General features: G+C 67.5%; 99 protein-coding genes and 1 riboswitch (1 of these 100 running past the window's edge). Of the genes, 54 read left to right on the plus strand and 45 right to left on the minus strand.

Translation table 11 applies throughout. The features are described from left to right. Window positions 1–78: 78 nt before the first annotated feature. Window positions 79–4,986 (plus strand): alpha-2-macroglobulin, encoded by a 4,908-nt coding sequence (locus SSKA14_RS07825; protein WP_008266186.1) that lies wholly within the window; start codon window positions 79–81, stop codon window positions 4,984–4,986. Between the two features lie 49 nt (window positions 4,987–5,035). After that, the gene (pbpC, locus tag SSKA14_RS07830) at window positions 5,036–7,417 is read left to right on the plus strand and encodes a penicillin-binding protein 1C (RefSeq protein ID WP_050413353.1); all 2,382 of its coding nucleotides are present in this window, start codon (window positions 5,036–5,038) and stop codon (window positions 7,415–7,417) included. Between the two features lie 114 nt (window positions 7,418–7,531). On the opposite strand, the gene SSKA14_RS07835 is transcribed toward pbpC, so the two are convergent. After that, the gene (locus SSKA14_RS07835) at window positions 7,532–8,107 is read right to left on the minus strand and encodes a ferritin-like domain-containing protein (RefSeq protein WP_008264790.1); all 576 of its coding nucleotides are present in this window, start codon (window positions 8,105–8,107) and stop codon (window positions 7,532–7,534) included. Window positions 8,108–8,136: 29 nt separating this feature from the next. After that, window positions 8,137–8,619 carry a peroxiredoxin gene (locus tag SSKA14_RS07840; RefSeq protein ID WP_008267565.1) on the minus strand — a complete coding sequence of 161 codons (483 nt, stop codon included), beginning with the start codon at window positions 8,617–8,619 and terminating at the stop codon, window positions 8,137–8,139. 261 nt (window positions 8,620–8,880) lie between these two features. Here SSKA14_RS07840 and SSKA14_RS07845 point away from each other — a divergent pair, with 261 nt between their 5' ends. After that, on the plus strand, window positions 8,881–9,774 hold the full coding sequence (locus tag SSKA14_RS07845) for a DnaJ C-terminal domain-containing protein (protein ID WP_008265225.1): 894 nt from the start codon (window positions 8,881–8,883) through the stop codon (window positions 9,772–9,774). A 74-nt stretch (window positions 9,775–9,848) separates the two neighbouring features. Here SSKA14_RS07845 and pilH read toward each other — a convergent pair whose 3' ends face one another. Together pilH and SSKA14_RS07855 are read right to left on the minus strand one after the other, a co-directional pair. Next, window positions 9,849–10,220 (minus strand): twitching motility response regulator PilH, encoded by a 372-nt coding sequence (gene pilH, locus SSKA14_RS07850; RefSeq protein ID WP_005410644.1) that lies wholly within the window; start codon window positions 10,218–10,220, stop codon window positions 9,849–9,851. Between the two features lie 88 nt (window positions 10,221–10,308). After that, window positions 10,309–11,304, minus strand: a complete 996-nt coding sequence (locus SSKA14_RS07855; protein ID WP_008266902.1) for a YhdH/YhfP family quinone oxidoreductase — start codon at window positions 11,302–11,304, stop codon at window positions 10,309–10,311. Window positions 11,305–11,457: 153 nt separating this feature from the next. Here SSKA14_RS07855 and hflK point away from each other — a divergent pair, with 153 nt between their 5' ends. The 6 genes from hflK (at window position 11,458) to SSKA14_RS07885 (ending at window position 17,151) form a co-directional block, all read left to right on the plus strand. Then, window positions 11,458–12,591, plus strand: coding sequence for an FtsH protease activity modulator HflK (gene hflK / locus SSKA14_RS07860; RefSeq protein ID WP_006463285.1), 1,134 nt, complete (start codon window positions 11,458–11,460; stop codon window positions 12,589–12,591). Beyond that, the gene (locus SSKA14_RS07865) at window positions 12,588–13,451 is read left to right on the plus strand and encodes a protease modulator HflC (protein WP_006463283.1); all 864 of its coding nucleotides are present in this window, start codon (window positions 12,588–12,590) and stop codon (window positions 13,449–13,451) included. Before hflK ends, SSKA14_RS07865 begins: the two co-directional genes overlap by 4 nt. Window positions 13,452–13,519: 68 nt before the next feature. Further along, entirely contained in the window at window positions 13,520–13,705 is a 186-nt protein-coding gene (locus SSKA14_RS07870; protein ID WP_005410640.1) for a DUF2065 family protein, read from the plus strand. 325 nt (window positions 13,706–14,030) lie between these two features. Then, entirely contained in the window at window positions 14,031–15,323 is a 1,293-nt protein-coding gene (locus tag SSKA14_RS07875; RefSeq protein WP_040007290.1) for an adenylosuccinate synthase, read from the plus strand. A gap of 673 nt (window positions 15,324–15,996) precedes the next feature. After that, complete coding sequence (locus tag SSKA14_RS07880; RefSeq protein ID WP_008266984.1) at window positions 15,997–16,353, plus strand: hypothetical protein; 357 nt, start codon at window positions 15,997–15,999, stop codon at window positions 16,351–16,353. Between the two features lie 153 nt (window positions 16,354–16,506). Further along, window positions 16,507–17,151, plus strand: a complete 645-nt coding sequence (locus SSKA14_RS07885; RefSeq protein ID WP_040009442.1) for a hypothetical protein — start codon at window positions 16,507–16,509, stop codon at window positions 17,149–17,151. A 103-nt stretch (window positions 17,152–17,254) separates the two neighbouring features. Here the strand turns inward: SSKA14_RS07885 and SSKA14_RS07890 are convergent, their stop codons facing one another. Together SSKA14_RS07890 and SSKA14_RS07895 are read right to left on the minus strand one after the other, a co-directional pair. Then, on the minus strand, window positions 17,255–17,899 hold the full coding sequence (locus SSKA14_RS07890) for a M23 family metallopeptidase (RefSeq protein ID WP_008267045.1): 645 nt from the start codon (window positions 17,897–17,899) through the stop codon (window positions 17,255–17,257). Between the two features lie 4 nt (window positions 17,900–17,903). After that, window positions 17,904–18,863, minus strand: a complete 960-nt coding sequence (locus SSKA14_RS07895) for a L,D-transpeptidase family protein (RefSeq protein ID WP_008265683.1) — start codon at window positions 18,861–18,863, stop codon at window positions 17,904–17,906. A gap of 235 nt (window positions 18,864–19,098) precedes the next feature. On the opposite strand from SSKA14_RS07895, the gene SSKA14_RS07900 reads away from it, so the two are divergent. Together SSKA14_RS07900 and SSKA14_RS07910 are read left to right on the plus strand one after the other, a co-directional pair. Next, window positions 19,099–21,225 carry a methyl-accepting chemotaxis protein gene (locus SSKA14_RS07900; protein ID WP_040007292.1) on the plus strand — a complete coding sequence of 709 codons (2,127 nt, stop codon included), beginning with the start codon at window positions 19,099–19,101 and terminating at the stop codon, window positions 21,223–21,225. A 344-nt stretch (window positions 21,226–21,569) separates the two neighbouring features. Then, window positions 21,570–22,271 carry a BioH protein gene (locus SSKA14_RS07910; protein ID WP_008266291.1) on the plus strand — a complete coding sequence of 234 codons (702 nt, stop codon included), beginning with the start codon at window positions 21,570–21,572 and terminating at the stop codon, window positions 22,269–22,271. A 9-nt stretch (window positions 22,272–22,280) separates the two neighbouring features. Here SSKA14_RS07910 and SSKA14_RS07915 read toward each other — a convergent pair whose 3' ends face one another. Next, entirely contained in the window at window positions 22,281–22,697 is a 417-nt protein-coding gene (locus SSKA14_RS07915) for a hypothetical protein (RefSeq protein ID WP_008265341.1), read from the minus strand. 108 nt (window positions 22,698–22,805) lie between these two features. On the opposite strand from SSKA14_RS07915, the gene SSKA14_RS07920 reads away from it, so the two are divergent. The 3 genes from SSKA14_RS07920 (at window position 22,806) to SSKA14_RS07930 (ending at window position 25,492) form a co-directional block, all read left to right on the plus strand. Next, window positions 22,806–23,528, plus strand: coding sequence for an AraC family transcriptional regulator (locus SSKA14_RS07920; protein WP_008267851.1), 723 nt, complete (start codon window positions 22,806–22,808; stop codon window positions 23,526–23,528). Window positions 23,529–23,610: 82 nt separating this feature from the next. Next, complete coding sequence (locus tag SSKA14_RS07925) at window positions 23,611–24,978, plus strand: amino acid permease (RefSeq protein WP_008266768.1); 1,368 nt, start codon at window positions 23,611–23,613, stop codon at window positions 24,976–24,978. Window positions 24,979–25,081: 103 nt separating this feature from the next. Beyond that, window positions 25,082–25,492, plus strand: coding sequence for a VOC family protein (locus SSKA14_RS07930; RefSeq protein WP_040007294.1), 411 nt, complete (start codon window positions 25,082–25,084; stop codon window positions 25,490–25,492). Window positions 25,493–25,584: 92 nt separating this feature from the next. On the opposite strand, the gene gcvP is transcribed toward SSKA14_RS07930, so the two are convergent. Continuing rightward, window positions 25,585–28,452, minus strand: coding sequence for an aminomethyl-transferring glycine dehydrogenase (gene gcvP, locus SSKA14_RS07935; protein WP_008267226.1), 2,868 nt, complete (start codon window positions 28,450–28,452; stop codon window positions 25,585–25,587). 62 nt (window positions 28,453–28,514) lie between these two features. Then, window positions 28,515–28,617, minus strand: a riboswitch (glycine riboswitch). A gap of 300 nt (window positions 28,618–28,917) precedes the next feature. Here gcvP and SSKA14_RS07940 point away from each other — a divergent pair. From SSKA14_RS07940 to SSKA14_RS07950, 3 genes are all read left to right on the plus strand, one after another. After that, entirely contained in the window at window positions 28,918–30,144 is a 1,227-nt protein-coding gene (locus tag SSKA14_RS07940) for a multidrug effflux MFS transporter (RefSeq protein WP_040009448.1), read from the plus strand. A 140-nt stretch (window positions 30,145–30,284) separates the two neighbouring features. Continuing rightward, window positions 30,285–31,181, plus strand: a complete 897-nt coding sequence (locus SSKA14_RS07945; RefSeq protein WP_008267552.1) for a siderophore-interacting protein — start codon at window positions 30,285–30,287, stop codon at window positions 31,179–31,181. Window positions 31,182–31,263: 82 nt separating this feature from the next. After that, window positions 31,264–31,656 (plus strand): hypothetical protein, encoded by a 393-nt coding sequence (locus SSKA14_RS07950; RefSeq protein WP_008265644.1) that lies wholly within the window; start codon window positions 31,264–31,266, stop codon window positions 31,654–31,656. A 98-nt stretch (window positions 31,657–31,754) separates the two neighbouring features. Here the strand turns inward: SSKA14_RS07950 and SSKA14_RS07955 are convergent, their stop codons facing one another. From SSKA14_RS07955 to SSKA14_RS07970, 4 genes are all read right to left on the minus strand, one after another. Beyond that, window positions 31,755–33,719 (minus strand): M2 family metallopeptidase, encoded by a 1,965-nt coding sequence (locus SSKA14_RS07955; protein ID WP_008265730.1) that lies wholly within the window; start codon window positions 33,717–33,719, stop codon window positions 31,755–31,757. Window positions 33,720–34,318: 599 nt separating this feature from the next. Further along, the gene (locus tag SSKA14_RS07960) at window positions 34,319–35,968 is read right to left on the minus strand and encodes a phosphoethanolamine--lipid A transferase (protein ID WP_008267201.1); all 1,650 of its coding nucleotides are present in this window, start codon (window positions 35,966–35,968) and stop codon (window positions 34,319–34,321) included. Beyond that, window positions 35,965–36,717: a phosphatase PAP2 family protein gene (locus tag SSKA14_RS07965; RefSeq protein WP_040007296.1), complete on the minus strand. Its 753-nt coding sequence runs from the start codon at window positions 36,715–36,717 to the stop codon at window positions 35,965–35,967. Before SSKA14_RS07965 ends, SSKA14_RS07960 begins: the two co-directional genes overlap by 4 nt. Before the next feature lie 111 nt (window positions 36,718–36,828). Further along, window positions 36,829–38,532, minus strand: a complete 1,704-nt coding sequence (locus SSKA14_RS07970; protein WP_008267416.1) for a glycosyltransferase family 39 protein — start codon at window positions 38,530–38,532, stop codon at window positions 36,829–36,831. Between the two features lie 130 nt (window positions 38,533–38,662). Between SSKA14_RS07970 and SSKA14_RS07975 the strand changes: the two genes are divergently transcribed. Further along, the gene (locus SSKA14_RS07975; protein WP_008267972.1) at window positions 38,663–39,376 is read left to right on the plus strand and encodes a response regulator transcription factor; all 714 of its coding nucleotides are present in this window, start codon (window positions 38,663–38,665) and stop codon (window positions 39,374–39,376) included. Next, the gene (locus tag SSKA14_RS07980) at window positions 39,363–40,649 is read left to right on the plus strand and encodes a HAMP domain-containing sensor histidine kinase (RefSeq protein ID WP_008264631.1); all 1,287 of its coding nucleotides are present in this window, start codon (window positions 39,363–39,365) and stop codon (window positions 40,647–40,649) included. The genes SSKA14_RS07975 and SSKA14_RS07980 overlap by 14 nt, the downstream gene beginning before the upstream one ends. Before the next feature lie 155 nt (window positions 40,650–40,804). Here SSKA14_RS07980 and SSKA14_RS07985 read toward each other — a convergent pair whose 3' ends face one another. After that, window positions 40,805–41,194 (minus strand): VOC family protein, encoded by a 390-nt coding sequence (locus SSKA14_RS07985; protein ID WP_008268405.1) that lies wholly within the window; start codon window positions 41,192–41,194, stop codon window positions 40,805–40,807. Window positions 41,195–41,328: 134 nt separating this feature from the next. Between SSKA14_RS07985 and SSKA14_RS07990 the strand changes: the two genes are divergently transcribed. After that, complete coding sequence (locus SSKA14_RS07990) at window positions 41,329–42,579, plus strand: DUF819 family protein (RefSeq protein ID WP_040007302.1); 1,251 nt, start codon at window positions 41,329–41,331, stop codon at window positions 42,577–42,579. Window positions 42,580–42,764: 185 nt separating this feature from the next. Next, window positions 42,765–43,895, plus strand: a complete 1,131-nt coding sequence (locus SSKA14_RS07995; RefSeq protein WP_008264616.1) for a DUF3103 family protein — start codon at window positions 42,765–42,767, stop codon at window positions 43,893–43,895. Between the two features lie 505 nt (window positions 43,896–44,400). Here the strand turns inward: SSKA14_RS07995 and SSKA14_RS08000 are convergent. Continuing rightward, on the minus strand, window positions 44,401–44,625 hold the full coding sequence (locus SSKA14_RS08000; protein ID WP_005410613.1) for a CstA-like transporter-associated (seleno)protein: 225 nt from the start codon (window positions 44,623–44,625) through the stop codon (window positions 44,401–44,403). After that, window positions 44,625–46,706, minus strand: a complete 2,082-nt coding sequence (locus tag SSKA14_RS08005) for a carbon starvation CstA family protein (RefSeq protein ID WP_006462520.1) — start codon at window positions 46,704–46,706, stop codon at window positions 44,625–44,627. Before SSKA14_RS08005 ends, SSKA14_RS08000 begins: the two co-directional genes overlap by 1 nt. 215 nt (window positions 46,707–46,921) lie before the next feature. On the opposite strand from SSKA14_RS08005, the gene SSKA14_RS08010 reads away from it, so the two are divergent. Further along, complete coding sequence (locus tag SSKA14_RS08010; protein WP_008267151.1) at window positions 46,922–47,773, plus strand: pirin family protein; 852 nt, start codon at window positions 46,922–46,924, stop codon at window positions 47,771–47,773. A gap of 128 nt (window positions 47,774–47,901) precedes the next feature. Here SSKA14_RS08010 and SSKA14_RS08015 read toward each other — a convergent pair whose 3' ends face one another. The 4 genes from SSKA14_RS08015 to SSKA14_RS08030 form a co-directional block, all read right to left on the minus strand. Next, window positions 47,902–48,360, minus strand: coding sequence for a hypothetical protein (locus SSKA14_RS08015; protein WP_008266318.1), 459 nt, complete (start codon window positions 48,358–48,360; stop codon window positions 47,902–47,904). 196 nt (window positions 48,361–48,556) lie between these two features. After that, the gene (aqpZ, locus tag SSKA14_RS08020) at window positions 48,557–49,276 is read right to left on the minus strand and encodes an aquaporin Z (protein WP_006462519.1); all 720 of its coding nucleotides are present in this window, start codon (window positions 49,274–49,276) and stop codon (window positions 48,557–48,559) included. 120 nt (window positions 49,277–49,396) lie between these two features. Next, window positions 49,397–50,260: a pirin family protein gene (locus tag SSKA14_RS08025; protein ID WP_008267962.1), complete on the minus strand. Its 864-nt coding sequence runs from the start codon at window positions 50,258–50,260 to the stop codon at window positions 49,397–49,399. A 592-nt stretch (window positions 50,261–50,852) separates the two neighbouring features. Beyond that, window positions 50,853–52,916: a 3-hydroxyacyl-CoA dehydrogenase NAD-binding domain-containing protein gene (locus SSKA14_RS08030; RefSeq protein ID WP_008268800.1), complete on the minus strand. Its 2,064-nt coding sequence runs from the start codon at window positions 52,914–52,916 to the stop codon at window positions 50,853–50,855. Window positions 52,917–53,151: 235 nt separating this feature from the next. On the opposite strand from SSKA14_RS08030, the gene rpoE reads away from it, so the two are divergent. From rpoE to recO, 9 genes are all read left to right on the plus strand, one after another. Next, a complete protein-coding gene (gene rpoE, locus SSKA14_RS08035) occupies window positions 53,152–53,772 on the plus strand; it encodes an RNA polymerase sigma factor RpoE (RefSeq protein WP_010482816.1) in 621 nt (206 codons plus the stop codon). Further along, the gene (locus tag SSKA14_RS08040; protein ID WP_008265371.1) at window positions 53,769–54,650 is read left to right on the plus strand and encodes a sigma-E factor negative regulatory protein; all 882 of its coding nucleotides are present in this window, start codon (window positions 53,769–53,771) and stop codon (window positions 54,648–54,650) included. Before rpoE ends, SSKA14_RS08040 begins: the two co-directional genes overlap by 4 nt. A gap of 74 nt (window positions 54,651–54,724) precedes the next feature. Beyond that, window positions 54,725–56,260, plus strand: a complete 1,536-nt coding sequence (locus SSKA14_RS08045; RefSeq protein ID WP_008267907.1) for a DegQ family serine endoprotease — start codon at window positions 54,725–54,727, stop codon at window positions 56,258–56,260. A gap of 180 nt (window positions 56,261–56,440) precedes the next feature. Next, entirely contained in the window at window positions 56,441–58,234 is a 1,794-nt protein-coding gene (gene lepA, locus SSKA14_RS08050) for a translation elongation factor 4 (RefSeq protein ID WP_040007303.1), read from the plus strand. Window positions 58,235–58,288: 54 nt separating this feature from the next. After that, a complete protein-coding gene (lepB, locus tag SSKA14_RS08055) occupies window positions 58,289–59,083 on the plus strand; it encodes a signal peptidase I (RefSeq protein ID WP_006462474.1) in 795 nt (264 codons plus the stop codon). A 52-nt stretch (window positions 59,084–59,135) separates the two neighbouring features. Continuing rightward, a complete protein-coding gene (locus tag SSKA14_RS08060) occupies window positions 59,136–59,519 on the plus strand; it encodes a DUF4845 domain-containing protein (RefSeq protein ID WP_006462472.1) in 384 nt (127 codons plus the stop codon). Continuing rightward, window positions 59,509–60,189, plus strand: coding sequence for a ribonuclease III (gene rnc / locus SSKA14_RS08065; protein WP_008267764.1), 681 nt, complete (start codon window positions 59,509–59,511; stop codon window positions 60,187–60,189). Before SSKA14_RS08060 ends, rnc begins: the two co-directional genes overlap by 11 nt. Continuing rightward, on the plus strand, window positions 60,186–61,082 hold the full coding sequence (gene era / locus SSKA14_RS08070) for a GTPase Era (RefSeq protein ID WP_005410599.1): 897 nt from the start codon (window positions 60,186–60,188) through the stop codon (window positions 61,080–61,082). The genes rnc and era overlap by 4 nt, the downstream gene beginning before the upstream one ends. An 18-nt stretch (window positions 61,083–61,100) precedes the next feature. Beyond that, window positions 61,101–61,820, plus strand: a complete 720-nt coding sequence (recO, locus tag SSKA14_RS08075; RefSeq protein WP_008265237.1) for a DNA repair protein RecO — start codon at window positions 61,101–61,103, stop codon at window positions 61,818–61,820. Window positions 61,821–62,348: 528 nt separating this feature from the next. On the opposite strand, the gene SSKA14_RS08080 is transcribed toward recO, so the two are convergent. Beyond that, window positions 62,349–63,077, minus strand: coding sequence for a response regulator (locus tag SSKA14_RS08080; protein WP_040009454.1), 729 nt, complete (start codon window positions 63,075–63,077; stop codon window positions 62,349–62,351). 128 nt (window positions 63,078–63,205) lie between these two features. Between SSKA14_RS08080 and rlmD the strand changes: the two genes are divergently transcribed. The 9 genes from rlmD to SSKA14_RS08125 all read left to right on the plus strand — a co-directional run bounded on the left by rlmD (window position 63,206) and on the right by SSKA14_RS08125 (window position 70,541). Beyond that, entirely contained in the window at window positions 63,206–64,540 is a 1,335-nt protein-coding gene (gene rlmD, locus SSKA14_RS08085; protein ID WP_008266866.1) for a 23S rRNA (uracil(1939)-C(5))-methyltransferase RlmD, read from the plus strand. A 33-nt stretch (window positions 64,541–64,573) separates the two neighbouring features. Beyond that, window positions 64,574–65,059, plus strand: a complete 486-nt coding sequence (locus SSKA14_RS08090; RefSeq protein ID WP_040009457.1) for a CYTH domain-containing protein — start codon at window positions 64,574–64,576, stop codon at window positions 65,057–65,059. A gap of 113 nt (window positions 65,060–65,172) precedes the next feature. Beyond that, window positions 65,173–65,868, plus strand: coding sequence for a DsbA family oxidoreductase (locus tag SSKA14_RS08095; protein ID WP_008265151.1), 696 nt, complete (start codon window positions 65,173–65,175; stop codon window positions 65,866–65,868). 165 nt (window positions 65,869–66,033) lie between these two features. Next, entirely contained in the window at window positions 66,034–67,041 is a 1,008-nt protein-coding gene (gene nagZ, locus SSKA14_RS08100; protein ID WP_008264495.1) for a beta-N-acetylhexosaminidase, read from the plus strand. Continuing rightward, window positions 67,041–67,595, plus strand: a complete 555-nt coding sequence (locus SSKA14_RS08105) for a hypoxanthine-guanine phosphoribosyltransferase (protein ID WP_006461210.1) — start codon at window positions 67,041–67,043, stop codon at window positions 67,593–67,595. The genes nagZ and SSKA14_RS08105 overlap by 1 nt, the downstream gene beginning before the upstream one ends. Window positions 67,596–67,677: 82 nt before the next feature. Beyond that, complete coding sequence (locus SSKA14_RS08110) at window positions 67,678–68,424, plus strand: S-methyl-5'-thioinosine phosphorylase (protein ID WP_008266351.1); 747 nt, start codon at window positions 67,678–67,680, stop codon at window positions 68,422–68,424. Window positions 68,425–68,512: 88 nt separating this feature from the next. Further along, on the plus strand, window positions 68,513–68,719 hold the full coding sequence (locus tag SSKA14_RS08115; RefSeq protein WP_005410590.1) for a cold-shock protein: 207 nt from the start codon (window positions 68,513–68,515) through the stop codon (window positions 68,717–68,719). 102 nt (window positions 68,720–68,821) lie between these two features. After that, window positions 68,822–70,090 carry an NAD(P)/FAD-dependent oxidoreductase gene (locus SSKA14_RS08120; protein WP_008268192.1) on the plus strand — a complete coding sequence of 423 codons (1,269 nt, stop codon included), beginning with the start codon at window positions 68,822–68,824 and terminating at the stop codon, window positions 70,088–70,090. Between the two features lie 181 nt (window positions 70,091–70,271). Continuing rightward, window positions 70,272–70,541, plus strand: a complete 270-nt coding sequence (locus tag SSKA14_RS08125) for a hypothetical protein (RefSeq protein WP_040009460.1) — start codon at window positions 70,272–70,274, stop codon at window positions 70,539–70,541. Between the two features lies 1 nt (window position 70,542). Here SSKA14_RS08125 and pdeM read toward each other — a convergent pair whose 3' ends face one another. From pdeM to SSKA14_RS08145, 4 genes are read right to left on the minus strand one after another with little or no spacing between them, the layout of a single operon-like run. Beyond that, a complete protein-coding gene (gene pdeM / locus SSKA14_RS08130; RefSeq protein ID WP_040007304.1) occupies window positions 70,543–71,184 on the minus strand; it encodes a ligase-associated DNA damage response endonuclease PdeM in 642 nt (213 codons plus the stop codon). Continuing rightward, window positions 71,174–73,633 carry a ligase-associated DNA damage response DEXH box helicase gene (locus SSKA14_RS08135; RefSeq protein ID WP_008267260.1) on the minus strand — a complete coding sequence of 820 codons (2,460 nt, stop codon included), beginning with the start codon at window positions 73,631–73,633 and terminating at the stop codon, window positions 71,174–71,176. Before SSKA14_RS08135 ends, pdeM begins: the two co-directional genes overlap by 11 nt. After that, the gene (locus tag SSKA14_RS08140; protein WP_008265024.1) at window positions 73,630–75,237 is read right to left on the minus strand and encodes an ATP-dependent DNA ligase; all 1,608 of its coding nucleotides are present in this window, start codon (window positions 75,235–75,237) and stop codon (window positions 73,630–73,632) included. The genes SSKA14_RS08135 and SSKA14_RS08140 overlap by 4 nt, the downstream gene beginning before the upstream one ends. After that, window positions 75,234–76,232, minus strand: a complete 999-nt coding sequence (locus tag SSKA14_RS08145; RefSeq protein WP_008266101.1) for a ligase-associated DNA damage response exonuclease — start codon at window positions 76,230–76,232, stop codon at window positions 75,234–75,236. The genes SSKA14_RS08140 and SSKA14_RS08145 overlap by 4 nt, the downstream gene beginning before the upstream one ends. Before the next feature lie 113 nt (window positions 76,233–76,345). Between SSKA14_RS08145 and SSKA14_RS08150 the strand changes: the two genes are divergently transcribed. After that, window positions 76,346–77,983, plus strand: coding sequence for an acyl-CoA dehydrogenase family protein (locus SSKA14_RS08150; protein WP_008264466.1), 1,638 nt, complete (start codon window positions 76,346–76,348; stop codon window positions 77,981–77,983). A 278-nt stretch (window positions 77,984–78,261) separates the two neighbouring features. On the opposite strand, the gene SSKA14_RS08155 is transcribed toward SSKA14_RS08150, so the two are convergent. The 3 genes from SSKA14_RS08155 to SSKA14_RS08165 form a co-directional block, all read right to left on the minus strand. Next, the gene (locus tag SSKA14_RS08155; protein WP_006461120.1) at window positions 78,262–78,672 is read right to left on the minus strand and encodes a hypothetical protein; all 411 of its coding nucleotides are present in this window, start codon (window positions 78,670–78,672) and stop codon (window positions 78,262–78,264) included. Between the two features lie 157 nt (window positions 78,673–78,829). Beyond that, the gene (locus SSKA14_RS08160) at window positions 78,830–79,171 is read right to left on the minus strand and encodes a hypothetical protein (protein WP_004153024.1); all 342 of its coding nucleotides are present in this window, start codon (window positions 79,169–79,171) and stop codon (window positions 78,830–78,832) included. A 124-nt stretch (window positions 79,172–79,295) separates the two neighbouring features. Beyond that, the gene (locus tag SSKA14_RS08165; RefSeq protein WP_008265500.1) at window positions 79,296–80,471 is read right to left on the minus strand and encodes a thiolase family protein; all 1,176 of its coding nucleotides are present in this window, start codon (window positions 80,469–80,471) and stop codon (window positions 79,296–79,298) included. A 183-nt stretch (window positions 80,472–80,654) separates the two neighbouring features. Between SSKA14_RS08165 and SSKA14_RS08170 the strand changes: the two genes are divergently transcribed. After that, the gene (locus SSKA14_RS08170; protein WP_008268507.1) at window positions 80,655–83,507 is read left to right on the plus strand and encodes an autotransporter serine protease; all 2,853 of its coding nucleotides are present in this window, start codon (window positions 80,655–80,657) and stop codon (window positions 83,505–83,507) included. A 46-nt stretch (window positions 83,508–83,553) separates the two neighbouring features. On the opposite strand, the gene SSKA14_RS08175 is transcribed toward SSKA14_RS08170, so the two are convergent. Then, on the minus strand, window positions 83,554–84,651 hold the full coding sequence (locus SSKA14_RS08175; RefSeq protein WP_008264553.1) for a Glu/Leu/Phe/Val dehydrogenase dimerization domain-containing protein: 1,098 nt from the start codon (window positions 84,649–84,651) through the stop codon (window positions 83,554–83,556). Between the two features lie 279 nt (window positions 84,652–84,930). Between SSKA14_RS08175 and SSKA14_RS08180 the strand changes: the two genes are divergently transcribed. After that, a complete protein-coding gene (locus SSKA14_RS08180; RefSeq protein ID WP_008266847.1) occupies window positions 84,931–86,004 on the plus strand; it encodes an HDOD domain-containing protein in 1,074 nt (357 codons plus the stop codon). 3 nt (window positions 86,005–86,007) lie between these two features. Here SSKA14_RS08180 and SSKA14_RS08185 read toward each other — a convergent pair whose 3' ends face one another. From SSKA14_RS08185 to SSKA14_RS08195, 3 genes are all read right to left on the minus strand, one after another. Next, the gene (locus tag SSKA14_RS08185; protein ID WP_008264677.1) at window positions 86,008–87,597 is read right to left on the minus strand and encodes a phospholipase D family protein; all 1,590 of its coding nucleotides are present in this window, start codon (window positions 87,595–87,597) and stop codon (window positions 86,008–86,010) included. A gap of 91 nt (window positions 87,598–87,688) precedes the next feature. Further along, window positions 87,689–88,387 (minus strand): RNA pseudouridine synthase, encoded by a 699-nt coding sequence (locus SSKA14_RS08190; RefSeq protein WP_008265276.1) that lies wholly within the window; start codon window positions 88,385–88,387, stop codon window positions 87,689–87,691. A gap of 56 nt (window positions 88,388–88,443) precedes the next feature. Next, window positions 88,444–88,944 (minus strand): M48 family metallopeptidase, encoded by a 501-nt coding sequence (locus tag SSKA14_RS08195; RefSeq protein WP_008267667.1) that lies wholly within the window; start codon window positions 88,942–88,944, stop codon window positions 88,444–88,446. A gap of 62 nt (window positions 88,945–89,006) precedes the next feature. Here SSKA14_RS08195 and SSKA14_RS08200 point away from each other — a divergent pair, with 62 nt between their 5' ends. Both SSKA14_RS08200 and SSKA14_RS08205 read left to right on the plus strand, forming a co-directional pair. After that, window positions 89,007–89,564 (plus strand): DUF2058 domain-containing protein, encoded by a 558-nt coding sequence (locus SSKA14_RS08200; protein ID WP_008266309.1) that lies wholly within the window; start codon window positions 89,007–89,009, stop codon window positions 89,562–89,564. 131 nt (window positions 89,565–89,695) lie between these two features. After that, complete coding sequence (locus SSKA14_RS08205; protein WP_006460850.1) at window positions 89,696–89,962, plus strand: DksA/TraR family C4-type zinc finger protein; 267 nt, start codon at window positions 89,696–89,698, stop codon at window positions 89,960–89,962. Between the two features lie 577 nt (window positions 89,963–90,539). Here SSKA14_RS08205 and SSKA14_RS08210 read toward each other — a convergent pair. Together SSKA14_RS08210 and SSKA14_RS08215 are read right to left on the minus strand one after the other, a co-directional pair. Next, a complete protein-coding gene (locus SSKA14_RS08210) occupies window positions 90,540–91,133 on the minus strand; it encodes a mechanosensitive ion channel family protein (protein ID WP_006462204.1) in 594 nt (197 codons plus the stop codon). 35 nt (window positions 91,134–91,168) lie between these two features. Beyond that, a complete protein-coding gene (locus SSKA14_RS08215; RefSeq protein WP_008268616.1) occupies window positions 91,169–91,348 on the minus strand; it encodes a hypothetical protein in 180 nt (59 codons plus the stop codon). Window positions 91,349–91,474: 126 nt separating this feature from the next. Here SSKA14_RS08215 and SSKA14_RS08220 point away from each other — a divergent pair, with 126 nt between their 5' ends. The 3 genes from SSKA14_RS08220 to SSKA14_RS08230 are packed head-to-tail and all read left to right on the plus strand — an operon-like array spanning window position 91,475 to window position 93,469. Next, window positions 91,475–92,053: a sigma-70 family RNA polymerase sigma factor gene (locus SSKA14_RS08220; RefSeq protein WP_008264751.1), complete on the plus strand. Its 579-nt coding sequence runs from the start codon at window positions 91,475–91,477 to the stop codon at window positions 92,051–92,053. Beyond that, window positions 92,050–92,577, plus strand: coding sequence for a hypothetical protein (locus SSKA14_RS08225; RefSeq protein WP_008264722.1), 528 nt, complete (start codon window positions 92,050–92,052; stop codon window positions 92,575–92,577). The genes SSKA14_RS08220 and SSKA14_RS08225 overlap by 4 nt, the downstream gene beginning before the upstream one ends. Window positions 92,578–92,587: 10 nt before the next feature. Then, window positions 92,588–93,469, plus strand: a complete 882-nt coding sequence (locus SSKA14_RS08230) for a DUF4097 family beta strand repeat-containing protein (protein ID WP_040007306.1) — start codon at window positions 92,588–92,590, stop codon at window positions 93,467–93,469. A 49-nt stretch (window positions 93,470–93,518) separates the two neighbouring features. Here SSKA14_RS08230 and SSKA14_RS08235 read toward each other — a convergent pair whose 3' ends face one another. The 3 genes from SSKA14_RS08235 to SSKA14_RS08245 form a co-directional block, all read right to left on the minus strand. Next, entirely contained in the window at window positions 93,519–93,701 is a 183-nt protein-coding gene (locus SSKA14_RS08235; RefSeq protein WP_005410566.1) for a hypothetical protein, read from the minus strand. An 11-nt stretch (window positions 93,702–93,712) separates the two neighbouring features. Next, complete coding sequence (locus SSKA14_RS08240; protein ID WP_080354961.1) at window positions 93,713–94,006, minus strand: YkgJ family cysteine cluster protein; 294 nt, start codon at window positions 94,004–94,006, stop codon at window positions 93,713–93,715. Between the two features lie 229 nt (window positions 94,007–94,235). After that, entirely contained in the window at window positions 94,236–95,597 is a 1,362-nt protein-coding gene (locus tag SSKA14_RS08245) for an Hsp70 family protein (protein WP_008266863.1), read from the minus strand. A gap of 169 nt (window positions 95,598–95,766) precedes the next feature. Between SSKA14_RS08245 and SSKA14_RS08250 the strand changes: the two genes are divergently transcribed. Continuing rightward, window positions 95,767–96,102, plus strand: coding sequence for a zinc ribbon domain-containing protein YjdM (locus tag SSKA14_RS08250; protein ID WP_008265884.1), 336 nt, complete (start codon window positions 95,767–95,769; stop codon window positions 96,100–96,102). A 7-nt stretch (window positions 96,103–96,109) separates the two neighbouring features. Here the strand turns inward: SSKA14_RS08250 and SSKA14_RS08255 are convergent, their stop codons facing one another. Next, on the minus strand, window positions 96,110–97,261 hold the full coding sequence (locus SSKA14_RS08255; RefSeq protein WP_040007308.1) for a transglutaminase domain-containing protein: 1,152 nt from the start codon (window positions 97,259–97,261) through the stop codon (window positions 96,110–96,112). Window positions 97,262–97,490: 229 nt separating this feature from the next. Between SSKA14_RS08255 and SSKA14_RS08260 the strand changes: the two genes are divergently transcribed. The 4 genes from SSKA14_RS08260 (at window position 97,491) to SSKA14_RS08275 (ending at window position 100,355) form a co-directional block, all read left to right on the plus strand. Further along, a complete protein-coding gene (locus SSKA14_RS08260; protein ID WP_008267434.1) occupies window positions 97,491–98,093 on the plus strand; it encodes a hypothetical protein in 603 nt (200 codons plus the stop codon). A 49-nt stretch (window positions 98,094–98,142) separates the two neighbouring features. Beyond that, complete coding sequence (locus tag SSKA14_RS08265; protein WP_008265759.1) at window positions 98,143–98,316, plus strand: oxidoreductase-like domain-containing protein; 174 nt, start codon at window positions 98,143–98,145, stop codon at window positions 98,314–98,316. After that, a complete protein-coding gene (locus SSKA14_RS08270; protein WP_040007311.1) occupies window positions 98,313–98,930 on the plus strand; it encodes a DUF998 domain-containing protein in 618 nt (205 codons plus the stop codon). The genes SSKA14_RS08265 and SSKA14_RS08270 overlap by 4 nt, the downstream gene beginning before the upstream one ends. Before the next feature lie 78 nt (window positions 98,931–99,008). Then, complete coding sequence (locus SSKA14_RS08275; protein WP_040007313.1) at window positions 99,009–100,355, plus strand: AcvB/VirJ family lysyl-phosphatidylglycerol hydrolase; 1,347 nt, start codon at window positions 99,009–99,011, stop codon at window positions 100,353–100,355. 93 nt (window positions 100,356–100,448) lie between these two features. Here the strand turns inward: SSKA14_RS08275 and mprF are convergent, their stop codons facing one another. After that, entirely contained in the window at window positions 100,449–103,013 is a 2,565-nt protein-coding gene (gene mprF / locus SSKA14_RS08280) for a bifunctional lysylphosphatidylglycerol flippase/synthetase MprF (protein ID WP_008264473.1), read from the minus strand. Window positions 103,014–103,205: 192 nt separating this feature from the next. Between mprF and SSKA14_RS08285 the strand changes: the two genes are divergently transcribed. Next, entirely contained in the window at window positions 103,206–103,553 is a 348-nt protein-coding gene (locus SSKA14_RS08285) for a RidA family protein (RefSeq protein ID WP_008264965.1), read from the plus strand. Window positions 103,554–103,617: 64 nt separating this feature from the next. Here SSKA14_RS08285 and rnfB read toward each other — a convergent pair whose 3' ends face one another. From rnfB to SSKA14_RS08320, 7 genes are all read right to left on the minus strand, one after another. Continuing rightward, complete coding sequence (gene rnfB / locus SSKA14_RS08290) at window positions 103,618–104,031, minus strand: Rnf electron transport complex subunit RnfB (RefSeq protein ID WP_008264526.1); 414 nt, start codon at window positions 104,029–104,031, stop codon at window positions 103,618–103,620. 24 nt (window positions 104,032–104,055) lie between these two features. After that, window positions 104,056–104,646, minus strand: a complete 591-nt coding sequence (locus tag SSKA14_RS08295; RefSeq protein ID WP_008264672.1) for an HAD family hydrolase — start codon at window positions 104,644–104,646, stop codon at window positions 104,056–104,058. Window positions 104,647–104,722: 76 nt separating this feature from the next. Beyond that, window positions 104,723–106,804: a methionine--tRNA ligase gene (metG, locus tag SSKA14_RS08300; protein WP_008266399.1), complete on the minus strand. Its 2,082-nt coding sequence runs from the start codon at window positions 106,802–106,804 to the stop codon at window positions 104,723–104,725. Between the two features lie 101 nt (window positions 106,805–106,905). After that, entirely contained in the window at window positions 106,906–107,349 is a 444-nt protein-coding gene (locus tag SSKA14_RS08305; protein ID WP_008268041.1) for a DUF2147 domain-containing protein, read from the minus strand. 317 nt (window positions 107,350–107,666) lie between these two features. Continuing rightward, a complete protein-coding gene (locus tag SSKA14_RS08310) occupies window positions 107,667–108,071 on the minus strand; it encodes a VOC family protein (protein WP_008264728.1) in 405 nt (134 codons plus the stop codon). Then, on the minus strand, window positions 108,068–109,138 hold the full coding sequence (locus tag SSKA14_RS08315; RefSeq protein ID WP_008267474.1) for a serine hydrolase domain-containing protein: 1,071 nt from the start codon (window positions 109,136–109,138) through the stop codon (window positions 108,068–108,070). Before SSKA14_RS08315 ends, SSKA14_RS08310 begins: the two co-directional genes overlap by 4 nt. 16 nt (window positions 109,139–109,154) lie before the next feature. Next, window positions 109,155–110,951 carry the 3' portion of a DUF885 family protein gene (locus SSKA14_RS08320; RefSeq protein WP_008265142.1) on the minus strand. 144 nt of this gene lie beyond the right edge of the window, so only the last 1,797 of its 1,941 coding nucleotides appear in the window; its start codon lies beyond the right edge, outside the window; it ends in the stop codon at window positions 109,155–109,157.

A 110,951-nucleotide genomic window follows, 5' to 3' on the forward strand; every position in this document is an offset into this window, starting at 1 on the left:
GGTGCGTTCCTGCCGAATCCGCGTCAACACCTTGACGCGGCGCGCCTATAATGGCCGCCTCGATCAAGGAGTGACGACATGAGCGGTCCGGCGCGGCGGAAGCGGTGGGGATGGGCGGCGGCGGTACTGGCAGGAGGCCTGTTGCTGGGCCTGGCCGGCTGCCGCAACGACAGCGGGCAGCTGCCCAAGGCCAGCGGTGAAGCGATCACCACCAAAGCCGAGCAGGTGAAGGAATTCACCCTGCTGCGCGCCTACCCGGACCAGAAGAATGACGGCCTGTCGCTGGCGCTGGAGTTCTCGCGCCCGCTGGTCGGCACCCAGGACTTCGACAAGCTGGTGCGCTTCGAGGAGAAGGTCGGCACCGATGACAGCAGCTGGACGCTGTCCGACGACGGACTGACCCTGCGTTACCCGTTCGTCGAGGCCGGCAAGGAATTCAGCCTGGTGGTCTCGGCCGACCTGCTGGCCGCCGATGGCAGCCGCCTGGGCAAGGAACTGAAGCAGAAGGTGTTCAGCGGCGAGCTGAAGCCGGTGGTCGGCTTCGCCTCGCAGGGCAGCGTGCTGCCGGCCAAGGACAGCCGCGGCCTGCCGGTGGTCTCGGTGAACGTGCCGGAGGTCGACGTCGAGTTCCTGCGCGTGCGCGAGAAGGACCTGCCGACCTTCTTCAGCCAGTACCAGCGCGGCGGCCGCCGTGGCAGCTGGGAACTGAGCAGCGACTACGAGCGCAGCCCGATCAACAAGCTGGCCGAGCCGGTCTACGTCAACCGCTTCATCCTCGGTGGCAAGCAGAACGAGCGGGTGCTGACCTACCTGCCGACCCAGGACATCAAGGAGCTGCAGGAGCCGGGCCTGTATTTCGCCCTGCTCAAGCGCACCGGTGACTACGAGGGCGAGTTCGATACCGCGTTCTTCTCGGTCAGCGATATCGGCCTGCATACGCGTGCCTACAAGGACAAGCTGTTCGTGCACACCGCCGGCCTGAAGGACGGCGCGCCGCTGAAGGGCATCGACCTGCGCGTGCTCGATGCCAAGGGCGAGGTGGTGCTGAAGGGCAGCACCGACGGCAACGGCAATGCGCTGCTGAACTACACCCTGGATGCCACCCATGTGCTGGTCGCCAGCAGTGGCAAGGACACCAGCTTCCTGCCGTTCAACCAGCCGGCGCTGGATCTGAGCGAGTTCGCCGTGGCCGGCCGTGACAACGCGTGGTTCGACGTCTACGCGTGGTCGGGGCGTGACCTGTACCGCCCGGGCGAGACCGTGCGCCTGTCCGCGCTGCTGCGCGACAACGACGGCAAGCCGGTCAAGGCGCAACCGGTGTTCCTGCGCCTGAAGCAGCCCGACGGCAAGACCTTCCGCGAGACCCGCCTGCAGCCGGGTGACCAGGGCTACATCAACTTCGAGCAGGCGATTCCGGCCGAGGCGCCGACCGGGCGCTGGCAGGTCGAGTTCCGCACCGACCCGGCCAGCAAGGAAGCGATCCAGGGCATGACCCTGCGCATCGAGGAGTTCCTGCCCGAGCGCATGAAGCTGGACCTGGACAGCGCACAGAAGACCCTGAAGCCGGGCGAAGAGCTGCGCCTGCAGGCCAACGGCGCGTACCTGTATGGCGCGCCGGCCGATGGCAACCGCTTCACCGCGCGCATGGCGGTGGCGGCCGAACAGAAGCCGGTGGATGGCCTGCCGGGCTACTTCTTCGGCGACCCGACCCTGCAGCTGCCGCGCGAAGCCAAGGACGTGATCGATACCACGATGCCGGCCAACGGCCAGCTGCGCGAGGACGTGGCGCTGCCGGAAGAGGCGGCCAAGGCCAAGGCGCCGATCGCGGTGGTGCTGTCCGGTAGCCTGTACGAGACTGGTGGTCGCACGGTCACCCGTACCCTGAAGCGGGTAATGTGGCCGGCCAATGCGCTGGTCGGCGTGCGGCCGCTGTTCAACCCCGACGATGGCGCCGATTCCAACGGCAATGCGCGCTTCGAGCTGATGCGCGTGGACGCCGCCGGTAACCCGCAGCCGGCAAAGGGCCTGAAGATCACCCTGGTGCGCGAACTGCGCGATTACCACTGGACCTTCAACGACAACCGCTGGGACTACGATTTCACCCGCCGCTTCGAGAACAAGGAAACCCGTACCGTCGACGCCGGCAGCAGCGCGGTCGCGTTCGATTTCCCGGTGGAGTGGGGCGAATACCGGGTGGACGTGTTCGATCCGTCCACCGGGCTGACCAGCCGCTATCCGTTCCGCGCCGGCTGGAGCTGGGGCGATGACAACCGCGGCCTGGACGCACGCCCCGACAAGGTCAAGCTGGGCCTGGACAAGACCGGCTACAAGGCCGGTGACACGCTGGAAGTGACGGTCACCCCGCCGCACGCCGGCAAGGGCATCCTGATGGTCGAGACCGACCGCATGCTGTACGTGCAGGACATCGAGGCCAAGCCGGGTTCGACCTTCAAGATTCCGGTCACCGCCGACTGGGAGCGGCACGACGTCTACATCACCGCGCTGGTGTTCCGGGGCGGCAGTGCGCCGAGCAAGATCACCCCAGCCCGTGCCGTGGGCGTGGTGCATGTGCCGATGGACCGCAAGGGCCGCACCGTGGCCGTCGGCCTGGTCGCGCCCAAGCAGATGCGCCCGGAGCAGGACCTGCCGGTAACGGTCAGCGCACCGCAGCTGGCGGGCAAGACCGCACACGTCACCGTGTCGGCGGTGGACGTGGGCATCCTCAACATCACCCGCTTCCCGGTGCCGGATGCCGGCGCGCACTTCTTCGCGCAGCGTCGTCTCGGCATCGATGCCTACGACATCTACAGCCGGGTGATCGAGAGCTTCGACGGTGGCGCCGGCAAGCTGAAGTTCGGCGGTGACATGGCCCTGCAGGCATTGCCGCAGGCCAAGCGCCCCACCGCGCGCGTGCAGACCGTAGACCTGTTCTCCGGCCCGGTGCAGCTCGATGCCAAGGGCATCGCCCGCATCCGCCTGAAGGTGCCGGACTTCAACGGCACCCTGCGCGTGTCGGCACTGGTCTACAGCGATGACCAGTACGGCAAGCGCGATGTGGAAACCGTGGTGCGTGCGCCGATCCTGGCCGAGGCCAGCATGCCGCGCGTGTTGGCGCCGGGCGACCGCAGCACCGTGACCCTGGACGTGCAGAACTTCACCGGCAAGCCGGGCCAGTTCAACGTGAAGGTGGAAAGCGAAGGGCCGCTGAACCTGGGCGAGGGCAGCCGCAGCGTGCAGTTGAATGCCGATGCCAAGACCACGTTGAGCTTCCCGCTGTCGGCACGCGAAGGCCACAGCGTGGCCAAGGTGCGGGTGCGCGTGGACGGCAACGGCTTCAAGGCCGATCGCCGCTACGACCTGCCGGTGCGTGCGGCCTGGCCGCAGGTGCTGCGTTCGCAGGTGCGCACGCTCGATCCGCTGGCTGCGGTCAGCCTCGACAACAGCCTGACCGATGGGTTGATGTCCGAGTCGGTGAATGCCCGCCTGCTGGTCAGCCCGCTGCCACCGATCCCGTTCGCCAGTGCGCTGCAGGGCGCGTTGAACTACCCGTATGGCTGTGCCGAGCAGACCACCAGCAAGGGCTACGCCGCGCTGATCCTGGATCAGGCCACGTCGTCGATGCTCGGTGCCGACGGCCTGGATGCCAAGACCCGCCGTGAGCGCATGGAAGGCGCGTTCGGCCGCCTGGCGTCGATGCAGGTGGCCAACGGCAACTTCTCGATGTGGGGTGACGACGGTTACGTGAACCCGTGGCTGACCCCTTACATCACCGAGTTCCTGCTCGACGCCAAGGACGCCGGCTTCGCGGTGCCCGACAACGTGCTGCAGAAGGCGCTCAACCGCCTCAGCGAGGACCTGCTGTCCGGTGGCAATCAGTTCTATGGCCAGGACGACCGCGAGAAGCTGAAGTTCGCCAACCAGGCGTATTCGGGCTATGTGCTGGCCCGGGTGAACCGCGCGCCGCTGGGTACCCTGCGCACGCTGTACGACAACGAGCGCAGCAAGGCGGTCGGCGGCCTGTCGCTGGTCCACCTGGGCGTGGCGCTGTCGCTGCAGGGCGATGCCAAGCGTGGCCAGGCCGCGCTGGCCGCGGCCTTCGCCAAATCCAGCAGCGAACGCCCGTCGTACTTCGGTGACTACGGCAGCGCGATCCGTGATGACGCGCTGATGATCGCGCTGACCCATGAAAACAAGCTGGCCAAGCCGGCCTGGGACGCACGTGCGGTGGACCTCGGCCGTGGCCTGGACGCGCGCCGCAATGCTGGCTGGATGTGGCTGAGCACGCAGGAACAGGTGGCCATCGCCCGCCTCGGCAAGGCCCTGGCCGCCAACCAGAAAGCGCTGGTGGCCGGTGAGCTGGTGATCGGCGGCACGACCGAAGCGATCAGCGAACGCAAGCTGTTCGGCCGCAACTTCAGCGCCAGCGAACTGGCCAGTGGCGTGCGCTTCACCCCGCAGGGCCAGCCGCCGATGTTCGCCAGCATCGACGTGGCCGGCATTCCGCGCAGTGCGCCGGCACCGGACAACAGCGTGCTCGGCATCGAGCGCAGCTACTACGGCACCGATGGCAAGCCATGGTCGCCGCGTCCGCTGAAGGAAGGCGAAGCGCTGATCGTGCGCGTCACCGTCACCGCCGATACCACGATGCCCGACGCGCTGCTGACCGACCTGCTGCCGGCCGGCCTGGAGATCGAGAACTTCAACCTGGGCGACGCCAAGCAGTGGGCCGATGTGGTGGTCGATGGCATCACCATCAGCGATCGCGGCGAAGCCGCCGACACCAAGCACGAGGAGTTCCGCGACGACCGCTATGTGGCCGCGCTGAAACTCTCGCGCGGCAGCAAGGCCAGCGTGTTCTACCTGGTGCGTGCGGTGACCCCGGGTACCTACTCGGTGCCGCCGCCGCTGGTGGAGGACATGTACCGCCCGCAGCTGCGTGGCGTCGGCCGCAGCAACCCGACCACGATCACGGTGGTGCAGCCGTGACCGCGCGGACGGGCCGCGACGGCGCGGCCCGTCCCACTGGCAACCTGCAATGAAACACACGATGAAGACCCGGCTGGCGGCCCTGCGCCGCTGGCTGCGGCCGCTGTGGCCGTGGCTGCGATGGGGCACGACGGCCATGCTGGCACTGCTGCTGGTGCTGGATTTCGTCTTCCCGCCACCGCTGCCGAAGCAGCGCGATACCAGCACCCTGGTGGTGGCTGCCGACGGCACGCCGCTGCGTGCATTTGCCGATGCCGAAGGCGTGTGGCGCTATCCGGCGTCGATCGACAGCGTCTCGCCGCTCTACCTGCAGGCGTTGCTGACCTACGAAGACCGCTGGTTCTGGCGGCATCCGGGCATCAACCCGCTGGCGATCCTGCGTGCCAGCGGCCAGCTGCTGCGCGGCGGCCGCATCGTGTCCGGTGGCTCGACCCTGACCATGCAGGTCGCCCGCATCCTCGACCCGCACACGCGCACGCCGTGGGGCAAGCTCAAGCAGATGCTGCGTGCGGTGCAGCTGGAAGTGCACCTGAGCAAACGGCAGATCCTGGCCCTGTACCTGGAGCGCGCGCCTTACGGCGGCACCATCGAAGGCGTGGAAGCGGCCAGCTGGGCCTATCTGGGCAAGCCGGCGGCTCAGCTGTCGCATGCCGAGGCCGCGCTGCTGGCGGTGCTGCCGCAGGCGCCGAGCCGGCTGCGCCCGGACCGCCACCCGGAAGCGGCGCAGAAGGCGCGCGACAAGGTGTTGTCACGCATGGCCGAACTGGGTGCGTGGACGCCGGACGAAGTGGAGGATGCACGCATCGAGAATGTGGTGGCGCGCTCGCTGCGGCCGCCGTTGCATGCCGCATTGCTGGCGCAGCGCCTGCATTCGGCGCATCCGGGCCAGGCGCGCATCCAGAGCAGCATCGACATCGGCCTGCAGCGCACGCTGGAAGAACGCGTGGCCAGCTACTTCTCGACCTTGCCGGAACGTACATCGGCCGCGCTGCTGGTGGTCGACAACCAGACCCTGCAGGCGCGCGCCTATGTCGGCACGCTGGCGTTCGGTGACCGCCAGCGGCTCGGCCACGTGGATATGGTGCAGGCGTGGCGCTCACCAGGCTCAACGCTCAAGCCGTTCCTGTACGCAATGGCGCTGGATGATGGCCTGATCCATTCGGAAAGCCTGTTGGTCGACGCACCGCAGAGTTTTGGCAGCTACCGCCCCGGCAATTTCGACATGGCGTTCAACGGGCCGATCGGCGCCGCCAGCGCGTTGCGGCTGTCGCTCAACGTGCCTTCGGTGGACCTGCTGCAGCGGGTTGGCGCGGCGCGCTTTGCCGCGCGCCTGTCGCATGCCGGCATCCAGCTGCGGTTCCCGCCCGGCAGCACGCCCAACCTGTCGTTGATCCTGGGCGGCACCGGCGCGCGGCTGGAGGATCTGGTCGGCGCGTTTGCTGCGCTGAACCGTAACGGCATCGCCGGTCGCGTGCGTTACACCGATGACGAGCCGATGATCGAGCGCCGCCTGGCCTCGCCGGGCGCCAGCTGGATCGTGCGCGAGATGCTGGAGTCGAATCCGCGCCCGGGCTACAGCGTCGGCACCTTCGACGTCGGGGGCCGCCCGCGCGTGGCCTGGAAGACCGGCACCAGTTATGGCTACCGCGATGCGTGGGCGATCGGCAGCACCCGCCACTACACCGTGGGCGTGTGGGTGGGGCGTCCGGACGGCACGCCGCTTCCCGGCCAGTACGGTGCGGTCACCGCGCTGCCGCTGATGTTCGAAGTGGTGGACAGCCTGCCGCGCCAGCGCGGTGACTCGGCTGCCGCACCGATGCCGGCCAGCGTCAGCCAGGAAGACATCTGCTGGCCGACCGGCGAGCGGGCCGAAGGCCTGCCGGCGGCGCTGTGCCAGCGGCGGATGCCGGCGTATCTGCTTGAGGGCGCCGCACCGCCCACGTTCCCCGAGCGAGAGGCGCGGCGCTGGCAACCAGGCCGCCAGCGTTACCTTGCCGATGCGCGCAGTGGCCTGCGTGTATCGGCCGATTGCAGCGCGCCCCATGAAGAAGTGGCGCGTGAGATCGCGCGCTGGCCGGCGCTGCTGTCGCCCTGGCTGTCCAAGGCCACGCGCGAGGCCTCGCAGCTGCCGCCGCTGTCGCCGGATTGCCGAGATGATGGCCGCGAGGCCAGCGTCGCACTGCACATCGACGGGCTCAATGATGGCGCCATGCTGGCGCGCGCGCCCAATGCGGAGCATGGCGTGCGCCTGCAGCTGCGCGCACTGGGCAGCGAGCAGGCGGTGGACTGGCTGCTGGATGGACGCTGGATCGCACAGACCCGTGGCGCGCAGCTGATGCAGCGCGAGTTCGCCGAACCGGGCGCGCATACCCTGACCGCGTTGGCGGCCGATGGGGCATGGACGCAGGTGCGGTTCAACGTCCTGCGGTAGGTGCCGACCTTGGTCGGCGCTCGGTGCAACGCCAACGACACCGTCGTGCGCTGGTAGGTGCCAACCTGGGTTGGCACGCGGCAAAGGCGCCCACCAAGGTCGGCATCTACCAGATCATTCCCCGATCCACCCATCCAGCAGGTCGGCGAATTCGTCGGCGTGTTCCTCTTCCTGCGCCAGGATCTCTTCGAGGATGCGCTTGGTGGTGGTATCGCGATCGCCGATGAAGTTGATCATCTCGCGGTAGCTGTCGATGGCGATGCGCTCGGCCACCAGGTTCTCACGGACCATGTCGCGCAGGTCGCTGCCTTCCTTGTACTCGGCATGCGAACGCGCGGTCAGCGTATCGGGGTTGAAGTCGGGTTCGCCGCCGAGCTGGACGATGCGTTCGGCCAGCTTGCCGGCATGTGCCTGTTCCTGCTGTGCATGTTCGAGGAACTCGGCTTTCACCGCGTCGGCCAGCATGCCCTTGGCCATGAAGTAGTGCCGGTAGTAGCGCAGCACGCACACGTACTCGGTGGCCAACGCGTCGTTGAGCAGCTTGATCACCACCTTGCGGTCGGCACTGTAACTGTCGGTGATCGCACCATCCTCGATATTGCGGCGGGCACGGTCACGCAGGGTCTTGCGGTCGCTGATGCCGGGAACCTTCGCGGCGGGCTTGCTGGCTTTGGCTGGCTTGCTGGACATGGCTGGCCGTTTCCTCTTGCGGTTGGTAGTCAGGTGGGCAGGTGCTCCAGCACGTACTCGGCTGAAGAGACTTCGAACTGGCCGGGCTGTTCGATCCAGGCCGCGCGCACCACGCCATCGACCACGTACAGCGCGAAGCGGCGCGAGCGGATGCCCATGCCCGAGGCACTGGCATCCAGTTCCAGGCCGAGCGCGCGGGTCAGTTCGGCATTGCCGTCGGACAGCATCAGCAGGCCATCAGGCACGCTTTGGTCGGCGGCCCAGGCCTTCATCACGAAGGGGTCGTTGACCGCCATGCAGTAGACGTCGATGCCGCGCTGGCGGAACGCCTCGAACTTCTCGACGTAGCCGGGCAGGTGTCGGGCCGAACAGGTCGGGGTGAACGCACCGGGCACGGCAAACAGCACCACCTTGCGCGCGTCGAACAGCGAATGCGTGTCGAGCGTTTCGATGCCCTCGCGGATGCGCTTGAGGGTCACTTCCGGGATGCGGTCGCCAACGTGGATGGTCATGGTGAACTCCTTGCAGGGGCAGGCTAGTGGCCCGCATGGGACAGCGACGTCAAGACATTGGAAAACCGGTGTGCAGGCCCCATCTTCAGGCTTTGCCGGACGGCCTTCCAGCCATAGCCTGGGGCAGGGGGATGGCAAGCGCATTGCGCAGGATCAGTCGGCCTCACCGGGGCCGCACGAGCAGCGGCGTAGCATCGCCGGCGCGTAGAATGAACCCGGGGCGGCGCCACCGGCGCGGCCGAAGCGAATCGAGGTAGCTGGATGGAATTCAAGGATTACTACGCCACCCTGGGGGTGGAACCGAGCGCGGGCGAGGCGGAGATCAAGACCGCCTACCGCCGCCTGGCACGCAAGTACCACCCGGACGTCAGCAAGGAGGCCGGGGCCGAAGACAAGTTCAAGGCGGTCAACGAGGCCTACGAGGCGCTGCGCGATCCCGAGAAGCGCGCGGCCTATGACCAGCTGCGCGCGCAGGGCTACCGCCCGGGCGAGGAATTCAACGTGCCGCCGAACTATGGCGGCGCCGGTGGCTTCAATTTCGAGGAAGTGTTCGGCGGTGGCGGCCCCAATGGCGGCTTCAGCGACTTCTTCGAAAGCCTGTTCGCGCGCCAGCGCGGTGGGGCGGGCGCGGGCCCCGGCCCGGGCTTCAGCAGCCATGGCCACGCGCCCAATCGTGATACCCGCGCCAAGCTGTCGGTCCCGCTGGAGGCGGCCTACAACGGTGACAGCTTGCGCATCACCGTCAACGGCAAGCAGCTGGACGTGCGCGTGCCCAAGGGCATCCGTCCCGGCCAGGTGATCCGGCTGGCGGGGCAGGGCAACCAGGGCGGCAACCTGCTGCTGGAAGTGGAGTACGCCGCGCACCCGCAGTTCGAGGTCGATGGCCGCAACATCCTCTACACGCTGCCGGTCACGCCGTGGCAGGCCGCGCTGGGCACCAGCATCAGCGTGCCGACGCTGGGCGGTGCGGTGGAGCTGAAGATTCCGGCCGATTCCGATGCCGGCCGCAAGCTGCGCCTGCGCGGGCGCGGCCTGCCGGGCAATCCGGACGGCGACCAGATCGTTGAAATCGAGATCGTGGCCCCCGCCGCGACCGACGAGGCGCAGAAGAAGGCCTACCGGAACCTGGCCAAGGCCTTTGGCGAAAGCATTTGAAGGTAGTGCCGGCCGCTGGCCGGCACCCACCAGGCAAAGGCGTGCCAACCAAGGTTGGCACCCACCGGAATGTTTCAGCCCTGGCCGGCGAACACCCGCTCCAGCACCTCGGACAGTTCGTCTTCCGAGAACGGCTTGGTGATGTAGGCCTTGGCGCCCTGGCGCATGCCCCACATGCGGTCGGTGTCCTGGTCCTTGGTGGTGACCAGGATCACCGGGATGTGCCGGGTGGCCTCGTCGCGGGCGAGGGTGCGGGTGGCCTGGAAGCCGTTGAGGTTGGGCATCACCACGTCCATCAGGACCAGGTCGGGCAGCTCGGCCTTTGCGGTTTCGACCCCGGCGGCGCCATCGGTGGCGGTCAGGATCTGGTGCCCGAGCTTCTCGACGATGCGCTGTATCCCCAACAGCTGCGACGGTGAGTCGTCGACGATCAGAATGCGTGCCATGTTGTTCCCCATGTAATGCCCGCAGTGTAGTGCGGGCACATTACCGGCGGGAGGGGCGTGCGTGCCGTCCGTCGCCTGCCTGCGACGTTCAGTCGATCCGCACCACGGTGCGGCCCAGCGAACCACCGGCTAGCATCCGTGCGAACACCGCTGGCAGGCCATCGAGGCCGACCTCGGCGGTGCAGATGCGGTCCAGGTGCTGCGGCTTCCACTCGCTGCCCAGGCGTGCCCACACTTCCTCGCGCAGCGCGCGTGGTGCGTTCGCAGAGGACACGCCCAGAAGCGACACACCGCGCAGGATGAACGGCATCACCGTCATGTCCAGCGTGGGGCTGGCAGCCAGGCCGGCGCTGACCACGCTGCCATAAGGCACGGTCTGTGCCAGCAGGCTGGCCAGCATCGGGCCGCCGGCGTTGTCGAGGCCACCGCCGAAGCGCGCCGACTGCAGCGGGCCGGTGTCGGCCAGCGCCTCGCGCGGCAGCACCTCGCTGGCACCGATGCCGCGCAGGAAGTCGGCCTGGTCCGGCTTGCCGCTGACCGCGTGCACGCTGTAGCCGGCCCGGCTGAAGATCGACAGCGCCAGCGCACCGACGCCACCGCTGGCGCCGGTGACCGCCAGCGGGCCGAGGTCCGGGGTCTGCCGGTTGTCCTGCATGCGCAGCAGGGCCAGCGCCGCAGTGAAGCCGGCGGTGCCCAGCACCATCGCCTCGCGCGGGCTCAGCCCGGCCGGCTGGGCAATCACCGCGCGTGATTCCAGCCGCACGTACTGGCTGTAGCCGCCGTCACGGGTCTCGCTGAGGCCGCAGCCGGTGGCCAGTACCGCATCGCCTTCACGCCAGTCCGGGTCGGTGCTGGCGACCACGGTGCCGGCCACGTCGATGCCGCCCACCAGCGGGAAACGACGCAGGATCCGGCCCTTGCCGGTGCCCGCCAGTGCATCCTTGTAATTGACCGACGACCAGTGGGCGCGGATCAGCACCTGGCCGGGATTGAGGTCGTCGACACTGAGCTCGGCCAGGCCACTGCGGTAGCCTGCGTCGTCGTTTTCGATACGGAAGGCGGTGAACGGGGTGGTGGGGGCCATCGGCGCTGCCTGACTTCGAGGAAAACGCCACCTTACCCCGTTGCCCCCCTTTCGATCCTGCCGATCCGCCCCATCTTGTATGATCGGTAATGGTTTCACGGCTGGCGCCGCGGGAAGGGCCCGCGCCGCAGCCCACATCTTGATGGAGCGTGCATGGCCTGGAATACACCCGGCGGCAACAAGGGCGGACAAGGCCCCGAGGACAATCGACGCGGGCCGTTCGGGTCGCGCGGCGGTGGCAATGGTGGTGGCTGGGGCGGACTGCCCGGGCCGCTGAAGGACCTGTTCGACGGCGGCATCATGCGTTGGGTGGTGGCAGCCGTGGTGCTGCTGGTGCTGTTCTCCAGCTTCCAGCTGATCGGCGAACAGCAGCGTGGCGTGGTGCTGCGCTTCGGCCAGTTCTCGCGGATCCTGCAGCCCGGACCGAACTTCAAGCTGCCGTGGCCGATCGAATCGGTCACCAAGGTCAACGCCACCGAGATCAAGACGTTCTCGATCCAGGTGCCGGTGCTGACCCGCGACGAGAACATCGTCAACGTCTCGCTGAACGTCCAGTACCGCATCGACGACCCGCAGCAGTACCTGTTCGGCACCGTTGATGCCAACCAGGTGCTGGAGCAGTCGGCGCAGAGCGCGGTGCGCGAGGAAGTCGGCCGCGCCGACCTCAATGCCGTGCTGAACAACCGTGGCCCGCTGGCCGTGGCCGCCGAAGAGCGCCTGCAGGCGCTGCTGAAGGCGTTCAAGACCGGCCTGACCGTGACCGGCCTGACCCTGCAGGACGCCCGTCCGCCGGAGGAAGTGAAGCCGGCCTTCGACGAGGTCAACGGCGCCCAGCAGGTCAAGGAACGCCTGATCAACGAAGCCCAGGCCTACGCCGCCAAGGTCGTGCCGGAAGCCCGAGGCCAGGCCTCGCGTGCCCGTACCACCGCCGAGGGCTACAAGCAGGCCGTGGTGTCCAAGGCCGAGGGTGACGCGCAGCGCTTCAGCCTGTTGCAGGCCCAGTACAAGGACGCCCCGGAAGTGACCCGCAAGCGCCTGTGGCTGGAGACCGTGCAGCAGGTGCTGAGCGAGAACCGCAAGGTGATCGGTGGCGATGGCCGCCAGCTGATCTACGTGCCGATGACCGGCGATACCCGTCCCAGCACCTCGGCCCCGGCCGCAGTGGCGAACCCGGACGTGGTGATGCCGTCGCTGCCGGGTGCAGCGGCGGAAGCTTCCCGTGATCCGGGCCGGCCGGTGGGCCGCCCGACCGGGCGACCGAGCGGCCGTGAGGAGGGCAGCCGATGAAGAGTCCTATCTGGATCGCCGTGATCGTGGCGGTGGCGCTGGGCCTGCTCGGCTCGGTGTACGTGGTCCGCGAGGACCAGACTGCCATGGTCCTGAACCTGGGCAAGGTGGTGCGTTCGGACATCAAGCCGGGCCTGCACTTCAAGGTGCCGGTGGTGGAAACGGTGAAGGTCTTCGACCGCCGCTTCCAGGTGCTCGACACCGCCCCGGCGCGCTACTTCACCGCCGAGCAGAAGGACGTCAGCGTCGACTTCTTCGCCATCGGCTACATCTCCAACGTGGGTGACTACTTCCGTGCCACTGGTGGCGATCCGCGCATCGCCAATGCCCGCCTGGCCCCGATCATCACCGACTCGCTGCGCAACCAGATCAACTCGCGCACCCTGCAGCAGCTGGTCTCCGGCGACCGCAGCGAGCTGATCGCCGAGCAGCTGAAGGGGATCAACGAAGCCGTGGCCGGGCTGGGCATGCAGATGATCGACCTGCGCATCAAGCAGGTGGACCTGCCCACCGACAGCCAGGTGATCAACGACGTGTACGAGCGCATGCGCGCGCAGCGCAAGCAGGAAGCGGCCAAGCTGCGTGCGGAAGGCGAGGAACAGTCGCTGACCATCCGCGCCCAGGCCGACCGTGACAGCACCGTGCTGATCGCCGAAGCCGAGCGTGACGCCCAGCGCCTGCGCGGTGAAGGCGATGCCGATGCGGCTCGCATCTACGGCAAGGCCGGCTCGGCCGACCCGTCGTTCTACGCGTTCTACCGCAGCCTGGAGGCCTACCGTGGCTCCATGACCGACGGCAACGGCGTGATCGTGCTCGACAAGAACGACCCGTTCCTGCAGTACCTGAAGAACGACCGCTGAGGTCGCAGGGCATTACCCCACGGGGCCCGGCCAGATGCCGGGCCCCGTGCTTTTTCCGGAGTCCCCCCATGAAAGATCTGTTCGCCGCCGTCTGCCTGGTGGCGGTGCTGGAAGGCCTGTTCCTGTTTGTTGCCCCGTTCGCCTGGAAGCGCATGGCCGAGCGCCTGCTGGACCTGCCCAGCCCGGCCCTGCGCAGTTTCGGCGGGCTGGTGCTGCTGGCCGGGCTGAGCCTGCTGTGGTGGGCCCGGCATTGAAGGCCCGGCACGGCCGCCTGCGTTCACATGCGTGGCCCGGCTCTGGTAGATGCCAACCTTGGTTGGCATTGCCGGCCAGCGGCCGGCACCACCGGGCGGGGCGCCTGACCGGCCGGTGAAGCCGCCCGTCGGAAAGGTGGCACCCGACCCCGGAAACCCGGATAATGCACAAAAGCCGGACGGGCCTCCCCGTTCGGCTTTTTCCGTGTCTGGGCCTTCCATCGCCGGCGCTCCCCGTTTGGAGCTGCCATCCAGGTGCTGGCCAGCCCCGCCACGGTTTACCCGTCCGCGGCCCCGATGGCCGCAACAAATCGAGGAGCCCGTCATGGGTCAGTCTGTCGTAGTGTTGGGTGCCCAGTGGGGCGATGAAGGCAAGGGCAAGATCGTTGATCTGCTTACTGAGGAAATCGGCGCCGTCGTGCGCTTCCAGGGCGGCCACAATGCCGGCCACACCCTGGTCATCAATGGCAAGAAGACCGTCCTGCACCTGATCCCGTCGGGCATCCTGCGTGACGATGCGCTGTGCCTGATCGGCAACGGCGTGGTGATCTCGCCGGCCGCGCTGCAGAAGGAAATCGCCGAGCTGGAAGCCTCCGGCGTGGAAGTGCGTTCGCGCCTGAAGATCTCCCCGGCCGCGCCGCTGATCATGCCGTACCACATCGCCCTGGACCAGGCGCGCGAACGCGCTGCCGGCGGCAAGGCGATCGGCACCACCGGCCGTGGTATCGGCCCGGCCTACGAAGACAAGGTGGCGCGCCGCGGCATCCGCATCGCCGACCTGCACTATCCGAAGCAGCTGGAAGAACTCCTGCGCACCGCGCTGGATTACCACAACTTCGTGCTGACCAAGTATCTGAACACCGATGCGGTCGACTTCCAGAAGACCTTCGACGAAGCGCTGGCCTTCGGCGAATACGTGCAGCCGATGAAGTCCGACGTGGCCGGCATCCTGCACGACCTGCGCAAGCAGGGTAAGCGCGTGCTGTTCGAAGGTGCGCAGGGTGCGCTGCTGGACATCGACCACGGCACCTACCCGTACGTCACCAGCTCCAACACCACCGTCGGTGGCGCACTGGCCGGTTCCGGCGTTGGCGCCGATTCGATCGATTACGTGCTGGGCATCGCCAAGGCCTACGCCACCCGCGTCGGCGGCGGCCCGTTCCCGACCGAGCTGGACGACGAAGTCGGCCAGGGCATCCGTGACCGCGGCGCCGAGTACGGTGCCTCGACCGGTCGTCCGCGTCGTTGCGGCTGGATGGATATCGTCGCGCTGAAGCGCGCCGTGGCCATCAACGGCATCAGCGGCCTGTGCATCACCAAGCTGGACGTGCTGGATGGCATGGAAAAGCTGAAGGTCTGCATCGCCTACGAATACAACGGCAAGCGCACCGAGTACGCGCCGCTGGACGCGCAGGGCTGGGAAGACTGCACCCCGGTGTACCTGGAGTTCCCGGGCTGGACCGAGAACACCCACGGCATCACCAACTGGGACGACCTGCCGCCGGCCGCACGCGCTTACCTGCGTTCGCTGGAAGAGCTGGCCGGTTGCCCGATCAGCATCGTTTCCACCGGCCCGGACCGCGACCACACCATGGTCCTGCAGGATCCGTTCGCCTGAGGTAGCGCTGTTCAACTGAAAAAAGAGCGCCGCGACTCCCTGTGGGGTCGCGGCGCTTTGTTTTGGGCCGGTTTCATCGGTCGGCAGCCCGTGCCGGCTCCAGTAGTGCCAGCCCATGGCTGGCAGAACCGAAGCCATCAACATGTCGCTTCCAGCACGCCAAATCGGCCGACCACGTCAAATTCTCCCAAGCCCCACATCCCTCATGCTCCCCGCATACAACTTCTGGTAAGCGATAAACGTCACGCGCCATTCTGAAGTGAGGGTTGTTCGCGTCACCGCACGTCGCTCTCGTCCGTGCACCAGCACAGTCGCGCCTATTCCTGTCGCATCCACCATTCCCCGGGCATGCAACACTTCGCCCTGCGCTCTCGATTCATCCGAACCTTTCGGATTTTTCTCATTGAATCGAGCATGCAGGCGTAGACACCATGGCGCGCCACCGGAAAAGGGTGGCCGGGCATCCAAACCCGCGATACATGCTGTAAGCGCTTGCCAGCCGGCACCGTCCTGAAACGGTGCCGGCTGGCAATCCGTCGGCCTTTATGGCGGGCGGTGCGTGGGGGTCTTCGGACCCGCCGGTCTAGCATGTATCCCGGTTTGGAACCCGCACCGTCCGCCACCCCGCTTCCGCGCGGTGGCGCTGTTAAGTACAGCCACGGAAGCCTACGCCATGACCACTCGCAAGACCCCGCCGTTCCATGTTGTTGAGCCCATCAACGACGACGCGGATCCCGCCGACGATCTCAGCACGTTCCAGGGCTGCCTCACCCGCATCCGTGACGGCGAAGGCTCCGATGGCATGTTGTGGCCGGAGGAGGCCCTGTCCGACGGACGACGTCAGTCCCTGGCGCGGATCGACCGTGCGGCCGTGGGCATCCTCACCGCGGTGGAGATGCTGCACGCGGCCAACCGTTGCGCCAGCATGGCGACGCCGCGCAGGCACCTGGACGAAGGTGTGGTGGAAGGGCTGTTCTTCGCCTGCCGCGAACTTGCCGAGCTGGTCTGCAGGGAAGTCAGGCCGGCCTGACTCCTTCCGCATGTGCGATGCCCAGCCTCGCCATCGGGCGAGGTACCGGGTGGGTTCACGCGCTGCTTTGCGCCGGCACTGTGGGCACGTGCAGTTCTGCGCTACGTTGTGGCCAATGCCAGCAGGATGCAGCGCGATGACCGGGAGTTCGGCATGAAGGGCGAGACGGTCGCACGGGTGGCCCTGTGGCTGCTGTGGAGCCTATGGGCGCTGGCCTGCATCGTGCTGCTGCTGGGCGCAGCCGCCAACTATCTGGCCTCGCGCACGCAGACGCTGCCGCTGGTGCTGCAGCCCGGCGCGACGGCCGAGATCACGGTCTATCGCTTCATCGACGATCGGCTGCGCTTGCGACTGCGCTATGCCGATGACGGCGCCGATCCTTTGGTTGATCCCGAGCTGCGCCTGCGCGCTGAAACGCCGACCGATCGCAATGAGTTCCGCGCGGACACCCGCTCACCTTCGGCAACGGCTGACGTCGTTCGTGCACTGGAATCGGTCGAGCCAGACCGCTTCGCCGCCTCGTACTTCGGCTACGGCCGCGGTGATGCATTGCCGCGTGGCCGTTCCTGGCTGCGGCTGACCGTGCTGGCGGTCGACCCGGCGCTGGCCGGCCGTGCGGCCTCGGTGGAGTTGCTGCCGCCGATGGACGTGCTGAAGCTGACCGACCTGGACTACCTCTGGCTGTGGCCGTTCTTCTTCTGGCAGCCGGTGGCGCTCCTTTTACTGATTGCCGGTGGCGTACTGGCGGCCGCCAGCATCGCGCTGCGGCGCTGGCGACGCCGTCCTCCAGCCCGGTAGCGCCGGGCCATGCCCGGCAGTGCACTTGCCAGATACCCAATATGGGTAGGATCGTACCCAAATCGGGCATCACTGCGACTGGCTCTGCCACGCGGCAGATGCGCTAGCCTCCCGCCCGCAGCAGCGGGTATGGATTGATCGACTCGCCTTTCCACCATTGCCTCTCCGGGCCCAGCACATGCACCTCGAAATGCAGGTGCGGGGCCTCGGCGCTGGCATTGCCGGTGCTGCCGACGTAGCCGATCACCTCGCCGCGCTTGATCACCTTCTTTTCCGCCAGCCCATCGGCATAGCGTTGCAGGTGGGCGTAGTAGTAGCACCAGCGTCCGCTGGGTTCGAACTGGTAGATCGTCAGGCCACCGCGCTCGCTGTCGAACAGCTTTTCCACCGTGCCATCGGCCACGGCCAGCACCGGCGTACCGGCGTCGGCCATGATGTCGATGGCATCGTGTACGCGCCCTTCGCTGCGTGCATCGGTGAAGGTGTCGCGCAGCTGCGAGGCGTCGATGCCCTGTACGGGCAGCAGCAGGCCGGTTGGCGTACCGCTCGCGTTGGCCGACGGCGCCGCCGATGCGGAAGGCGCTGCATCCACCTGCGGAGCTGCAGGCGCCTTCACCGGCGTTGCAGCCACTGCGGGTTGCGGGGCAGGCTGGGCAACGGCCACCGGCTGAGCCACATCCCGGCGCAGCCACCAGCCGGCCCCCAAGCCCAGCAGCACGCCCAGCACGATCAACTGCGAAAGGCGCATCGCATCACTCCTGCATCACCACGGGAACCGAGGTATCCACCGCATCGGCCACGCGCAGCGCATCCCAGTTGGTCATGCGCACGCAGCCATGCGATTCGGTCTTGCCGACATGGCCGGGTTCGGGCGTGCCGTGCAAACCATAGTGCGGCTTGGACAGGTCGATCCAGACGCGGCCGACTGGATTGTTCGGGCCCGGCGGCAGCGTTGCCTTTTTCTCGCCCTTGCGCGCATCCCAGAACAGTTTCGGGTTGTAGTGGAAGGGCGGATCGCGATACACGCCGAGGATCTTCCATTCACCGATCGGCAGCGGGTCATGCTGGCTGCCGGATGACACCGGCACCTGCGCAATCACCTTGCCCTGCGCATCCAGCAGCTGCAGCGTGGAATCGGATTTGTCGACCACCACTTTGGCCGCCTTCGGCAGCGGGGCCGGGGCGATGTTCGGCACCTGGATGCGGTTGCCGGCCTTGCCCAGATCGACGCCGGGGTTCAATACCTTCAGCAGTTCGGGCGAGGCATGGAAGCGTTCGCCCAGTGATTCTTCCACGCTGCCGTAGCCCAATGCCTTCAGCTTGGCCTGTGCGGCAGGTCCCTTCGGCACCGGCTGGAACGGACCTGCCACGTCCTCGGCGGTCAGCGTGTAGCTGGCCAGCGGCGCGTTGGCATCGGCCTGCAGTGCCTTCCAGGTGGCCTCGTCCAGCTCGCCGGTCACCGTCAGGCCATGGGCGGCCTGGAAGCCGGACACAGCGCGGCGCTGGTTGCTGCCGACCTCGCCGTCAATCTGGCCGGGCGAGAAATTGGCCCGGTCCAGCAGAACCTGCGCGTGCAGCGGCGAGCGGGCTGCGATGTCCGGTCCTGCCTTCTCCGCGATGGGCGCCGGCAGCTGGGCCGGCGGCGGTACCTGGGCGAAGGCGGGCGAGATCAGCAATGACAGGGCGAGCAGGGCGGGGCGGGGTACGGGCATGGAGGTCTCCGGCAGATGGCAGCTCCACCCTGCCCGCAGAGGCTGCGTAGCCGCCGTGAAAGCGAACTGATGCCGGCATGAGCAGAACTGCGCGGCCACGCGGCGGGGCCTTGCCGCAGAAGAGCGCCACGTGGCCTCACCAAGGTGAACGGCTGCCGACGACTGCAGGTGTTGTCGATCAAGAATGCCGGTGGCCCGGCCGATACGGGCGCATCCCCCCGTTTTGGATGTACCGATGAACTACTTGAGGAATGTCAGGGTTGCCTGGCGTCTTGGGCTGGGCTTTGGCCTGTTGTTGCTGCTGGTTGCCGCCGTGGTGGCCACCGGTGCCACCGCCAGCGTCGTGCAGAAGCGCGCGATGCAGCAGGTGGTCGATGTCAGCGTGGCCAAGGTGCGGTTGCTGTCGCAGATGCTCGATGCCAACAACCAGATGATGGTGGTGCGCCGCGAGATGCTGATCCGCCAGGGCGACGACCGTGGCCACGACGAGCAGCGCATTGCCGATCTGGTGAAACGCTACGAAGCCAGCTGGAGCGCGTACCAGGCGTTGCCCAGTGATGCCGCAGGCAAGGCCATTGCTGAAACCATCGCAGCCAAGCGCGCCATCGCCCGCCCGCTCAACAAGCAGACCAGCGAACTGATGGAGCAGGGCGACTACTCCGGCGCGGTGGCACTGACCCTGGGCCCGGTGCAGGAAGCGGCCAACGGCTGGAACAAGGCGCTGTCCGACGGTGTGGACTTCGAAGAGAAGGAAAGCCGCGATGCCGCCGCCGAGGCGATCCGCCTGGGTGAGCGCAGCCTGCTGCAGCTGCTGGTGCTGGGCGGCGTGGCGCTGCTGGCAGGCATTGCAGCCTCGGTGATGATCGGCCGCAGCCTGACCGGCCCGCTGGCCCGTGCGGTGAACCTGGCCGAGCGCCTGGCCAAGGGCGAGTTGGATCAGGAATTCCGGCTTGGCGGTCGTGACGAATTGACCCAGCTGGGCCAGGCCATGGCCAGTGTGCGGCAGAGCGTGCAGGCCGCGATCGGCGCACAGCTGCAGATGGCCGAGCAGCACGAGGCGGGCGCGATCCGCTATCGCATGGATGCCAGCGCGTTCCCGGGTGACTTCGGACGCATGGTGCAGGCCACCAACAGCCTGGTCGAATCGCACGTGCAGGTACAGCTGCTGATGGCCGAGGTGATGCAGCGCTACGCCATCGGCGACCTCAGCCGCGACCTGCCGGATTATCCGGGCGAGAAGGGCACGCTGACCCGCACCCTGGCGGCGGTGAAGCAGAGCTTGATGGCGATCAACGCGCAGATCGATGAGCTGGCCCGTGCCGCGCGCGCCGGTGATTTCAGCATGCGCGGCGATGCTGCTGCGTTCCAGTACCAGTTCAAGGCGATGGTCGAGCACCTCAACGGCATGATGGCCAGTTCGCAGGCCAGCATCGCCGATGTCTCCGATGTGCTGCGCGCGATCTCGCATGGCGACCTGACCGCACGCATGGACGGCGAGTACGACGGCGTGTTCGCCCGCATGCGCGACGACGCCAACACCACCACCGCGCAGCTGACCGGCATCGTGCGTGGCATCCAGGTGGCTGCCGACAGCATCAACAACGCCGCGCAGGAACTGGCCGCCGGCAACAACGACCTGTCGCGCCGCACCGAGCAGCAGGCGGCCAACCTGGAAGAGGCCGCTGCATCAATGGAGGAATTGACGTCCACCGTGCGCCAGAACGCCGAGCTGGCCCGCCAGGCCGACAGCGAAGCGCATGCGGCCGGCGCCGCCGTGCGCGAGACCGAGCAGGCGATGGCACAGATGGCCTCGGTGATGGGCGAGATCGACCAGTCGTCGGCCCGCATCTCGGAAATCTCCACGGTGATCGACGGCATCGCGTTCCAGACCAACATCCTCGCGTTGAACGCGGCGGTGGAAGCCGCACGAGCGGGCGAGCAGGGCCGTGGTTTTGCCGTGGTCGCCAGTGAAGTGCGCACGCTCGCGCAGCGTGCCGGTGTCGCCGCCAAGGAGATCAAGGAACTGATCGAAGACGCTGCCGCCAAGGTGAAGAGTGGCCTGGCGGTGACCGTTGAATCGGAAGCCGCGATCGCGCGCGTGGCCCAGGCCAGCTCGCGTACCACCCAGTTGATGAGCGACATCGCAGCGGCCAGCAAGGAACAGGCGGCCGGTATCGAGCAGGTCAACCAGGTGGTGGTGCAGATGGACCAGGTGACCCAGCAGAATGCCGCTCTGGTGGAAGAAGCCACCGCTGCCAGCCGCGCGCTGGAAGAACAGGCGCACGCACTGACCACGTCGGTGTCGGTGTTCAAGGTGGAGCAGGGCGAAGTGGCTTCGGCCGTGGCGCGTCGCGCAGCCTGAGCAGGCTGCTGAACCCCTGACAGGAATACGGCCGCCCTGGGCGGTCGTATTCCCATTGTCTGCCCAGACAGGCGGACACACCGCCATCATTGTTCAAGGACACTGCCGAGCATGGCCCCCACGGCATACAGCACGACCAGGGTAGGGGGTATCACCAGCAGGTAGACGGTCGTCCAGGTCTTTCCGGAAAGCCACCCACCCATGCCGATGACGTTCAGTGCTGCGGTCTGCCGGGACCACCAGCGAAGCGCCGCGTGTGCCGTCGTGCACTTCCTTGGGCCGAGCCAATACGTGAAGCTGCAGGCAGGGAGCCGTGCGAAGAAACCTGAAGGGTGATCAACGTGATGAATGCCGTGATGCTGCCGGTCGTGATGCTGCCAGGCCTGGATGGCACCGGCCTGCTGTCGGCGCACTTCGTAGAGGCAATGCAGGCGCGGGGCATGCAGATGCAGGTACTGCCGATGCCCGCGCAGGGGCCGCAGGACTACACCACCTTGGCGTCGATCCTGCGCCCGCAGCTTCCGGCATCTCCTTTTGTGCTGCTGGCCGAGTCCTTCGCCGGTCCATTGGCCATCGAACTGGCGGTGGCCGGGCTACCTGGATTGCATGGGTTGGTACTGAGCACGACCTTCGCACGGCGGCCGGTGCCGCTGCCTGCGGCGAGCGCACGGATACTGGCCCCGGCATGGCCGTTGCCGCCACTCGCGTTGATGGCCCGGTTGCTGCTGGGGCAATGGCGGACGCGCGCGAAGCTGCGTGAGCTGGGCCTGGCAATCGCGCAGGTGCCGGCTGCAACCCTGCGCCAGCGTGCCGCGACGACGCTGCGGGTGGATGTTCGTGCACTGCTGCCGGAACTCGTGTTGCCGACGCTGTGCCTGCATGCCCTGCAGGACCGCTTGCTGTGGCCGCCCAGCGTGGCCGAGCTGCAGGCCTTGTTGCCCGATGCCCGCCATGTGTCGTTGGAGGGGCCACATCTGCTACTGCAGGCGCGCGCCGACGCAGCTGCAGCCGAAGTTGCCGCGTGGATGAGGACGCTGTCGCCCTGATCGAAGGGTTCAGCCGCGCGCGCGGGTACGTGCTGCTTTCTTCGCCGCCACCTTGCGCACGGTCTTCTTTGCCGCACGGGTCTTCGCTGCCTTCTTCGCGGCAGCACTACGCGAGGCGGGAGTGCTGGCCTTCTTGGCCACCGTTTTCTTTACAGCCTTCTTCGCCGCCGCCTTGCCGGTCGGCGCCTTCTTCGCCGTGGTTTTCTTCGCAGCGGCCTTGCTGGCGGCTTTTTTCGCCGGTGCCTTCTTCGCCACCTTGCGCCCGCTGCCGCTGCGTTTGCCACCCCCATCCTGCTTGTTCACCGTGGCCCAGGCGATGCGCTCGGCCGTGCCTTCGCTGGCACCGCGCTGGCGTTCGCTCTCTTCGATGTGCTCGGCCTGGCGCTTCTGCTTGTCGGTATAGGCGGACTTGTCACCACGGGGCATGGCCGGGTCTCCGGTGGGGGCTGGCCCCCACGGTGGCCCCTCCGGCGTTAAGCGCAAGTCCCGCAAGGGTGATCGCCCCGGCAAGGGCGCCTCGGCTATGCTTGCCGCATGCGAGTCGAGCCCGCCGACATCGAAGCCCTGTTCGACGCCATCCCTGATGTGCTGTTCTTCATCAAGGACCGCCAGGGACGCTACACCCACGTCAACCAGACCATGCTGCGGCGGCTGGGCCTGCGCGCGCGCAAGGATGTGATCGGGCGCACCGCGGCCGAGATCTACCCGACCGGGCTCAGCGCGGACTACGTCGACCAGGACGCCCGCGTGCTGTCCGGCGAGGTGATCGAGAACCTGATGGAACTGCATCTGTTCGCCAACCGCGAACCGGGCTGGTGCCTGACCTGCAAGCGCCCGCTGGTGGTCGATGGGGCCATCGAGGGCCTGATCGGCATTTCCCGCGACCTGGGCCAGAAGGACAGCCTGGGCAGCCAGTACGAGCAGCTGCGGCTGGCCCTGGCCCATCTCAACGCGCACTACGCCGAGAACGTGCGCATGCAGACCCTGCTGGACATCACCGGCTTCTCGCTGTCCAAGCTGGAGCGCAGCTTCCGCAAGGTGTTCCAGATGACCCCGCAGCAGGTGCTGACCCGGCTGCGGATCCAGATGGCGATGCACCTGCTGCATGGCGACGACAGCATCGCCTGCATCGGCCAGGCCTGCGGTTTCAGCGACCAGAGTGCGTTCACCCGCAAGTTCAAGGCTGAAACCGGTTTCTCGCCGCGTGCCTATCGTGCCCGTATCGGTGGCAACGTCGGCGAGCCGGCCCTGGCCTGAGCCGCCTGCTGCGCTGTGCCTATCCCCGTGGGCATGGGACAGGGTAAGGTGTCGCCCCTGTAGCCCGCCGCCAGCCCTGCCGATGCCCAATTCGATTCCGACCGCTTCGCCGTCCCGCCTCGGACATTCGCTCAAGCCCCGCCAGCTGATCATGATGGGCCTGGGCAGCGCCATCGGCGCCGGATTGTTCCTCGGCTCGGGCGTGGGTGTGCAGGCGGCCGGTCCGGCGGTGCTGGTGTCCTATCTGGTCGCCGGTGCGCTGGTGATCATCGTAATGAACGCGCTGGGCGAGATGGCGGCGGCCAAGCCGACCAGCGGTGCGTTCTCGGTGTACGCCGCCGACGCCATGGGCGCCACGGCCGGCGCCACCGTCGGCTGGCTGTGGTGGGTGCAGCTGGTGATCGTGATCGCCGCCGAGGCGGTGGGTGCGGCCGGCCTGCTGGCCACGGTGTGGCCATCGGTACCGGTACCGATGGCGGCGCTGGCCTTCATGCTGTTCTTCACCGCGATCAACCTGCTCGGCGTGAAGAATTTCGGCGAGTTCGAGTTCTGGTTCGCGATCCTCAAGGTGGTGGCGATCCTGGCGTTCATCGCCATCGGCGTGGCGCTGCTGATGGGCTGGCTGCCGCAGGTGACCTCGCCAGGCCTGAGCAATTTCACCGAACACGGCGGCTTCGCACCGAAGGGCCTGGCCGGCATCGGTGCGGCGCTGCTGGTGGTGGTGTTTGCCTTCGGCGGTACCGAGATCGTGGCCGTCGCCGCTGCTGAAACCGAAGACCCCGAGCGCAGCATCGCCCGTGCCATCCGTACCGTGGCCTGGCGCATCCTGGTGTTCTACATCGGCTCGCTGAGCGTGATCATCGCCGTGGTGCCGTGGACCAGCGAAGCGCTGAAGTCGCCGTTCGCTGCGGTGCTTGATATCGCCCGCATTCCGGGTGCGGGCACCGCCATCACCCTGATCGCGGTGATCGCGCTGCTGTCGGCGCTCAATGCCAACCTCTACGGTGCCTCGCGCATGATGTATTCGCTGGCGCAGCGCCGCGAAGCCCCGGCCGTGCTCGGCTGGACCGATCCGCGCCAGGTGCCGGTGGTCGCCGTGCTGGCCAGCGTGCTGTTCGGTTTCGCCGCCACGGTGATGGAACTGCTGTTCCCGGACCGCGTGTTGCCGGTGCTGCTGAACATCGTCGGTTCCACCTGCCTGCTGGTGTGGACGCTGTCGCTGGTCTCGCAGCTGGTGCTGCGTCGGCGCGCGGATCGGCTGGGCACGCGCCTGCCGTTCCGCATGGCCGGCTTCCCGTGGCTGACCTGCTGTGCATTGGCGATCCTGGCGCTGATCTTCGGCCTGCTGCTGAGTGAGTCGCACACCCGCCTGCAGTTCCTGTCGATGGTGGCACTGACCGCCACCATCGCCGCTGGCAGTGCGATCGCGCGGCGGATGCGCGAGGCGTGATGGAAGCTGCCGGCCAGCGGCCGGCACTACCACGGGGGCTGCACATCGGGCGTGCGATGCTGATCGTGTGGGCCGTCACCGGCCCGTCGAACAGGAGTTCCGCATGCTGCGCAGCCGTCCGTTCCTGATGTTCACCGGCCAGGCCGAAGCCGCCCTGGCCCTGTATGCCGAGGCCTTTGCCGATTTCCGGTTGCTGGCCCTGCAACGCCACCCGGAGGGGCCCGGTGCCGGGGTGCCCGGGCAGGTCCGCCAGGCCATCTTCCTGCTCGGCGGCACCCATTACCTGTGCTTCGACAGCCTCGATGTGCACGGCTTCACTTTCACCCCGTCCATCTCGCTGTTCGTCGAGTGTGCCGGCGCCGAGCAGTTCGAGCGCGCGGTGCGCGTGCTGGGCGAAGGTGGGCACTGGCTGATGCCGGTGGGTGACTACGATTTCAGCAACCGCTACGGATGGGTGCAGGACCGCTTCGGCGTGTCCTGGCAGTTGAGCCTGGGGCAGATGCCGGACCCGTGATCGGATCTTTGTGGGTGTGGACCTTGGTCCACAGACCCTTGAAAAAACGGCCCGCTTGCGCGGGCCGTTTTCATTTCCGATGGATCGAAGGCTTACGCCTCGACTTCATCGTCCTTGTAGGCATCGACCGGGATGCAGGCACACATCACGTTCTTGTCGCCATACACGTTGTCGACGCGCGCCACCGGCGGCCAGTACTTGCTCTGCTTCAGGCTGGCCAGCGGGAAGGCAGCCAGTTCGCGCGGGTAGGCGTGGGTCCACTCGCTCGCGGTCACTGCGGTGGCAGTGTGCGGTGCGTTCTTCAGCGGGTTGTCCTCGCGGTCCAGGCGGCCGTCTTCGATCGCGCTGATTTCCTCGCGGATCTGGATCATCGCGTTGATGAAGCGATCCAGTTCGTGCAGCGATTCGCTCTCGGTCGGTTCGACCATCAGCGTGCCGGCCACCGGGAAGCTCAGGGTCGGGGCGTGGAAGCCGAAGTCGATCAGGCGCTTGGCCACGTCCTCGGCACCGATGCCGCTGGTCTTTTCCAGCGGACGCACGTCGAGGATGCACTCGTGTGCCACCAGGCCGTTGCGGCCGGTGTACAGGGTCTTGAAGTGCGGGGCCAGGCGCTTGGCGATGTAGTTGGCATTGAGCTGCGCGACCTGGGTGGCCTTGCGCAGGCCTTCGCTGCCCATCATCGCGATGTACATCCAGCTGATCGGCAGGATCGAGGCGCTGCCGAAGCTGGCCGCGCTGACCATGCCGACCGGGCCGTGGTCACCCAGCTTGCCCGGCAGGAACGGGGCCAGGTGCTCCTTGACCGCGCACGGGCCGACGCCCGGGCCGCCACCGCCGTGCGGGATGCAGAAGGTCTTGTGCAGGTTCAGGTGCGAGACGTCCGAACCCCACTTGCCCGGCTTGGCCACGCCGACCAGGGCGTTCATGTTGGCACCGTCGGTGTACACCTGGCCGCCGTGCTGGTGGATGATCTCGCAGATCTCCACCACCTCTTCCTCGAACACGCCGTGCGTGGACGGGTAGGTCATCATGATCGCGGCCAGGCGGTCGCTGTACTTCTCGGCGTTGAGGCGGATGTCCTCGACATCGACGTTGCCGTTGGCGTCGGTCTTGGTCACCACCACCTTCATGCCGCACATCTGCGCCGACGCCGGGTTGGTGCCATGCGCCGAGTCCGGAATCAGGCAGATATCGCGATGACCTTCGCCGCGCGAGCGGTGGTAGGCGCGGATCGCCAGCAGGCCGGCGTATTCGCCCTGCGCGCCGGAGTTCGGCTGCAGGCTGACCGCGTCGTAGCCGGTGCACTCCACCAGCATCGCTTCCAGCGTATCGATCAGTTCCTTGTAGCCCAGCGCCTGGTCGGCCGGCACCAGCGGATGGATCTGCGAGAACTCCGGCCAGGTCACCGGAATCATCTCGGCGGTGGCGTTGAGCTTCATCGTGCACGAGCCCAGCGGGATCATCGTGCGGTCCATCGCCAGGTCCTTGTCGGCCAGCGAGCGCAGGTAGCGCAGCAGTTCGTGCTCGCTGTGATGGGTGTTGAACACCGGGTGGGTCAGGAACGCGGACTGGCGCAGCAGGCCGGCCGGCAGCGCGTCGGCGGTGCTGGCATCGAGCGCGTCGACGTCGGCCTGCGCACCGAACACGGCAGCCAGCGCCACCACATCGGCGCGGGTCGCGGTTTCGTCCAGGCTGATGCCGACCGAGTCGCTGTCGATCGCGCGCAGGTTGTAACCGGCGGCGCGGGCCTTGGCGTGGATCTCATCGGCGTGCACGCCGGTGACATGCAGGGTGTCGAAGAAGTCGCCACCGACCTGCACGCCAGCCGTGCGTAGCGCGGCGGCCAGGATCGAGGCCAGGCGGTGGGTGCGGCGGGCGATGCGGGTCAGGCCGTCCGGGCCGTGGTACACGGCGTACATCGAGGCCATCACCGCCAGCAGCACCTGCGCGGTGCAGATGTTGGAGGTGGCCTTCTCGCGGCGGATGTGCTGCTCGCGGGTCTGCAGGGTCAGGCGATAGGCCGGGTTGCCCTGCGCATCGACCGAGACGCCGATCAGGCGGCCCGGCATCGAACGCTTGTAGGCATCGCGGCAGGCCATGAAGGCCGCATGCGGGCCACCGAAGCCGAACGGCACGCCGAAACGCTGGCTGTTGCCGACCACGATGTCCGCGCCCCATTCGCCGGGGGCAGCCAGCAGGGTCAGTGCCAGCAGGTCGGTGGCCACGGCCACCAAACCGCCGCGCGCGTGCACGGCATCGACCAGCGCCTTGTAGTCGCCGACCTGGCCGAAGGTGTCCGGGTACTGCAGCAGCAGGCCGAAGGCTTCCGCTTCCAGCGCTTCGGCCGGGGTACCGACGCGCAGCACGATGCCCATGGGCTCGGCGCGGGTGCGCAGCAGTTCCAGCGTCTGCGGGTGCACGGCGTCGTGCACGAAGAAGGTGTCCGACTTCGACTTGGCCGAACGCTTGGCCAGGGTCATCGCTTCGGCGGCGGCGGTGGCTTCGTCCAGCAGCGAGGCGTTGGCGATTTCCATGCCGGTCAGGTCGGCGCACAGGGTCTGGAAGTTGATCAGCGCTTCCATGCGGCCCTGCGAGATTTCGGCCTGGTACGGGGTGTAGGCGGTGTACCAGGCCGGGTTTTCCAGGATGTTGCGCAGGATCACGTTCGGCGTGTGGGTACCGTAGTAGCCCTGGCCGATGAAGCTGCGCAGCACGGTGTTCTTGTCGGCGATCGCACGGATCTTCGCCAGTGCCTGCACTTCGGTCATCGATTCCGGCAGTGCCAGCGGTGCGGGCGACTTGATCTTGGCCGGCACGATGGCGTCGGTCATCGCATCCAGCGACGCGTGGCCGACGACGTCGAGCATCTGCGCGATCTCGGCATCGTTGGGGCCGATGTGGCGCTCGACGAACGCGGAATGGTGCTCGAGCTCACGCAGGGAAGGGGTGTTCTGGGACATGGCGAAGGATCCGTCAGGAAAGGGCACACGCACGGGCACAAGCCGCCGGTCGGCGGTCTGCGGGGCGCCCCTCTGTCCTTTTGCCTGAGAGTTTGGAAGTGCGGCTGGCCGCAGCTTCGTGCCCCTTCGGCGCCGGATCGAACCGGTCTCTCCAGAGTTGTGTTACGGGTGGTATCGGGCCTGAGCGATTACGGGCGTTGCGCCTTCGGCAGCGGTGTTCCGCTTCTCCCACCGTGTTGCCAGCCGATTATAGCCCGTCGCGGGCCTGGCGGCCGCCTCAGGCGGGGGCGGTCGCGCCTGAATGGCCGATGGCCCGTCCGTACGTTTTGTGCACTGCTGCATGGCATCAGGCGCAATCCCCACCTATGATGGGCGGATACCCGAATTCATCTGGCGCCGTCCCTGCTGCAGGGGGACCGGCGCCCGCCGTGCGTGCCGCGCATGGCCCTGCCGGACGCCTTTCCCATGACCGCCGCTGTTGCTCCTTCCACCCGCCGCATGGCCCTGCTGCTCGCCGGCCTGGCCATGTTCGGTCCGTTCTCGATCGACACCATCTTCCCGGCCTTCCCGCAGCTGGCCCAGCGCCTGGCGGTGGACGAAGTGGCGGTGCAGCAGACCATCAGCGTGTACCTGCTGTTCTACGGCCTGATGAGCCTGGCACACGGCCCGCTGTCCGATGCCTGGGGCCGCAAGCGGGTGATCCTCGGCGGCCTGGTGGTGTTCGTCGGCGCCTCGGTCGGCTGTGCGCTGTCCACCGACCTGACCACGCTGCTGGCGTTCCGCGCGCTGCAGGGCCTGTCGGCGGGTGTCGGCATGATCGTCGGCCGCGCGGTGATCCGCGACCTGTACCACGGCCATGACGCGCAGCGGCTGATGAGCCAGGTGTCGATGCTGTTCGGCATCGCCCCGGCGATCGCGCCGATCATCGGCGGCTGGATCCTGCTCAGTGGTGCGGGTTGGCCGCTGATCTTCTGGTTCCTGGTGGTGTTCGCACTGGTGCTGCTGGCGGCCACCGCACGCTTCCTGCCGGAAACGCATCCGGTCGAGGCGCGGGTGCCGCTGTCGCCGCGGGTGCTGATGCGCGACTACGTGCGCATCGGCTTCAATCCGCGTTTCCTGCGCCTGGCGCTGGCCGGCAGCATCGGCTTCGGCGGCATCTTCCTGTACATCTCCTCGGCGCCGGTGTTCGTGATGCAGCACCTGCACCTCGGCGAGGGCGGTTTCGCTTGGCTGTTCATCCCGACCATCGGCGGCATGACCACCGGCTCGTTCCTGTCCGGGCGCATGGCCGGGCACACCACGCCCACCCGCCAGGTCGCCATCGGTTTCAGCCTGTGCGCGCTGTCGGCACTGCTGAACGTCGGCTACGTGGCGCTGTCACCGCAGTTCGTGCTGCCGTGGGCGGTGCTGCCGATCTTCCTGGGCGGCATGGGCATGGCGCTGATCTTCCCGATCCTGGCGCTGGCGGTGCTGGACATGTACCCGCATCAGCGAGGCCTGGCGTCTTCGCTGCAGGCCTTTGCGCAGCTGATGATCAGCACCGTGGTGGCGGGCGTGGTATCACCGCTGCTCAGTGCCAGCCCGTTGCACCTGGCACTGGGCCAGGCCGCCTTTTTCGCCATCGGTTTCGTGTTCTGGTACTGGGAACACCAGCGTGAACGCGTGGCGCAGGCAGCCTGCACGGACCATTGAGCAGCGCGCAGGGGTAGGGCAGGGCGCGATGCCCGCAACCCTTGCGGCGGAACACCACCGGATTAGGCTGGGGACTCCAGCCAGCCGGTGCAGGGTGCACGACAGCCAGCCGATCCAATGTCGTTGCATGAGGTTCCCCCATGGCTGCGCAGCAGACCTACCGCCTGTTCGAGGTGACGCTGAAAGAGCGCCGCGTGCTTTCCCCTTCGCTGGACCGCATGGTGTTCACCGGTGCCGACGTGGCACGGATGAAGACTGAAGGCCCCGACCAGCGCATCAAGGTGTTCTTCCCCTTGCCCGGGCAGGACGTGCCACAGGTGCCCAGTGGCGAGGACTGGTACCCGCGCTATCGGGCCCTGCCTGATGACCAGCGCCCACCGATGCGCACCTACACCATCCGTCAGCTGCGCGCTGAGCAGCGCGAGGTCGACGTCGATTTCGTCATCCATGGCGTGACCGGGCCCGCCTCGCGCTGGGCCATGCATGCACGCCCGGGCGACCGTGTGGCGCTGCTCGCTCCGGACGCCGACTGCGCCGACAGCAGCGAAGGCTGGGAATGGAAGCCGCCGGCCGGCGTTGGACAGGTACTGCTGGTGGCCGACGAGACCGCCTTGCCGGCCGTGGCCGGCATTCTTGAGGAACTGGCCGCACTGGCGGACCCGCCACGCACGCTGGCCCTGCTGGAAGTGGCCCAGGCCGGTGATGCGGTGCCGTTGACCGCGCCGGCCAGCGCCGAACTGGTCTGGCTGCCGCGCGGGCAGGCGGCCTACGGCCAGCCCCTGCTGCAGGCGGTGCAGGAACGCCTGGCAGCGGCCTCGAGCGTGGCCGTCGGCGATGAGCTGGAGGAGATCGACGTCGATGCGCAGATCCTCTGGGAGCAGGCCGATGCCAGCGTGGCGGGGCCGCTGTACGCCTGGGTGGCGGGCGAGGCCGGGGCCGTGATGGCGATCCGCCGGCATCTGGTCCGCGACTGCGGGCTGGACCGCCGCGCGATCACCTTCATGGGCTACTGGCGGCACGGCAAAGTACTGGACTGATCGCGCAGGATCGAACGTGCGTGAAGTGGCCCGGCGGGCGGGGTGCGCTATCCTTGCGCCCCCCTCGCCGCGGTATCGCACCATGTCCACCAGCTCCAAGACCCGCCGCGACCAGCGCCGTCGCCAGGAAAAGCAGGCCGCCAACAAGGCTGCAGCCCAGGCCTCGCCGGTGGAGCCGCATGCCGAACTGCGCGATGCACAGCGCACCCTGCTGGCCGGTGTCGTGCGCCGTGATGGCGAATGGGTGCTGGGCATGGATGGTCGCATCGCCGGCCACAGCGAGAGCGCTGCGCAGGTGCTGGCGCTGATCATGCAGGCCGGTGAACTGCACGAGCGCAACGGCACGCCGGTGCGCCTGATGTACTCCGATGCGCTGCGCGATGCCGCGCAGGCCGAAGCGAAGGAGAAGGGCCAGACCTTCGAGGAATTCAAGGCCGAGCTGGCCGCGGCGATGGCGGCGAAGAAGAACAGCTGACAGGCATTTCGGTAGCGCCGGCCGCTGGCCGGCTGCCGGTGCCGGCCAGCGGCCGGCACTACCAGAAAGGGGCGGATCCTCGCGGATCCGCCCCTCTTTCATTTCGCCGCCGGGGCCGCGTTGGCCTGCCAGCCGCACATCTGGCCTTCGTTCTGCTGCTTCAGCCACTCGTTGACCGGGGTGAAGTACTCGATCATCGGGCCGGCATCGAGCTTGTCGGTGCCGGTCAGTTCCTTCAGGGTGGCCTGCCACGGCTGGCTGGCACCCTTGCTCAGCATCGCCCAGTACTTCTGGCCGGCTTCCTTGTTGCCGTAGAAGGTGCACTCATGCAGCGGGCCCTTGTAGCCGGCCGCATCGCACAAGCCCTTGTAGAACTGGAACTGCAGGATGCGCGCCAGGAAGTAGCGGGTGTACGGGGTGTTGCCCGGCACGTGGTACTTGGCGCCCGGGTCGAAGAACTCTTCGCCACGGCTGCTGGCCGGGGCCACGCCCTGGTACTTGGCCTTCAGGTCCCACCACGCCTTGTTGTAGTTGTCGGCGGTGATCGAACCGTCGAACACGCCCCAGCGCCAGCGGTCGATCATCAGCCCGAACGGCAGGAACGACACGCCCGACAGCGCCATGCGCATCTGGTTGTTGATGACCGCCTCGCGACTCTCGGTCGGCGCATCGACCAGACCGATCGAGCTGAGGTACTTGGGGGTCATCGCCAGCACGATGGTGTCGCCGATCGCTTCATGGAAGCCATCGTTGGCACCGCCCTGGAACAGCGGCGGCAGCGGGTTGTAGGCCAGGTCGTAATAGATGTGGCCCAGCTCGTGGTAGATGGTGGTGAAGTTCTCTTCGTTCGGCTTGATGCACATCTTGGTGCGCACATCGCCTTCCATGTTCATGTCCCAGGCGCTGGCGTGGCAGACCACGTCGCGGTCATCGGGCTTGATGAACTGGGTCTTCTCCCAATACGACTGCGGCAGCGAGGGCATGCCCAGCGACACGTAGAAGTCCTGCGCACGCTCGGTCATCTGCCTGGCGGTACGCAGTTCGGCCTCGCGCTGCGCCTTGTACTGCGCGGCCACGTTGGCGTCCTTGCCGGCCTTGGCCAGCGCCGCGCTCAGGTTGGTCTGGTACTGCTTTTCAAGCGCTGCGGTGATGTCCAGGCTGCCGGCACCGGGGTACGGCTCCAGCTGGTCCCACAGGTTCGACCAGTCCTGCTGCCACATGTTGCCCAGCAGGTGCGCGGCGATCAGGCCATTGCCCACTTCGGCCTTGTCCTTGCCGTAGGTCTTGTCCAGCTTGCCACGTGCGTAGCAGTGCAGCTGCTCGTACATCGGCTTGACCTGTTCCCACAGGCGGTCGGTTTCCGGGCCGATCTGCTCCGGCGGCATGTCGTAGCCGCTGCGCCACATCTGGCCGGCATCGGTGAAGCCCATGCCCTTGGCACCTTCGTTCACCAGGCCGACGAACTTCTGGTAGTCGCCACGCATGCTCTTGGTGGTGCTGTGCCAGCCCTGCCAGGCATCGAGCTGCTTGTCGTAGTCGCGGCTGCGCGCCAGCACCTGCTCCAGTTCGCCCAGCTGGCGACAGGAGTTCGGATCGTTGGCGTCGGTGCAGTACTTGCCGGCCCCGTAGCTGCCTTCCATGCGGGTGGCGATCTGGGTCAGTTCAGCCAGCTTGGCCGGGTCACGCGGCGCCGGCATCGAGGACATCAGCTTCAGCAGGTGGATGGCGCGCTTGCTGTCCTCGCTCATCGGCTTGCCTTCGAACTTACTGGCCTGCTCGATCCAGCTGTTGAGCTGGGTCAGCGAGCGTTCGTTGGCCTTGGCCGCGATGCGTTCGGAATCGCTGTTGATGTAGGTGGAGGACAGCCACTGCGCCGAGGTCATCTCCGGGTAGGCGGCCTTGAATTCGGCATTGATTCGGGCCACGAACTGGTCGGCGGTTTCGCCGGCCGGCGCGCTGGGGCTGGCGGTCTCGGTGCCGGGCGACGGTTCCTTCTTGCAGGCGACCAGGGCCAGCGTGGCGGCGGCGATTGCCGAGGCCAGCAGGAGATGGCGGTGTTTCACGGGCGGTCCTTGGGTGGTGAACGACGGCCGAAGGCTAGTGGTCAGTTGCTGTCACCGCAAGTGGCGGAAGTCGGTTGGGTTCGGCAGGGCTGCGCCCTGCACCTGCAGAAGCAACGGCAACAGCAACATCAACATCAAAAGCGGGCTATCCGTGGGATGGCGGGGCGATGTCGGTGTGCGGGGACGCCGTGAACCCGTCCATGGGGGCTTGGCAGCCGCATCCATGCGGCTGACACCCCGCACCCCGACACCGCCCCACCTCTGACAGATCGCGGCGGCTGTTGGTGGGTGTCGACCTTGGTCGACACATCTGTCAGGTATCGATAATCAAATTTGAATCAGATCTACCGTGTCGACCAAGGTCGACACCCACCAGAGCAGACTGCCGTTCCAGCAGATCGCGGAAAACTGTCGAAGGCGGGGTGGGTCCGGTTGAGGGGGCGTGAGCCGCATGGATGCGGCGACCGAGCCTACATGGACGTATTTACGGCGTCCCCCTCAACCGGACCCACCCCGCCAACCCACGGAATGCCGCTCTTGCTTTGGCCGTTGCCTTTGCATTGAGCAGGTGCAGGGCTGCAAGCCCTGCCGAACAACCCTCAACTCTCGCAGTTGGCGAACACGTCGCGGTCGCGCTCGTACAGCGAGGTCTTCACCTGCATCAGGCCCAGCACCGACGGGAACAGGTTGTCATGGTCGGCATAGGCCGCCGAACGCTTGCGCACGCACTGCAGGTCCAGACCGCGGCTGCTGGCGAAGCCCGGTGAGAACCACATCGTCATCGGCACGCGGGTCTGCTCGGCCGGTGCGATGGCGTAGGGCACGCCATGCAGGAACAGGCCCTTCTCGCCCAGCGACTCGCCGTGGTCGGACAGGTAGATCATCGCCGTGTCGTAGTCCTGCATGCCCTGCAGCGTGCCGATGGTCTTGCTCAGGAAGTGATCGGTGTACAGCACGGCATTGTTGTAGCTGTTGGTGATCTCTTCGCGCGAGCAGCGGCCGATGTCGCGGGTATCACAGGTCGGGGTGAAGCGACGGAATGCCGGCGGATAGCGCTCGAAGTAGGCCGGTCCATGGTTGCCCAGCTGGTGCAGCACCACCACCCGGTCACCGGGCTTGGCGCGGACCTGGGTGGCCAGGTCCTGCAGCAGGATCTCGTCCATGCAGCGGCCATCGGCACACAGCCCCGGCGTGGTTGCGTCGGACAATGACTGGAAGTCCAGGCCTTCGCACACGCCCTTGCAGCCGGACTGGTTGTCACGCCACAGCGGTGCGATGCCGGCACGGTTCAGTACGTGCAGCAACGACTGGTGCGCGCGGATCTTCTTCTCGTCGTAGTCGTGGCGGCCCCACGGCGAGAACAGGCACGGCAGCGAGACTTCGGTGCTGGTGCCGCACGAGTGCATGTCCGGGAAGTTGATGACCGGCGCCTGCGCCAGTTCCGGCGTGGTGTTGCGGCCGCCGTTGAGGCCCCAGTTCTGCGCACGCACGGTCTCGCCCATCACGATCACCAGCAGGCGCGGCTTGCTGGCCGGCGCACGCGGCGTGGCCTTGGCGTCGGTGCCGATCGGCAGCTTCGGCGCGCGCTGCACCGGATTGTCGCCACGCAGTGCGCGCGGCATGCCCAGCAGCACGTTGGCCGGGGTGGCGAGATAGCGTACTTCGCGCTGGTTGCGCATCAGCGCCGAGACGTCCTGGAACGAGATCAGCGCGCCGCCGACCGCGGTCACTGCCGCCACCACCAGGAAGCCGAGGCGCCACAGCAGGCTGCGTCCCCAGCTGCGACGACGCAGCTGCACGCGCCACAGCACCACCATCGGCAGTATCGCCAGCAGCAGAACCGGCCACACCAGCGACACCGTCATCAGTTCGCGGCTCTCCTTGGGATCGGTCGCCAGCACGTTGCGCAGCATGTCCGCATCCAGGTAGATGTGGTAACGGCTCATGTAGTGCGCAGCGAATGCGGTCACCAGCAGCAGCAGGCTGATCACCACCTTGGCGTTCCAGCGCCAGACCAGGATGCCGAGCAGCACGCCGTGCGTACCCAGCAGCAACAACAGCAGCGAAAGTGCGTAGCGCAGGCTGCCCGGATGGCTGGCCATCGCGTTGTGCCAGAACAGGCCGTTGCCGGCCACCGCGAAGAACAGGCTGGTCAGCGCGATCAGTGCTTCGGTGGACAGCTGCGGCCGCCAGCGGAGGACGCTTGCCAGGGCCGGCAGGCGGGCGGAGCGTTGGACCGATGCACTCATGCGTTCGCCTCCTGGCGGTGGGGACGGTCCAGCTGATGGCGGATCAGGACATACAGGCCCAACGAAAGCAACCAACATATCAAGGCAGTGGCAACGTCATGCGAAAGGAAATGTGCGCCCCGCAGCTGCTGGCCGATGCCGAACACCAGGCCGGTGCCCAGGCCGATGCACAGCCCGGCCCAGCGCCACGAAGGCCGCCAGAGCAGGGCGAAGAAGTACAGGCAGAGCCAGGCGTAGCCCGCGCTGGCGTGCCCGGCCGGGAAACAGGCCTGCGGCGCCATGCCGGCCGGACGCAGGGTGAACAATCCGATGAAGGGCTGGTGGCCGCCATAGCGCAGCAGGTCCCACGGGCATTCCATCGGTATCAGCGACTTCAGCAGGGAGATCACTCCGGTGCCCAATGCCATGGCAGCAACGACATAAAGCAGCGCCCAGCGCAGGGTCCGGTCACGGCCCTTGCGCCAATGGTGGAAGCACAACAGGATCGCCACCAGCGCTGCTGCCGTGCTCATCCATTTGCCGACCTTGTGGACGAGCGTGCGGGTGACCCAGGCGTCCTGCAACGCCCAGTGGCCACCCTCAAGGCGGAACAGATGGTCGGCGACCCACTGATCGCCGCCGAAGCCCATCAGCAGCGTAAACACGGGAAGGCCGATTGCGACAGGCAGCCAGAGGTGAGTTACGGCAAATCTTGACGCCAGTGGCGATGTCGCAAGCGGTGCTACCGAATCAATGGGTTGGACGGGCATGCTGGGAAAGGGCGGTTCGGGAATCCGCGGTCATGCTCGTCACCTGTATGTCGGAGAAGGGTCGGACGCTCGTTCGTGCCGGGTTAATGTTTGCCCGGCACGTGTCAACGTTCAGTCTTCTTCAGCGGTCGATCCTGTCCGCTCGGCGTGGCACTCCGGGTCCCAGGCGGTACCCGGGAGCAGTTGCCAGCGATTCCGGTTGGCAATGCCGATGTCGATCACCTTGGCCGGATCCACGCAGGGGCTCATCGCATCGTCCAGCACCAGCAGCCAGCGCTTGTCCGGTGCTTCGGCCAGCCACGGGCCCGCATCGTGCCATTGCTCGGCCCACGGGCGCTTGAAACCGAACTCGCGCACCGGGCGGTCGGCCTGCAGCAGGTTCTGTTCGCGCCAGGCCACCAGCGCCAGTTCGGCATCGGGGCCGATCCGCGCGCCGACCCGGCGCATCAATGCCGAGGCCGAGGCGTAGGGGTCCAGCGCCGGGATCAGCACCAGTCCGTACAGCATCCACAGCATGCCGTGGGTCAGCAGCACCAGTGTCGCAGCGCGCCGTACCCGCAGCCATACGATCAACGTGGCCAGGGCGATGGCGAAGGTCAGCAGGCCGTCGCCGAGCACCGGCAGCAGGGTGTCAGGCATGGCCCGGCGCTCCAGCTGCGCCACCGCCCACGGGTGCTCGGTCATCAGCATCACGCCGAGCACGCCGGTGGCCAGCATCAGCACCACGCTGTAGCCGAACAGGTAGCGGCGCACGCACAGCCGGCGCAGCAGGCCCGGCAGCAGCGGTGCGACGGCCAGCGCCATCGCCGGCAGCATCGGCAGCAGATAGACCTCGCGCTTGCCCGGGCTGGCACTGAAGAACACCAGCACCAGCAGCGCCCAGCCCAGCAGCAGCCACTGCCGGCGGTCGCCACGGCGCAGGCGGCGCCACCACGGCTTGAACAGCAGCGGCAGCAGCAGGCTGCCCGGCAGCCACAGGGTGAGGATCACCTGCAGGTAGTACCAGACCGGCTGCCGGTGATGCCAGGCGTTGGCGTAGCGGGTGCCGGTCTGCTTGAACAACAGCTCATGCGCATAGGCCTGCAGCTCGGCGCTGGGCGCATGCAGCAGGGCCCAGCCCAGCGGTGCCAGCCACACCCCCACGCCCAGCAGGAAGGCCGGGATGAGCCAGAGCAGGCTGGCCGGATGCGGGCCCTCCACCACATGGCCGCGGCGACGCTGGTACAGCCACCAGCCGAACCAGGGCAGGACCATCAGCAGCGGCAGGAAACCCACGCCCTTGGTCACCGTGCCGACACCGGCGGCGAAACCGGCCAGCCACAGGGCGGGCAGGTTGCGTCGCTCACACAGGTGGCGCATCAGGCCCCACAGGGCCACGGTGGTCATGCCCACCAGCACCATGTCGATCTGCGCGCGCTTGGCCATCAGGCCGAACTGCAGGGTGCAGAACAACGCAGCCACTGCGTACAGCGAATGCCGGGGGGACCACAGGCGCCGCGCCAGGTCCGAGACCAGCCACAGGCTGAGCAGGGCGCCCAGCAGCGAGGGCAGCAGGAACGACCATTGCCAGCTGCCCACCACCTCGTAGGCCGCCGCCTGCAGCCACATGAACACCGGAGGCTTTTCCGCATACAGCTCGACGCCACGGTGGGGCAGCAGCCATTGCCCGCTCTCGACCATGGTGCGGGCAGCCAGCACGAAGCGGGGCTCGTCCGGCGGTTGCGGCTGGCGCATGCCGATACCGGCCGCCAGCGCGGCAATGATCAGCAGCCACAGCAGGGGCAGGCGCCAACGACGGGGCAGGGCTACGGGCACGGCGGGCTCCGGGAGCAAAACGGCCATTCTGAGGCGGCAGGGGTGGGAAAAGCGTCGGAGGTGGCCAAGGCGACCGCATTCCGACATGGGCAGCGCTACCATGTTACGAACTTCCGTGGATGTTTCGTGCATGCGTCTGTTGGTGATCGAGGACAACCGCCAGCTGGTGGCCAACCTGTTCGACTATTTCGAGTCGCGCGGGCATGTGCTGGACGTGGCCCCGGATGGCATCACGGGCCTGCACCTGGCCGGCAGCCACCCCTACGATGCGGTGATCCTGGACTGGATGCTGCCGCGCATGGAGGGGCCGGAGGTGCTGCGCCGCCTGCGCGCCGAGCACGCCTCGGAGGTGCCGGTGATCATGCTGACCGCACGTGACGAGCTGCCGGACAAAATCGCCGGCTTCCGCGCCGGTGCCGACGACTACCTGACCAAGCCGTTCGCCCTTCCCGAGCTGGAGGTGCGGCTGGAGGCGCTGCTGCTGCGTGCGCAGGGCCGCAATCCGCGCAAGCGGCTGCAGGTGGGCGACCTGGTGCTGGACCTGGCGACCCTGGAAGCGCAGCGCGGCAGCCAGGTACTGCATCTGTACCCGGCCTGCCGCAAGCTGCTGGAAGTGCTGATGCGCGCCAGCCCCGGAGCGGTCACCCGCCAGCAGCTGGAGTTTGCGCTGTGGGGCGACGAGCCACCGGATGGAGACCTGTTGCGTTCGCATGTCTACGAACTGCGCCGCAGCGTCGATGGCCCGTTCGCTGATAAGCTGATCCACACCCTGCCGCGGGTCGGCTACCGGCTGGCCGTGACTTCGGCCAGCGATCCGGCCAGGGATGACGATGAAGGCGCGTAAGCCGGGCCCGCTGTACCGGCGCGTGGTGTGGTGGTTGCTGGGCTATCTGGCGCTGTTGTCGATCGCGGTGTTCAGCGTCGGCAACTATGTGCACGAGCACGCCGAGCATGCGGCCTGGCGCGCGCTGCTCAACTCCGAACTGGACAGCATCGTCGACCATACCGAGCACGAGCCGCATTACCGTTGGCAGGACTCGGACACGCTCAGCCTGTTCCGTTTCGATGAAGGCAACATGCCCGAGAGCGTTCGCACGCTGCACCCCGGGCTGCACGATGGCGTACCGATCAAGGGGCGGCAGACCGCCGTGATGGTGCGCGACACCGGCTCGATGGGGCGGGTGGCGCTGGCGCTGGACATCTCCGACTTCCATGACCTGGAGCAGTTCGCCACGCGCTGGGTGATGCTGGCCGGGGTGATCATGATCTTCGTCACCGTGCTGATGGCTTCATTCGGCATGGAGCGGATGGTGCGTCCGCTGAGCCTGCTGGCCCAGCATATCGGTGCACTGCGGCCGGGCGTGCAGGGGCAGCGCATCAACGTGGACCCGCGCGGCAGTTCCGAGCTGCATACCATCGCCGATGCGTTGAACGACTACCTGGACCGCAACGAGCAGTTCGTCGAGCGCGAGCGGGTGTTCATCAGTACCGCCAGCCATGAACTGCGCACGCCGATCGCGGTGATGACCGGCGCCGCGGAACTGGCACTGGAACAACCCGGCCTGCCGGATCGGGCACGCCAGCAGATGCAGCGGGTGCTGCGTACGGCGCAGAACGTGGAACAGCTGATCGAACTGCTGCTGGTGCTGGCGCGTGACCCGGCGCGACTGGCCGCTCGCGCCGAGCGCATCGCGCTGGACCAGCTGCTGCCCGAGATTGTCGACGACCATCGTCACCTGCTGGGTGACAAGGACCTGAGCATCGGCATCCAGGCCGCGCCGGTGGATATCGTTGCGCCGTTGGCGGTGGTGCAGGCGGCGATCGGCAACCTGCTGCGCAACGCCATCGAGAACAGCGGCCGTGGCCATATCGAGCTGCAGCTGAGTTCGTCGGCAGTACTGACCCTGCAGGACCCGGGGCACGGCATGAGCCCGGAGGAGATCGCCGCGATCCACGCGCGCATGGCCCGAGGCGAGCGCGCCGACCGGGGTGGCGGCATTGGCCTGGACTTGATCGCGCGCCTGTGCGAGCACCTGGGCTGGACACTGCAGCTGTACCCGTGTGAACCGCGGGGAACGCGCGCCACTCTGGATTTCGGCGCTTCGCGGCCGGCCTGATCGGGCTGTCTTGGTAGATGCCAACCTTGGCTTGCCCACCCAAGCAATGGCGGTCCTGTGCTCTGGTAGATGCCAACCTTGGTTGGCATGCCCACCGAAGCAATGGCGGTCCTGTGCTCTGGTAGATGCCAACCTTGGTTGGCATGCTGTGCGTGTCACCGCCTGTTCGGGCGCGCTACGTGCTGGTCGATCAGGATCACATTCCCATCAGGATCGGCCAGCTGCAGGTAGCCCGTGCCCTGGCCCTCAGGGTCGGTACGCACTGCCAGCGCGATGCCGTTTGCATCCAGTCCGGCCTGGAGTTCACGCACGTCCTGGAAGTGGGGCAGTTCCTGCCTGTGCTGGTCCCAGCCGGGATTGAAGGTGAGCAGGTTGCCCTCGAACATGCCCTGGAACAGTCCAATCACCGTGCCGTTGCTGCGCAGTACCAGCCAGTTCTGTGCCGGGTCGCCACCGGTGACCGAGAAGCCCAGCGCTTCATAGAACGCACGGGAGGCGGCCAGGTCCTTCACCGAGAGGCTGACCGAGAAAGCGCCGAGCTGCATGAGGAGGCTCCCGGAGGGGATGGGGTCGTGGTCGGCACTGCAGCATGACCCGGCGTGAAGACAATGTTAATCTCAACCTGCGCCGCTTCATGCGGCGCTTTTTTTTCCCGCTCTTTCGATCGACAGAGGATCCCATGCCGACCGAACCCGCTACTGCCCTGATCAGCAACGACATCGTTGGACTGGGCCTGATTGCCGCCACCCTGGCCCTGATCTTCTGGGCTGCCAGCGGTCCGACCCCGCTGCTTAAGAAGATCTTCGCCTGGGTGCCGGCACTGCTGCTGTGCTACTTCATCCCCGCCATCTACAACACCGCCGGTGTCATCGATGGCCACAACACCTCGCTGTACAACCCGGTCGCACGTGATGTGCTGCTGCCTGCGGCGCTGGTCCTGCTGACCCTGTCGATCGACCTGAAGGGCGTCATCAAGCTCGGCCCGAAGTTGCTGCTGGTGTTCTGTGCCGGTACCGCCGGTATCATGCTCGGCGCCATCGTCTCGTTCCAGCTGATGAAGCTGATCCACCCGGAAACCGTGGCCGGCGACACCTGGGCCGGCATGGCCGCACTGGCTGGCAGCTGGATTGGCGGCGGCGCCAACATGGTCGCGATGCGCGAAGTGTTCGGTACCGATGCCACCACCTTCGGACAGTTCGCGGTGGTCGACGTGGCCTGCGCCAGCCTGTGGATGGCGATCCTGCTGTTCCTGGCCAACCGTGCGCAGCAGATCGACACCCGCAACGGCGCCGATACCCGCGCCATCGACGAGATGAAGGCCCGCATCAGTGCCTACGAGGCGCAGAATGCGCGCATTCCCAGCATGACCGACCTGATGGTGATCGTCGGCGTGGCACTGGGCGGCGTCGGCCTGGCCCATGCGATCGCGGCGCCGCTGTCGGGCTGGTTCAAGGCCAATGTCAGCTGGGCCAGCCAGTTCAGCCTGGACAGCCAGTTCGTGTGGGTGATCCTGCTGTCCACCGCAATGGGCCTGGGCCTGAGCTTCACCCGCGCACGCCGGCTGGAAGCGGCGGGTGCCTCGCGGCTGGGCACGGTGTTCCTGTACTTCCTGATCGCCTGCATCGGCATGCAGATGAACCTGCTCTCACTATTGGATCGTCCGTGGCTGTTCCTGCTGGGTGCGATCTGGATGGCCACGCATGTGCTGGTGCTCTGGATCGTTGCCAAGCTGCTGCGCGCACCGCTGTTCTTCTTCGCGATCGGTTCGCAGGGCAACATCGGTGCGGCGGCTTCGGCGCCGGTGGTGGCCGCGGCGTTCCACCCCACGCTGGCCCCGGTGGGCGTGCTGCTCGGCACGGTGGGCTATGCCACCGGTACGGGCCTGGCGTATGTCACCGGCTTGATCCTGAAGTGGATGGCCACCGGCTGAGCCGGGCCACGCCTGGCATCGCGATCCCGTGTAGAGCCGAGCCGATGCTCGGCTCTTTTTTTGCAGGCCGCAGGCGGAACTGTGCGGTACATACCGGATCGTATGGTGACCGCGTCGTAGCGTAGACAGCACCTGTCGCTCATCCGCAGCGACGTTGCCTGGGGGCTGGAATGACGCATCGACGGATGATTGGGGGGACCACGCTGCTGGCACTGCTGTTGGCCAGCGCCGGGGCAGCGGCGCACGCCGATGCTGCCGCGCGTGGTGCTCAGATACAGGCCGTAACCGAGGCCAGTGCGCGTGAGGTGGCGGGATTGATTGCCCAACCCGGCTTCGCCGAGGCCGTGCGCACCACGCTGGCGGTCTCACCGGAACGGGGCGTGGCACTGGATGCCGTGATGGAGCGCTTCGACCCGGGCGTCCGCACCCAGGCCAGCGTCTCGCTGGCCAGCAACGATCAGCAGCTGCGCCAGGCCAAGGGCTTGCCAGCGCAGGGCGAGGGGCTGCTGCAGCTGCGCGCCTACGTGCCGGACGGCCAGTCGCTGGCTGACATCGCCCCGCGCCAGTTGTGGGTGGCCAGCCTGCCACGGGGCAATGATCGTGACTGGACCACGCTGACGGCCTACGACGCGCGGGGCCGCGCGCATGTGCTGGACGCAAGGCAGGCACCGGCATTCCCGGTCTTGATCGTCGATGTCGATACCCGGCGCTCGGTGCAGGAGGGCATGGCGCTGGTCAACGCCGGCCTGCGCGCACGGGGCCTGCAATCGCCCGAGCGCCTCCAGCTGTCGGCCGATGGCGCGCGTGCATCACTGGACATCACCCGGCTGGACCGCATCCGCCTGGCCGACGACCAGGAGCCGTGGGCACTGGGCGCGGCGGAGGTGTTCGCGGTGGTGTCCGGGCTGCAGATCGGCAAGGCGGAGCCGGAGATGGCCACGGTCGACATGCCCTACCTGGACCATGACAAGACCGACTACACGCCGCAGCAGGCGCTGGTCCTGTGGGGCAACTATCGGTTCAACGCCGCCAACGTGCAGTTGTTCGAGGATGACGGTGACACCAATTACCAGGACCTGCTGGTGGCGTTGAGCAACGGTGTGAAGGCGGCGCTGGGTGCGTTCGCACCGGAGTATGCGGTCATCGCCGATATCGCCGGCGCGATCCTCAAGGCGATGCCGTCGTCGTGGTTCTCCAACGACATCGATTACCTGGACAGCTTCTATCTTGTCCAACGTGGGCAGGCGTACACCGATCGCATGGGAGCAGCGAACAACGCCAAGGTCACGCTCACTCCCATTACCCTGGTGGAATAGGCCAGCAGGGCTTGCAGCCCTGCACCCGCAGAAGCAACGTCAACGTCAACGGCAATAGCGGCATTCCGTGGGATGGCGGGGTGGGTCCGGTTGCGGGGGACGCCGTAAATCCCCCTCCGGGGTCCGGCCCAGCCGCTGGCGGCTGAGCGTTCGGGCACTTGCGAAGCAGTGCTTCGCAAGCAAAGCGCCCTCACCCATGTAGGCTCGGTCGCGCCATCCATGGCGCTCACGCCCTCGCAACCGGACCCACCCCGCCTTCGACAGCTGGCCGGCGGCCAGTAGATCCACACCATGCGTGGATGACTACATCGATGTCCACGAACAAAAAAGAGTCAGATCGGTTTTCCTTCGGAAAACCGATCTGACTCCGGATGTATCTTGCCGTCACCGGCAATCCGACACCGCCCCGTCAACGAAACAGAAAGCCCAGAGCCGACGCTTCAGCAGTTGCAGTTGCACCGGCCTCTGCGGGCGGCGGGCTGCAAGCCCGCCACCCACTTTCACCTCAACAGCATCGACCGCCATTGCGGCCGCCATATCGTGCTTCCTGCCGCTCGCGGAAGAACGTCTTGTAGTCCATCGGCTCCTGGTCCGGATGCTTTTCCAGCATGTGCCGGACATAGTTGTCGTAATCAGGAATGCCACAGCACAGGCGTGCGGTCTGCACCAGGCGCCGCCAGATGCGGCGGTGCGCCTGGTACTGGCCGGCGGGAACCAGTTGCGTGCTCATCACAGATCCACCATTTCATGCGGCTTCAGCGCCACGTACGGGGTCTCGCGGTCGCTGCGCTGCGGGTTGCGGCGCGCCGCCAGGATGGTCTTGATCGAATACACCAGCACCGCCCCAACCACCAGCAGGAACAGCGCGGTCAGGCCGGTGTTGACGTAGGCGTTGACCACGATCTGCTTCATCTGCGCCACAGACTTGGCCGGCGCAGTGATGGTGTCGCTGGCAAGCGCCGCCTGGAACTTGTGCGCCTGTGCCAGGAAGCCCTGCGCCGGGTTGCTGTCGAAGATCTTGATGAAGCCGGCGTAGGTGGTGCAGATCAGCAGCCACACCGCCGGTACCGCGGTGACCCACGCGTAGCGGTCACGCTTCATCTTGAACAGCACCACCGTGCCCAGCATCAGCGCGATACCGGCCAGCATCTGGTTGGAGATGCCGAACAGCGGCCACAGCGTTTGGATGCCGCCGAACGGATCGACCACACCGGTGTACAGCAGGTAGCCCCACAGCGCCACGCAGCCGGCGGTACCGATGATGTTGGCGGTCCACGACTCGGTCTTCTTCAACGCTGGCACGAAGTTGCCGAGCAGGTCCTGCAGCATGAAGCGCCCGGCGCGGGTGCCGGCGTCCACTGCGGTCAGGATGAACAGCGCTTCGAACAGGATCGCGAAGTGGTACCAGAACGCCATCATTGCGTCGCTGCTGCTTGGAATCGCCTGGTGCAGGATCTGCGCGATGCCCACCGCCAGTGTGGGCGCGCCACCGGCGCGGTGCAGGATGGTCGGCTCACCGATTGCTGCTGCCGTGGCGGTCAGCTGTTCCGGGGTGATGGTGAAGCCCCAGGTATTGGTGATGTAGTGCGCGGCCGACGCCACATCCGGGCCGATCACCGCCGCCGGGCTGTTCATCGCGAAGTAGATGCCCGGATCGATGATCGAAGCCGCCACCAGCGCCATCACCGCCACGAACGATTCCATCAGCATGCCGCCGTAGCCGATGTAGCGCATGTGCGCTTCATTGGCCAGCAGTTTCGGCGTGGTGCCGGAGGAAATCAGGGCATGGAAGCCGGAGACCGCACCGCAGGCGATGGTGATGAACAGGAACGGGAACATGCCGCCCTTCCACACCGGGCCATCGCCGCTGGCGGCGAACTGGGTCAACGCCGGCATCTTCAGCTCCGGCATCACCACGAGGATGCCGATGGCCAGCGCGATGATCGTACCGATCTTGAGGAAGGTCGACAGGTAGTCACGCGGTGCCAGCAGCAGCCACACCGGCAGCACCGAAGCGACAAAACCATAGCCGATCAGCATCCAGGTGATCTGGGTGCCGGTGAAGGTGAACGCCGGCCCCCAGGTCGGGTCGGCGGCGACCTTGCCGCCGAACCAGATCGCGGCCAGCAGCAGGATCAGTCCAACGATCGAGATCTCGCCGATCTTGCCGGGGCGGATGTAGCGCATGTACACGCCCATCAGGATCGCGATGGGCATCGTTGCGATCACCGTGAACATGCCCCAGGGGCTCTCGGCCAACGCCTTGACCACCACCATCGCCAGCACCGCCAGGATGATGATCATGATCAGGAAGGCGCCGAACAGGGCGATGGTGCCGGGCACCTGGCCCATCTCCTCGCGCACCAGGTCACCCAGCGAACGGCCGTTGCGGCGGCTGGACAGGAACAGGACCATGAAGTCCTGCACCGCGCCGGCCAGCACGACGCCCACCACCAGCCACAGCAGGCCGGGCAGGTAGCCCATCTGCGCGGCCAGCACCGGGCCGACCAGCGGGCCGGCGCCGGCGATGGCGGCGAAGTGGTGGCCGAACAGCACGTGCTTGTTGGTCGGCACGTAGTCCAGGCCATCGTTGTTGATCACCGCCGGAGTGGCCCGGGTTGGATCGAGCTGCATCACCTTGTTGGCGATGAACAGGCTGTAGAAGCGATAGGCGACGAGGTACAGCGACACCGCCGCGACGACGATCCACAGGGCATTGATGTGTTCGCCGCGACGCAGCGCCACGGTGCCCAGACAGAACGCGCCGAGCAGGGCGAGTACCGCCCAGCCCAGTTTGGAAAACCCTTTCATGAGGTGCTCTCTCCCGGAAAGACAGACAAAGAGTCCTGCTTGCCCTCGACACGGTCAATTGGCACAGGACGAATCTGCGGTAGTACTTTGGTCGTACGAAGGGAATGCTGACGTGCAGCGAACATCAGCGATGGAACAATCGGTTGCGGAGCCGTCCATTGGCGTACTGCCGTGTGGCGTCCATCTTCAGGGGCATCCATCCAACAGGAGTCGCCATGAGCTTTCCCGAACCGGTCCGCGTACTGCGCACCATCCGTGGCATGCCCACCTCCGATGGTGCCGGCGTGCGCCTGACCCGCGTCATCGGTGGCCCGACGCTGCCCGACCTGGATCCGTTCCTGCTGCTCGATGAATTCGGCACCGACCGCGCCGAAGACTACATCGCGGGCTTCCCCGAGCATCCGCACCGTGGCTTCGAGACCGTTACCTACATGCTCGACGGGCGCATGCGGCACCGCGACAACCACGGCAACGAAGGCCTGCTGACCCCGGGCAGCGTGCAGTGGATGACGGCGGGGCGCGGCCTGGTGCATTCGGAGATGCCTGAACAGGAAAGCGGGCAGATGCGTGGTTTCCAGCTGTGGGTGAATCTTCCGGCGAAGGACAAGATGACCGAGCCGAAGTACCAGGAGTTCGCGCCCGAGCGCATTCCGCTGGTGCAGCCTGCCGCCGGCGTGGAGGTGAAGGTGATTGCCGGCAGCGTCGACGGTACCCGCGGGCCGATCGTGCAGCCGGCCACCGATCCGCTCTACCTGGACATCACGCTGGCGCCCGACCGCGCCTGGACCTATGCATTGCCGGAAGGGCACAACGCGTTTGCCTATGTATTCGAAGGTGCGATGACGGTGGGCGAGCAGGACGCCGCGCGTGACGTGGCACGCCAGGAACTGGCGGTGTTGGGCGGTGGCGAGCAGCTGCACATCTCGGCCGGCCGTGATGGTGCGCGGTTGATCCTGGTGGCCGGCCGTCCGTTGCGCGAGCCGGTGATGCGGCACGGCCCGTTCGTGATGAACACGCGGCAGGAACTGATGCAGGCCTTCGTCGATTTCCAGGAAGGCAAGTTCTGAGAGGGGGCCGGCTGCTGGCCGGCCACTGCGTGAGGTCACGGCGGATCGAGGTGCCGGCCAGCGGCCGGCACTAGCCGGTGATCGGACCGCATTGCGGGGATGCTGCCAGGCAGTCATCCCCATCACGGTCAGCGCCCGGCGGCCACGGCCGACGGCGTCAGGCTCATGCCCTGCGCCAGCTGCTGCAGCGAGCCCAGCTCCTGCGGGCTGTCCGGATACAACGAAATCTGTGCGTAACGCCCTTTGTCGAGCTTGACCACGCTGATCCGCCGCTCGGCATAGCCGGGCGGCTGCTGGCCGCCGAGGTCGGGCTGGTACCAGTAGAGTGATTCACCGCCGAAGCTGCCCTTTTCCTGGCGCAGCGAACGATTCAGTGGAATGGACGGATCACGTGCACTGAGCATCAGGCTCAGCACTTCGCGGCCGTCGCCGGTGCTGGCGCGGCAGACCAGGAAGTCGGCCTGCGCCTGCTGCTGCCATTGCAGGCCGCTGCTGGCGGGCAGCGAAGGACATTCGGTGGGAGCCTGCGCGGCGGCCTGGGCCACGGCGAACAGCAGGCTCGACAACACTACAGGCGCGAACTTCATGCATCCCCCAAGGTGGTGTGTCGTTTGGCGCCGCCCGATGGATGGGGGCGTTGGCATCCCATCCCCGGATGCCACCCCGCCCGGCATGTGCACGGACGGTCAACTCAACCTTAACGGAACGTGAGCGATCGCACAAATTGCGGTTACAAGCGTAACCATTGCGGCCGATGGTCGGCCGCAATGGTCCGCACGGGCCTCAGCGGTCGTTGCCGATCCACTTGTAGATGATGCCGCCGATCGCGCCGCCCAGCAGCGGGGCAACCCAGAACAGCCACAGCTGGCTGACCGCACCGCTGCCGGCGAAGAACGCCACGGCAGTGGAGCGGGCCGGGTTCACCGAGGTGTTGGTGACCGGGATGCTGATCAGGTGGATCAGGGTCAGCGACAGGCCGATCGCCAGCGGCGCGAAGCCGGCCGGTGCCTTGCCATGGGTGGACCCCATGATCACGATCAGGAACACCGCAGTGAGTACCACTTCGCACAGGAAGGCGGCTGCCACGCTGTAGCCCCCGGGCGACAGCGCGCCGTAGCCGTTGCTGGCAAATGCACCGGCCTGGCTGCCATCAATGGCGAAGCCACTGGCACCGGAGGCGATCTGCAGCAGGATGAAGCCCGCCAGCAGGCCGCCGGCGACCTGGGCGATGATGTAGGGCACCAGGTCCTTGGTCGGGAAGCGGCCACCGGCCCACAGACCGACGCTGACCGCCGGATTGAAATGCGCGCCGGAGATGTGGCCGAACGCATAGGCGCCAGTCACCACGGTCAGGCCGAAGGCCAGCGCCACGCCGAGGAATCCAATACCCAGCGGATTGCCGTCACCGCCGAACTTGGCGGCCAGCACCGCGCTGCCACAGCCACCCAGAACCAGCCAGAACGTGCCGAGGAACTCGGCGGACAAGCGTTTACCCATGCTCATGTGTTGCACTCCTTTGACGGTGAAAGTGTGATTTATGTCACATTTCAGTGATCAGCGGGTGACTGTAGCGTCAACGCCGGGTGCAGGGATACACCCTGGCGTGTGTGCAACACGCGATGTTCAGTACTGCGGCAGCGGGATGAACTCCTTGTCGTCGCCCGGAATGGTGCCGAAGCGACCGGCTTCCCAGTCGTGCTTGGCCTGTTCGATGCGTTCCTTCGAGCTGGACACGAAGTTCCACCACAGGTGGCGTGGGCCATCCAAAGGCTCACCGCCGAACAGCATCGCCTTCACCGGGGTCTTTGCGCGCAGGCGGCCGATGGCGCCGGCTTCGGGAATGATCAGGTGCTGGGCGGGCACGTCCACGCCATCCAGCTGCGCGTCCCCTTCGAGGATGTACAGCGCGCGCTCGCGGTGGCCGTTGTCGATATCGATCTCCGCATCCGGGTCGAGGTCGATCGCCACGTTGAGCGTGTCGGCGAATACCTTCACCGGCGATTCCTCGCCGTAGGCGCGGCCGGCGATGACCCGCAGCCAGGCGCCGTTGCGGCGCTGCTCGGGCAGGGTGGCAGCGGCATGGTGGTAGAACGCCGGTTCAATCTCTTCATGCGACTTCGGCAATGCGACCCAGGTCTGCATGCCGTGGATCGGGTTGTCGTGATCGCGGTCGGGCTGCGGCGTGCGTTCGGAATGGGCAATGCCGCGGCCGGCGGTCATCCAGTTCACGTCTCCCGGGCGGATCACCTGGTCCGAGCCCAGCGTGTCGCGGTGGCCGATGGCGCCCGACCACAGGTAGGTGACGGTGGCCAGGCCGATATGCGGATGCGGGCGCACGTCGATGGCCGTACCGGGGTGCATGAGCGCCGGGCCCATCTGGTCGACGAACACGAACGAACCGATGCTGCGTGCCTGCAGGGTAGGGACGGCGCGACGGACTTCGAGTCCGCCGATGTCGTGCACGCGCGGGGCGATGATGGTGGTCATGCGGGCGTTCTCGCTGGCAGGGATCAGGTGGTCAGCATCGCATGCAGCTGTGACGGGGGCATGCCCCGTATGGGTAACAGGTTGTTCCAGCCAACGGCGCAGCCTCTCGTGGCTGGTTGCTTGGTCGTGTAAAGCAAAAGCCGCGCTTGGCCGGGCGGGGTGGGTTCGCGGGGGACGCCGTAAACCCGTCCATGGGGGCTTGGCCGCGGCATCCATGCCGCGGACACCCCCGCGAACCCACCCCGCCCGGCCTCTGACGGTTTCCGTGTGCTGTCCAGCCACGGAGAAGAAAAAAAGAAAATCAAAATCAAACGCCGGTCGCTTCGCTCAGGTGTCGACCAAGGTCGACACCCACCGGGTTCGCTGTTCGCTCACCGTCACCGGAAATCTGTCAGGGGTGGGGCGGTGTGGGCAGGCAGGACCGTTGGCGCCATGGATGGCGCCATCGAGCCCCATGGATGGGTTTACGGCGTGTCCTGCCTGCCCACACCGCCCCGCCCAACAAACAGAAAAGCCAGAGCCGGCTGTTGCTCCGGCTCTGGCTTTGGCTTTTGATCCAGCGGGTGCCGGGCCGCAGGCCCGGCCGATCAACTCACACCACCGGTTCGCGCAGGGCCGGGTTGTCCCAGCCCGGACGCGGGGCGAAACGGTCACCGTGGCGCTGCTGCAACGCCTTCAACCGCTCGACGATCGCATCAGCGCCGACCGCACGAATGTGCTGGATCGGACCACCGCGGAACGGCGCGAAGCCGGTGCCGAAGATCACGCCCGCATCCAGCAGGTCCGCGTCGGCCACCACGCCGTCGTGCAGGCAGGCCACCGCCTCGTTCAACAGCGGCAGGATCAGGCGGTCCTCCAGGTCGGCCGGTGCCTGGTAATCGCTGGTCACGTCCGGCTTCTTCGGCTTGCCGTTCTCCCAGGTATAGATGCCCTGGCCATCCTTCTTGCCGCGCTTGTCCGGTTCCACTGTCTGCAGCGCAGCCGGAATCTGCAGGCCGAGGAACGGCGCCAGCTCGCGGCCGACACCGGCAGCCACGTCCAGGCCCACGGTATCGATCAGCTCAATCGGGCCCATCGGCATGCCGAACTTCACTGCCGCCTTGTCGATCACCGGGCCCGGAATGCCTTCGGCATACGCGGTGGCCGCTTCCAGCATGTACGGGAACAGCACGCGGTTGACCAGGAAGCCCGGGCTGCCGGCCACCGGCACCGGGAACTTGCCCAGCGCCTTGCAGAACGCGGCCAGGCGGCGCTCGGTTTCCGGCGCCATGCCGTCGTGATGGATGATTTCCACCAGCGGCATCTGCGCCACCGGGTTGAAGTAGTGCAGGCCGGCGAACTGCGCCGGGCGCTGGATGTGGTCGCGTAGTTCCACCAGCGGAATCGAGGAGGTGTTGGTGGTCAGCAACGCGTCGTGCTTCATCTTCGGCTCAAGCGTCTGGTACAGCGCACGCTTGGCCTCCGGGTTCTCGATGATGGCCTCGATCACCAGATCGGCCTCGGCCACGCCGTTGCCGTCCAGGTCGGCACGCAGGCGCGCGGCCACCGCCGGGCGCTTGCTGTCGTCGCGCACCTTCTTGGCGAACAGTGCCTGAGCACGCTCCATGGCCGGGTCGATGAAGCGCTGCTCGCGGTCCTGCAGGGTCACCTCGAAGCCCTTGTAGGCGGCCCACGCAGCGATGTCGCCGCCCATCACGCCGGCGCCGACCACATGCACATGACGGATGCCGGAATCGCCACCGCCGAGGCCCTTCAGGCGTTCGGTCAGGAAGAAGATGCGGATCAGGTTGCGCGCGGTCGGCGTGCTGGCCAGCTTCACCACGGCGCGGCGTTCGGCATCCAGGCGCGCCTGGATCGGCTTGCCGCCGCTGCGCTGCCAGGTGCTGATCAGTGCGTATGGCGCCGGGTACTGATCCTTCTTGGCCTTGCGTGCGACCTGCTTGACCATCTGAGGTGCCAGCAGCGTGCGTGCCAGCCAGGTGTTGGTTGCCCACGCCGTCGCGCGCTGCTTGAACGGGCGGGTGGTGCCGGACAGCGCCAGCGCCACCGCGGTGTCGAGCACCACCGCCGGCGCCACCACCTTGTCGACCAGCCCGATCCCACGCGCGGCCGACGCCGAGAGGGTACGGCCGGTCAGCATCATGTCCATCGCCGCCGGGGCGCCGACCAGCTGCGGCAGGCGGGCGCTGCCGCCCCAGCCCGGGAAGATGCCCAGCTGGGTTTCCGGCAGGCCGATGCGGGTGCTGCTGTCATTGGAGGCCACGCGGTAGCGGCAGGCCAGGGCCAGCTCGGTACCGCCGCCGAGGCAGTGGCCGTGGATGGCCGCCACGGTCGGGCAGGGCAGTTCGGCCAGCTTCTGGTAGGTGGCCTGGCCGCGGCGGATCGCATCGTTGACGGTGCCGCGGCGGTCGAATTCCTGGAACTCCTTCAGATCCGCACCGGCAATGAAGCCGGCCTTCTTCAGCGACTGGACCACCACGCCCTTCGGTGGGTCCAGCGCGATGCGCTCAAGCAGGTCGCCCAGTTCCAGCAGCACGTCCTGCGACATCGCGTTGACGCTGCTGTCCTGACGATCCAGGGAGAGAACCACCACGCCGTCGTCGCGGATCTCGGGGTGCCAGTGGCTGAAGCGGAGACCATCGAAGCCTGAGAGCATGGACGTTCCATCCGGTTGTGTATGGAGAAGCGGCTATGATCCAGAGGTTGTTTCCCCCGCGTCAAATCCCAATAGCAGGGGAGTGGTGACCCCGGATCCATGGCCGTGGACCGGGACGCTAACGGAACGGTGGTTAAAAGCTGGTGCGGCGCCGGGTGATCGGCGACTGAACTTTTCCCGGGATTGGCAGTCTCATTGCCCGACGTCGGTTGGGCTGACAGGAGTGCGGCCCCTCATGGCCGATGTTGATACACCTCAGGAGCTGGATCTGGAGCTGGTCCGGCGCGTGCAGCACGGCGAGAGTGCCGCGTTCGATGTCCTGGTGCGCAAGTACCAGCATCGGGTCGTGGCCCTGGTCGGTCGCTACATCGCCGACTGGAGCGAATGTCAGGACGTCGCCCAGGACACTTTCATCCGTGCCTACCGCGCGATCGGAAGTTTCCGTGGTGATGCCCAGTTCTCAACCTGGTTGCATCGAATCGCCGTGAATACCGCCAAAAACTACCTGGCTTCACACAATCGACGGCCGCCGACCGATGATATCGACATCGGCGACGCCGAACAGTTCGACAGCGGTACGCGCCTGCGCGATACCGACACGCCCGAGCGCGAGTTGATGCGCCAGGAGCTGGAACAGACGGTGATGAAGGCCGTCAACGCGCTGCCGGAGGAACTCCGGTTGGCGATCACCCTGCGCGAGGTGGAAGGCCTGAGCTACGAGGATATCGCGCAGAAGATGGGGTGCCCGATCGGCACCGTGCGTTCACGGATCTTCCGGGCGCGCGAGGCGATCGACACCGAACTCCGGCCGCTGTTGGACATCGGCAGCGCCACCCGTGAGAAGAGCCGCGTATGACCAGTCATCCGTTCAACGAATCGCAGAACCATCAATCCCCTGCCGGGCAGCGCCTGGACCAGCGCCACCGCGAACAGCTGTCGGCCCTGGTCGACGGCGAGCTGGGCGCCGATGAAGCGCGCTTCCTGTTGCGCCGCATGGAGCACGATCCGGAGCTGGCGGGTTGCCAGGAACGCTGGCAGCTGCTGGGCGACGTGATGCGCGGGCAGGCCTCGGCACTGGCCCCGGCCGGCTTCAGTGCCGCCGTGGCGGCTGCCATCGCGGCCGAACCGGCACCGCAGGCCGAGCCGCGCCGCCAGGTGCGTCGCAGCGGTTGGCGGGCCTGGGGCGGTGGTGCCGCACTGGCCGCCTCGGTCGCTGCCGTGGCCCTGTTCATGGGCGGTGAGAAGCTGCAGGAGGCCACCCCCGGCGAGCCGCTGGCGCCGCAGGTGATCGCCAGCCAGGCTGAACTGGCGCCTGCGCCGAGCGGCCAGTCGCCGGTCACCGAGGCGTCGGTGGATACCGCAGCGATGGCCGTGGCGGCTGCGCCGGCGGTGGCAATGGCTGCCGCCAGCCGCCGCCAGGACACCCGTCGCGCCAGTGCGACCCGCAGCCAGCAGGCCGCGCGCGTTGCCCAGCGTGATGACAGCCCGCAGCGAGCGGTGGCCTCCGCGCAGGCGCCGCTGACCCCGACCGTGCCGGCCAACGCCAGCCGCAACCTGCCGTTTGGCGAGGTGGGAGCACTGCAGGCGCGCCCGTGGCCCCGCTCCAGCCTGGCCCCCGCTGCCGGTGGCGCGCTCAATGCCAGCTTCCCGGCCCACGCCGGTGGTGCTGCGTTCTACCCGTTCGAGCCGCGCCTGCAGGATGACCTGCCGGTGCCGCCGCGCCCGCGCGACTGAGCCGGGCGCTTTCACGCCCCGCCGTCGGCGGGGCCCGTATTCCTCTTTCCACCCGATCCGGAGGTTGCCGTCCGATGACTCCCCGACTCCGCACGCAGGCCATCGGCCTGCTGGCCCTGACCCTTCCCTTGATGGCCTGCGCACAGGCGCCGGCGCCAGTGGCGCAGACCCAGCCCGCGCCGGCCGCGGCGCCGCGGGCGCCCGCGCAGCCGCTGGTCACCGGCCTGCCTGACTTCACCCACCTGGTCGAACAGGTCGGGCCGGGCGTGGTCAACGTCGACACCACCATCGTGCGCAACAACCGCCAGGCCTCGCGGGGCCCGATGGGCGGCGACGATGACATGCCCGAATTCTTCCGCCGCTTCTTCGGCCCGGACTTCCCGATGCCGGGGCAGGGCCCGGGTGGCCAGGATGGCGGTCCCAGCATCAAGGGCCGCGGCATGGGCTCGGGTTTCATCATCTCGCCCGACGGTTATGTGCTGACCAACTACCACGTGGTGGCCGATGCCAGCGAGGTGAAGGTGAAGCTCGGTGACAGCCGCGAGTTCAACGCCAAGGTGGTGGGCAGCGACCAGCAGTACGACGTGGCCCTGCTGAAGATCGACGGCAAGAACCTGCCGACCGTGCGCGTGGGGGATTCCAACACCCTGAAGCCGGGCCAGTGGGTTGTCGCGATCGGCTCGCCGTTCGGTCTCGATCACTCGGTCACCGCGGGCATCGTCAGTGCGCTGGGCCGCAGCACCGGTGGCGCCGACCAGCGCTACGTGCCGTTCATCCAGACCGACGTGGCGATCAACCAGGGCAACTCCGGCGGCCCGCTGCTGAACACCCGCGGTGAAGTGGTCGGCATCAACTCGCAGATCTTCTCCGCCTCGGGTGGCTACATGGGCATCAGCTTCGCGATCCCGATCGACCTGGCGATGAGCGCGGTCGAGCAGATCAAGAAGAGTGGCAAGGTCACCCGTGGCCAGTTGGGTGCGGTGGTCGAACCGATCGATTCGTTGAAGGCGCAGGGCCTGGGCCTGCCCGACAGCCGCGGTGCACTGGTCAACCAGATCGTGCCCGGCAGTGCAGCCGAGAAGGCCGGCGTACAGATCGGCGACGTGGTGCGCTCGGTCAACGGCAGCCCGGTCAACAGCTGGTCGGACCTGCCGCCGCTGATCGGTGCGATGGCGCCGGGCAGCCGGGTCACCCTCGGCGTGATCCGCGATGGCAAGCCGCGCGACCTCAGCGCAACGCTCACCGCACTCAGTGAAGATGGCCAGGCCAATGCCCGCGCGGCCGCCACGGCCAAGCCCGATGCGGTGCCGCAGGCCGGGGCCAACGCCCTGCTGGGCCTGGACGTCAGCGACCTGACCGCGCCGCAGCGCAAGCAGTTTGGCCTGGACGGCAACGAGGGCGTGCGCATCACCGGGGTCAAGGGCCAGGCGGCGCGTGATGCCGGCCTGTCTCCGGGCATGGTGATCCTGCAGGTCGGGCGCACCCCGGTTGGCAGCGTGGATGGCCTCAACCGCGCGCTGTCCGGCTACAAGAAGGACGATGTGGTGATGCTGCTGGTGCGTACCGGCAACGGCAACAGCGCGTTCGTGGCGGTGAAGGCCGGCCAGTAAGGCCTGTCTGGGCCGCTGCGGCGGCGGCTGCCATCTGCCCCGAAGCCCCGCCCCGGCGGGGCTTCGGCCGTTCCGGGCCGGCCCGACGAGGCGGTTTTCGCGGCGAGGCGCCGGGCATGCGATAATCGACCGTTACCCTGACGACGCCGCGCGCCGCCGCCACCTATGTCTTCTGATTCGATGCGGAACATCCGCAACTTCTCCATCATTGCCCATGTCGACCACGGCAAGTCCACGCTGGCCGACCGCATCATCCAGCTCTGCGGTGGCCTGCAGGCCCGTGAGATGGAAGCGCAGGTGCTCGACTCCAACCCGATCGAGCGCGAGCGTGGCATCACGATCAAGGCGCAGTCGGTGTCGCTGCCGTACCTGGCCAAGGACGGGCAGACCTACCACCTGAACTTCATCGATACGCCGGGCCACGTCGACTTCTCCTATGAAGTCAGCCGCTCGCTGGCCGCCTGCGAGGGCGCGCTGCTGGTCGTCGATGCCGCCCAGGGCGTGGAAGCGCAGTCGGTGGCCAACTGCTACACCGCGGTGGAGCAGGGCCTGGAAGTGGTGCCGGTGATCAACAAGATCGACCTGCCCACCGCCGACATCGAGCGCGCCAAGGCCGAAATCGAGGCCGTGATCGGCATCGATGCCTCTGACGCCGTGCCGGTCAGCGCCAAGACCGGCCTGAACGTGCAGGACGTGCTGGAAGCGATCGTGCACCGCATTCCGCCGCCGACGCCGCGCGACACCGAGAAGCTGCAGGCACTGATCATCGACTCCTGGTTCGACAACTACCTGGGCGTGGTCTCGCTGGTGCGCGTGATGCAGGGCGAGATCAAGCCCGGCGACAAGCTGCAGGTGATGTCCACCGGCCGCAACCACCAGGTCGACAACGTCGGCGTGTTCACGCCGAAGCGCAAGGTGCTGCCGGCGCTGCGTGCCGGTGAAGTGGGTTGGGTCACCGCCAGCATCAAGGACGTGCACGGCGCGCCGGTCGGCGACACCCTGACCCTGGCCGGCGACCCGGCACCGAAGCCGCTGCCGGGCTTCCAGGAAATGCAGCCGCGCGTGTTCGCCGGCCTGTTCCCGGTGGACGCCGAGGATTACCCGGACCTGCGCGAAGCGCTGGACAAGCTGCGCCTGAACGATGCCGCGCTGCGTTTCGAGCCGGAAAGCTCCGAGGCGATGGGCTTCGGCTTCCGCTGCGGCTTCCTCGGCATGCTGCACATGGAGATCGTGCAGGAGCGCCTGGAGCGCGAATACAACCTGGACCTGATCAGCACCGCGCCGACGGTGGTGTATGAGGTGCTGAAGACTGATGGCTCGATCATCAACATGGACAACCCGGCCAAGCTGCCGCCGGTGAACCAGGTCGAGGAGATCCGCGAGCCGATCATCCGTGCCAACGTGCTCACCCCCGAGGAGTACATCGGCAACATCATCAAGCTGTGCGAAGAAAAGCGCGGCAGCCAGATCGGCATCAACTACCTGGGCAGCCAGGTGCAGATCAGCTACGAGCTGCCGATGGCCGAAGTGGTGCTGGACTTCTTCGACAAGCTGAAGTCGGTCAGCCGTGGCTATGCCTCGCTGGACTACCACTTCGTGCGTTTCGACGCCGGCCCGTTCGTGCGTGTGGACGTGCTGATCAACGGCGACAAGGTCGATGCGTTGTCGCTGATCGTGCACCGCAGCCATGCCGATCGCCGCGGCCGCGAGCTGTGCGAGAAGATGAAGGACCTGATCCCGCGCCAGATGTTCGACGTGGCCATCCAGGCCGCGGTCGGCTCGCAGATCATCGCCCGTACCACGGTCAAGGCCATGCGCAAGAACGTGCTGGCCAAGTGCTATGGTGGCGACGTTTCGCGCAAGAAGAAGCTTCTGGAAAAGCAGAAGGAAGGCAAGAAGCGCATGAAGCAGGTCGGCCGCGTGGAAATCCCGCAGGAAGCGTTCCTGGCCGTGCTGCAGATGGACAACAAGTAAGCCCGCACCGGCCCCTGCGGGCCGGTCGTCTGGTGACGTTGCAAAGGACCCTGAATGAAACTGTTTGAGATCCTCCTGGTCGTGCTGACCCTGGCCTCGGGCCTGATCCTGCTCGCGGACAAGCTGTACCTCGCCAAGCGCCGCGCCCAGCGCGCGGGCCTGCTCGATTCCGAGCCGGTGCTGGTGGACTACTCGCGTGCGTTCTTCCCGGTGCTGGCGATCGTGCTGATCGTGCGCAGCTTCATCGCCGAGCCGTACAAGATCCCGTCCAGCTCGATGATGCCGAACCTGCTGATCGGCGACTTCATCCTGGTCAACAAGTTCTCCTACGGCCTGCGCCTGCCGATCAGCAACACCAAGATCGTGCCGTTCGGCGAGCCGTCGCGTGGCGACGTGGTGGTGTTCCACTTCCCCGGCCACAGCGACAACGACCCGGCCAAGGGCGAGAACTTCATCAAGCGCGTGATCGGCGTGCCGGGTGACACCATCGTCTTCGAAGGCGACGGCGTGATCCTCAATGGCGAGCCGCTGAAGTACGACAACAAGGGCATCTATGCCGGCCACAAGGGCCAGGGCGAGGGCGCCAACCTGCTGGTCGAGCACCTGCCGGGCCGCACCCACACCGTGCTGGAGACCGACTATCCGCGTGGCCAGGGCCAGTGGACCGTACCGGCCGGCAAGTACCTGGTGATGGGCGACAACCGTGACAACAGCGACGATGGCCGTTTCTGGGGCCTGCTGCCGGAGGAAAACCTGCGCGGCAAGGCCTTCCTGATCTGGCTGAACTGCCAGGGCTGGTTCTGCAAGGATGGCTTCGAGCCGTCGCGGATCGGCTCGAGCATCAACTGATCGGGCATCGACTGAGTATTTTCACATCCAACGCGTATCTGGGGAGAACGCAATGAAGACGATGAACACGCAGCGCGGCATGACCCTGACCTCGTTCCTGACGGTCCTGATCGTGGTCGGCTTCTTCCTCTACATCGGCATGAAGCTGTTCCCGATGTACCAGGAGTACTACGCGGTGCGCTCGGCGATGAAGAGCCTGGCCAACGAGCCGGGCGTGGGCAACATGGAACCGGCCCGCATCCAGGACCTGTTCTTCAAGCGCCTGTACATCAACTACTCGGACAACGTGAAGCCGGCCAATGTGAAGTTCGATCGTCGTGACAACGGCTGGACCCTCAAGGTCAACTACGAAGTACGTCGTCCGCTGATCGGCAACCTCGATGTGGTTGGCAATTTTGATTCTTCCCAGGACCTGACACGAAGCGGTGCCCAGTAAATTCATCCAACGTGGCGACCTGATCGGTCATCCCTTCCGCGATGCGGCCCTGCTCAAGCAGGCGCTGACCCATCGCAGTGCGGGTGCGCCGCACAACGAGCGCCTGGAGTTCCTCGGCGACAGCATCGTCAACATGATGGCGGCCGAGGCGTTGTACCGGCGCTGGCCCAAGGCCGACGAAGGCGCGATGACCCGTGCCCGCGCCGAGCTGGTGCGTGAAGGCGCGCTGGCGGTGATCGGGCGCAGCCTGGAGCTGGGCGAGCGGCTGACGCTGGGCCCTGGCGAAATGAAGTCCGGCGGTCATCGCCGCGACTCGATCCTGGCCGATGCGGTGGAAGCCGTGGTGGCCGCGATCTATCTGGATGCCGGCTTCGAGGCCTGCCGGGCGGTGGTACTGCCCTGGTTCAGCGCTTCGATCGAGGCACTGCCGGCCTCCGGCCGGCCCGAGAAGGACCCCAAGACCCGCCTGCAGGAATGGCTGCAGGCCCGACAGAAGGCGTTGCCGCAGTACGAACTGGTGTCAGAATCCGGTGACGACCACGCCAAACACTTCCGGGTACGCTGCAACGTAGCTGACCCGGCCGCCAGCACCGAGGGCGAAGGCGCCTCGCGGCGGCTTGCCGAACAACAGGCGGCTGCGGCCGTCCTAGAACAACTGGATTCCAAGTGAGCGAACAAACTCCCCATCATTGCGGCAGCGTGGCCGTCATCGGCCGCCCGAACGTGGGCAAGTCGACCCTGACCAATGCCCTGGTCGGCGCCAAGGTCAGCATCGTCTCCAACCGCCCGCAGACCACGCGCCATCGCCTGCTGGGCATCGCCACGTATCCGGAAGGCCAGCTGGTGCTGGTTGATACTCCCGGCCTGCACAAGGTGCAGAAGCGGGCGATGAACCGGGTGATGAACCGCGCCGCGCGTGGCTCGCTGGAAGGCGTCGACGCCGGCCTGCTGGTGATCGAAGCCGGGCGCTGGGACGAAGAAGACAGCCTGGCCTTCAACGTGCTGCGCGATGCCGGCATCCCGGTGGTGCTGGTGGTCAACAAGATCGATCGCCTGAAGGAAAAGGGCGCGCTGCTGCCGTTCCTGCAGCAGGTGACCGAAGGCCGCGATTTCGCCGCGGTGCACCCGATCTCCGCGCAGAAGCGCAATGGCCTGGAAGCGCTGGTGCGCGACGTGCTCAAGCTGCTGCCGGAGGCCCCGCCGATGTTCGGCGAGGACGAGATCACCGACCGCAGCCAGCGTTTCCTGGCTGGCGAACTGGTGCGCGAGCAGCTGATGCGCCAGCTCGGCGAAGAACTGCCGTACGCCACCACGGTGGAGATCGAGCGCTTCACCGAAGACGGCAACCTGCTGCGCATCGGTGCAGTGATCTGGGTCGAGCGCGAAGGCCAGAAGGCCATCGTGATCGGCAAGGGCGGTGCGCGCCTGAAGGAGATCGGTGCCAAGTCCCGCCTGCAGATGGAGCGCCTGTTCGGAGCCAAAGTGTTCCTGGAAACCTGGGTGCGCGTGCGTGAAGGCTGGTCCGATGACGAGGCCGCGCTGAAGGCCTTCGGCTACGAGTAAGCCGCGACGGTCGCTTCGATGATGATCGAGGACGACACCGGCTTCGTGCTGCATGCACGGGCCTATCGCGAGACCAGCCTGCTGGTCGAGGTGTTGAGCGCACAGCATGGCCGCATCGGCCTGCTGGCGCGCGGTGTTTCAACGGCGAAGGGGCAGGTGCTGCGCGCCGCCCTGCAGCCGTTGCAATGGATCCGTTTCAGCGCCCAGCAGCGGGGTGAACTGGCGCAACTGCGCGCTGCCGAGGCGCTGGATGCCGCGCCGCGATTGGTCGGCCAGGCGATGCTGGCCGGCTTCTACCTGAGTGAACTGACCCTGCGCCTGGCCCCTCGCCAGGACCCGTTGCCGGAGCTGTACCTCGCCTACGGTGAGGCACGCGCGCGGCTGGCAGTCGGTGCCGGCCTGGCCTGGACTCTGCGTCGTTTCGAACGCGAACTGCTGTCCGCGCTGGGCCTGGGCTTCGAGCTGGACAGCGCCAGTGACGGCCAGCCGATCGACCCGGCCGCGCGTTACGAACTGGACCCGCAGGAAGGCGCGCAACGGCTGCTGAGTGAGCGCGGCGGCGAACGCCGAGCGGCCGCCACCGGTTCGGCTCTGTTGGCGCTGGCCGCCGACGAAGAGCCCGATGCGACCGACCTGGCCAGCCTGCGCCTGCCGATGCGGCGGGTGCTGGCCCATCATCTGGGGCCACGCGGCCTCAAATCCTGGGAACTGCTCGAGCAGCTCGCCCCCAGGCGTTGAGGGGTGTCCGGCAGGGCTTGCAGCCCTGCACCCGCCGAGGCCAAGGCAACAGCAACAGCAACGGCGTGCATTCCGTGGGATGGCGGGGTGGGGCCGGTTGCGGGAGACGCCGTAAACCCATCCATGGGGGCTTGGCCGCGGCATCCGTGCCGCGGACACTCCCGCAACCGGACCCACCCCGCCTTCGACAGATTTCCGCAATCTGCAGTAGATCCACGCCATGCGTGGATGAATTTCCATCGGAATCGAATATTTCGAATTGGAATCGAAAAGCATCCACGCATGGCGTGGATCTACCGTGTCGACCAAGGTCGACACCTACCCACAGCCGCAGGAAATTGTCAGAGGCGGGGCGGTGTCGGAGTGCGGGGTGTCAGCCGCATGGATGCGGCTGCCAAGCCCCCATGGACGGGTTCACGGCGTCCCCGCACTCCGACACCGCCCCGCCATCTCACGGGATGCCCGCTTTTGATGTTGAATTTGACGTTAGCTTCGGCGGGTGCAGGGCGCAGCCCTGCCGAACACCCCTCAGTGCAGCAGGGCAGCCACTGCGGCGCGGAACCCGTCCTGGGCCTGTCCCGACTCCGGCGCGTGATGCAGCTGGCGCACCGCCCGGCCCAGCCGTGCCGCACCCACGAAGCCGCAACTCGCCTGCAGCCGATGCAACTGGCTGCGCAGTTGCCGCTCGTCATGCTGGTGCACCGCCTGCTCGACCGCGTCGCGCACACCGGGCAACTCGGCCAGGAACAGTTCTCGCAGCGCGATCAGGTGGTTGCGCTGGCCATTGAGTGCGGCCAGTGCCGCGGTCTCGTCCCAGTCCTGTACCTGCAGCTCGACCGCTGCCGGGGCCTGGGCCACGAAGATTCCCGCCGGGCTGTTCACCAGGGCCCGGCGCACCGCCTTCAGCAGCTGGTCGCGGCCCAGCGGTTTGACCAGGGTGTCGCTGAAACCGGCTTCGCGCAGGCGGGCATGAATGGAGGTGTCGCCGTCGGCGGTATGCGCCAGCGCCGGGGTATCAGGGTGTGAACGGCGCAGTTCGCGCAGCAGCTGCGCGCCATTGCCGTCGGGCAGATTGACGTCGATCAGCCACAGGTCATGCGCGCCGGGCTCGGCGCTGGCCAGGGCGCTGGCAAGTGAGTCTGCGGTGTCCACATCCGCTGGTAACGTTTCCAACGCCGCCTTGAAAAAACCGCGGCTGATGATGTCGTCCTCGACAAGCAGGAAGCGGGGCCGGCTGGTCCGCGGGGTCATCTGCATCAGGGCTGCCTCCATGTCAGCTGGTCCCAATCATCAAGCACGACGGCGACGGGCGCAAGCGGGTCCGGGCCCTGCCGGTCAGGATCTGCGACAATACGCCCCCATTTTTGCCCGCAGCCTGTCGCCACGTGGCCCGATCCCGTTCCCGCATCGACCGTACCCCGTTCCAGACCGAAATCCTCGACCTCAGCCATGATGGTCGCGGCGTCGCCCGCCGTGAAGGCGAGGGCGGCAAGGTCACCTTCATCAGCGGCGCCTTGCCGGGCGAGGTGGTGATGGCGGAACAGACCGCCCGCAGCCGCCATTTCGACGAGGCGCGCACAGTGCAGGTGCTGCAGGCGTCGCCGCAGCGTGTCACCCCGAAATGCCCGCACTTCGGCACCTGCGCCGGCTGCGTGCTGCAGCACCTGGACGAAGGCCAGCAGATCGTCGCCAAGCAGCGCGTGCTGATGGACAACCTGGAGCGCATCGGCCACGTGAAGCCGGGCACCGTGCTGGCGCCGCTGGTCGGCGAGAGCTGGGGCTACCGTCGCAAGGGGCGCTTCTCGGTACGCCGGGTCGAGAAGAAGGACAAGACCCTGGTCGGTTTCCGCGAGCAGGACCCGCGTTTCGTGGCCGATCTCAGCCAATGCCTGACCGTGATCCCCGAGATCGGCACCAAGGTCGAGGCGCTGTCCCTGTTCATCGAATCGCTCGATGGCAAGCGTGACATCCCGCAGATCGAATTCATCGCTGGTGACCAGGCCGTGGTCCTGACCGTGCGGCACCTGCAGCCGCTCAGCGATGCCGACCGCGCATCCTGGGCCGCCTTCGGCCAGCAGCATGGCTTCGTGATCTACCTGCAGTCCGGTGGCGTGGACACCGTGCAGCCACTGGAGGGGCAGGGCGTGCCGCTGTCGTTCCGGCTGGCACCGTGGGATGTCGAGCTGGCATTCCGCCCGCTGGACTTCATCCAGGTCAACGCCAAGCTTAACGAGAAGATGATCGCCCACGCCCTGGACCTGCTGGAACCGGGTGAGGACGAGCGCGTGCTGGACCTGTTCTGCGGTCTCGGCAACTTCACCCTGCCGTTGGCCCGCCGCGTGCGTGAAGTGGTCGGCGTCGAAGGCGATGCCGGCCTGGTCGCGCGTGCCCGCGAGAATGCCGAGCGCAACGGCCTGGCCAACGCGCAGTTCTTCAGCGCCGACCTGACCCAGGACCAGCGCAGTACCGCGTGGATGCGCCAGGGCTTCGACAAGCTGCTGCTCGACCCGCCGCGTTCGGGTGCGATCGAAGTGCTGCAGCAGCTGCCGCTGAAGCAGTTCAAGCGCATCGTCTACGTCAGCTGCCACCCGGGCTCGCTGGCGCGCGATGCCGGCTACCTGGTCAACGAGCAGGGTTTCACCCTGGTCAGCGCCGGTGCCATGGACATGTTCCCGCACACCGCGCATGTGGAAAGCATCGCGGTGTTCGAGAAGCGCTGACGGGCTGTCATGCCCATCGCGCATAATGGCGTGATGGGCATCGAAATCGAACGCAAGTTCCTCGTCTGCAGCGACGACTGGCGCACTGCCGCGCACCGGGTAATCCCGATGGCGCAGGGCTACATCAACGACATGGGCGCGCTCGACCGCGGCACCCAGAACGCTTCGGTGCGCGTGCGTATCGAGGGCGAGCACGCCGCGCTGAACCTGAAGTCGCGCACCATCGGCCATACCCGGCAGGAGTTCGACTACCCGATCCCGGTGGAGGACGCGCGCGCGCTGCTTGCACTGTGCGTAGGCGGGCTGATCGACAAGCGTCGCCATCTGGTGGACCACGCCGGGCTGACCTGGGAAGTGGACGAGTTCCTCGGCGACAACGCCGGCCTGGTCGTGGCCGAAGTCGAGCTGGACAGTGCCGACCAGGTCATCGACCTGCCGGACTGGGTGGGTGCCGAAGTGACTGACGACGCCCGCTACTACAACGTCGCCCTCGCCAGTCACCCCTATTCACAGTGGTGAAGCCCCAAGAAGGGGACGGAGGGGATCAAGTCGCCTTTACCCCGCCTGTGCGGAAAGCGGCTTGATCCCCTCCGTCCCCTTTTTTCGAAGGCCGTGGCCCCCATGTAGTAGGGATGAGAATCGACATCTACTCCGACGTGGTCTGCCCTTGGTGCTGGATCGGCAAGCATCGTTTCCAGCAGGGCGTGCAGTTGCTGGGCGCCGATGCGCCTGAACTCGACATCCATTGGCAGCCGTTCCAGCTGGACCCGGACGCGGATGCGACGCCGGTGCCGCTACGCGAGGCCTATGTGCGCAAGTTCGGCGGTGTCGAGCGCACCGAGCAGATCCTCAACCAGACCCAGACCACCGCGCGCGCCGAAGGCCTGCCGATGGACTTCAGCCAGGGCCAGGTGCGGGTGACCACGCTGCCGGCCCACCGGGTGCTGTGGCTGGCCGGCCAGCATGGGGTGCAGGACGCGGTGGGCGAGGCGTTGTTCCGCGCCCATTTCGAGCACGGCCAGAACCTGGCCGACAGCTCGGTACTGGTCCAGGCTGGCGTAGCCGGTGGCCTCGACGCGGGCGAGATCGCCCAGATGCTGGCCTCCGACCGCGGCCTGGCGGAGGTCGAGGCAAAGCTGCAGGAAGCCCATGCACTGGGCATCTCCTCGGTGCCGACCTTCGTCATCGACGGCCGCTGGGCCATCTCGGGCGCACAGCCGCCGGAGGCGTTCGCCAACGCCCTGCGCCAGATCGCGGCCGAGCAGGGCGCATCCTCGTCCCCGGCAGAGGGCGACGAGGCCTGCGGCCCGGACGGCTGCAAGGTCTGATCAGCTCCGAAAAAGGGGACGGAGGGGATTAAGCCGCAATCGGCCCTCACGAGCTGGAAGCGACTTAATCCCCTCCGTCCCCTTTTTCGCGACCACTGCGCCTGTCGGCCGGTTCTGCGACAATGCGGCACTGCGCCATGCGGGCGCGCGTTGTGGAGATCGAACATGCTGCTGATCGGCGTTGCCGGCACCGAACTGACCGCCCAGGAACGTGACTGGCTGCAGCACGATGCCGTGGCCGGGGTGGTGCTGTTCAAGCGCAACTTCGCCTCGCGCCAGCAGGTGACCGATCTGAGCGCGGCGATCCGCGCCGCCGCCCCGCGCCCGCAGCTGATCTGCGTGGACCAGGAAGGCGGCCGCGTGCAGCGTTTCCGTGAAGGCTACAGCGAGCTGCCGCCGCTGCAGGAGATCGGGGCGTTGTACGCGACCGATCCGCAGCGGGCGCTGGCGCTGGCCGAGCAGCACGCCTGGCTGATGGCCAGCGAGGTGCGCGCCAGCGGCGTGGACCTGAGCTTCGCGCCGGTGGTCGACCTCGGCCGTGGCAACCGCGCCATCGGCAACCGCGCCTTCAGTGAAGACCCGCAGGTGGTGGCCGCGTTCACCGCTGCCTACGTGCGTGGCATGCACGCCGTTGGCATGGCGGCCACGCTCAAGCATTTCCCCGGCCACGGCACGGTGCTGGAAGACACCCACGTGGACACCGCGATCGACCCACGTGCGCTGGACGAGCTGCGTTCGCAGGACCTGGTGCCGTTCCAGGCCGGCATCGCCGCCGGTGCCGATGCGGTGATGATGGCGCACGTGATCTACCCACAGGTGGCACCGGAACCGGCCGGCTATTCGCCGCGCTGGATCCAGGACATCCTGCGCGGCGAGCTCGGCTTCCGTGGCGTGGTGTTCTCCGACGACATCGGCATGGCCGCCTCGCACAGTGCCGGCGGCGTGCCGGCGCGCGTGCATGCACACCTGGATGCCGGTTGCGACGTGGTGCTGGTCTGCCATCCGGAACTGGTCGATGAAGCCCTGCACGCGGTGCAGGGGCGCTCCCTCAATACTGCTGCGCTGCTGGGGCTGCTTGGCCGCGGCGCGCTCGGCTGGGACGGCCTGCTGGCCGATGCCCGCCATGGCGACACCCAATCCCGTCTGCTTGAAACCCTTGGAAGAACCGTCTGATGCCCAACCTCACCATTTCCCAGGCCCTGGCCCAGGCTGACCTGCTGGTCGACCGTCCCACCATCGACAAGGCCATCGCTGGTATCGCCGACGCCATTGCGCGCGACTACAAGGGCGAGGTGCCGCTGTTCCTGTCGATCATGCACGGCGCGCTGCCGTTCGCCGGCCAGCTGGCGCTGGAACTGGGCGCGCGTGGCCAGGACGTGCAGTTCGATTACCTGCACGCCACCCGCTACCGCGGCGAAACGACCGGCGGCGACCTGGTCTGGAAGCACAAGCCGGCCACCTCGCTGTTCGGCCGCCGCGTGCTGCTGATCGACGACATCCTCGACGAGGGCTACACCCTGCAGGGCGTGCGCACCTGGTGCCTGGAGCAGGGCGCAACCGACGTGCGCATCGCTGCGATGACAGTGAAGAAGCACGACCGCGCGTTGCCGGACGTGGTTGCCGACTACGCCGGCATCGAGCTGCCGGACCGCTATGTATTCGGCTTCGGCATGGACGTCAACGAAACCCTGCGCTGCGTGCCGGCCATCTACGCGATGAAGGAATAACGACGCCGCCGCCCGCGGCGCGTGTTCTTCTGCCGCCGGCATCCTCGGGTGCCGGCGTTTGTCTTTTCATGGAGTGCTTCGAATGCAACAGATCGCCCTGGCCGTGATCGGCGGTACCGGTGTCTACAACCTGGCCAAGCTCGACGACGTGCAGACCCACGAGGTCGACACCCGCTTCGGCCGCCCGTCCGGCCCGGTGCGCGTGGGGACGCTGCTCGGCCATCGCGTGGCGTTCCTGGCGCGACATGGTGAAGGCCACTCGCTGCCGCCGCACAAGATCAACTACCGCGCCAACCTGGCGGCGCTGCAGCAGCTGGGCGCGCAGCGCGTGCTGGCATTGAACACGGTCGGTGGCATCACCGAACACTTTGGTCCGCGCGTGCTGGCCTGCCCGGACCAGATCATCGACTACACCTGGGGCCGCATCAGCACCGTCTGTGAAGAAGAAGGCACCGACGTGGTCCACGTCGATTTCGGCCATCCGTACACGCCGATGTTGCGCAGCAAGATCCTGGCCGCCGCGAAAGTGACCGGTGTCACGGTCCATGACGGCGGCTGCTACGGCGCCACGCAGGGCCCGCGTTTGGAAACCATCGCCGAAATCGCCCGCATGCGCCGCGATGGCTGCGACCTGGTGGGCATGACCGGCATGCCGGAAGCCGCACTGGCACGGGAGCTGGGGCTGGATTACGCCTGCCTGGCCATCATCGCCAACTGGGCCGCAGGCTGTGGAGATGGCGAGGAGATTACGATGGCCGAAGTGCTGGCCAACGTGCAGGCGGCCAGCAACGGACTTCCGGAACTGGTGGGCGAATTGGCGCGGGGGTGATTGTCTTCCCCGAGCAAGCTTTGCATACTCAGCTTGTGCGCGGGTTCAGCGTACACCACCCATTCATTGCATAAGGTCTCGCATCACCATGCCGAACGGTACCGTCAAGTGGTTCAACGACGCCAAGGGATTTGGCTTCATCTCGCCGGAGGATGGCAGCGCCGACGTGTTCGCGCACTTCTCCGCCATCAACTCCAAGGGCTTCCGCAGCCTGCAGGAAGGCCAGCGTGTCACCTATGACGTGACCCAGGGCCCGAAGGGTGCCCAGGCTTCGAACATCACGCCGGCCGAGTGATCCACTCGACAGTGCGTTGAAAACCCCGCTCCGGCGGGGTTTTTTTTTGCGCAGCCGTCCGCATTCCGGTCGTCATCTGCCGGCCTCGGGCACAATGCAGGCATGAAGGAACGACTGCGCATCGCCGTGATTGGCTACGGCACCGCTGGACAGGCCTTGTCCATCCTGCTCACCCGTGATGGACACGAGGTGGACATCTTCGAGCGCGTGCCCACGCCGGGGCCGGTCGGCGCAGGCTTCCTGCTGCAGCCCAGTGGCCTGCAGGTGCTGTGGCAGATGGGCCTGCTCGACGCCGTGCGCGCGCATGCCGCACCGGTGCACCGTCTGTACGGCGATACGCCGTGCGAGCGCGCGGTGATGGACATGCGCTACGACGGCCTGGATGCGCGCCTGCATGGGCTGGGCATGCAGCGCGGTGCGTTGTTCTCGCTACTGGATGAAGCGCGGGACGGCGCAGGGCAGTTGCATGCCGGCATCACCATTACCGGGGTGGATGCCGAACACGGCCGCCTGCGCGACGGCGAAGGCCGCACGCATGGCCCGTTCGACCTGATGGTGGCTGCCGATGGCGCGGCGTCGACGCTGCGCGGCACCATTGCCGGTGCTGCCGGACTCGACCGCGTGTACCCGTGGGGCGCGTTGTGGTGCCTGCTGCCGGCCGAAGACTGGCCACACGTGCAGGAACTGCGCCAGCGCTACGTGGCCGCGCGCAAGATGATCGGGCTGCTGCCGGTGGGCACCTGTCCGGGGGACGACACGCCGCGCCTGAGCTTCTTCTGGAGCCTGCCACGCACCGATTTCGAGCGCTGGCAGAACGATGGCATGCCGTCCTGGCTGGAGGAGCTGCACACGCTGTGGCCGCAGGCCGCTGCGCGCTTCGCCCACCTGCGTGATGCCGGCCAGCTGGCGCGCGCGGTCTATCGCGATGCGGTGACGTCGCGCTGGCACCAGGGGCGCCTGGTGCTGGCTGGTGATGCCGCGCACGCGATGAGTCCGCAGCTGGGGCAGGGCGTGAACATGGCGTTGCTCGATGCGCTGGCGCTGCGCGATGCGGTGCGCATCCACGGCGGCGGCACGGCCGCGCTGCAGGCCTACCAGGCGCAGCGGCGCGCGCATGTGGCGGTGTACCAGCGCTGGAGCCGATGGCTGACGCCGTTGTTCCAATCCGACCGCGATGGCTGGGCGAGGGCGCGTGATGTGCTGCTCGGCCCAATGGGGCGCCTGCCCGGCGGTCGCAGCCACATGCTGCGCGTGCTGAGCGGCACGCAGCACGGCTGGTTCGGTTCGCTCGCGCTGGATCCTGCCTTCATTGGAGCGCTGGGCAGCGCGGCCCGAACGCCTCGCACTGCTGCTGCAATCGCAGGCGTGTGAAGCGGGTCGTCACGTGAATTAACGGTTGCCTCACCGTGGTTGTGCGACAAGAGGAGAGCACGCAACAAACGCGTCGCCCGTTTTCCTTTCCGTGATCAACATCGCGCGTGGCCCGGGTGGCGCCGCCGTTGCGGCCTGCTGCGGCCCGGACGTGCCGCCGGATGTTGAAGAGGAGGACGCCATGTTGTTCGCGGTCGAAGAGCTGGAATCGGAAATCTGCAAGCTGCGCGGCCTGTTGCAGATGCTGCACGAGGACCAGCCCGACGTACTGGAGGACGTGTTCGAGTTCCATGTCGGCAGCCTGATCAGCCATGCGTCACCGGAACACCACGCACGCATCCGTGCCTGCGCGCAGGAGATGCTGGCGGCGATCCAGGCCCTGCCGCGACGACGTGACGATGACACGGCGGATTTTCGCCTGATGCCGGCGCTGGGCCTGCGACCGGCCTGATTCAACGCGCGGGCAGTTGCACCAGGCCGCCGTCGACGCAGGCAATCATCCGTTCGCCGCGGATGGGCACAGGCACGATGCCAGCGGTGAATGCGGAGAACGCGGGCAGGATCGTCATCCGCTCGCGCAGCCAGAATGCAGGAAATCGCCGCCGCAACGATGGCAGTGCGACCTGCGGGTGCAGATGCCCTGCGATCACGTGCATCGCCGTGTCCGGCACCGGCTCATGGCGAAGCAGGAACGGCGCCAGCCCGATCTCATCGTGGATCTGTACCTGCAGCTGCGCGTGCGGCAGCTGCCGATCGTGATTGCCGCGCAGTACGTGCACGTCCAGCCCGGCATTGCGCTCGCGCCAGCCCAGCCATTGCCGGTACCAGGCAGCGCGATGCGCGGGCCCATGCAGGATGTCGCCGAGAATCCACAGTTCGCGGCAGGCGTGCATGTCCAGCAGTGACTGCAGGCGTTGCAGGTCGTCGGCAGTGCCGCCGCTGGGCAGCGCGATGCCGGCACGACGGAACACGTCGGCCTTTCCAAGGTGGAGGTCGGCGATCAGCAGCGCCTGCCGCGACGGCCAGTACAGTGCACGCGCGCCGATCAGAACCATGGCTTCACCGGCAAGCCGCATGCGCAGTTCATCGGCCATGGCGGCGTTCCAGTTGCTGTGCCGCACGCTGCACGCGTGTGCGCCAGTCTTCGTTGCTGAACTGCCCGCGCAGACGCTCGGCCCACAAGGGGAAACCCAGTGGCGTCAGCGACGCCGGACGCTGCACCGACAGCGCCCGCGTACCGATGCGTTCCAGCACCTGCTGCAGGCCAGGCAGGTCCAGGCTGTCGTACAGCACCTCGCGTTCGGCCAGCGCCAGCAGCAGATGGTCCGGATCGTGTTCGCGAAGCACGTCATACAGCAGGCCCGCCGAGGCCTGCAGCTGGCGTAGCGAACGCGGCATGCCGCCGGGCAGGCTGGGGACCAGAAGCCCCGCAACGCGTGCGATGCCGCGGAACTGGCGTCGTGCCAGCTCGCCCAGGTTCACGGCTGCACGCAGATCGTCCAGCAACCGATCACCGGTGAACAGCGTGCGCCACTGCGCTGTGTCCAGATCGATGGCCTGCGCCGGCGCCAGCACCAGACCGTGGTCGTTCACCGCATAGCCGATGCTGTTGCGCTGCAGGCGCGTGCAACGCAGCGCCAACAGGGCCGCCAGTGCCTCGTGCACGTGACGGCCGGCAAAGGGATAGACGAACAGGAACTGGCCGTCGCGGCGGCGTACGTCCTCCACCAGCAGATGATCGGGTCCGGGGCGCGCCGACATCCGTTGCTGCAGCGCCAGCAGCGGAGCCAGCCATCGTGATTCCGCACTGTCATCGGCGCCGGACAGGACCGACTCCAGTTCGCGGCCAAGCGCCATCGACAGCGGCAACTGGCCGCCCTGCCAGCGCGGCACGACACCGTCACCGCGCCCGCGTGCCAATCGCACGAAGGCGGTCATGTCGCGCAGCTGCACCAGCTCCAGCAGGCGTCCGGCGAACTGGAAGCGATCACCGCGGCGCAGGCGGCTGGCGAACTGCTCTTCGACTGCGCCGAGGCCACCGCCGCGCAGGAACTGCACACGCACGCTGCCATCGCTGCTGATGGTGCCGATCGAGAGCCGATGACGCAGCGCCTGGCGACGGTCGTGCATGCGATAGCAACCGTCGTCATCGCGCACTACCTTGTGGAAGTCGGGGTACTGGGCCAGGGCCTGGCCACCCTGCACGATGAATGTCAGCACGGCCTGCCACTGCTCTTCACCGAGCGTGGCAAAGGCGTGGGTGCGCCGTACCTGCGCCAGCAACGTGTCGCTGTGGAAGCCGCCGGCCAGCGCGCGGCTGACCGCATGCTGGGCCAGCACATCCAACGATAGTGTCGGTGGCCTGCGTGCTTCGACCACGCCCTCGGCCAGTGCACGGCGCACGGCGGCGTACTCGGCCAGCTCCAGCGCGTGGCTGGGTATGCAGAGGATGGCGCCACCGGCTCCGGGTCGATGGCGCGCGCGTCCGGCGCGTTGGCGCAGGCGTGCCACGCCCTTCGGGCTGCCCAGCTGCAGCACCTGTTCAACCTCGGGGAAGTCCACGCCGAGGTCGAGGCTGGAGGTCGCGACCACGCAACGCAACCTGCCCGCACGCAGGCCATCTTCCACCTGCTGGCGCAGCGCCGGATCCAGCGAGCCATGATGCAGTGCCAGCGTATCCGGATCTTCCGGCCAGACTGCCGCCAACGCCTGATGCCACAGTTCCGCCTGCGCGCGGGTGTTGGTGAACAGCAGGCTGCTGCGCGCCTGCATCAGCGCCTCCAGTACGCGCGGCAGCTGCGCCAGACCGAGATGCCCGGCCCACGGGAAGCGCTCGCCGGGCTCGGGCAACAGGCTGCGCACGCTGATTGCGCGCGGGCGCACACCCTGCACGATCGGTGCATGCGGTTGCCCAGGCAGCAGCACGTCGCGCGCCTGCTGCAGATTGCCCAGCGTGGCCGAGAGCCCCCAGAGCTGCAGCGCAGGCGCGGCCTCGCGCAGCACAGCGAGGTTCAGCTGCAGCAGGACGCCCCGCTTGTTGCCCAGCAGTTCGTGCCACTCATCCACCACTATGCAGCGCAGCTGGCGCATGCGCGGCAGCGTATCCGGATAACTCAGCAGAAGCGCCAATGATTCCGGTGTGGTCACCAGCACGTCGACGCGGCCCTCACGCGCCTGCCGCCGTTCACGGTTGCTGGCATCACCGCTGCGCAGGCCCACCCGCCATCCCAGACCGAGCCCGTCGACCACCGCCTGAAGGGCGCGCGCGGTGTCGCTGGCCAACGCGCGCAACGGCGTCACCCACAGCACCTGCAACGGACGCACCGCACTGGCGCGGCGGGGTGATGCCGCTGGGTCGATCATCGCCTGCAGCAGCGGCCCACCGAACATGGCCAGTGTCTTGCCGCTGCCGGTGGGCGTGTGCAGCACGCCCGATTCACCGGCCAGGTAGTGCCGCCACATCGCGCGCTGGAAGGGCAGTGAGCGCCAGCCGCGCGCCACGAACCAGTCCTCCAGCCGGCGTAGCGCCTGGCTGCGGGTCATCGCGCCAGCGCCTGCAGCGTGGCCAGTTGATCGGCCTCGCTGGCGGGCTTGTCGTGGCGCCAGCGCAGGATGCGCGGAAAGCGCACGGCAACGCCCGACTTGTGCCGTGAACTCTGGTTGACCGCTTCGAAGCCCAGTTCGAAGACCTGTTCGGCGCGCACGCTGCGTACAGGTCCGAAGCGCTCGCGGGTGTTGGCGCGGATCCAGCGGTCGAGTGCGAGGATTTCCTTGTCGTCCAGGCCCGAGTAAGCCTTCGCAACCGGCACCAGGGTCTCGCCATCCCAGACCCCGAAAGTGTAGTCGGTGTACAGCGTGCTGCGGCGCCCGTGGCCGGCCTGCGCATACAGCAGCACGGCATCGATCGTGAGCGGATCGACCTTCCATTTCCACCAGTCGCCGCGGCGTCGCCCGGCCTGGTAGGGCGAGCCACGTCGTTTCAGCATCAATCCTTCCACGCCGCGTTCGCGCGCCACCTCGCGCATCGCGGCGGCATGCGCCCAATCGTCGGCGACCACCTCGGGCGACAGCTGGATGCGGGTATCGCCCAGCCCGCCGATGACCTGTGCCAGCCGCAGGCGTCGCTGCTGCAATGGCAACGCGCGCAGATCCTCACCGTCGAGTTCAAGCAGGTCATAGGCGAGCACGCGTACCGGCGTGTTGCGCAGCGTGGCAGCACCAGGCTTGCGACGCTGGATGCGGGTCTGCAGCGCAGTGAAGGCGCGCGGCAGGTCGCCGCTTTCGTCCCAGGCCAGCAGCTCGCCGTCCAGTACGCACCCATCGGGCAGGGCCGATGCAGCCTGTTCGATCTCAGGGAAGCGACCATCCAGCCGCTCCTCGCCGCGTGACCACAGGGCTGTTTCGCCGCGCCGCCGCAGCAGCTGCAGGCGGATGCCGTCCCACTTCCATTCCAGCATCCAGTCGTCGATCGGGCCGAGACGGTCTTCCGGTTCGCCTTCCAGGGGCGAGGCGAGGAAGAACGGGTAGGGCTGCTGCCGGTCCAGTGGCAGCTCGTCCGGTGACAGCAGCTGGCCCAGCAGCCCGGGTGAGGGGACCCATTCGCCGAGCATGCGCTGGGCGATGCGTGCGATGTCCAGGCCCGACCATTCGGCCAGCGCCTGCTGCACCAGTCGCTGCGAAACACCGACACGCAGTGCGCCGGTCAGCAGCTTGTTGAACACCAGCCGTTCGCTGCTGCACAGCTGCTGCCAGCCGGTGACCACCGCCGCGCGGCGCACCGGCTCGGCCTGGTTGGCCACGACCAGCAGGTGCTGTTCGATCCAATCGGCGAGGGGCCGGTCGGGAGCCGGTTGCGCCGGATCGTCCAGCAGCAGGGTAAGTGTTTCGGCCAGGTCACCGACCTGCGCATAGCTGTCTTCGACCAGCCACGGTGGCAGACCCGATTGTTCGGCAATCCAGGCGCGCAGTTCGCCGCTTGCAGCGATCTTCCTGCGCGCGCCGCCGACCTTGCCGCCACTGAGCAGGTACAGCGCCCACGCCGCGTCATGCGCACGTGCCTGGCGGAAGTAATCGACCAGCGCCGCACGCTTGTCCAGCGTAGCGGTGCTGCGGTCCAGCCGCTGGTAGAGCGCGGCGAAGGCTTTCATTCCTCGCTCCCGAAGTCGGTGCGGAAGGCTTCGGCAGCTACCCCGCGCTCGCGCAGGAAGGGGATCAGCGCGTCGGTGTTGCCATGGGTGGCGATCACCCGCTGCGCGCCGGTCTGTTCGATGGTCTGCAGCAGCGCAGGCCAATCGGCATGGTCGGAGATGACGAAACCACGATCGACATTGCGCCGGCGCCGGTTGCCGCGCAGCTGCATCCAGCCGGACGCGAAGCCCAGCTGATGGCGTCCGAAGCGACGCATCCACGGCGTGCCCGCAGCCGAGGGTGGCGCGAGGATCAACTGGCCGGCTGCATCCGGCTGGCGGCCCTGCTCGGCGACGGCGTGGGTCTCCAGCATCGGTACGCCGGCCTGCCGGTAGACCGCTACGCCGTTGGCGATGGCGCCATGCAGCCAGGCCGGACGATCATCCAGCGGCAGCAGTTCGGCCAGCACCCGCTGTGCCTTGCCCAGTGCGTAGCACAGCAGGATCGCGGCCTCGCCACGCTGTTCGCATTCGCGGCGCCACGCCAGGATCCCGGCAGCCACTGCCGGCGTGTCCGGCCAACGGTAGATCGGCAGCGCGAAGGTGGCCTCCGTGATGAAGGTATCGCAGGGCACGACCTCGAACGGCGTGCAGGTTGGATCAGGCTGGCGCTTGTAGTCGCCGGACGCCACCCAGACCTGCTGCCCGTCATCGATACGGACCTGCGACGAACCCAGCACATGCCCGGCCGGGTGCAGCGATACCTGTACCCGCCCCAGCCGGAACGGCACGCCCTCGGCATGCGCCTGCACCGGCACGTCACCCAGGCGCCAGCGCAGGATCGGCAGGCTGCCTTCGCTGCAGTGGTACTCGCCCATGCCCGGGCGCGCGTGATCGCCATGGCCATGGGTGATGACCGCACGTGGCACCGGCCGCCAGGGATCGATGTGGAAGTCACCGGCGGCGCAGTACAGCCCCTCCGGGCGCAGGACCACCAGATCGTCGTTGCCTGTCATGCGGTCACTGTGGCCGCTGCCTCGTGCACGGGGTGAGAACCGGCCTGAACGCGGGCTTGGCAGGTGATGCGGCACAATCGAGCCGCACACTTCTTGCCGCCAGGATGGACCGGATGAGTGGACCGAGCTTCAGCAGCAGCGCGCCCTTCGAAACCCATGTGGTGCTGAACCAGCCGCCACCGTTCGCCGGCCGTCATCTGTGGACCGATGACGTGGCATTGATGGAGGCGGTGCAGCGGGAGGGCGCCGGCGGCTTCGCGCCGCGCCTGGCGGTATACGGCGCGCTGGCCGGTGACGAGCTGTACCGGCTCGGCTTCGATGCCAATCGTGATCGGCCACGACTGCGTACGCATGATGCGCAGGGCCATCGCATCGATACCGTGGAGTTCCATCCGGCCTACCACCAGCTGATGGGCACGGCGAAGCGGCATGGCGTGGCTGGATTGTCGTGGCACGAGCCTCAGCCCGGCGCACATGTCGCGCGCGCGGCCCTGAGCTACCTGCATCACCAGGCCGAGGCGGGCACCAGCTGCCCGTTGACCATGACCCACGCCGCAGTGGCGGTGCTGAGCCCGCACCCGCATCTGGCGGAGTGGTCGCGCAAGGCCGCTGCGCCGGTCTACGATCCACGCGACGTGCCAGTGGCGGACAAGGCCGGCATCACCCTGGGCATGGGCATGACCGAGAAGCAGGGGGGCTCGGACGTGCGGGCCAACAGCACGCGCGCCGAACCGATCGATGGCGAGCGCTACCGCCTGGTCGGGCACAAGTGGTTCTTCTCCGCACCCATGTGCGATGGCTTCCTGGTGCTGGCGCAGGCGCCTGGCGGGCTGACCTGCCTGCTGATGCCGCGCCGGTTGGCCGATGGTGACCGCAATGCGTTCCGGTTGATGCGGTTGAAGGACAAGCTGGGTGACTGGGCCAATGCGTCCAGCGAAGTCGAGTTCTGTGGCGCACAGGCGTGGCGCGTGGGCGAGGAGGGGCGCGGTGTGGCCACCATCATCGGCATGGTGATGATGACCCGCCTGGATTGCATGCTGGGCGCTGCGGCGGAGATGCGCATGGCGTTGGCACAGGCACTGCACCATGCACGCCATCGACGCACCTTCGGCACGCTGCTTGTCGATCACCCGTTGATGGCCAACGTGCTGGCCGATCTGGCGCTGGAGTCGGAAGCGGCCACGGTGTTGTCGATGCGTATCGCGCGCGCGGTGGATCGTGCTGGCGTGGATGGCAACGAAGCGGCACTGGCGCGGCTCGGCACGGCCCTGGGCAAGTATTGGGTGTGCAAGCGTGCGGCCGCGTTCGTCAATGAAGCACAGGAATGCCTGGGCGGCGCCGGCTATGTGGAGGAATCGATGTTGCCGCGGCTGTACCGGCAGGCACCGTTGAATTCAATCTGGGAGGGCAGCGGCAACATCCAGTGCCTGGACGTGCTGCGCGCGCTGGCACGTGAGCCCGAGGCGATGGTGGCGCTGCGCGGAGAACTGGCCGCGGTGGCCGATCGTGATGCGCGCTATGCGGCCGCCCTGCAGCGCTGGGCGGCGGCACCGCCGCCGGAAGAATCGCAGGCGCGGATGTTCTGCGAGCGTACAGCGCTGCTGCTGCAGGCGGCGCTGCTGTTGCGTGCGCGCAGTCCGATCGCCGAGGCATTCGTGCGCAGTCGTTTGCAAGGGGAGCACGGGCTGGCGTTCGGGACGCTGCCGGCGGGGCTGGATGTGTCGGGGATGCTGGCGCGCGCGTTGCCGTAGGCGGCGGCCAACGGCGGAGCCCCTCGTGGTGGACGCTGATATCGGCAGTGGCCGCGCGAGTGGGTTGCGCAGGGGACGCCGTGAACCCGTCCTTGGGGCTTGGCCGTGGCATCCATGCCGCGGACACCCCTGCGCAACCCACTCGCGCGGCCTCGGACGGTTTCCGTGCCGTCCACCACGGAATCAACAGAAAGAGCAGAGGGCGAAAAGCAGAAAAGCCGCGGCAGTGCCGCGGCTTCTCCTGTGGCGCCGAGCGCATGCCCGGTTGCCGGTATGCCTCAGTGCTTGGCTTCTTCCTTGGCGGCGTTGGCCTTCGCGTCATTGGCGACATCGCGCGCCTTGTCGGCGACCTTCTGGGCGGCGTTGGCGGTGGCGTCGCTGGCGTGAGCCGCGGCGTCGGTGGCAGCGTCCTTGGCCTTGTCGGCGGCATTGGCGGTAGCGTCTGCGGCCTTGTCCAGCGCCTGCTGGGTGTCGGCGGCCGCCTGTTCGGAGGCGGCGGCGGTCTTGTCGGCGGCTTCGCGGGTGGCGGCGGCGGCCTTGTCGACGGCGTCGCGGGCGGCAGCGCCAGCGCTGTCGGCGGCCTGCTGTGCGTCCTGCTTGGCCTGTTCGGCTTCCGGGCCCTTGCAGGCGGCCAGTGCCAGCAGCAGGGAGGCGGCCAGCAGGGTGGTGGTGATCGGACGAATCTTCATGGCGGACTCCGGTACTGCAATGGATGGGGACGCCAGCCTATTCATGCCGTTGTGAAGACGGGGTGGCGATGCACTGGCTCAACCGCCGGCATCGGCGCAAAGAAAAAGCCGCTGGCGAACCAGCGGCTTTTCCAGAACAGCGTGAAGAAAGAAGTTATTACTTCTTGGCTTCTTCAGCAGCGTCCTTGGCCTTCTCGGCGGTGCCTTCGGCAGCCTTGGCAGCGTCGGCAGCAGCGCCGGCAGCAGCGTCGGTGGCAGCAGCGCCAGCCTGGGCAGCGGCGTCAACCGAAGCGTCAGCAGCGGTGGCGGCGGTGTCAGCGGCCTGCTGGGCAGCGTCGGCGGTCTGGGCGCCAGCAGCGGCGGCCTGGTCGGCAGCAGCCTGGGCTTCGGTGGCGGCTTCGTTGGCCGAAGCAGCGGCGTCCTGGGCAGCTTCCTGCTTCGAGCAGGCGGCCAGGGCCAGAGCCAGGGACATCGCGACCAGCAGCTTGTTGATGCTCATTGTGTAAATCCTCGTCGTTAGAATTAGGCAACGCGCATGCTGCGCGCCGACAACATGATGACAAGCCAATATTGGGTGTCAAGCGATCCCGCATTCATTTTTGCGAAATCATCGTTAAATCTTTTTAAATCAATTCGATGGCAATTGCCGTCGCTTCGCCGCCGCCGATGCACAGGGTGGCAATGCCGCGCTTGCCACCGCGCGTGCGCAGCGCGTTGACCAGGGTCACCACCAGGCGTGCACCCGAGGCACCGATGGGATGGCCCAGCGCGCAGGCACCGCCATTCACGTTGAGCTTGTCGTGCGGGATGCCCAGCTCACGCATCGGCGCCATCGCCACCACGGCAAAGGCTTCGTTGATTTCGAACAGATCGACCTGGTCCAGCGACCAGCCGGTCTTGGCCAGCAGCGTGTGCAGCGCGCCGATCGGCGCGGTGGTGAACCATTCCGGTTCCTGCGAGTGGGTGGCGTGGCCAACGATGCGGGCCAGCGGGGTGATGCCACGCGCGGCGGCATCTTCCTCGGTCAGCAGGACCACGGCGGCCGCGCCATCGGAAATGCTGGAGGAGCTGGCGGCGGTGACGCTGCCGTCCTTCTTGAAGGCCGGACGCAGGGTCGGGATCTTGGCGATGTCCGAGCGGCCCGGCTGTTCGTCGGTGGCGACCTCGACCTCTCCCTTGCGGGTGGCGACCTTCACCGCGACGATTTCATCGGCGAATGCGCCATTGGCCTGCGCGGCCTGTGCACGCTTGACCGATTCGATGGCGTAGGCGTCCTGCTCCTCGCGGCTGAACTGGTACTTGTCCACGGCGCATTCGGCGAATTCGCCCATCGCCTTGCCATCGTAGGCATTGACCAGGCCGTCGTGCGCCATGTGGTCGACCGCCTGGAAGTTGCCGAAGCGGTTGCCGGTGCGCGAGTTCGGCAGCATGTGCGGCGCGTTGGACATCGATTCCATGCCGCCGGCGACCACGATGCTGGCCGAGCCGGCCTTGATCAGGTCATGACCGAGCATGATGGTCTTCATGCCCGAGCCGCACACCTTGTTGAGGGTGGTGGCACCCACCGACAGCGGGATGCCGGCGGCGATCGCCGCCTGGCGGGCGGGCGCCTGGCCGAGGTTGGCCGGCAGCACGCAACCCATGAGGACCTCGGAGACGTCGCTGGCCGGAACACCCGACTGTTCCAGGGCGGCGCTGATGACGGCCGCGCCCAGGGTCGGGGTCGGCACGCCGTTGAACTGGCCGAGGAAGGAGCCGATGGCGGTGCGCTTGGCGGCGGCGATGACGATGTTGGACATGGCAATCTCGTTGATGCGTAAGCAATGTTCGGAAAGGAGACCGGAGGCCGTTGGAAGCGCCCCGGTTTCCCGGCAGACTGCGTGGGGGTCGGCCCAAGTATAGAGGGTCGCGGAGGGCCGTCGCTGGGCGCGGCCGCATGCCAGCCAGGATCAAGGCCGGCCAACGTTCATGGGAAGGAATCGATGGAACGCACGACGATGGTGAAGTCTGCCCTGGGTACCGCGTTGGCCATGGCGCTGACGGCATGTGGTGGAGGCGGGGGCGGCAGCAATGTGCGCATTGATCCGCCACCGACCACGCCACCCACCACGCCGCCGCCTACGACCCCGCCCCCCACTACGCCGCCGCCGGCCAAGCCGCAGGAGCCGGCCTTCGATGCGCATCTGTCAGTCACCAACGCGCGCGCCGCACAGGCGGCCGGTCTGACCGGGCAGGGCGTGCGCATCGGCATCGTTGATTCAGGGGTGCAGCGCAATGCAGTGGCGCTGAACGGGCGGGTGCTGGCCAACCTCAACTACATCGATCCGGCCAAGAACAACCTGGCGGTCGACGATGTGGTTGGCCACGGCACAGCGGTGGCCAGCCTGGCCGCCGGTGCAGCGGTGGGAACGTGGCCGGGAGGCATCGCGCCGGGGGCGCAGATCGTATCCGCGCGGATCATTTCCGACACGCCGCCAACCGATGACGGCAGTGGGCGCGGCAATGCCTTCAGCGGTCCGCTCGGCGTGGCGCAGGTCCACCAGGACCTGATCAGCTACAACGTGAAGGTGATGAACAATTCGTGGGGCGGCCTGTACTGGACCGACCTGCCGACCACCGAGCAGGTGGCGGCCGAATACCGCCCGTTTGTCATCAACCACGGCGGCCTGGTGGTGTTCGCAGCCGGCAATGACGCGCGCACCGAACCCAGCAGCCTGGCCGCGCTGCCCAGCCAGAAAGGCGTGGCCGGCACGCTTCCGGCGGCCGACCTGGAGCGCGGCTGGCTGGTGGCGACCGCGGTTGATCCTTACACGCCGGGTGCGCTGGCCAGCTATGCCAATGCCTGCGGCCAGGCGGCCCGCTACTGCCTGGCAGCGCCGGGCAGCGCAGTCTATCCCGATGCCAGCGGTGGCAGCTATTACTGGAACTACGGCACGTCATTCGCCGCGCCGTTGATCTCCGGTGCGGCGGCGCTGGTCTGGCAGCGATTCCCCTACTTCAACAACGACCTGGTGCGGCAGACCCTGCTGGGCACCGCCAAGGACATTGGCGCGCCTGGCGTGGACCCGGTGTTCGGTTATGGCCTGCTGGACATCGGCCGAGCGGTCAAGGGTCCCGGGCGCTTTGACTGGGGTGATGTGGTCGCCAATGTGGATGTGGCCTCGACCGGCTCGCTGTGGAGCAACGACATCGTCGGCAGTGGCGGCCTGGTCAAGCAGGGCAGTGGAACCCTGGTGCTGGGCGGCAACAACAGCTACACCGGTGCCACCCGCATCGAGCGCGGCATCCTGTCGCTGCAGAACGGCGGTGTCATCCGTTCCAACGTGACCATCCTGGGCCAGCCCGATCCGGATTCGACGGGCCTGCAGTTCAATGGTGGCACGCCGCGGGTGATCGGCAACGTGGTCAACGGCAGCAGCGTGTTCCTGACCACCGGCAGCACCACCGGCACCATCGAGGGCAACTACACGCAGCAGGCAGGTGGCCAGCTGATGATCGCGCTCGGTGCCAATGCGCTGCAGGTCACCGGCACCGCCTCGATCAATGGTGGCGTGCGCGTGCATGGCTTCGTCTCCGGCTATGTGCCGCAGAGCGGCAGCCGCCAGGACCTGGTCCATGCGGCCGGTGGCCTCAGCGGCACCTTCAGCAGCCCGGCCACCTCCAGCGGCCTGCAGGGCTTGTCGCTGCTGCAGAGCAGCTATGGCTATGACAGCAACAATGCCTGGTTGAACCTGACCCAGGTCAGCGTCACCTCTGCCGCCAGTGGACTGAGCGCCTCTGCGCAGGCTGCGGCACAGCGCCTGGACGGCGCGTTCAACGCGCTGGATCGCAGCAGCGGCCTGCAGGGTTCGCCGTTCGGCGCGGCCGCCGGCGCGCTGCAGTGGACCGACGGTGGTCGTGATGGCCTGGCCGCCAGTCTGCAGAGCCTGTCGGGGCAGGCGCATGCGCGGGCCGAGTCGGCCACCTTCGACAGCATCGACATGTCACGTCGCGCGATCGCCGAACGTTTCGATCGGGTGCAGGCGGCACCGCGGCTGCGCGGCACCTGGCAGAGCGCCTTGGGCGAGGCCGGGCAGGGCAGCTTCGCCGGCAACAGCGCCGACAGCCGCGGCTGGATGGCTGGCCAGGATCTGGCCTTGGGCAGCAACGGGCTGATGGGCGTGGCCTTCGGCGAGACCCGCAGCAACGGTGGCAGCAGTTTTGATGGAGAGCGCGGTCGTGATCGCCAGGCGCAGGCGCAGTTGTATGCCGGCTGGAACCTGGGGCGTGGCTATGCGCTGGCCCAGTTCGGCAGCGGTCAGTTCACCCGTGCGCTGGATCGTCAGCTGCTGCTGGGTGCCGGCGCCTACGGTGTCTCTGCGCGCTACGGCGGGCGCTTCAGCAGTGCCAGCGTGGAAGGCGGCTATCGCTTCGGCCGTGCCGGTGCGTCGCTGACGCCTTACCTGGGCGCCAGCACCACGCGCGTGGAGACCGATGCCTTCCAGGAGATGGGGGGTTTCGGCTTCGGCCTGCGTGGCGATGCCAACCGCGTGCAGCGCAGCCAGATGCTGGCCGGTGTGCGCGGTGAGCGTGGATGGGGGCGATGGACGCTGCGCGGTCATGCCGAGTGGCAGCAGCGGCTCGATGGTGCGGATGCGGATTGGCAGGCCAGTTTCGTCGGCGTCGATGCCTGGGCGCCACTGGCGGGCTGGAGTACGTCGCGCGGAAGTGCGCTGTTCGGCGTGGCGCTGGAATCGTGGTGGGGCCGCAATGGCCGCCTGAGCCTGGGCTTCGACCAGCGTGTCGGTGGCGAAGGCGCGCGGCAGGCGGCCCTGCGCTACAGCACCGGGTTCTGAGTGATCGGTCGCGCCGGGGCCCAGGCCCGGCGCGACTTCCGCAGGCTCAGCCGCCGCGCAGGTTGCCCAGGCGCGGGGTGCTGCGGCCCAGCGGCATCTTCAGCTTGCCGATCGACAGGATGCGGCTTTCGGCGATGCGGTCGGCGGCACGCTGCGGCGCGATGTTCTCGCGCTGCGACAGTTCGAAGATGCGGGTGAGGTTGTGGTAGATGCTCCGGATCAGGCGCATCGCGCGTTCGCGGTTGTAGCCGTCGATCTCCAGCGACACGTTCATCACGCCACCGGCGTTGACCGCGTAATCCGGCGCATACAGGATGCCGCGCGCATGCAGCTCGTCGCCGATTTCCAGGCTCGACAGCTGGTTGTTGGCGGTGCCGCAGATGATCTTGGCCTTGATCCGCGGCAGGGTGTCGGCATTGATCGCGCCTTCCAGTGCGCACGGCGCAAACACATCGGCGTTGACCTCGTGGATCTCGTCCGGCTTGACCGCTTCGGCGCCGAAATCGCTGACCGCACGATCGACCAGCGCACTGTCCAGGTCGGTGACATACAGCTTGGCGCCGCGGTCGCGCAGCAGCTTCACCAGCTCCATGCCGATGTGGCCCAGGCCCTGCACCGCGATGCTGGTCTTGCCCACTTCTTCATGGCCGAACTTGAAGCGCATCGCCGCCATCAGCGCCTGCAGCGCACCGTAGGCGGTGAACGGCGCCGGATCGCCGGAGCCGCCATGGACCTGGTGCACGCCGGTCACGAACTGGCTCTCCAGGTAGATGTTCTCCATGTCGTTGACGTCGGTGCCGACGTCCTCGGCGGTGATGTAGCGCCCGCCCAGCGAATCGACGTAACGGCCGAAGGCGCGGAACAGCACCTCGGTCTTGTCCACCTTCGGGTCGCCGATGATCACCGCCTTGCCACCACCGACATTGAGGCCGGCCAGCGCATTCTTGTAGGTCATCGTCCGGCTCAACCGCAGCACGTCGGCCAGCGCCTCGTCGGTGCTGGCGTAGGGGCGCATGCGCACGCCGCCCAGGGCCGGGCCCAGGGTGGTGTTGTGGATGGCGATGATCGCCTTCAGCCCGGCGTCGTGGTTGTGGCAGAACACCACCTGTTCATGGCCGGTGGTGGCGAGGGTTTCGAATAGCATGGCATCTCCGATGGCGCGAACAGCGGCGAACTGCGGCGAACGGCCAGTGAACGGTAGGGTCCCAAAAACAAAAAAAGCGACGTCGTCGGTGCAGGGGGACGGGTCGCGCGGCGCCATTCTAGTCCATTCCTCCGGCCGCTGCCGTCGACATCGGCGGGCTTCTGGTTAAAGAAGATGAAAGCGCGGCCGATGCTGCGACGACGGCGGGTCGCCGGATTCATGTGAAGAGGCAGGACGGTCAGTGACGGCAAAGGCAGCACAACGACAGGGCGGGCGGCGATGACGCCGGCCTGGTGGCGATCGCTGCGCGCGTGGCTGGCGCGCTCGACCGGGGCGGCGCCGTCGCGGTTGGCGGCAGCGTCGCGGCAGGCGGTGGCTGCCGCCGCGGCCAGCCTGCAGGGCGAGGCCCTGCCGCCGGGTGAGATCGCCGCGCACCTGCAACGCGGCCTGCATGCGCTGGCGCTGTATCCGCGGCTGGCCGGCGAGCCCACGCCGGTCCAGGACCCGGCGCTGGGCGAGGCGGTGGCCCGCGCGCTGCAGGATCGCGACTGGGCGGCCCGGCACCTGCCCCGCCGCCCGCAGCTGCTGCCGCAACTGATCCAGACCGTCAACGACGACGCGGCCTCGGCGCGGGTGATGGCGGCGATCATCGGCCAGGACCCGGTGCTGACCGGCAACCTGCTGCGCATCGCCAACAGCCCGGCCTACAAGGTGCACGAGCGGCCCGTGGAAAGCCTGCAGCGGGCGGTGACCCTGGTCGGCACCGAAGGCGTGCGCCAGATCATCAGCGCGGTGCTGGTGCAGCCGGTGATGCAGGTGCAGTGCGAGGTGTTCCCGCAGTTCAGCACGATCATCTGGGAGCATGCGTTGCTGGCTTCGCGCGCGGCCGCCGACCACGCACGCACGGTCACCTTCGGCGATGCCTTCGCCGCGCAGTGGCTGGGCCTGGTGCAGGGGCTGGGCGCTGCGCTGGTGATGCGCCAGTTGCTGCAGGAAGCGCAGGCACGCGGCGAAACCGTGGAGCCGACCCTGGCCCTGCAGCTGCTGCAACAGTGGTCGTTGCCGCTGGCACAGCGCGTGGCGGCGGCCTGGGAGTTGCCCGAACCGGTGCACCAGGCACTGGCACCGGAAGCGGACGGACCGCTGGCCGACAGCCTGCGCCTGGCCAGCGCCGCCGCAGCTGCCAGCCTGCTGTGCCGGCACGGGCATGCCAGCCAGAACCGCATGCTGGCCCTGCTTGAACAACTGCCGTCGGCACCCCCGCATACCCTGCGCTGGATCTGGCGGCGCCTGCACGGGCGCAGTGTGGAAACGCGCGATGAGGCCGGGCAGGAGGCATCGCCGTCGCCCTGAGCGCTACAGCTGCGATTCCACCGGCAGCCAGCTGATCACCCGTGAAGTCCAGCGCTTGCCCAGGCTTGCCCCGGGTTCGGCCTCCACCCAGTGCGGCGGCGGCTGCCGCTCCAGCCAGCGCAGCGCATCGTCGTGGCCCAGGGCCAGCCACCAGCTGTGCGCAGGGCTGGCCAGGCGCAGGTACTCGTCGCGCAGCTGCGCACCCAGCACCGGATCGTCGAACAGCACGCCCATCTCGGTATTGAGATAGGCCGAGCGCGGATCGAGGTTGAACGAGCCGACGAAACCGCGGCGGTCATCGACCACGAACGCCTTCGTATGCAGGCTGGCCCCGCTGCTGCCGAACAGGCTGGTATCCGGCTGCCCGTGCGCCTTCAGTTCGTACAGCTTCACGCCAGCCTTCAGCAGGGGGACGCGGTAGCCCATGTAGCCGCCGTGCACCGCAGCCACGTCGTTGGCGGCCAGCGAATTGGTGACCACGCCCACCTCGGCGCCGCGCGCGGCCAGTCCCGAAAGGCCCTCCACGCCATCGCTGCCGGGCACGAAGTAGGGCGAGATCAGCAGTGCGCTGCGACGGGTGGTTGCCAGCTCGTCGCTGAGCGTAGTGACCAGCCAGTGGCGGCGATCATCGTCGCGGTGCTTCATCGGCGGATCGGAGGCGATGCGCACGTTCGCGCTCCAGTGCAGGGGCTCCGGGGCAGGCCGCTGCAGGCCGCGCGATGCGGCTACGCGCTGCAGGTAGGGCTGCGCCCTGGCATGCAGCGCATCCAGGTCCGACTGCCGCACGAGTTGCCGCAGCTGTTCATCGCTGTATGAAGCCAGCGCGGAAATCGGAATGGCCGTGCTGCTGTTCCAGTAATCGTCGAAGATCCGGTTGGCCTGCTGCACGGCCGGTCCGGCCACCACCAGGTCAAGATCCTGGAAGTTCACATCGTCGCGTGCACTGAAGTATTCCTCGCCGATGTTGCGCCCGCCGACGATGGCGATGCGGCCATCGGCGATCCAGCTCTTGTTGTGCATGCGATGGTTCACGCTGAAGGCACGTTGCACCAGTTCCAGCGTGCGTGCGATGCCACTGCGGTTGCGGAACGGGTTGTACAGGCGGATCTCGATGTTCGGATGCGCATCGAGCGCCATCATCAGCGCATCCTTGTCCCGGGCGTTCATGTCGTCGAGCAGGATGCGCACGCGCACGCCGCGCTCGGCGGCGTCATACAGCGCCTTGGCCATCAGGTGGCCGACCAGATCGTCGTGCCAGATGTAGTACTGCAGGTCCAGGCTGCGTCCTGCGTGCGTGGTGATCATCGCGCGGGCCGCGAACGCGTCCATGCCATCGCTGAGGAAGGCCACGCCGGACTTGCCGGGATGGGCCTCCTGCAGAGGCACGATCTGCTGGTCGATGCGCGTCTGCGCCGGTTGCAGTGGCAGTACGTGCGATGGCGCGCCCTGTGCCTGTGGCGTGAGATGGTCGGCCAGCAGCAGGCCGGACAGGACCAGCAGCAACAAGGCGGCGACGATGATCGCAGCGACGCGCAGCAGGCGTCGCCACAGGGGCTTGGGTGGACTCATGCCCCGATGGTAGATCCACGCCATGCGTGGATGAAAGCCAGAAGACACATTGCAATGGATCCACGACTTGCGTGGATGGCTTCTTCAGGCAATGTCATGCCATGCGTGGATGGCCTCAGAACCGCTCGTCACTGCCCAGATAGCGCCACTGGCCTGGTGGCAGCGGCCCGAGTGCTACTCGGCCGATACGCAGGCGACGCACGGCCGCGACCTGCAGCCCGGCGGCGGTCACCGCCACGCGCAGGCCCTTGGCGGTCAGCCCCTTGCCGGCAAAGCGCAGGCGCTGTTCGCTCTGCCAGCTGACCTTGGCACCGCCGGATTCGTGCTGCAGCCGCGCCAGCAGCCACGGACCGCGCTCGGGGCCGCCTTCGGCCACTTCGATGAGGTACTCCTGCTCGGTGCGGCCCAGGTTGCGCTGCAGGTGGGCCAGCGTGGCCGGATCCTGGCTGACCACCACCAGGCCGCTGTCGGCCGCCGGCAGCGATGCCGCCAGCTGCAGGCCGTGGAAATGGCGCTGCAGCGGACGGATGCCGCTGGCATCAAGCTCGCTGCGGCTGTCGCTGCTGACCAGTGCGCACAGGGTCTCGGCGGCGACGCCGGCCGGCTTGTGCAGCAGCATGCTGACCCGTTCGGCCTTGTCATCGCTGGCCTGCTCGGCCACCACGATCACGGCGTTGTCGTCGACCGGGCGCTGCGGCTGTTCCACCACTTCGCCATCGACCGTGACCCAGCCACCCTCGATGTAGCGCCGGGCTTCGCCGCGCGGGATGCCGAGCAGGGCGGACAGGCGTTTGTCGAGACGGATCGGTTCCATGGTGGGCAGGTCGGTCAGGTCGGGCAGGGGGCGCGCAGTGTAGCTGCTGCGGCCGGTCAGCGCTGGCCGCGGTTGACCAGCTCGGTCAGGTACAGGCGGGTATCGAACTCCAGCTGCAGGTAGTCCGGCTCCATGTGCTGGCACAGCTGGTAGAAAGCCTTGTTGTGGTCGGCTTCCTTCAGGTGGGCCAGTTCGTGCACCACGATCATGCGCAGGAATGCCGCCGGCGCCTGGCGGAACACGGTGGCGATGCGGATCTCGCGGCTGGCCTTGAGGCGGCCGCCGTGTACGCGGGAGATGGCGGTGTGGGTGCCCAGCGCGTGCTTGATCACTTCCAGCGTGTTGTCGTAGCAGACCTTGTTGAGCGGCACCGACTTGCGCAGGTAACGGTCTTTCAGTTCCTGCGTGTAGTCGTACAGCTGGCGGTCGCTGCGCACCTCGTGCGGGTCCGGGTAGCGCTGCTGCAGCCAGGGCCCCAGCTTGCCCTGCGCCAGCAGTTCGCTGACCTGGGCGACCAGGGGCTCGGGATAGCCGGTGAGGTACTTCATCACTGCCATGCAGGGGCGGCGGGGCGTCGGTAGAATGGGGCCTCCAAGATTACACGCGGTACGCATCGACCATGGCAAAGCCCAACGCGCTGCAGGAACAATTGCTCAAGGCCGGCCTGGCCAAGAAGTCGCAGGCCAGCGCCGCCGCGAGCGCGCAGGCCAAGGCCCGCCAGGGCAAGGCCGAATCGACCTCGGCCGAGGTCCAGCGCGAAGCTGAACGCGCCCGCGCCGAGAAGGTTGAGCGTGACCGCGCACTGGCCGCCGAGCGCAATGCCCAGGCCAGGCAGGCTGAACAGAAGGCGCAGGCGAAGCAGATCATCACCGCCCATGCGGTGCCCCACAAGGGCGATGATGAGTACCGCTTCAGCGACGGCGCGGCGATCCGCACCCTGCTGATCGACCCCAAGCTGCGCAAGGCACTGTCGGTGGGCGTGCTGGTCATCGTTGCCCATGGCGAGGGCTACGCGCTGCTGCCGCGTGCCGCCGCCGAGAAGGTGCGTGAACGCGCCCCGGAATCGATCATCGTCGACCACGGCCAGCCGGGCTCGACCGCCGAGATCTCCACCGGCAACGCCGAGGACGATGCCTACTACGCCCAGTTCCAGGTGCCGGACGACCTGGTCTGGTAAGCAAGAAGGGGACGGCATCCTGTTCGTCTTCCTGAAGAGCAGCCGAGCAGGGCTCGGCTCCACATCACGGCCTGTCTTTTTGCCGGCCTGTATCGTCCCCATATCAGGCGAAACACCTGCGGAGGATGGCCATGGCCACCGGTTGGGCGGGAGATGGCGCGGTCCAGGACCAGATCGACGCTACCGTTGATGATGCGATTGCGCGTGCCCGGCGCCAGCTGCGCCAGGGGCCGGGCCTGGAACACTGTGAAGAATGCGACGCGCCGATCCCGTTGGCGCGGCGCCAGGCCGTGCCCGGGGTACGCCTGTGCGTGGCCTGCCAGCAGGCGCTGGATGATGAGGAACACGCGCACAGCGGCTACAACCGGCGCGGCAGCAAGGACAGTCAGCTGAGGTAAGGGGTGTTCGGCAGGGCTGCGCCCTGCACCTGCAGAAGCCAGTGCAACAGCCGAAGCAACGGCAACGGCGGGCATTCCGTGAGATGGCGGGGCGGTGTCGGAGTGCGGGGACGCCGTGAACCCATCCATGGGGGCTTGGCAGCCGCATCCATGCGGCTGACACCCCGCACTCCGACACCGCCCCACCTTCGACGGGTTCACGCGGCTGTTGGCAACGGCGGTCATTGGAACGCGCGGTTGTTGGTAGGTGTCGACCTTGGTCGACACGACTTTTCTGTCAGATATCGAATGAATCATCCACGCATGGCGTGGCTCTACTGTGTCGACCAAGGTCGACACCCACCCGAGCAGAACGCCGTCCCAGCAGATAGCGGAGATCTGTCGAAGGCGGGGTGGGTCCGGTTGAGGGGGCGTGAGCCGCATGGATGCGGCGACCGAGCCTACATGGACGTATTTACGGCGCCCCCCTCAACCGGACCCACCCCGCCAACCCACGGAATGCCGGCTTTTGCTGTTGCTCCGGTGGTTGACGCTGCCTCGGCGGGTGCAGGGCGCAGCCCTGCAAAGAAAAACCCCCTCAGCCGTCGCCCTGGATGCCGCCGGGGGCCTGCGCCGGGTCGCGCCAGCGACGCACCGTGCGCTGGAAGAACAGGTTGTTCGGCAGCTGCAGCACCGTGCCTTCGTGGCCATCACCGGTTTCCTGCAGCGTCGTGTAGATCAGGTTCACGTCGATCACCCGGCCCTTCAGTCCAGGTTTCTCGCCGTTCTCCAGCACCTCGATGTAGTCGTGCAGGCGGAACGGACGGGTGGTGAAGATCAGCAGCGTGCAGAAGATGTTGGACAGCACGCTCCAGGCCGCGAAGAAGGCCACCGCGCCCACCGCGGCGAAGCCGGTGAAGGCGGTCCAGAGCACTGACGGCTTCGCGCCGAGCAGGCTGAGGATGTAGAGCAGGGCACTGAAATAGACCACGAAGCTGGTGATCCGGCGTGCGCCCATCACCATTTCCGGCGGCAGCGTGTAGTGCTCGGCGAAGCGGCGGATCAGGCGACGGGCGAGCAGCCGCAGCAGCCAGGCGACCAGCAGCACCAGCACGATCTGCAGGGCAACGCCGGCGTAGTTCAGCCAAGGGTGAGTCCAGGGTGGCAGGTGGTCCTTCAGCGACAACATCATGGGACGACTACGGAGGGGGGAAACGGCCCCCGATGTTACCCGGCGCGTGCGGCGGATTCGACCGTGGGCGTCCAGGCCAGGCAGACCAGCTCCTTGCGATGCTGCTGCAGGCAGGCGCGGCCGTTGTCGGGGCGGAGCTGCAGCGACAGGCCCAGTACCTGCAACAGGACGCAGGCGGCGATCACCAGCAGGGCGGCGCAGGATGGGCTGGACATGGCAGGACTCCCGGACGGCGTTTTCACGAAGGACCTTGCATGGATGCAGCGGCCGCCGAAAAGGTTGCAGCGAATCGATCATCATCCGGCTCTAAACCTTTTCCCGGGCCGCCGCATCCAAGCGATATGCTCGACACCACCATGCCCGCGCCGCCTGCCGCCAACGACGCCGTCGACGAACCCGCCCTGGTGCGGGCGGCGGCCGCAGGCGATACCGCCGCCTACGAACTGCTGTACCGGCGCCATGCGCCGCGCGTGTTCGCTGTGTTGTGGCGCCTGTGTGGCGGCCAGCAGGCACGTGCCGAAGATGCGTTGCAGGAAGCCTTCCTGCAGGCCTGGAAGGCGCTGCCGGGGTTCCGTTTCGAGAGCAGCCTGTCGACCTGGCTGCATCGGCTGGGCGTCAATGCCGCCCTGATGGAACTGCGTGGGCGCGCGGCCGGGCAGGACCACGACAGTCTGGATGAGGTCGACGGCGGGTTGCAGGAACTGGCGGTGCATGACCGCTGTGCCGGCACCGAGCGCGACCTGGAGCGTGCGCTGTCGACGCTGCCACCACGGGCACGTGCGGTACTGGTGTTGCACGACATCGAAGGCTGGAAACACCACGAAATCGCCGAGCAGCTGCAGATGGCTGTCGGCAGTTCCAAGGCACAGTTGCATCGTGCGCGCGGTTTGTTGCGTGCACGGCTGGGAGACATGACATGACGACACACGACCACGATTCCGCGCTGCTGGCACGCCTGCGTGCCCTGTCCAGCGAACGCAGCGTGCCCGCCGATGGCTGGGAGCGCCTGTCGAGCCGGCTGCCACCGCGTGAACCACCGTCGGCACCTGCAGCGGATGGCAATGTGGTGGCCCTGCCCATGCGTCCGAGGCGGCGCTGGTGGCTGCCGGTGGGCGCGGCGCTGGCGGCCAGCCTGGCGGTGTATGCGGTGGCGCCATGGCGCCATGCGCAACCCGGCATGCCAGCGCCGTCCGCGCTGCAGCTGCAGGCCGCGGCGATGACCGAGCAGTACCAGCAGGCGGTGGCTTCGCTGCCCGATGGCCGGGCGCCGGAATGGCAACCGGCCCTGCACGAACTTGATGAAAGTGCTGCGCAGATCCGCGCCGCATTGGCGCAGGACCCCCGTGCGCCGCACCTGCTTGGCCAGCTCAAGCGCACCTATGCGCTGCGTCTGGAACTGACCCGGCAGGCGGCCTATGCCGCCGAGTCCGGCCTGGCAACCTGAGGAGACCCCAATGACCCGAACCCTGATGTCCTGCTGTGTGGCGCTGTTGCTGGCACCCTCGCTGGCGCTGGCCGACACGCGTATCGACGAACGCCACACGCTGGCTGCCGGCGGTCGCATCGAACTGAGCAACGTCGCCGGCAAGGTGACCGTGCGCGGCTGGGACCGCAATGATGTGCAGCTCACCGGCACGCTCAGTGACGGCCTGCAGCTGCGCCAGGAGAAGAGCGCCAACCGCGTGCGCTGGGAGATCGAATACCCGCGTCGCAACGGCAACGGTGGCGCCACGCTGGTGCTGAATGTGCCGCGCTCGGTGGAACTGCTGCTGAGTACGGTCAGCGCCAGCCAGGACATCAGCGGCATCGATGTGCGCCGCCTGCAGGCCGATACGGTCAGCGGCAGCCTGAGCGCGGCCGGGCGCAGTGGCGACAGCAAACTCAACACGGTCAGCGGCAGTGTCAGTGCACGCCTGCAGACACCGAAGCTTGACGTCAACACGGTCAGTGGGCGGATCGAGGCCGGTGGCGGCGTATCCGGTGATATCGGTGCGCAGACCGTGTCCGGCCGGGTCGAGGTGGACGCCGGGCGGGTGCAGCGGCTGGCGGTGGAAACCGTGTCGGGCAGCATCGAGCTGGCAGCGGCCGGGTTGGCACCGGGTGGCCGCATCAACGTCGAATCGGTGAGCGCTTCGGTCACGCTGAGCCTGCCGCGCACGGTGTCGGCGCAGCTGTCGGTGAACAGCTTCAGCGGCTCGATCAACAGCGATGCCGGGCAGGTGGAGCGGCCGCGCTACGGGCCGGGCAGCCACCTGGACACACGACTGGGCGGCGGTGATGGTGACATCCGCATCCAGTCGCATTCGGGCAGTGTGCAGGTACGCCTGGATCGCTGAGCGCGGTCCGGCAGGCCGCGGCGGCAGCGCCGCCGCGGTCGGTACTGGGTCAGCTGGCTTTCTTCAGCGCCCAGGTGGTGCCGAGGACTTCGATCTTGCCACCGGCCTTGCGGAACGCAGCCAGGTCCGAAGCGATCGAATCACTGCTGACCACGGTGCTGGCGGCCGCGCCCTTGCGTTCGCTGCGGATGCTGTTGCTGGCCTTCGCGGGGGTCTTTGCCTTGCGGGGCATGGTTGCTCCTGTCAGGTGGAAGGGGAGGAAAGCGCCCAGGCATCGGCCTGGCGCAGGTAGTCCTGCCGCTCGCGGCGGCAGTCATCGCCGCCCATCGAAAACTGGCGGCAGATCGCCGGGCGCTGCGAATAGATCGTGCAGCGCAGGTGATAGGGATCGATCGCTGCGCACCAGCCTTCCTCGTTGCGTGCCATCACGGCACGGCCGTGCGCGTCGCGCGAAAGGAACTGGCCAGGCACGTGGTCGCCGGGCTGCAGCAGCACGGGCAGCCGGCAACAGACCGCGTCACAACGGCGGCAGTCGATGGGTGCAGGTGCTGCGTCAGGTTGTAAGGCCTCTGGGGCCTGGCGGGTGCCCAAAGCGGGTCTCGATGGCGGCTCCGGTGGTACGCGGACCATGAACGAGCCAGGAAGGCATGGCCGCTAGGCCCGCAGGGCGGGCCGGGCTGCACGGAAGACACGCACCGGCGTGGCCGGTGGAAGGTGCAGCTGGGTTCTAGCCGACCAAGAGTAACTTAGACCGCGTAACGTTTTGTTAATCCTGGCTGGCTGCCGCCAGCGCAAGGCCCTGGACCACCCCCAGCGAGGGTTCGCCATGGACCATGCGGGCGCCCGGGAAGGCCTCGGCCACGGCCTGGCGCAGGTAGCCGGCGCGGGACATGCCACCGGTCAGGAACACCGCATCGGGATCGCCACCGATATCGCTGCGGACCTGGGCCAGCAGCTCGCGGATCTGCTCCAGGTACCCATGTGCGGCAGAAGCCAGGCCGTCGGCGCTGCTGTCGGCATGCAGGTCGCGCGCGATGTAGTCCAGCGTGCTGCGGTGTTCACTGGCGGCGCTGAGGGCGATCTTGGCGCGTTCGACATCGCGGTACAGGCGCGCGGTGTTGCCGGTGTCCTGCAGGGCCTGCAGGCGGTCGCCCCAGGGCGCGTCCACATGGTCGTACTTGTGCAGGCGGAAATCGCGCTGCCGGGTCATGTCCTGCACGGTGGCCGCTTCCACGTAGTGGTGGGTGGGCACGCGGGTGATGCCGCGGCCGAACAGCGGCATGTAGCTGGACAGGCTCAGCGCCAGGTCGATGTCGGTACCGCCGCGGGCGATACCCCAGGCGCGGTGGATGCGCGGTGCGTCGTCGCCGCCGACTTCGGCATGCGCGATGTCGGTGGTACCGCCACCGATGTCGACGATCACGGCCTGGTGCCGCTCGCGGCTTTCGGCGTGGTAATGCATGGCCGCAGCGGCGGGTTCTTCAAGGAAATCGATCTGGTCGAAGCCGGCCTGGGTGGCGGCCTCGCGCAGGATGTCCAGCGCCTGGTCGTTGCCGGCCGCGCCGATCGAACTGCGGAACTGCACCGGGCGGCCGAGCAGGGCGGCACGCAGCGGGCGGCCAAGCTGGGCGCTGGCGGTCAGGCGGATGTGTTCAAGGATGTGCGCGGCGATGCCGGTGATGGTCTGCCTGGCGCGCGGGTGCAGGTTGTAGCCCAGCATCGACTTCGGGCTCTGCACCAGGTTGCCTTCGTGTTCCTCGAAGTACGCTTCCAGTGCCTCATCACCGTAGACCGCGTTCTGCAGCAGGTCGCTGGCACTGCGTTCCTGGCCGGCACGGGCTTCCATCCACTCGCGGCGCAACGCGCGCAGGGCTTCGCGGCGAAGCGCCTGTGGCGTGCGTTCCTGGCCGGCGGCACGCGCTGCGCGGGCGGCGCTGTCGATCATCTGCTGCAGTTGGTGTTCCTGGCCGTCGTCGAGCTGGAAATCGTCCGGGTCCGGCACCACGCCGGGGAAATACACGCTGGTGCGGAACTGCTCGGCGTCGCCGAAGCGGATCGGCAGCAGCTTTCCCTCATGCACGATGGCGGCGGCGGAGTTGCTGGTACCGAAGTCGATGCCGAGGCGCATGGGGAATTCCGGGGGCGATCAGGGGCCGCGCACTCTGCTGCAGTTCGCGGCCGACTGCAAGTTCCAGCGTCGTGCCGTGAAGGAGGGCCGCCGGCCCCCTCCCGGCGGAATGGGAAAAAGGCCGGCCGGTTACAATGGCGGCTGTTGATTCATTTTGAGGTACTTGCCGATGTCGTCCGCCCCCGCCTGCCCGCAGTGCACCCTGGAAAACACCTATGCCGATGGCGCGCTGTGGATCTGCGCCGACTGCGGCTTCGAGTGGACCGCCGAGGAAAGCGCCGGTTCGACCCTGGTCGTGCGTGACAGCAACGGCAATACCCTGCAGAGCGGCGACACCGTCACCGTGATCAAGGACCTGAAGGTGAAGGGCTCCTCGATCCCGCTGAAGCAGGGCACGGTGATCCGCAACATCCGCCTGGTCGAGGACGATGCCGAGCACATCGAAGGTAACTCGGACAAGATCAAGGGGCTGGTCCTGAAGACCTGCTTCCTCAAGAAGGCCTGACCGGACCTCAGCGCCTGGCCTGCTGCGCGCGCCAGCGCGCCAGGCTGTCCAGCTTGGCCTGGTAGCGTGCTTGCTCCGGGGCCCCGCCCAGTTCCTGCGCGCGCAGCATTTCGCGATCGGCACGCTTGAGCTGGCCGGCCAGGAAATAGACCCGTGCCAGCCCGAAGTGGAACTGGTGCGCGGTGTCATACAGGCGCACCGCCTGGCGGTAGTAGCGGATCGCCGCATCCAGCTGGCCCGCACGCTCGGCCTTGGCGCCGAGCATGTACTGCGCGAACGGGTCCTCGCGCTGCACCGACGTCAACCGGCGCTCCAGCGCCTGCGCCTGCGCGGTCAGGCCCAGGCTGCGGAACAGTGCCGAGGCATTGGTCAGCGCGGCATCCTGGCGTCCATCCAGCTGCAGCGACCTGTCCAGCGCCTGTCGTGCGCCCTCGTTGTCGCCTGCGCGATGGTCGAGCACGCCGACGTTGTTCCAGACCGGAGCGAACCCGCTGTCCTGGGCCAGCGCAGCGTCGAAGAACGCACGTGCACCCACCAGGTCACCTTCGGCAAGGTACTCGGCGCCGCGGTTGTTGTAGAAATGCGCCAAGGCCCGCGCACGGCTGACCGGAACCGGTCCGCGCCGGTCGTAGAGCACGTTGCGGTCCAGGTCGACGGTACCGAAACGCCCGCCGACGTCGACGCCGGCGTTGACGTGCCCGACGTTGTAGACCACGCCGTTCTGCTGGTCCTGGTACCACGACACCACCTGTCCCACTTCCTGCACGCGGGCCTGGATGCCGGCTTCGCGGGCAAGCGTCACAAACAGCAGGGTGAAGGCCAGGCAGTTGGCCTGGCGATGCTGCCAGATCTCGCTGACGGTGTAGGTCGCATTGGCGTCGTACTGCAGGTCCAGCCCGTGCTGTTCGAAGATCATTTCCACCAGCGCCTGCAGGCGCTGGTCGCGGGAGTAGCTGCGCTGGATCACCTGCTTCTGCAGCATCGCGCGCAGGTCCGCCGGAATGGCGAACACCTCGTCCGGCGTCGGCACGCGCGGGGCCGACACGGTGATGGTCGGCGTGGTCACCACCGCTGCAGGCGGCGCCGGGTCCGCGCCGAAGGCCGGCGCACAGAGGGCGAGCAGCGAAAGGGCCAGGCAAGGGACGGAAGGGCGGTACATGACAGCTCCCGGCAGCGGCGGGCGCTCCCGCCTGTGGCGAGTGTAGACCCAGGGATGTTCCGCTGCAGCGACCGTTGGTCGGCGTCGCGGTTCATCCACAACCGGTGTGGACCAGCGCTCGACAAAGCTGTGGACAACGGCGCCCAGGCCACGCCCGGCAAGCGTTGTGAGTGTGTGGTGAAAAAACAGCCAGCTTGCCGGCCGCCAACGCAGGCGGGATGATCCGGGCATGGACTTCCAACCTCTGACGCTTGCCCCGGCGCAGTGGCAGGCGCTGCAGGACAGCTATGCAACGCCGCCCCGCGCCTACCACCACTTCGGCCACGTGCGCGCCGTGCTGCAGCACTGCCAGCAGGTGGCTGATGGCCCGGGCTGGCAGCAGCCGGCCGAGGTCTATCTGGCCGTGCTGTATCACGATGCGATCTACCAGGCCGGGCGCAAGGACAACGAGGCACGCTCGGCGCAGTTGGCCCTGCAGGCGATCGCGCAGGCACCGGACCTGGCCGCCGTCGATGGCGCCCGGGTCGAGCAGTTGATCCTGTTGACCGCCCGCCATGGCGAGCTCGGCCCGGGTGATGTCGATGCCGAGGCCGCGCTGTTCCTGGACTGCGACATGGCGATCCTGGCCGCGCCGGAACCGGTGTTCGCCGCCTACGACCGGGGCGTGGCCGAGGAGTACACGGGCGTGGTGCCGGGCTTCCTGTACCGCGCCGGGCGCCGGCGTTTCCTGCAGGGCCTGCTGCGTGCGCCACGCATCTTCCTCAGCGACTTCTTCCACCAGCGCCTGGATGCCGCTGCCCGCGACAACCTGCGCCGGCAGCTGGAGCGCTGAGCCAGCCCGGTACACTGGGGTCTGTTTCCACCGATCGCCGTTTCCGACCGTGTCCGTTCCTGATCCCGATCCCCGCCCGCTGCCACCGGAAGAGCCTGGTCCCAATGAGTGCTGCGGCAGTGGCTGCCCGCTGTGCGTGCTTGACCTGTATGCCGATGAGCTGCAGCGCTACCGCAAGGCGCTGGCCGAGTGGCAGGCGCGGCATCCGGAAGCGGCGCCATGAACCGCGCACGTCCGGCGGCAGTACTGGCAATGGTGGCGTTGCTGCTGTTCGTGGCGACTGCACTGTGGACCCAGTTCGCGCGCACCGACCTGGACTGGGTGCGGGCTACCCTCAGCCTCTACCTGCATGGACCGTGGGGGCTGGCACTGCGCGCTGCGTACTGCCTGCTGGCGCTGGCCATCGCGGCGCTGGGCATCGCGCTGTATCGCAACAGCATCGGCCCGCGTCGCAGCGCGGCGGCGCCGCTGCTGTTCAGCGTGTCCGCACTGGGCCTGGCCACCGTCGCCATCGGTGACAGCTGGCTGCCCGAAGCAACGCCACTGCTGGCACCGTTCATCCATGGGCTGGCGGCCAACACCGCGTTCCTGTGTGCCAGCGTCGGCATGCTGCTGCAGGCCTGGTACCTGCGCCGCGAACCAGGCTGGCAGTCCGCGGCCGGCCTGCTCTGGGGCTGGGCGTGGCTGGCGTTCGTGCTTCTCTGGCTGCACGTGCTGTGGCGCGCGGGGCCGCCGCGTGGGCTGGGGCAGAAGGTCGTGATTGCGGTGATCGTGGGCTGGCTGCTGTACCTGGCGCTGGCGTTGTACCGCCGCAGCCGCCGCCCCGTCCCCCACTGAACCCCCAACGGCCTGCGCCGGTACGTGCCGTGCACGCGGTGGCGGCGTATCGTGTGCGCATTCCATCGGGGCTGCGATATGAAGCGTGCAGGGCTGGGCAGGGCAATGGGTGTGGTACTGGCGCTGGCTGCGCTGCCGGCAATGGCGGCGGCCAACGTGCAGCAGTTCAGCCACGGGCGATTCGAACAGATTCCGGTGCATATGCCGTCGGGAACACCGCAGCGGGTAGTGATCTGGTTCCATGAACCTTCTGCCGGCGGTGACACCAGCCGTTTGCCGATCGAGGCGCTGCGTGCCGATGGCGCGATGGTCGCAGCCGTGGACATCGCGCATCTGCGCGGGGTGCTCAAGCGCGAGGGTGACCCGACCTGCTCCTTCGGTTCCGGCGACGTCGAGAACTTCTCGCGCTGGCTGCAGGCGTCGCTGCATCTGCCCGGCTACCACCTGCCGCTGGTCGGCGGCGATGGTGAAGGTGCCGAAATGGCCTACTCGCTGGCGGCGCAGGCCGATACCCAGGTATTCGCCGGCCTGCTCACCACCGGCTTCTGCCCGGACCACAGCCACGAGCGCATGGTCTGCGGCGATGGCGTGAAGCGCAACAGGTTGCAGCCCGCCGAACTGAACTTCCCGTGGTTGAGTGCGGCCGGTGATCACGGCTGCAAGGTGGGCGAGGCCAGTGGGTTCGTGCAGCAGGTCGCGATGGCGCGTGAGTTCAAGCGCACCACGCGCGGTGATGCCTCGCCGGGCCTGGTGGCTGCGGCGCGGGTGATGGGGGCGCAGGCGGGTGTCAGCCTGGCGCCGCCGCCGGCTGCGCTGAAGGGCCTGCCGGTGGTGGAAGTACCGGCAACCGGCAACGGCGACACGCTGGCCGTGTTTGTCTCCGGCGACGGTGGCTGGGCTGGCCTGGACAAGGACGTGGCGTCCTCGCTCAACGAGCACGGCGTGGCGGTGGTCGGCATCGATTCGCTGCGCTACTTCTGGAGCGAGCGCACGCCGAAGGGCTTTGCTGCGGACCTGCAGAAGATCATCGAGCACTACCGCCAGCAGTGGCACCGCGACAAGGTGATGCTGATCGGATTCTCGCAGGGCGCCGACGTGCTGCCGGCCACCATCAACCAGCTTGATGCAGATACCCGGGCAGCGCTGGACCGTATCGTGCTGCTGTCGGTCGGCAAGAAGGCCGACTTCGAGTTCCATGTCAGCAACTGGCTGGGCGGGGGCGGCGACGGCCTGCCGATTGCGCCGGAAGTGGCGAAGCTGCCGACTGGCAAGACGTTGTGCGTGTATGGCCAGGACGACGATGACGCGTTGTGCCCGGGCCTTCCCGCCAACGATGGCGTGCAGAAGGTGAAGCTGCCGGGCGACCATCACTTCAATGGTGACTACGACCGCCTGGCCGAGGTGATCCTCAAGGGTGGGGCGTAGCGCCGAGCGATGCCCGGCGGTCATGGGTAGGCGCCGACCTTGGTCGGCGCCGGGGCGCAGGTAGCGCCCGGCCAAGCCCGGCGGATCGGGGCGTCAGTTGCGCCGCGGATCCAGCGAGATCAGGCGCGTGGCATCCAGCAGCGCCGCCGGCAGGTGCATGCCGCCGGGTGCTGCCAGATAGCGCGGCCGCCACTGTGGATCGAACTTCGACTTGAAGCGGCGCAGACCACTGAAGCCATAGAAGCGTTCACCGTGCCGCGCCAGCAGGCCGGCCAGCCGGTTCCAGCGGCCCGCGAGCCGATGCTGGGCCAATCCGGACAGCGGCGCCATGCCCAGCGAGAAGCGCGCGTAGCCCTGCGCGCGGCCCCACAGGAACAGTTCGATGAAGAGGAAGTCCATCGTGCCCTTTGGCGCCTCGTTGACATGGCGCATCAGATCCACCGACAGCTCGGCGCCGGCCGGTGCCTGCCACAGGTTGGCGAATGCCACGATCTGGCCTTCGGCCTCGACCAATGCGACCGGGAAGCGCGCCAGGTAATCCGGGTCGTAGCTGCCCAGCGAGAAGCCCTTTTCATCGCCGGCCTTGTCGTCCAGCCATGCGTTGGAGATGGCATGCAGGCGTGGCAGCAGGCTGGGAATCTCCTCCACTGGCGCCACCCGGAATGACAGGCCGCTGCGCTTGCCGCGGTTCCAGGCCTGGCGCAGGTCGGCACGTTCGCGGCCTTCCAGGCCGAAGTCGTGCAGCGGCACCATCGCTTCCTCGCCCAGCTTGACCAGGCCTAGGCCAAGGTCCAGGTAGGTCTGCCAGTAGGTCTCGCCCACCTGGTAGAACACCGGGCGCAGGCCCAGCCGGTCGGCTTCTTCGCGGAAGCGCCAGATCAGTGCGCGGGCGACCTCCGGCGGTCCGACCGGATCGCCCATCGCGATCAGCGAACCGCCATAGCGCTGCATCATCACGAAGCCCTGCTTCGCATCATCGCGCAGCACCGCCTTGTCGGCGGTCAGCACCAGGCAGGCCTGGGTATCGGTGGCACCGGCCAGTACCGGCGCCAGCGATTGCAGCGTGGCTTCATCGGCGGCCGGCAGCGGGCTGCGGGTGCTGTGCAGCAGCCGCGCCAGGCCGAACATCACCAGCGCGATGGCCACCACCAGCAGTGCACGCAACGCACGCGGAGCATTGCCGGACACCGCGAACTCCCACCACAGCTCGTTCTGGTACTCGACGTGGCTGTAAGTGAAGAACAGCAGCCAAGTGACCGCCACCAGCACCAGCCCGAGGTTGCGCAGCCACGGCCACGACCACGCTTCATCCAGCAGTGCGCCCTGGCGGTAGAACTCGCGGCGCGCGGCCCACAGCGCCATCGCCGCAAGCACTGCGGAAACTGCGATCAACCATTGACCGCCGCGCAGCCACAACGGCAACGGGGTGACCACGCACACCGCCATCGCCAGCATCCACGCCGCATGGCTGCGCCGGGCCAGGCCCTGGCCGATCAGCAGCAGCGCGACACCGCTGAGGCTGCCGATCAGGTGCGAAGTTTCCAGAATCGGCAGTGAGGCATTGACCAGATGCCGGCGTGGCGTGGGCAGTGTGCCGTCGATGACCAGCGCGGCACCGATGCTGAACACCGCCAGCGCGATGATCTGTGGCAGCCAGGGACGCAGCGCGTTCCAGCCGGCGCGGGTGGCGCCGGCGCTGGCCTGCAGCGGTTGCCGTAGGGCAGGGGCCAGTGCGAGCAGGGTGGCCAGCACCAACGGCAGCACGTAATAGGTAACGCGGTAGATCAGCGCGGCAGCCAGCACCGCCGCCGGTGCGACCTGCGGCAGCAGCTTCAGCAGGCTCCATTCGAACACGCCGAGGCCGGCGGGGACGGTCGAGACCAGGCCAGCCAGCACTGCGACCAGGTACAGGCCGACGAAGCCGGGCAGGCCGGTCGGCGTCGAGTCCGGCAGCAGCACGTAGAACGCGGCGCTGGCCAGCACCAGTTCGATCACGCTGAGCACGGTGACACCGATCATGGTGCGGCGGTCGGGCAGCCACAGGCCATGCCCGAACACGCTGAACTGACGGCCTTCGCGGCCGACCAGCAGCAGCATCGCCAGATAGGCGAACAGCGCGATGATGCCGACCACGCGCACTGCGTCCGGATCCAGCGGCAGTGCCAGCGCCGCGGCTTCAGGCTCCATGCACAGCGCCACGCTGATCAGCAGCCAGGCACCGAACACGAAGCCGAGCGTGCTCATCAGCACCACCTGGCCGATCTGCGCCAGGTCCAGGCCGGCGGTGCGATAACCGCGCAGGCGCACCGCACCACCGGTCAGCGCGGCGAAGCCCACGGTCTGGCCCAGCGTATGTGCCAGGAATGCGGTGATGCCGATGCGTGCCGGATGCACGCGGATGCCGCTGCGGCGCAGGCCGATGGCGTCAAAGCCGATCAGACAACCGTAGCTGGCCAGACCCAGCACGACGGTAAGCGCGATCTGCGTGCCGCTGAGTTGATGGAAGGCGTGGCGGATGGCGCGGTAGCCGTTCTCATCGAACTCGTTGGCCAGCCCATGCAGGGCCAGCGCCAGGACCAGCAGCGGGATGACGATGGTAAGGACCCGCTTCCATGCCGGGGTGGAGGAAGCGGTGGCGGGGTCGGTGGTTTCGGTCATCGGCGCAAGGGTGCGTCAGGGAGGGCGAGGGCGGTGTCAACACGGGCGTGGCGCATCGTGCGCCTGTCGCGGGCATTTGACCAGCGGGTGTGTCGGAGCCCGGTAGTGGCGTTGCGCGGCCCGCCCGCGTGCACCCATCGTTGACCGCTTTGGAGGACAATGCAGGCCTGATCACCCGCAGGAGCCACGCCCATGATGGAGCGTTACGACGTCGGACCGCGCATGTCCGAAATGACCGTGTACAACAAGGTCGCCTACCTCTCCGGCCAGATTCCGGAAGACACCAGCCAGGACATCACCGGCCAGACCCGGCAGGTGCTGGCGGAGATCGACAAGCTGCTGGCGCTGGTGGCCAGTGATCGCCAGCACGTGCTGCGCGCGGAAGTGTTCTTGGCCGACATCGCCGACTTCGACGGCATGAACAAGGCGTGGGACGAGTGGGTGGTCGAGGGCGCGACCCCGGCCCGCGCCACGTTTGAAGCCAGGCTGGCCCACGCCGAGTGGAAGGTCGAGATCGTGGTGACGGCCGCAGTGCCGTAATCATTGAACGGGGTCAGATCCCTTTCCCGTTGGAAAAGGGATCTGACCCCTTCTGCAGGCCCCGTTACAGGGGCACCATCTCGATGCAGTCCACCGGGCACGGCGGAATGCACAGCTCGCAGCCGGTGCACAGATCGGCGATCACCGTGTGCATGTACTTGGCACCACCGACGATGGCATCCACCGGGCAGGCCTGGATGCATTTGGTGCAGCCGATGCAGTCGGCCTCCACGATCAACGCAACCTGCGCGGCCTTGTGCTCGCCGCGCGAGCGGTCAAACGGAATTGCCGGTGTGCCCAGCACCTGGGCCAGTGCACGCGCACCGGCGTCGCCACCCGGTGGGCAGCGGTCCCCCCCCGCTTCGCCGCGCGCCATCGCCTGCGCGTAGGGGCGGCAGCCGTCGTAGCCGCATTGCCCGCATTGGGTCTGCGGCAGCAGGCGGTCGAGGCGTTCGGTCAGGGGCGGGATCAGGCTCATGCGTGGCGAAGGCTGCGCGTTGGGTTACTTCAGGGGTTTGCCACGGAACCAGCGCTCGTGGGCCAGTGCCAGCATCGGCTTGTCTTCGGAACTGTCGCCGTAGGCATGGATGCGCACGTAACGCGATAGATCGAACTGGCGACGGATGTGCTCGACTTTGCGCGGGCCGCAGTCGCCACCGGCATAGCGACCGGTCAGGCGACCGTCCTGGCTCTCCAGCCGGTTGCAGATCAACTGCAGGCCCAGCTGCTCGCACCACGGCTTCAGGTACAGGTCCAGCGAACCGGACACGATCACCACGGTGTGCTGCTGTTCCTTGTGCCAGCGGATCTGCTCCAGCATTTCCGGGCGCACCACCTCGGGCAGGAATTCGCGCGAGAAGCCGGCGGCCAGCGTGGTGATATCGTCGCTGTGGCGGTCGCTGAAGGTGAGGCGGGTGACGCGCGCGCGGATGCGTTCGGCCGAGATCAGTTTCAGCTTGTATGCCACCAGCCACGGTCCGACTTTCCACCACGCCTGCGCCAGCTGTTCGGCCGTGGCCACGCGGCGCAGGAACCGGCCATAGGTATCGCAGGTGGTCACGGTGTGGTCGAAGTCGAACAGCGCCAGTTCCATTCCGTTGCCTCCCATCGCATTGCCCCCGTAGCCGGTGCTGACGGCGGGCGCGGCCTGGCCACGCCCGCTGCAGGCATCAGCGGACCGGCATGCCCGGCTGCGCGCCGCTGTCGGCGTCCAGCAGCGCCAGCGCGCCGCCGTCGAAACCGGCCGACAGGATCATGCCTTCGCTCAGGCCGAAGCGCATCTTGCGCGGGGCCAGGTTGGCGATGAACACCACGCTGCGGCCAACCAGCTTTTCCGGCTCACCGTAGCTGCCGCGGATGCCGGAGAAGATCTGGCGCTTGCCCAGCTCGCCGGCATCCAGTTCAAAGCGCAGCAGCTTGTCCGAGCCTTCCACGAACTCGCACACCAGCACCTTGCCGATGCGCAGGTCGAGCTTGGCGAAATCGTCGATGCCGATGTAGGCCGGCGCGTCGGCGCTCTTTGCGTCGTCCTTGGCCGGTGCCGGTGCTGCCGGCTTTGCGGCTTCAACCTTGGCGACGGGGGCGGCAGCGGCGGCCGGCTGCAGGGTGTCCTTGGAGGCGTCGATCATGGCGTCAATCTTCTTCGGGTCGATACGGGTGAACAGCGGGGTGTAGTCGGTGATGCGGTGGCCCAGCAGCGGCTGCACCAGGTCGGTCCAGTCGTCCACCGGCGCGGCCAGGAAGGCCTCGGCCTGCGCGGCGGTGGCTGGCAGCACCGGCTTCAGCGCGGTAACCAGCACGCGGAACAGGTTCAGGCCCTGGCTGCACACCGCCTGCAGCTGCGCATCGGCGCCTTCCTGCTTGGCGATCACCCACGGCTTGACGTCATCGATGTAGCGGTTGGCTTCGTCGGCCAGGGTCATGGTCAGGCGGATCGCCGCCGCCGGGTCGTTGCGCTCGTACGCTTCGCGGATCGGCGCCAGGCCATCGACGAAACGCTGGTACTGCGCCGCATCGGGCAGCTGCGCGGCCAGCTGGCCGTCGAAGCGCTTGCTGATGAAGCCGGCGCAGCGGCTGGCCAGGTTGACGAACTTGCCGACCAGATCGGCGTTGACGCGGGCGATGAAGTCACCCAGGTTCAGGTCGAGATCGTCGACGCCGCCGCCGGACTTGGCCGCGTAGTAGTAACGCAGCGCTTCCGGTTCCAGGCCGGCGTCGAGGAAGGTGCGGGCCATCACGAAGGTGCCGCGCGACTTGCTCATCTTGGCGCCGTCCACGGTCAGGTAGCCGTTGACGTGCAGGCGGGTCGGCGCGCGATGGCCGGTGCCGTGCAGCACCGCCGGCCAGAACAGGCCGTGGAAGTTGACGATGTCCTTGCCGATGAAGTGGTGCAGCTCGGTGCTGGTGCCGGCACGCAGGTGCGATTCGAAGTCTTCGCCGAGCTTGCCGCACAGGGTCTGGAAGCTGGACAGGTAGCCGATCGGCGCGTCCAGCCAGACGTAGAAGTACTTGCCCGGCTGGCCGGGAATCTGGAAGCCGAAGTACGGCGCATCGCGCGAGATGTCCCACGCGCGCAGGCCGCCTTCGGCATTGAGCCACTCACCCAGCTTGGCCTTCACGCCCGGCAGGGCGACGTCGCCGGCCAGCCAGTCGCGCAGGAACGCATCGAAGTGGCCGACCTCGAAGAAGAAGTGCTCCGAATCGCGCATTTCCGGCGTGGCACCGGAGATGACCGAACGCGGTTCCTTCAGGTCGGTCGGCGCATAGGTGGCGCCACACACTTCGCAGTTGTCGCCGTACTGGTCGGGGCTGCCGCAGTTCGGGCAGATGCCCTTGACGTAGCGGTCGGGCAGGAACATGCCCTTGGCCGGGTCGTAGAACTGCGCCACCGACCGGCGGCTGATGTGACCGGCCGCTTCCAGCTTCAGGTAGAACTGCTCGGTCAGCGCCTTGTTGGCCGCCGAGTTGGTCGAGTCGTAGTGATCGAAGGCGACGCCGAAGGCGGCGAAGTCTCGCTCGTGGCCGGCCTGGATGTTGGCGATGAAGGTTTCCGGGGTGATCCCGGCCTTTTCCGCAGCCAGCATGATCGGCGTGCCATGGGTGTCGTCGGCACAGACGAACCAGGCCTTGCCGCCGCTCATTCGCCGCGCACGCACCCAGATGTCGGCCTGGATGTAGCCGACCAGGTGGCCCAGGTGCAGCGGGCCGTTGGCGTAGGGCAGGGCGGTGGTGACGAGCGCGGTACGGGTCATGGTCGCGGGGTGAAGCCGAGGGGAACCGCAGATTATCGCATGCCCGCAACGAGGTGACCCGGCCGGGGCCGGGTCACGAGGGTAACGCGGGGGCGGGGACCTCAGTCGCGAACCCAGGTCTGGGTGCGGCAGATGAAGGCGATGCAGCCGGCCACGTCCAGCTTGTTGCCGCCGGGCTGCAGTTCCAGCTTGGATTTGTAGACCTTGCCGGAGGCCGGGTCGAGGATCTGGCCACCGGCCCACTTGCTGGCACCGTCGGACTTGAGGTTCCAGAGGATGGTCATGCCCTTCACCGGCTTGTTCTTGTTGGCACCCTCACAGCCGTCGCAGACCGGGTTCGGGCCCTTGTCCGACTGCAGCACTTCAAGCACCTTGCCGGACAGGGAGCCGTTGGCAGCCTGGGTGATTTCGACGATCGATTTCACCTTGCCGGTCTTGTCGTCAATGGTCTTCCAGCGGCCGGCCGGGCTGTCGGCGGCCTGTGCCGAGAGCGCGGCCAGGCACAGCGGCAGCGCCAGCAGCAGGGTCTTGAAGGTCTTGCGCATGGTCCCCTCCCAGGGTTCATTCCGGCACGATGCCGGTACGGGTCGACTGTATACCCATTCGGCGGGGTATGGGGAAGGGGGGGGCTTTGCAGGGCTGCGCCCTGCACCTGCTCAATGCAACGGCAATGCCCAGAGCCAGAGCGGCATTCCGTGGGATGGCTGGGCACTGTGGGTTTGCGGGGACGCCGTAAACCCGTCCATGGGGGCTTGGTCGCCGCATCCATGCGGCTCACACCCCGCAAACCCACAGTGCCCAGCCTTCGACAGGTTCACGCTGCTGATGGTGGGTGCCGACCGTTGGTCGGCACGCGGTCGGCTCAACCGACTTCGTACAGCTCCAGCGGCAGGTCGTCGGGGTCGGCGAAGAAGGTGAAGCGGCGGCCGGTGTATTCGTCCACGCGGATCGGTTCGCAGGCCACGCCTTGCGCGGCCAGGCGCTGGATGAATGGCTCCAGCACGGTCACCCGGAACGCGAGGTGGCGCAGGCCCTGGGCTTCAGGACGGCTGGGCCGCGGCGGCGGTGAGGGGAACGAGAACAGTTCCAGCTGGCCACCGTCGGGCAGGGCCAGGTCCAGCTTCCAGGAATCGCGCGCGGCACGATGGTTCTCGGCCAGCACGCGCAGGCCGAGGATGCGCACGTAGAAGTCCTTCGAGCGCGCGTAGTCGCTGCAGATCAGTGCGGCGTGGTGGATGCCCAGCAGGGCGTCGGATGAAGCAGTCATTGCAGGGTGTCCAGCCAGCGCTGGGCGATCTTCAGCGCCAGCGGATAGGGTTCGGGGTCGTTGCGGTTGGTCAGCACGATCACGGTCAGGTGCTTCTCCGGGTGGCGCAGGATCACGTTGCGGAAGCCGATGCTCTCGCCGCTGTGCCACTGCACTGGGCCATTCAGGCGCCAGCCGAAGCCGTAGTGCGGCACGTCAGGTTCGGTGGTCGTGGTGGCCGGGCTGAACATCGCGCGGCGCGAGGCCTTGGACAACAGGCGGTCGTCATACAGCGCGGCATCCCAGCGGGCCAGGTCGTCCAGCGAGGAATAGATGCCGCCATCGCCGAGTACGGCGCTGGTGGTGCTCTGGTCGGTGCGCTGCCAGTGGCCGTCGATCCGGCTGTAGCCGTAGGCACGTGCCGCCACCGCATCGACACCGTCCTGATGAGCCACGGTGTGCGCCATGCCCAGCGGCGCGAAGATGCGTCGCTGCAGGAAGGCTGCGAAATCCTGTCCGGAGGCGCGACCGACGATCAGTGCCAGCAGCGCGTAGCCGCTGTTGCTGTACCGGTATTGCGTGCCGGGCGCGAAGTTCAGGCGGTCTTCGCGCGCGAGCAGGGCCAGAACGTCGGCATCGTGCACCTGGCGCGGGTCGGCCGGGTCCATCAGGTCTTCGTAGTCGAGCAGGCCGCTGGTGTGCGACAGCAGCTGGCGCAGGGTGATGGCCGCCGCAGCCGGCGGCAGCTCGGGCAGCCACTGGCGGGCCGACTGGTCCAGCCCGAGCCGGCCGTCTTCCACCAGCAGCAGTACTGCCGCTGCAGTGAACTGCTTGCTGACCGAGGCCAGCCGGAAGTTGCTGGCCGGGGTGACCGGGGTGCTGTCTTCCACCACCGCCAGGCCGTAGCCGCGACGGAATACCGGCTGCCCGTCATGCAGGACCAGCACCGCGGCGCCGGGCACCTGGCCGTCATAGGCCTGCATCAGGCCATCGATGCCCGCATCCGGTGGGGTCAGCACCGGTGCGGCGGGGCTGGCTACGGGCAGCAGGCCCAGCACGGCGGCGAGCAGGACGACGGCAGGGCGCATGACGGCTCCGGTCGGGTCAGGGTGAAGGGGCGGGCGTGGCGCTGGCCGGCTGGGCCATCCAGCGTTCCATCTTGCGATCCAGCACATCCAGCGGCATCGAGCCGTCCTTCAGCAGCTCGGCGTGGAAGCGACGCAGGTCGAAGGCGGAACCCTGGCGGACCTTGGCCTTGTCGCGCAGCGCCACGATGGTGGTCAGGCCGGCTACGTTGGACAGCGCCTGGCCGGGCTGGGCCATGATCCGCTCGACTTCGGCGTTGGCGTCATCGCTGCTCATGTCGACCGTCTTCTGCAGGTAGGCCACGGCCTGCTGCTTGCTCCAGCCCTGTGCATTCACGCCGGTATCGGCTACCACGCGCGCGGCACGCAGCAGGCGCGAGTACAGGTAGCCGATACGGTCGTAGGGATCGGTGTAGATGCCGAGGTCTTCGCCCAGCGTTTCCGCATACAGGCCCCAGCCTTCGACGAAGGCGAGATCGCCACCGAGGCGGCGGAAGCGCGGCAGCTTGGCCAGTTCCTGCTGCAGGCCCAGCTGCACGTGGTGGCCCGGGATCGCTTCATGCAGGTACTGCACCGGCACGTTCCAGCGCTTGCGGCTGGGCAGGTCACGGGTGTTGATGTACAGCACGCCTGGTTGTTCGCCTGGCGACGGCTGGTAGGCCGCGGCGGCAGCGGTCAGCGCACGCTCCGGTTCCACCGCACGCACTTCCAGCCCGGATCTGGGCAACGTATCCAGCACCTGCGGCAGGCGTGCGTTGACCTGCTGCTGCACCTGCCGGTAGCGGTTGATCAGCGCGTTGGCATCGCCATACTGGAACTGGCGGTCGTTGCGCATGCTGCGCAGCAGCTTGGTGGGGGTGCCACGCAGCTTGGCATCCTTCATCACCGTGGCGATCTGGGCCTGCAGCTCCTGCACGCGTTGTTCGCCCAGCGCATGCAGCTGCGCGGCGCTCTGGTCGCTGGCGGTGGTCTGCACGATCAGGTTGGCGTACCAGGCCTGGCCGTCGGGCAGCGCGCCCAGGCCACTGCTGGCACGCGTGGCCGGCAGGTACTCGGTGGCGATGAAGCCGCGCAGGGCGCGGTAGGCCGGCATGATGCGCAGCTCGATCATGCGCTTGTATTCGGCGCTGATGCGCGCCTTGTCCTCGGCCGCGATGGTGTTGGGCATGGTGCGGATCGGCGACCAGAAGATGCTCTCTTCGGCGGTCGGCTTGATCACCGCATCCAGCTGCGGCAACACCTTTTCCATCAGGTCGCGCGGCTGTACCACACCGGCCTTCATGCCCTGGCGCATGTTGTCGATGGCCTGGTCGAACAACTCGGGAATGCCCAGCGAACGGCGCGACCAGGTGTCGTAGTCCTGCACGGTGTTGAACGGCTGCGCGCCGGCACCGGCACCGAGGATCGCCATGATGCTGCCGATGTTGTAGTACTGGCTGATCGGCATCATCCAGCTCGGGTAGCGCTCGGCGGCCAGCGAGGCGCGTGCGTCGCGCACGAAGATCTCGTAGCTGAGCAGGTCCTGGCCCTGCAGGCCGTCACTGCCGAGTTTCTCGACCTTGCCCAGCCATTGCGTGGTGAAGTCGTGCGACTGCTGGCGCCAGGCGGCCGACAGGATGTTGGGCAGCTGGTCGTTGTAACGCGGCTCGCCCTGGAAGGTCGCCTGCAGCGGGTTCAACCGCATCGAGGCATCCCAGTATTCGTCGTACAGGCGCTCCAGCTGTACCTGCTTGGGTACGGCGCGCGCGGGGGCTACGGGACGCGGCGTGGCGCGGCGCGCCGAACTGCCGCGGGCCGGCGCGGTGGCGCGGGCGGG

This window comes from Stenotrophomonas sp. SKA14 (genome assembly GCF_000158575.1).
GTDB lineage: Bacteria > Pseudomonadota > Gammaproteobacteria > Xanthomonadales > Xanthomonadaceae > Stenotrophomonas > Stenotrophomonas forensis.

What these genes read in the sequence shown, in the direction of transcription:
- SSKA14_RS07825 (WP_008266186.1), top strand. Translation starts at nt 79, where the DNA reads ATGAGCGGTCCGGCGCGGCGGAAGCGGTGGGGATGGGCGGCGGCGGTA.
- pbpC (WP_050413353.1), top strand. Translation starts at nt 5,036, where the DNA reads ATGAAACACACGATGAAGACCCGGCTGGCGGCCCTGCGCCGCTGGCTG.
- SSKA14_RS07835 (WP_008264790.1), bottom strand. Translation starts at nt 8,107, where the DNA reads ATGTCCAGCAAGCCAGCCAAAGCCAGCAAGCCCGCCGCGAAGGTTCCC.
- SSKA14_RS07840 (WP_008267565.1), bottom strand. Translation starts at nt 8,619, where the DNA reads ATGACCATCCACGTTGGCGACCGCATCCCGGAAGTGACCCTCAAGCGC.
- SSKA14_RS07845 (WP_008265225.1), top strand. Translation starts at nt 8,881, where the DNA reads ATGGAATTCAAGGATTACTACGCCACCCTGGGGGTGGAACCGAGCGCG.
- pilH (WP_005410644.1), bottom strand. Translation starts at nt 10,220, where the DNA reads ATGGCACGCATTCTGATCGTCGACGACTCACCGTCGCAGCTGTTGGGG.
- SSKA14_RS07855 (WP_008266902.1), bottom strand. Translation starts at nt 11,304, where the DNA reads ATGGCCCCCACCACCCCGTTCACCGCCTTCCGTATCGAAAACGACGAC.
- hflK (WP_006463285.1), top strand. Translation starts at nt 11,458, where the DNA reads ATGGCCTGGAATACACCCGGCGGCAACAAGGGCGGACAAGGCCCCGAG.
- SSKA14_RS07865 (WP_006463283.1), top strand. Translation starts at nt 12,588, where the DNA reads ATGAAGAGTCCTATCTGGATCGCCGTGATCGTGGCGGTGGCGCTGGGC.
- SSKA14_RS07870 (WP_005410640.1), top strand. Translation starts at nt 13,520, where the DNA reads ATGAAAGATCTGTTCGCCGCCGTCTGCCTGGTGGCGGTGCTGGAAGGC.
- SSKA14_RS07875 (WP_040007290.1), top strand. Translation starts at nt 14,031, where the DNA reads ATGGGTCAGTCTGTCGTAGTGTTGGGTGCCCAGTGGGGCGATGAAGGC.
- SSKA14_RS07880 (WP_008266984.1), top strand. Translation starts at nt 15,997, where the DNA reads ATGACCACTCGCAAGACCCCGCCGTTCCATGTTGTTGAGCCCATCAAC.
- SSKA14_RS07885 (WP_040009442.1), top strand. Translation starts at nt 16,507, where the DNA reads ATGAAGGGCGAGACGGTCGCACGGGTGGCCCTGTGGCTGCTGTGGAGC.
- SSKA14_RS07890 (WP_008267045.1), bottom strand. Translation starts at nt 17,899, where the DNA reads ATGCGCCTTTCGCAGTTGATCGTGCTGGGCGTGCTGCTGGGCTTGGGG.
- SSKA14_RS07895 (WP_008265683.1), bottom strand. Translation starts at nt 18,863, where the DNA reads ATGCCCGTACCCCGCCCCGCCCTGCTCGCCCTGTCATTGCTGATCTCG.
- SSKA14_RS07900 (WP_040007292.1), top strand. Translation starts at nt 19,099, where the DNA reads ATGAACTACTTGAGGAATGTCAGGGTTGCCTGGCGTCTTGGGCTGGGC.
- SSKA14_RS07910 (WP_008266291.1), top strand. Translation starts at nt 21,570, where the DNA reads ATGAATGCCGTGATGCTGCCGGTCGTGATGCTGCCAGGCCTGGATGGC.
- SSKA14_RS07915 (WP_008265341.1), bottom strand. Translation starts at nt 22,697, where the DNA reads ATGCCCCGTGGTGACAAGTCCGCCTATACCGACAAGCAGAAGCGCCAG.
- SSKA14_RS07920 (WP_008267851.1), top strand. Translation starts at nt 22,806, where the DNA reads ATGCGAGTCGAGCCCGCCGACATCGAAGCCCTGTTCGACGCCATCCCT.
- SSKA14_RS07925 (WP_008266768.1), top strand. Translation starts at nt 23,611, where the DNA reads ATGCCCAATTCGATTCCGACCGCTTCGCCGTCCCGCCTCGGACATTCG.
- SSKA14_RS07930 (WP_040007294.1), top strand. Translation starts at nt 25,082, where the DNA reads ATGCTGCGCAGCCGTCCGTTCCTGATGTTCACCGGCCAGGCCGAAGCC.
- gcvP (WP_008267226.1), bottom strand. Translation starts at nt 28,452, where the DNA reads ATGTCCCAGAACACCCCTTCCCTGCGTGAGCTCGAGCACCATTCCGCG.
- SSKA14_RS07940 (WP_040009448.1), top strand. Translation starts at nt 28,918, where the DNA reads ATGACCGCCGCTGTTGCTCCTTCCACCCGCCGCATGGCCCTGCTGCTC.
- SSKA14_RS07945 (WP_008267552.1), top strand. Translation starts at nt 30,285, where the DNA reads ATGGCTGCGCAGCAGACCTACCGCCTGTTCGAGGTGACGCTGAAAGAG.
- SSKA14_RS07950 (WP_008265644.1), top strand. Translation starts at nt 31,264, where the DNA reads ATGTCCACCAGCTCCAAGACCCGCCGCGACCAGCGCCGTCGCCAGGAA.
- SSKA14_RS07960 (WP_008267201.1), bottom strand. Translation starts at nt 35,968, where the DNA reads ATGAGTGCATCGGTCCAACGCTCCGCCCGCCTGCCGGCCCTGGCAAGC.
- SSKA14_RS07965 (WP_040007296.1), bottom strand. Translation starts at nt 36,717, where the DNA reads ATGCCCGTCCAACCCATTGATTCGGTAGCACCGCTTGCGACATCGCCA.
- SSKA14_RS07975 (WP_008267972.1), top strand. Translation starts at nt 38,663, where the DNA reads ATGCGTCTGTTGGTGATCGAGGACAACCGCCAGCTGGTGGCCAACCTG.
- SSKA14_RS07980 (WP_008264631.1), top strand. Translation starts at nt 39,363, where the DNA reads ATGAAGGCGCGTAAGCCGGGCCCGCTGTACCGGCGCGTGGTGTGGTGG.
- SSKA14_RS07985 (WP_008268405.1), bottom strand. Translation starts at nt 41,194, where the DNA reads ATGCAGCTCGGCGCTTTCTCGGTCAGCCTCTCGGTGAAGGACCTGGCC.
- SSKA14_RS07990 (WP_040007302.1), top strand. Translation starts at nt 41,329, where the DNA reads ATGCCGACCGAACCCGCTACTGCCCTGATCAGCAACGACATCGTTGGA.
- SSKA14_RS07995 (WP_008264616.1), top strand. Translation starts at nt 42,765, where the DNA reads ATGATTGGGGGGACCACGCTGCTGGCACTGCTGTTGGCCAGCGCCGGG.
- SSKA14_RS08000 (WP_005410613.1), bottom strand. Translation starts at nt 44,625, where the DNA reads ATGAGCACGCAACTGGTTCCCGCCGGCCAGTACCAGGCGCACCGCCGC.
- SSKA14_RS08005 (WP_006462520.1), bottom strand. Translation starts at nt 46,706, where the DNA reads ATGAAAGGGTTTTCCAAACTGGGCTGGGCGGTACTCGCCCTGCTCGGC.
- SSKA14_RS08010 (WP_008267151.1), top strand. Translation starts at nt 46,922, where the DNA reads ATGAGCTTTCCCGAACCGGTCCGCGTACTGCGCACCATCCGTGGCATG.
- SSKA14_RS08015 (WP_008266318.1), bottom strand. Translation starts at nt 48,360, where the DNA reads ATGAAGTTCGCGCCTGTAGTGTTGTCGAGCCTGCTGTTCGCCGTGGCC.
- aqpZ (WP_006462519.1), bottom strand. Translation starts at nt 49,276, where the DNA reads ATGAGCATGGGTAAACGCTTGTCCGCCGAGTTCCTCGGCACGTTCTGG.
- SSKA14_RS08025 (WP_008267962.1), bottom strand. Translation starts at nt 50,260, where the DNA reads ATGACCACCATCATCGCCCCGCGCGTGCACGACATCGGCGGACTCGAA.
- SSKA14_RS08030 (WP_008268800.1), bottom strand. Translation starts at nt 52,916, where the DNA reads ATGCTCTCAGGCTTCGATGGTCTCCGCTTCAGCCACTGGCACCCCGAG.
- rpoE (WP_010482816.1), top strand. Translation starts at nt 53,152, where the DNA reads ATGGCCGATGTTGATACACCTCAGGAGCTGGATCTGGAGCTGGTCCGG.
- SSKA14_RS08040 (WP_008265371.1), top strand. Translation starts at nt 53,769, where the DNA reads ATGACCAGTCATCCGTTCAACGAATCGCAGAACCATCAATCCCCTGCC.
- SSKA14_RS08045 (WP_008267907.1), top strand. Translation starts at nt 54,725, where the DNA reads ATGACTCCCCGACTCCGCACGCAGGCCATCGGCCTGCTGGCCCTGACC.
- lepA (WP_040007303.1), top strand. Translation starts at nt 56,441, where the DNA reads ATGCGGAACATCCGCAACTTCTCCATCATTGCCCATGTCGACCACGGC.
- lepB (WP_006462474.1), top strand. Translation starts at nt 58,289, where the DNA reads ATGAAACTGTTTGAGATCCTCCTGGTCGTGCTGACCCTGGCCTCGGGC.
- SSKA14_RS08060 (WP_006462472.1), top strand. Translation starts at nt 59,136, where the DNA reads ATGAAGACGATGAACACGCAGCGCGGCATGACCCTGACCTCGTTCCTG.
- recO (WP_008265237.1), top strand. Translation starts at nt 61,101, where the DNA reads ATGATGATCGAGGACGACACCGGCTTCGTGCTGCATGCACGGGCCTAT.
- SSKA14_RS08080 (WP_040009454.1), bottom strand. Translation starts at nt 63,077, where the DNA reads ATGCAGATGACCCCGCGGACCAGCCGGCCCCGCTTCCTGCTTGTCGAG.
- SSKA14_RS08090 (WP_040009457.1), top strand. Translation starts at nt 64,574, where the DNA reads ATGGGCATCGAAATCGAACGCAAGTTCCTCGTCTGCAGCGACGACTGG.
- SSKA14_RS08095 (WP_008265151.1), top strand. Translation starts at nt 65,173, where the DNA reads ATGAGAATCGACATCTACTCCGACGTGGTCTGCCCTTGGTGCTGGATC.
- nagZ (WP_008264495.1), top strand. Translation starts at nt 66,034, where the DNA reads ATGCTGCTGATCGGCGTTGCCGGCACCGAACTGACCGCCCAGGAACGT.
- SSKA14_RS08105 (WP_006461210.1), top strand. Translation starts at nt 67,041, where the DNA reads ATGCCCAACCTCACCATTTCCCAGGCCCTGGCCCAGGCTGACCTGCTG.
- SSKA14_RS08110 (WP_008266351.1), top strand. Translation starts at nt 67,678, where the DNA reads ATGCAACAGATCGCCCTGGCCGTGATCGGCGGTACCGGTGTCTACAAC.
- SSKA14_RS08115 (WP_005410590.1), top strand. Translation starts at nt 68,513, where the DNA reads ATGCCGAACGGTACCGTCAAGTGGTTCAACGACGCCAAGGGATTTGGC.
- SSKA14_RS08120 (WP_008268192.1), top strand. Translation starts at nt 68,822, where the DNA reads ATGAAGGAACGACTGCGCATCGCCGTGATTGGCTACGGCACCGCTGGA.
- SSKA14_RS08125 (WP_040009460.1), top strand. Translation starts at nt 70,272, where the DNA reads ATGTTGTTCGCGGTCGAAGAGCTGGAATCGGAAATCTGCAAGCTGCGC.
- pdeM (WP_040007304.1), bottom strand. Translation starts at nt 71,184, where the DNA reads ATGGCCGATGAACTGCGCATGCGGCTTGCCGGTGAAGCCATGGTTCTG.
- SSKA14_RS08135 (WP_008267260.1), bottom strand. Translation starts at nt 73,633, where the DNA reads ATGACCCGCAGCCAGGCGCTACGCCGGCTGGAGGACTGGTTCGTGGCG.
- SSKA14_RS08140 (WP_008265024.1), bottom strand. Translation starts at nt 75,237, where the DNA reads ATGAAAGCCTTCGCCGCGCTCTACCAGCGGCTGGACCGCAGCACCGCT.
- SSKA14_RS08145 (WP_008266101.1), bottom strand. Translation starts at nt 76,232, where the DNA reads ATGACAGGCAACGACGATCTGGTGGTCCTGCGCCCGGAGGGGCTGTAC.
- SSKA14_RS08150 (WP_008264466.1), top strand. Translation starts at nt 76,346, where the DNA reads ATGAGTGGACCGAGCTTCAGCAGCAGCGCGCCCTTCGAAACCCATGTG.
- SSKA14_RS08155 (WP_006461120.1), bottom strand. Translation starts at nt 78,672, where the DNA reads ATGAAGATTCGTCCGATCACCACCACCCTGCTGGCCGCCTCCCTGCTG.
- SSKA14_RS08160 (WP_004153024.1), bottom strand. Translation starts at nt 79,171, where the DNA reads ATGAGCATCAACAAGCTGCTGGTCGCGATGTCCCTGGCTCTGGCCCTG.
- SSKA14_RS08165 (WP_008265500.1), bottom strand. Translation starts at nt 80,471, where the DNA reads ATGTCCAACATCGTCATCGCCGCCGCCAAGCGCACCGCCATCGGCTCC.
- SSKA14_RS08170 (WP_008268507.1), top strand. Translation starts at nt 80,655, where the DNA reads ATGGAACGCACGACGATGGTGAAGTCTGCCCTGGGTACCGCGTTGGCC.
- SSKA14_RS08175 (WP_008264553.1), bottom strand. Translation starts at nt 84,651, where the DNA reads ATGCTATTCGAAACCCTCGCCACCACCGGCCATGAACAGGTGGTGTTC.
- SSKA14_RS08180 (WP_008266847.1), top strand. Translation starts at nt 84,931, where the DNA reads ATGACGCCGGCCTGGTGGCGATCGCTGCGCGCGTGGCTGGCGCGCTCG.
- SSKA14_RS08185 (WP_008264677.1), bottom strand. Translation starts at nt 87,597, where the DNA reads ATGGCGTGGATCTACCATCGGGGCATGAGTCCACCCAAGCCCCTGTGG.
- SSKA14_RS08190 (WP_008265276.1), bottom strand. Translation starts at nt 88,387, where the DNA reads ATGGAACCGATCCGTCTCGACAAACGCCTGTCCGCCCTGCTCGGCATC.
- SSKA14_RS08195 (WP_008267667.1), bottom strand. Translation starts at nt 88,944, where the DNA reads ATGGCAGTGATGAAGTACCTCACCGGCTATCCCGAGCCCCTGGTCGCC.
- SSKA14_RS08200 (WP_008266309.1), top strand. Translation starts at nt 89,007, where the DNA reads ATGGCAAAGCCCAACGCGCTGCAGGAACAATTGCTCAAGGCCGGCCTG.
- SSKA14_RS08205 (WP_006460850.1), top strand. Translation starts at nt 89,696, where the DNA reads ATGGCCACCGGTTGGGCGGGAGATGGCGCGGTCCAGGACCAGATCGAC.
- SSKA14_RS08210 (WP_006462204.1), bottom strand. Translation starts at nt 91,133, where the DNA reads ATGATGTTGTCGCTGAAGGACCACCTGCCACCCTGGACTCACCCTTGG.
- SSKA14_RS08215 (WP_008268616.1), bottom strand. Translation starts at nt 91,348, where the DNA reads ATGTCCAGCCCATCCTGCGCCGCCCTGCTGGTGATCGCCGCCTGCGTC.
- SSKA14_RS08220 (WP_008264751.1), top strand. Translation starts at nt 91,475, where the DNA reads ATGCTCGACACCACCATGCCCGCGCCGCCTGCCGCCAACGACGCCGTC.
- SSKA14_RS08225 (WP_008264722.1), top strand. Translation starts at nt 92,050, where the DNA reads ATGACGACACACGACCACGATTCCGCGCTGCTGGCACGCCTGCGTGCC.
- SSKA14_RS08230 (WP_040007306.1), top strand. Translation starts at nt 92,588, where the DNA reads ATGACCCGAACCCTGATGTCCTGCTGTGTGGCGCTGTTGCTGGCACCC.
- SSKA14_RS08235 (WP_005410566.1), bottom strand. Translation starts at nt 93,701, where the DNA reads ATGCCCCGCAAGGCAAAGACCCCCGCGAAGGCCAGCAACAGCATCCGC.
- SSKA14_RS08245 (WP_008266863.1), bottom strand. Translation starts at nt 95,597, where the DNA reads ATGCGCCTCGGCATCGACTTCGGTACCAGCAACTCCGCCGCCGCCATC.
- SSKA14_RS08250 (WP_008265884.1), top strand. Translation starts at nt 95,767, where the DNA reads ATGTCGTCCGCCCCCGCCTGCCCGCAGTGCACCCTGGAAAACACCTAT.
- SSKA14_RS08255 (WP_040007308.1), bottom strand. Translation starts at nt 97,261, where the DNA reads ATGTACCGCCCTTCCGTCCCTTGCCTGGCCCTTTCGCTGCTCGCCCTC.
- SSKA14_RS08260 (WP_008267434.1), top strand. Translation starts at nt 97,491, where the DNA reads ATGGACTTCCAACCTCTGACGCTTGCCCCGGCGCAGTGGCAGGCGCTG.
- SSKA14_RS08270 (WP_040007311.1), top strand. Translation starts at nt 98,313, where the DNA reads ATGAACCGCGCACGTCCGGCGGCAGTACTGGCAATGGTGGCGTTGCTG.
- SSKA14_RS08275 (WP_040007313.1), top strand. Translation starts at nt 99,009, where the DNA reads ATGAAGCGTGCAGGGCTGGGCAGGGCAATGGGTGTGGTACTGGCGCTG.
- mprF (WP_008264473.1), bottom strand. Translation starts at nt 103,013, where the DNA reads ATGACCGAAACCACCGACCCCGCCACCGCTTCCTCCACCCCGGCATGG.
- SSKA14_RS08285 (WP_008264965.1), top strand. Translation starts at nt 103,206, where the DNA reads ATGATGGAGCGTTACGACGTCGGACCGCGCATGTCCGAAATGACCGTG.
- rnfB (WP_008264526.1), bottom strand. Translation starts at nt 104,031, where the DNA reads ATGAGCCTGATCCCGCCCCTGACCGAACGCCTCGACCGCCTGCTGCCG.
- SSKA14_RS08295 (WP_008264672.1), bottom strand. Translation starts at nt 104,646, where the DNA reads ATGGAACTGGCGCTGTTCGACTTCGACCACACCGTGACCACCTGCGAT.
- metG (WP_008266399.1), bottom strand. Translation starts at nt 106,804, where the DNA reads ATGACCCGTACCGCGCTCGTCACCACCGCCCTGCCCTACGCCAACGGC.
- SSKA14_RS08305 (WP_008268041.1), bottom strand. Translation starts at nt 107,349, where the DNA reads ATGCGCAAGACCTTCAAGACCCTGCTGCTGGCGCTGCCGCTGTGCCTG.
- SSKA14_RS08310 (WP_008264728.1), bottom strand. Translation starts at nt 108,071, where the DNA reads ATGACTGCTTCATCCGACGCCCTGCTGGGCATCCACCACGCCGCACTG.
- SSKA14_RS08315 (WP_008267474.1), bottom strand. Translation starts at nt 109,138, where the DNA reads ATGCGCCCTGCCGTCGTCCTGCTCGCCGCCGTGCTGGGCCTGCTGCCC.